Annotated in this window: 63 protein-coding genes, 1 pseudogene and 1 riboswitch (1 of these 65 running past the window's edge); of the genes and pseudogenes, 33 read left to right on the forward strand and 31 right to left on the reverse strand. The window is 72.6% G+C overall.

Annotation, left to right across the window (positions count from 1 at the left end; genetic code table 11):
- The 4 genes from ACZ6NC_RS14955 to ACZ6NC_RS14970 form a co-directional block, all read left to right on the forward strand.
- Positions 1 to 295, forward strand: partial view of an aminotransferase-like domain-containing protein gene (locus ACZ6NC_RS14955; protein ID WP_465732645.1) — the end only. Its footprint begins 1,133 nt before the window's first position; 295 of the gene's 1,428 nt are visible here — the last part of the coding sequence; the start codon falls outside the window, past its left edge; its stop codon occupies positions 293 to 295.
- 394 nt (positions 296 to 689) lie between these two features.
- Positions 690 to 2,000, forward strand: a complete 1,311-nt coding sequence (locus ACZ6NC_RS14960; protein WP_465732647.1) for a discoidin domain-containing protein — start codon at positions 690 to 692, stop codon at positions 1,998 to 2,000.
- Between the two features lie 2 nt (positions 2,001 to 2,002).
- Positions 2,003 to 3,259: an MFS transporter gene (locus tag ACZ6NC_RS14965; protein WP_465732772.1), complete on the forward strand. Its 1,257-nt coding sequence runs from the start codon at positions 2,003 to 2,005 to the stop codon at positions 3,257 to 3,259.
- Entirely contained in the window at positions 3,256 to 4,227 is a 972-nt protein-coding gene (locus ACZ6NC_RS14970; RefSeq protein ID WP_465732649.1) for a TolB family protein, read from the forward strand. The genes ACZ6NC_RS14965 and ACZ6NC_RS14970 overlap by 4 nt, the downstream gene beginning before the upstream one ends.
- 91 nt (positions 4,228 to 4,318) lie before the next feature.
- Here ACZ6NC_RS14970 and ACZ6NC_RS14975 read toward each other — a convergent pair whose 3' ends face one another.
- The 3 genes from ACZ6NC_RS14975 to ACZ6NC_RS14985 all read right to left on the reverse strand — a co-directional run bounded on the left by ACZ6NC_RS14975 (position 4,319) and on the right by ACZ6NC_RS14985 (position 7,811).
- A complete protein-coding gene (locus tag ACZ6NC_RS14975; RefSeq protein WP_465732651.1) occupies positions 4,319 to 5,266 on the reverse strand; it encodes a DUF389 domain-containing protein in 948 nt (315 codons plus the stop codon).
- A 126-nt stretch (positions 5,267 to 5,392) separates the two neighbouring features.
- Positions 5,393 to 6,403, reverse strand: coding sequence for a cytochrome d ubiquinol oxidase subunit II (cydB, locus tag ACZ6NC_RS14980; protein WP_465732653.1), 1,011 nt, complete (start codon positions 6,401 to 6,403; stop codon positions 5,393 to 5,395).
- A gap of 25 nt (positions 6,404 to 6,428) precedes the next feature.
- Positions 6,429 to 7,811 (reverse strand): cytochrome ubiquinol oxidase subunit I, encoded by a 1,383-nt coding sequence (locus tag ACZ6NC_RS14985; protein ID WP_465732655.1) that lies wholly within the window; start codon positions 7,809 to 7,811, stop codon positions 6,429 to 6,431.
- A gap of 336 nt (positions 7,812 to 8,147) precedes the next feature.
- Here ACZ6NC_RS14985 and ACZ6NC_RS14990 point away from each other — a divergent pair, with 336 nt between their 5' ends.
- Positions 8,148 to 8,813 carry a hypothetical protein gene (locus tag ACZ6NC_RS14990; RefSeq protein WP_465732657.1) on the forward strand — a complete coding sequence of 222 codons (666 nt, stop codon included), beginning with the start codon at positions 8,148 to 8,150 and terminating at the stop codon, positions 8,811 to 8,813.
- A gap of 176 nt (positions 8,814 to 8,989) precedes the next feature.
- Here the strand turns inward: ACZ6NC_RS14990 and ACZ6NC_RS14995 are convergent, their stop codons facing one another.
- Both ACZ6NC_RS14995 and ACZ6NC_RS15000 read right to left on the reverse strand, forming a co-directional pair.
- On the reverse strand, positions 8,990 to 10,681 hold the full coding sequence (locus ACZ6NC_RS14995) for a serine/threonine-protein kinase (RefSeq protein ID WP_465732659.1): 1,692 nt from the start codon (positions 10,679 to 10,681) through the stop codon (positions 8,990 to 8,992).
- 64 nt (positions 10,682 to 10,745) lie between these two features.
- The gene (locus tag ACZ6NC_RS15000; RefSeq protein ID WP_465732661.1) at positions 10,746 to 12,344 is read right to left on the reverse strand and encodes an alpha/beta hydrolase; all 1,599 of its coding nucleotides are present in this window, start codon (positions 12,342 to 12,344) and stop codon (positions 10,746 to 10,748) included.
- Between the two features lie 326 nt (positions 12,345 to 12,670).
- Here ACZ6NC_RS15000 and ACZ6NC_RS15005 point away from each other — a divergent pair, with 326 nt between their 5' ends.
- The 7 genes from ACZ6NC_RS15005 (at position 12,671) to ACZ6NC_RS15035 (ending at position 35,020) form a co-directional block, all read left to right on the forward strand.
- Positions 12,671 to 13,357 (forward strand): response regulator transcription factor, encoded by a 687-nt coding sequence (locus tag ACZ6NC_RS15005; RefSeq protein WP_465732663.1) that lies wholly within the window; start codon positions 12,671 to 12,673, stop codon positions 13,355 to 13,357.
- Positions 13,354 to 14,610: a sensor histidine kinase gene (locus ACZ6NC_RS15010; protein WP_465732665.1), complete on the forward strand. Its 1,257-nt coding sequence runs from the start codon at positions 13,354 to 13,356 to the stop codon at positions 14,608 to 14,610. Before ACZ6NC_RS15005 ends, ACZ6NC_RS15010 begins: the two co-directional genes overlap by 4 nt.
- A 333-nt stretch (positions 14,611 to 14,943) precedes the next feature.
- Positions 14,944 to 18,156, forward strand: a complete 3,213-nt coding sequence (locus ACZ6NC_RS15015; protein WP_465732667.1) for a hypothetical protein — start codon at positions 14,944 to 14,946, stop codon at positions 18,154 to 18,156.
- Positions 18,156 to 21,674, forward strand: coding sequence for a hypothetical protein (locus ACZ6NC_RS15020; RefSeq protein ID WP_465732669.1), 3,519 nt, complete (start codon positions 18,156 to 18,158; stop codon positions 21,672 to 21,674). Before ACZ6NC_RS15015 ends, ACZ6NC_RS15020 begins: the two co-directional genes overlap by 1 nt.
- 2 nt (positions 21,675 to 21,676) lie before the next feature.
- Positions 21,677 to 22,792, forward strand: a complete 1,116-nt coding sequence (locus ACZ6NC_RS15025; RefSeq protein ID WP_465732671.1) for a hypothetical protein — start codon at positions 21,677 to 21,679, stop codon at positions 22,790 to 22,792.
- A gap of 9 nt (positions 22,793 to 22,801) precedes the next feature.
- Complete coding sequence (locus ACZ6NC_RS15030; protein WP_465732672.1) at positions 22,802 to 34,138, forward strand: hypothetical protein; 11,337 nt, start codon at positions 22,802 to 22,804, stop codon at positions 34,136 to 34,138.
- 150 nt (positions 34,139 to 34,288) lie between these two features.
- Positions 34,289 to 35,020, forward strand: a complete 732-nt coding sequence (locus tag ACZ6NC_RS15035) for a G1 family glutamic endopeptidase (protein WP_465732674.1) — start codon at positions 34,289 to 34,291, stop codon at positions 35,018 to 35,020.
- A 138-nt stretch (positions 35,021 to 35,158) separates the two neighbouring features.
- Here the strand turns inward: ACZ6NC_RS15035 and ACZ6NC_RS15040 are convergent, their stop codons facing one another.
- The 3 genes from ACZ6NC_RS15040 to ACZ6NC_RS15050 form a co-directional block, all read right to left on the reverse strand.
- Entirely contained in the window at positions 35,159 to 35,872 is a 714-nt protein-coding gene (locus tag ACZ6NC_RS15040; RefSeq protein WP_465732676.1) for an IclR family transcriptional regulator, read from the reverse strand.
- Positions 35,873 to 36,110: 238 nt separating this feature from the next.
- Positions 36,111 to 36,386: a hypothetical protein gene (locus ACZ6NC_RS15045; protein ID WP_465732678.1), complete on the reverse strand. Its 276-nt coding sequence runs from the start codon at positions 36,384 to 36,386 to the stop codon at positions 36,111 to 36,113.
- Positions 36,387 to 36,392: 6 nt separating this feature from the next.
- Positions 36,393 to 36,534, reverse strand: a riboswitch (SAM riboswitch).
- Positions 36,535 to 36,668: 134 nt separating this feature from the next.
- On the reverse strand, positions 36,669 to 38,234 hold the full coding sequence (locus ACZ6NC_RS15050; RefSeq protein ID WP_465732680.1) for a PTS transporter subunit EIIC: 1,566 nt from the start codon (positions 38,232 to 38,234) through the stop codon (positions 36,669 to 36,671).
- A 313-nt stretch (positions 38,235 to 38,547) separates the two neighbouring features.
- On the opposite strand from ACZ6NC_RS15050, the gene ACZ6NC_RS15055 reads away from it, so the two are divergent.
- Positions 38,548 to 39,174, forward strand: coding sequence for a hypothetical protein (locus tag ACZ6NC_RS15055; RefSeq protein WP_465732682.1), 627 nt, complete (start codon positions 38,548 to 38,550; stop codon positions 39,172 to 39,174).
- 273 nt (positions 39,175 to 39,447) lie between these two features.
- The gene (locus ACZ6NC_RS15060) at positions 39,448 to 40,179 is read left to right on the forward strand and encodes a heparin lyase I family protein (protein ID WP_465732684.1); all 732 of its coding nucleotides are present in this window, start codon (positions 39,448 to 39,450) and stop codon (positions 40,177 to 40,179) included.
- 161 nt (positions 40,180 to 40,340) lie between these two features.
- Here ACZ6NC_RS15060 and ACZ6NC_RS15065 read toward each other — a convergent pair whose 3' ends face one another.
- From ACZ6NC_RS15065 to ACZ6NC_RS15075, 3 genes are all read right to left on the reverse strand, one after another.
- The gene (locus ACZ6NC_RS15065; protein WP_465732686.1) at positions 40,341 to 41,690 is read right to left on the reverse strand and encodes an MFS transporter; all 1,350 of its coding nucleotides are present in this window, start codon (positions 41,688 to 41,690) and stop codon (positions 40,341 to 40,343) included.
- A 4-nt stretch (positions 41,691 to 41,694) separates the two neighbouring features.
- Positions 41,695 to 42,495 (reverse strand): GntR family transcriptional regulator, encoded by an 801-nt coding sequence (locus tag ACZ6NC_RS15070; RefSeq protein ID WP_465732688.1) that lies wholly within the window; start codon positions 42,493 to 42,495, stop codon positions 41,695 to 41,697.
- Between the two features lie 152 nt (positions 42,496 to 42,647).
- Positions 42,648 to 43,415, reverse strand: a complete 768-nt coding sequence (locus ACZ6NC_RS15075; RefSeq protein WP_465732690.1) for a hypothetical protein — start codon at positions 43,413 to 43,415, stop codon at positions 42,648 to 42,650.
- Positions 43,416 to 43,666: 251 nt separating this feature from the next.
- Between ACZ6NC_RS15075 and ACZ6NC_RS15080 the strand changes: the two genes are divergently transcribed.
- On the forward strand, positions 43,667 to 46,456 hold the full coding sequence (locus tag ACZ6NC_RS15080; protein ID WP_465732694.1) for an ATP-binding protein: 2,790 nt from the start codon (positions 43,667 to 43,669) through the stop codon (positions 46,454 to 46,456).
- Positions 46,457 to 46,486: 30 nt separating this feature from the next.
- On the opposite strand, the gene ACZ6NC_RS15085 is transcribed toward ACZ6NC_RS15080, so the two are convergent.
- Positions 46,487 to 47,866 carry an MFS transporter gene (locus tag ACZ6NC_RS15085; protein WP_465732696.1) on the reverse strand — a complete coding sequence of 460 codons (1,380 nt, stop codon included), beginning with the start codon at positions 47,864 to 47,866 and terminating at the stop codon, positions 46,487 to 46,489.
- Positions 47,863 to 48,666 (reverse strand): glycerophosphodiester phosphodiesterase, encoded by an 804-nt coding sequence (locus tag ACZ6NC_RS15090; RefSeq protein WP_465732698.1) that lies wholly within the window; start codon positions 48,664 to 48,666, stop codon positions 47,863 to 47,865. Before ACZ6NC_RS15090 ends, ACZ6NC_RS15085 begins: the two co-directional genes overlap by 4 nt.
- 462 nt (positions 48,667 to 49,128) lie before the next feature.
- Between ACZ6NC_RS15090 and ACZ6NC_RS15095 the strand changes: the two genes are divergently transcribed.
- The gene (locus ACZ6NC_RS15095; RefSeq protein ID WP_465732700.1) at positions 49,129 to 49,299 is read left to right on the forward strand and encodes a hypothetical protein; all 171 of its coding nucleotides are present in this window, start codon (positions 49,129 to 49,131) and stop codon (positions 49,297 to 49,299) included.
- Between the two features lie 104 nt (positions 49,300 to 49,403).
- Here the strand turns inward: ACZ6NC_RS15095 and ACZ6NC_RS15100 are convergent, their stop codons facing one another.
- Both ACZ6NC_RS15100 and ACZ6NC_RS15105 read right to left on the reverse strand, forming a co-directional pair.
- The gene (locus ACZ6NC_RS15100; protein WP_465732701.1) at positions 49,404 to 52,889 is read right to left on the reverse strand and encodes a hypothetical protein; all 3,486 of its coding nucleotides are present in this window, start codon (positions 52,887 to 52,889) and stop codon (positions 49,404 to 49,406) included.
- Positions 52,890 to 52,931: 42 nt separating this feature from the next.
- The gene (locus ACZ6NC_RS15105; protein WP_465732703.1) at positions 52,932 to 53,318 is read right to left on the reverse strand and encodes a hypothetical protein; all 387 of its coding nucleotides are present in this window, start codon (positions 53,316 to 53,318) and stop codon (positions 52,932 to 52,934) included.
- Here ACZ6NC_RS15105 and ACZ6NC_RS15110 point away from each other — a divergent pair.
- The 3 genes from ACZ6NC_RS15110 (at position 53,254) to ACZ6NC_RS15120 (ending at position 58,016) form a co-directional block, all read left to right on the forward strand.
- On the forward strand, positions 53,254 to 53,646 hold the full coding sequence (locus tag ACZ6NC_RS15110) for a putative quinol monooxygenase (protein ID WP_465732705.1): 393 nt from the start codon (positions 53,254 to 53,256) through the stop codon (positions 53,644 to 53,646). The two genes, ACZ6NC_RS15105 and ACZ6NC_RS15110, sit on opposite strands and share 65 nt — an antisense overlap.
- A 322-nt stretch (positions 53,647 to 53,968) precedes the next feature.
- Complete coding sequence (locus ACZ6NC_RS15115) at positions 53,969 to 56,584, forward strand: SpoIIE family protein phosphatase (protein ID WP_465732707.1); 2,616 nt, start codon at positions 53,969 to 53,971, stop codon at positions 56,582 to 56,584.
- A 442-nt stretch (positions 56,585 to 57,026) separates the two neighbouring features.
- Positions 57,027 to 58,016 carry a PI-PLC domain-containing protein gene (locus tag ACZ6NC_RS15120; RefSeq protein WP_465732709.1) on the forward strand — a complete coding sequence of 330 codons (990 nt, stop codon included), beginning with the start codon at positions 57,027 to 57,029 and terminating at the stop codon, positions 58,014 to 58,016.
- A 103-nt stretch (positions 58,017 to 58,119) separates the two neighbouring features.
- Here the strand turns inward: ACZ6NC_RS15120 and ACZ6NC_RS15125 are convergent, their stop codons facing one another.
- From ACZ6NC_RS15125 to ACZ6NC_RS15140, 4 genes are all read right to left on the reverse strand, one after another.
- Positions 58,120 to 59,082, reverse strand: coding sequence for an NAD(P)-dependent alcohol dehydrogenase (locus ACZ6NC_RS15125; protein ID WP_465732711.1), 963 nt, complete (start codon positions 59,080 to 59,082; stop codon positions 58,120 to 58,122).
- A 119-nt stretch (positions 59,083 to 59,201) separates the two neighbouring features.
- The gene (locus tag ACZ6NC_RS15130) at positions 59,202 to 60,113 is read right to left on the reverse strand and encodes a squalene/phytoene synthase family protein (RefSeq protein ID WP_465732713.1); all 912 of its coding nucleotides are present in this window, start codon (positions 60,111 to 60,113) and stop codon (positions 59,202 to 59,204) included.
- Positions 60,114 to 60,307: 194 nt separating this feature from the next.
- Entirely contained in the window at positions 60,308 to 60,916 is a 609-nt protein-coding gene (locus ACZ6NC_RS15135; protein WP_465732715.1) for a hypothetical protein, read from the reverse strand.
- Positions 60,917 to 61,154: 238 nt separating this feature from the next.
- Positions 61,155 to 61,658 (reverse strand): Lrp/AsnC family transcriptional regulator, encoded by a 504-nt coding sequence (locus ACZ6NC_RS15140; RefSeq protein WP_465732717.1) that lies wholly within the window; start codon positions 61,656 to 61,658, stop codon positions 61,155 to 61,157.
- Positions 61,659 to 61,839: 181 nt separating this feature from the next.
- Between ACZ6NC_RS15140 and ACZ6NC_RS15145 the strand changes: the two genes are divergently transcribed.
- The gene (locus tag ACZ6NC_RS15145; RefSeq protein ID WP_465732719.1) at positions 61,840 to 63,489 is read left to right on the forward strand and encodes a PLP-dependent aminotransferase family protein; all 1,650 of its coding nucleotides are present in this window, start codon (positions 61,840 to 61,842) and stop codon (positions 63,487 to 63,489) included.
- Positions 63,490 to 63,743: 254 nt separating this feature from the next.
- Here the strand turns inward: ACZ6NC_RS15145 and ACZ6NC_RS15150 are convergent, their stop codons facing one another.
- On the reverse strand, positions 63,744 to 64,667 hold the full coding sequence (locus tag ACZ6NC_RS15150) for a ketopantoate reductase family protein (RefSeq protein ID WP_465732721.1): 924 nt from the start codon (positions 64,665 to 64,667) through the stop codon (positions 63,744 to 63,746).
- A 90-nt stretch (positions 64,668 to 64,757) separates the two neighbouring features.
- A complete protein-coding gene (locus tag ACZ6NC_RS15155; protein ID WP_465732723.1) occupies positions 64,758 to 65,942 on the reverse strand; it encodes an MFS transporter in 1,185 nt (394 codons plus the stop codon).
- Between the two features lie 48 nt (positions 65,943 to 65,990).
- Here ACZ6NC_RS15155 and pdxR point away from each other — a divergent pair, with 48 nt between their 5' ends.
- Both pdxR and ACZ6NC_RS15165 read left to right on the forward strand, forming a co-directional pair.
- Positions 65,991 to 67,400, forward strand: a complete 1,410-nt coding sequence (gene pdxR, locus ACZ6NC_RS15160) for a MocR-like pyridoxine biosynthesis transcription factor PdxR (protein ID WP_465732725.1) — start codon at positions 65,991 to 65,993, stop codon at positions 67,398 to 67,400.
- Between the two features lie 181 nt (positions 67,401 to 67,581).
- Positions 67,582 to 69,711 carry a PP2C family protein-serine/threonine phosphatase gene (locus ACZ6NC_RS15165; RefSeq protein ID WP_465732727.1) on the forward strand — a complete coding sequence of 710 codons (2,130 nt, stop codon included), beginning with the start codon at positions 67,582 to 67,584 and terminating at the stop codon, positions 69,709 to 69,711.
- Between the two features lie 101 nt (positions 69,712 to 69,812).
- Here the strand turns inward: ACZ6NC_RS15165 and ACZ6NC_RS15170 are convergent, their stop codons facing one another.
- On the reverse strand, positions 69,813 to 70,424 hold the full coding sequence (locus ACZ6NC_RS15170; RefSeq protein WP_465732729.1) for a TIGR03086 family metal-binding protein: 612 nt from the start codon (positions 70,422 to 70,424) through the stop codon (positions 69,813 to 69,815).
- 145 nt (positions 70,425 to 70,569) lie between these two features.
- Between ACZ6NC_RS15170 and ACZ6NC_RS15175 the strand changes: the two genes are divergently transcribed.
- Together ACZ6NC_RS15175 and ACZ6NC_RS15180 are read left to right on the forward strand one after the other, a co-directional pair.
- Complete coding sequence (locus ACZ6NC_RS15175; RefSeq protein ID WP_465732731.1) at positions 70,570 to 71,199, forward strand: agmatine deiminase family protein; 630 nt, start codon at positions 70,570 to 70,572, stop codon at positions 71,197 to 71,199.
- A 360-nt stretch (positions 71,200 to 71,559) separates the two neighbouring features.
- Positions 71,560 to 72,504 carry a hypothetical protein gene (locus tag ACZ6NC_RS15180; RefSeq protein ID WP_465732733.1) on the forward strand — a complete coding sequence of 315 codons (945 nt, stop codon included), beginning with the start codon at positions 71,560 to 71,562 and terminating at the stop codon, positions 72,502 to 72,504.
- 94 nt (positions 72,505 to 72,598) lie between these two features.
- Here the strand turns inward: ACZ6NC_RS15180 and ACZ6NC_RS15185 are convergent, their stop codons facing one another.
- The 4 genes and pseudogenes from ACZ6NC_RS15185 to ACZ6NC_RS15200 form a co-directional block, all read right to left on the reverse strand.
- Positions 72,599 to 73,594 (reverse strand): aldo/keto reductase, encoded by a 996-nt coding sequence (locus ACZ6NC_RS15185; RefSeq protein ID WP_465732735.1) that lies wholly within the window; start codon positions 73,592 to 73,594, stop codon positions 72,599 to 72,601.
- A gap of 138 nt (positions 73,595 to 73,732) precedes the next feature.
- Complete coding sequence (locus ACZ6NC_RS15190; RefSeq protein ID WP_465732737.1) at positions 73,733 to 74,614, reverse strand: geranyl diphosphate 2-C-methyltransferase; 882 nt, start codon at positions 74,612 to 74,614, stop codon at positions 73,733 to 73,735.
- 15 nt (positions 74,615 to 74,629) lie between these two features.
- Positions 74,630 to 75,688 (reverse strand): annotated as a pseudogene (locus tag ACZ6NC_RS15195) (family 2 encapsulin nanocompartment cargo protein terpene cyclase); the annotation flags it as partial.
- Positions 75,689 to 76,164: 476 nt separating this feature from the next.
- The gene (locus ACZ6NC_RS15200; RefSeq protein ID WP_465732739.1) at positions 76,165 to 77,070 is read right to left on the reverse strand and encodes an MmyB family transcriptional regulator; all 906 of its coding nucleotides are present in this window, start codon (positions 77,068 to 77,070) and stop codon (positions 76,165 to 76,167) included.
- A gap of 159 nt (positions 77,071 to 77,229) precedes the next feature.
- Here ACZ6NC_RS15200 and ACZ6NC_RS15205 point away from each other — a divergent pair, with 159 nt between their 5' ends.
- From ACZ6NC_RS15205 to ACZ6NC_RS15215, 3 genes are read left to right on the forward strand one after another with little or no spacing between them, the layout of a single operon-like run.
- On the forward strand, positions 77,230 to 78,021 hold the full coding sequence (locus ACZ6NC_RS15205; RefSeq protein WP_465732741.1) for an SDR family oxidoreductase: 792 nt from the start codon (positions 77,230 to 77,232) through the stop codon (positions 78,019 to 78,021).
- A gap of 41 nt (positions 78,022 to 78,062) precedes the next feature.
- Positions 78,063 to 78,974, forward strand: a complete 912-nt coding sequence (locus ACZ6NC_RS15210) for an SDR family oxidoreductase (protein WP_465732743.1) — start codon at positions 78,063 to 78,065, stop codon at positions 78,972 to 78,974.
- A 29-nt stretch (positions 78,975 to 79,003) separates the two neighbouring features.
- Entirely contained in the window at positions 79,004 to 79,234 is a 231-nt protein-coding gene (locus tag ACZ6NC_RS15215; RefSeq protein ID WP_393905016.1) for a tautomerase family protein, read from the forward strand.
- Positions 79,235 to 79,596: 362 nt separating this feature from the next.
- On the opposite strand, the gene ACZ6NC_RS15220 is transcribed toward ACZ6NC_RS15215, so the two are convergent.
- Complete coding sequence (locus tag ACZ6NC_RS15220; RefSeq protein ID WP_465732746.1) at positions 79,597 to 80,046, reverse strand: MarR family winged helix-turn-helix transcriptional regulator; 450 nt, start codon at positions 80,044 to 80,046, stop codon at positions 79,597 to 79,599.
- Positions 80,047 to 80,162: 116 nt separating this feature from the next.
- Between ACZ6NC_RS15220 and ACZ6NC_RS15225 the strand changes: the two genes are divergently transcribed.
- Positions 80,163 to 81,491 (forward strand): aldehyde dehydrogenase family protein, encoded by a 1,329-nt coding sequence (locus ACZ6NC_RS15225; protein WP_465732748.1) that lies wholly within the window; start codon positions 80,163 to 80,165, stop codon positions 81,489 to 81,491.
- Between the two features lie 22 nt (positions 81,492 to 81,513).
- Positions 81,514 to 82,314: a maleylpyruvate isomerase family mycothiol-dependent enzyme gene (locus tag ACZ6NC_RS15230; protein ID WP_465732750.1), complete on the forward strand. Its 801-nt coding sequence runs from the start codon at positions 81,514 to 81,516 to the stop codon at positions 82,312 to 82,314.
- A gap of 132 nt (positions 82,315 to 82,446) precedes the next feature.
- On the opposite strand, the gene ACZ6NC_RS15235 is transcribed toward ACZ6NC_RS15230, so the two are convergent.
- Positions 82,447 to 84,657 (reverse strand): MMPL family transporter, encoded by a 2,211-nt coding sequence (locus ACZ6NC_RS15235; RefSeq protein ID WP_465732752.1) that lies wholly within the window; start codon positions 84,655 to 84,657, stop codon positions 82,447 to 82,449.
- Between the two features lie 279 nt (positions 84,658 to 84,936).
- Between ACZ6NC_RS15235 and ACZ6NC_RS15240 the strand changes: the two genes are divergently transcribed.
- From ACZ6NC_RS15240 to ACZ6NC_RS15250, 3 genes are all read left to right on the forward strand, one after another.
- Positions 84,937 to 86,163: a sensor histidine kinase gene (locus tag ACZ6NC_RS15240; RefSeq protein ID WP_465732754.1), complete on the forward strand. Its 1,227-nt coding sequence runs from the start codon at positions 84,937 to 84,939 to the stop codon at positions 86,161 to 86,163.
- On the forward strand, positions 86,160 to 86,891 hold the full coding sequence (locus ACZ6NC_RS15245) for a response regulator (protein ID WP_465732756.1): 732 nt from the start codon (positions 86,160 to 86,162) through the stop codon (positions 86,889 to 86,891). The genes ACZ6NC_RS15240 and ACZ6NC_RS15245 overlap by 4 nt, the downstream gene beginning before the upstream one ends.
- Before the next feature lie 124 nt (positions 86,892 to 87,015).
- Complete coding sequence (locus ACZ6NC_RS15250; protein WP_465732758.1) at positions 87,016 to 87,825, forward strand: arylamine N-acetyltransferase family protein; 810 nt, start codon at positions 87,016 to 87,018, stop codon at positions 87,823 to 87,825.
- A gap of 40 nt (positions 87,826 to 87,865) precedes the next feature.
- Here the strand turns inward: ACZ6NC_RS15250 and ACZ6NC_RS15255 are convergent, their stop codons facing one another.
- Positions 87,866 to 88,858: a GlxA family transcriptional regulator gene (locus ACZ6NC_RS15255; protein ID WP_465732760.1), complete on the reverse strand. Its 993-nt coding sequence runs from the start codon at positions 88,856 to 88,858 to the stop codon at positions 87,866 to 87,868.
- Between the two features lie 145 nt (positions 88,859 to 89,003).
- Here ACZ6NC_RS15255 and ACZ6NC_RS15260 point away from each other — a divergent pair, with 145 nt between their 5' ends.
- A complete protein-coding gene (locus ACZ6NC_RS15260) occupies positions 89,004 to 89,597 on the forward strand; it encodes an isochorismatase family protein (RefSeq protein WP_465732762.1) in 594 nt (197 codons plus the stop codon).
- A gap of 136 nt (positions 89,598 to 89,733) precedes the next feature.
- Here the strand turns inward: ACZ6NC_RS15260 and ACZ6NC_RS15265 are convergent, their stop codons facing one another.
- Both ACZ6NC_RS15265 and ACZ6NC_RS15270 read right to left on the reverse strand, forming a co-directional pair.
- Positions 89,734 to 90,666: an amino acid ABC transporter permease gene (locus ACZ6NC_RS15265; protein WP_465732764.1), complete on the reverse strand. Its 933-nt coding sequence runs from the start codon at positions 90,664 to 90,666 to the stop codon at positions 89,734 to 89,736.
- Positions 90,663 to 91,328, reverse strand: coding sequence for an amino acid ABC transporter permease (locus ACZ6NC_RS15270; protein ID WP_465732765.1), 666 nt, complete (start codon positions 91,326 to 91,328; stop codon positions 90,663 to 90,665). The genes ACZ6NC_RS15265 and ACZ6NC_RS15270 overlap by 4 nt, the downstream gene beginning before the upstream one ends.
- Positions 91,329 to 91,507: the final 179 nt, after the last annotated feature.

Raw genomic sequence — 91,507 nt, forward strand, 5'->3', positions numbered from 1 at the left:
CCGGACGCTACGGTCCGACCCGTGCTCGTACTACGTCTGGTGGGAGCTGCCGGCGGCGTGGCGCGCCGAGACGTTCGTCGCAGCTGCTGCCCGCGAGGGCATCGCCGTCACCCCCGGCGCCGCGTTCGCCGTCGGCACCCGGACGACCCCCTCCGCTGTCCGGGTCGGCCTTGCCTCACCGCCGCTCCCCGTCCTGGCCGAGGCCCTCGACACCCTCGCCCGGGTTGCCCGCAGCGCGCCGGAAGACCTGCTGGACCAACGACGGTCCGGTGATTGCGGACGCCCTTCTCGATGACCTCGCAGACCACCGCCACGGATAGGACGACAGCCTGCCTGTTCGACGGGCCGAGGGGCCGAGGGGCCTCGCTCCGGGGCGCGGCGAGCCGTTCGCCAGCGCCCACGAGCCTGGAAACGCGCGGAAGTTCGGTGTCCCCCGACTATTGGTAGGGAACTTTACTTTCTATTACGCTGTCGGTCGGCGGCTTGGCGCGGCGCCCCGTGTCGGATGGGGCGTGACGCGCTCAGTGAGAGCTCTGACCCGGCCGCTGCGGTGATGTGATCGCCGCTTGCCCGGTGGGTTCGTGTGGTGTGGACCGGGGTCCAGCTCTCGCCGTTTCTCAAGGTCATGGAGTCCAGGGATGCGTCTGGGTGTCTCGGCAAGGCCTGTTCGTGTCGGAATATTCGCCGCCGTGCTCGCGTTGCTCGGCGGCCTGTTGCTCGGCTGGTCCGGGCGGGCGGGGGCGGCGGCCGATCCGCTGCTCTCGCAGGGGAGGGCCGCGACGGCCTCGTCCACCGAGGGGTCGTCGTACGCGGCGGGGAAGGCGTTCGACGGGAGCGCCTCCACGCGGTGGGCGAGTGCGGAGGGGAAGGACCCGCAGTGGCTGCGGGTGGACCTCGGAGGAAGCGCCGGCATCTCCCGGGTGAAGCTGAGTTGGGAGTCCGCCTATGCGAAGGCGTACCGGGTGGAGGTGTCGGCGGACGGGGTGACCTGGACGACTGTGGCGGAGGAGAAGGCCGGGAACGGCGGGACGGACGACTGGGCGGGGCTGGCCGGCAAGGGCCGCTACGTCCGGATGTACGGGACGGCGCGCGGCACGTCGTACGGGTACTCGCTGTTCGAGATGCAGGTGTACGGGGTGCCGGACGGCGGCCCGTCACCGTCACCGACCGGCCCGTCACCGACCGGGCCCACGCCCGGCGGGGCGTTCACCGTGGTGGCGGCGGGCGACATCGCCGCACAGTGCACCGCTTCGGACAGCGGTTGTGCGCACCCGAAGACGGCCGCGCTGGCCCAGCAGATCGACCCGAGGTTCTACCTGACGATGGGTGACAACCAGTACGACGATGCCCGGCTGGCGGACTTCCGGAACTACTACGACAAGAGCTGGGGGGCGTTCAAGGCGAAGACCCACCCGGTGCCGGGCAACCATGAGACCTACGACCCGGCCGGGTCGCTCGCCGGGTACAAGGCGTACTTCGGCAGCATCGCCTACCCGCAGGGGAAGAGCTGGTACAGCTTCGACGAGGGCAACTGGCACTTCGTCGCACTGGACTCCAACGCCTTCGACCAGAGCGCCCAGATCGACTGGCTGAAGGCCGACCTGGCGGCCAACTCGAAGAAGTGCGTCGCCGCCTACTGGCACCACCCGCTGTACTCCTCGGGCGGGCACGGCAACGACCCGGTCTCCCGGCCGGTGTGGAAGATCCTCTACGGCGCCAGGGCCGACCTGGTGCTGAACGGGCACGACCACCACTACGAGCGGTTCGCCCCGCAGGACCCGGACGGGAAGGCGACCGCGGACGGGATCGTCGAGATCGTCGGCGGGATGGGCGGCGCCGAGCCGTACCCGATCGAGCAGGTACAGCCGAACAGCCAGAAGCGGATCAGCGGTGACTACGGCGTGCTGAAGCTGGACTTCACCGACTCCGGCTACGGCTGGAGCTATGTCGGAACGGACGGCCAGGTCAAGGACACCGGCCCGAAGTACAGCTGCCACTGATGATGTACCTGGCCACCACCGGCCGCCGTCCGGACGCGCCGCCCCGCCCCGCCGGGACGGAGCGGCGCGTCCCGGGCACGGTCATCGCGCTCGGCGCGGTCAGCCTGGTCACCGACGTCTCCTCGGAGATGGTCACGGCCGTGCTGCCGCTCTACCTGGTGCTGGGGCTCGGCCTCTCGCCACTGCAATTCGGTTTCCTCGACGGGCTGTTCAACGGTGCCACCGCGCTGGTCCGGCTGCTCGGCGGCACGCTCGCCGACCGGGGTGGCGGCCGGCACCGGACCATCGCCGGGGCCGGCTACCTGCTCTCGGCGCTCTCCCGGCTCGGGCTGCTGCTGGCCGGTGGCGCGGCCGGCGGGATCGCCGCCGCACTGGCCGCCGACCGGCTCGGCAAGGGCGTGCGGACCGCGCCGCGGGATGCGCTGATCTCGCTCAGCGCCCCGCCGGAGGCACTCGGTCGGGCCTTCGGCGTGCACCGGGCGATGGACACCACGGGGGCGCTGCTCGGACCCCTGGTCGCGTTCGTGGTGCTGTGGGCGACGGCGGACGCGTACGACGCGGTCTTCGTGGTCAGCTTCGCCATCGGGCTGTTCGGCGTGCTGGTGCTGGTGCTGTTCGTCCCGGCCGGTGCGGAGCCGGGGGCCGGTGCTGCGGTGGCGGCCGTCGAGTCGCGGCCGGCCGGAAGGAAGAGGAGCAAGGCGCTCGGCGATCCGGTGTTCCGGCGGGTCGTCACGGCCGCTGCGCTGCTGGGGGCCGCGACGATCGGCGATTCCTTCCTCTACCTGCTGCTCCAGCGCGGCCTCGACCTGTCGCCCCTGCTCTTTCCGTTGCTGCCGCTCGGCGCCGCGGCGTGCTACCTGCTGCTGGCCGTACCGGTGGGCCGGATCGCGGACCGGACCGGGAGGCGCACCCCGTTCCTCTGCGGGCACGGTGCGCTGCTCGCGGCCTACCTCACCCTGATGGCTCCGCCGGGATGGCCGGCCGCCGTACTCGTCCTGGTCCTCCTGGGTGTCTTCTACGCCGCCACGGACGGTGTGCTGATGGCACTCGCCGGGCCGGTACTGCCGCTCGACGGCCGGGCGGGCGGGCTCGCGGTGCTGCAGACCGGCCAGGCGCTGGCGCGGCTGGTCGGCGCGGCCGGCTTCGGTGCGGCCTGGACGTGGTGGGGGCCGCGCCCGGCCCTGGCGGTGGCCGCCCTCGCGCTGGCCGCCGCACTCGTCGCCGCATGGCGGATCCTGCCGGAGAGGGAGGTCTCGTGAAGGCGCGTTCGCTGGTGCTGATCGCCGCCGCCCTGGTGCTGCTGGGCGGTTCGATGGGGTACGTGCTGCACGCCAGGCAGCGTGACGGCGGGCACCAGATCGTCGCAGCAGAGAGCTCCTTCACCCTGACCGAGCCCGGGCTCTACTACCGGGACACCGCCACCGGGCGGGTCGCCCGCAGCCCGGGGCCGCCGGACGGGCCGTCCTGCGTCCGCTTCCACGCCGGGGGAGACCGGGCCCTGTGCCTGCGGGCGCTGCCCGGCACTCCGGCCCGTACCCAGGCGGTGGTGTACGACCGGCGGTTCACCGAGCTCCAGACGGTGACCGTGCCCGGGATACCGAACCGGGCCCGGGTGTCGGCCTCCGGGCAACTGCTCTCCTGGACCACCTTCGCCGTGGGGGACTCCTACGCGGCGGGCACCTTCTCCACCCGGACGTCGACCCTGGACCTGCGCACCGGCTACCTGGTCAAGTCGGTCGAGTCCATCCCGCTGACCGTCGACGGCACCCGCCACCACGCCGCCGACGTCAACTACTGGGGCGTCACCTTCGCCGCCGACGACAACCGTTTCTACGCCACCGTCTCGACCGGCGGCCGGACCCACCTGGTCGAGGGCGACCTTCGGGCGTGGTCGGCCCGCACCCTGCGGGAGAACGTGGAGTGCCCCTCGCTCTCGCCGGACGGTACCCGGATCGCCTTCAAGAAGAAGGTCTCGGCCGATCCGGCGGCACCCTGGCGGCTCCACGTCCTGGAACTGGCGGGGATGCGCGAGCACCCGCTGGCCGAGTCGCGCAGCGTGGACGACCAGGCGGCCTGGCTCGACGGGGAGACACTCGGCTACGCGCTGCCGGCCCAGGACGGGAAGGGCGCCGACGTCTGGAGCGTGCCGGCGGACGGCAGCGGGACGCCGCACCTGCTGGTGCCCGGCGGCTCGTCGCCGGTGGCCGTGCCGGCGGCGCCGAACTGACCCGACGGTCGGCGCCGCGCTGCGATCGGGCTGGAGGGGCGCTTCGATGTCGAGTCGGTGGCAACCTCCGGCGGCGTCACGCCCATGGCATTCACCCGGCTCGGCGCCGCGAGGCGCTGATCCTTCGCCAGATGGCGCGCTGGAGCCTCAGCACGAGGACACCCATCACCACCAGGACGGCAATGTTGAGAAGCAGTTGGAGGAACGAGCCCCACGCCTCGCGGTAGCTGCCGAACGCACAGGAGACCGCCAGGTCGGAGGCCGCGGGGATGGTCGTCACCGAGATGAAGACGCCCAGCAGCGCGCTCGTCCTGGCCTCGGTCAGGGAGACGATTCCGACGATCCCTGCCAGGACGGCGACGACGACCGAGAAGAAGTTGGGCGTGTCGATGAGGTTGGAGACCGGCCGGATTCCCAGGGTGAACGCCTTCGGCTGGAGCCCCAGTCCGCGGATCAGCAGGGCGAAGGCGAACGTGGTCACGATGGCCAACGCGAACCCCAGGGCCAGGGCCCGCACGCCCCGCCGGACGCTGCGCGGGACGCCGCGGTCGAGGCCGAGCGCGATGGCGGTGATCGCTCCGTACTCCGGTCCGACCACCATCGCGGCGACGATCAGGATCTGGGAGTTGGTGAGAATCCCGACCGCGCCGATGAGGCCCGCGATGACGAGATAGACGTAGAAGCTCGGCAGGTACGTCCCCTCGGCGCGGATCCGCGCCTCGACCGCCGCCCACAGGGGCGCGTGGGCGAGCACCCCGAGCTGCCCGGTCTCGGCCGCCGCCGCCCGCTCCGAGAACGCCATGTCGACCGGCTCGATCACGATCGAGCCGTGCCGGTCCAGGTGCAGCTCCCGGAGGCCGCGGAGCACATCGTTGGCGGCGCCCTTCAGGATGTCGCACTGGACGGCGTCGCCGTGGGGGTTGCGTGCCAGTCCGCGCTGGACCATGAGGTTGAAGACGAAACGATCCTTGGCCAGCAGGTCGACGATCCGGTCGGTGAGCTCCGGCGGGCTCACCGCGCGGACATGGATCATGTCCATCCAGGCCTCCACAGTTCGGGATCGCCGCGGGGTCCGGGCGGGCCCGGCGGTCCCATCGCGCGCGCAGGTCGAACATATGCCGGGCGGCACCGGTCCCCGGTCAACCCGATCGCCGTCCTGTGACGGCTACTCCGCGGACGTCCGGAAGTGCTCGGTGCTCAGGCGCAGCCGGAACACGTGGTACGTCCAGCCCTGGTAGGCCAGGACGACCGGCAGCAGGACGGCCACCACCACGGTCATCACCTTCAGCGCGTAGTGGCCCGACGCGGTGTTCTGCACGGTCAGGTCGAACGCGGAGCCGGTGCTCGACACCATGACCCGGGGGTAGAGCTCGACGAAGAGCGAGACCACCGTGGTGGCCATCCCGACCGTGGTGGCGGCGAAGGCCCACCCCTCGTGTCCGGTGCCGATCAGCCAGGCGGCGGCGAACACGGCCAGGACCGCGGCGAGTTCGGCGAGGTTGATCAGGACGCCCCGGCCGGCGGTGGAGTGCGTCCAGGTGACGAAGGCGAGCACCACCAGGCCGACGACGGGGGCGGCCCGGCGGGCCAGCAGGTTGGCCCGGCGGCGGAGGGCGCCGGTGGTCTTGAGCGCGATGAACGTCGACCCGTGCAGGACGCACAGTGCGACGAGGGTGATCCCGGTGAAGACCCCGTAGCCCGTGAACAGGTCGGCGAACGACCCGGTGTACTCCTGGTCGGCCCCGATCGGCACGCCGTGCAGCAGGTCGCCCAGGGCGATCCCGATCACCAGCGGCACGATCAGGCTGCCGGCGGTCAGCAGCACGTCCCAGGTGCGGCGCCAGCGCACGCTGTCGACCTTGCCCCGGAACTCGAACGAGACCCCGCGGACGATCAGCCCGACCAGTAGCAGGACCACGGCCAGGTAGAAGCCGGAGAACATGGTCGCGTACCAGCCCGGGAAGGCCGCGAACATCGCCGCCCCGGCGGTGATCAGCCACACCTCGTTGCCGTCCCACAGCGGCCCGATGGTGTTGATCGCGGCCCGGCGCCCGGCCTCGTCCCGCGCCAGCACCGCGTGCAGCATGCCGACGCCGAGGTCGAAGCCCTCCAGGACGAAGAAGCCCGTCCACAGCGTGGTGACGAGGATGAACCAGAAGACGGCGAGTGCGTCCATCGCGACCTCGGGATGATTCGGGACCTCAGTAGGTCACGGCGGGGACGGGCTGGTCATCGCTCGGAGCCGCGGCGGCCTCCGCGCGGGCGTAACGCAACATCAGCGCGCCGGCGACGACGGCCAGCGCGGCGTAGAGCAGGAGGAAGACCAGGATGCTGATCGCGACGTCGGTCGTGTCGACGGACGGGGACACGCCGTTCCTGGTGAGCTGGATGCCCTGCACGATCCACGGCTGACGGCCGCTCTCGGTGAGCAGCCAGCCCGCGGTGTTCATGAGGAACGGCAGCACGGCCGCCCACTGGGCCACCCGCAGGAACCGGCGGGACGAGGCCAGTCGCCGGCGCCTGAGCAGCCACAGCCCCCAGAGGCCGACCAGGAGGTTCAGCGTGGCCAGGTAGGCCATGACGCGCATGGACCAGTACTGGATGAAGACGTTGGGCACGTAGTCGCCCGGACCGTACTGCTGCTGGTACTGGCTCTGGACGGTGTTGAGTCCGAGTACCTGGCCGTTCCAGCTGTTGGTGGCCAGCAGCGAGAGCAGGTGCGGGATGGCGATGAACTTCGTCGGGTCCTCGTCGTTCTTCCCGCCGCCGATCTGGAAGACCGAGAACGAGCACGGCTGGCAGGTGTCCCACTGCGCCTCGGCCGCGGCGATCTTCATCGGCTGGTACTTGCCCTCGGTGACGCCCAGCTCGCTGCCGACCAGCATGGCGAACAGCAGCGCGGGCGTCAGCACGATCAGTGCCAGCCTGGCCGACGGCCGGAACACCTCGGGGTCGGCCCCCTTGCGCAGCTGCCAGGCCGAGACCGCGAGCATGACCATGGCTCCGGTGACCAGCGAGGCCAGCAGGGCGTGCAGATAGCCCCGCAGGAACACGGGGTTGGTGAACAGCGCCCAGATGTCGTTCAGCTGCGGCCGGCCGGTGGACGGGTCGATCGTGTAGCCGACCGGGTGCTGCATCCAGGAGTTGGCCGCCATGATGAACGCCGCCGACAGCGCGCTGCCGGCCGCCACCGCCCAGACCGTCGCCAGGTGCACCCGCTTCGGCAGCTTGTCCCAGCCGAAGATCCACAGCCCGAGGAACGTCGACTCCAGGAAGAACGCCGCGAGCCCCTCCATCGCCAGCGGTGCGCCGAAGACATCCCCGACGGTGCGCGAATAGCCCGACCAGTCCATGCCGAACTGGAACTCCTGGACCAGGCCGGTCACCACTCCGACGGCGATGTTGATCACCAGGAGCGTCCCGAAGAAGCGGGTCAGCCGCAGGTAGTCCGGCCGGTCGGTACGGTGCCAGGCGGTCTGCAGCAGGGCGATCAGGAACGCGAGGCCGATCGTCACCGGGACGAACAGGAAGTGGTAGATCGACGTCATCGCGAACTGCAGGCGGGCGAGGTCGAGCTGACTCATCGTCCCAGGCAAGCACCCGGGGTCAGGAGACGCGCGGTGACACGACGTTCTCGAGCGGTTCACCCGCCAGATGGCGCAGCAGCTGATCCCGGATCAGGCGCAGCGCCCTCGGCAGGAAGGCCGAGGTGCGGCTGGAGATGGATCCGCAACTGTGCTGGCGCCGACCTGGCGAGTCAGCAAGACACGGCGGTCGGACGCCGATCAGGATGTGACGGCGAGAGGGCGCTCGGTGAACGGAACGAACGACGGACACTGGTGCGCCGCCCGAGGTCCACGCTGCCGGCGTCGTCACAATGAGGCATGGCATCAAGCCCTGAGCCGGCCGATTCGCCGCCGGTGACACTCGATCAGGCCGCTGCCGTGCGCGGCGAGCGCTGGTGGCCCGTGGCGGTGGCGATCGCGACTGCCGCGATGCTCCATGTGGCGCTGCCCGCGGCGTACCGGGTGGATCCCGCATGGGTGGTTCCAGTGGTCATGTTCACGCTGCTGGCGGTACTGATCATCGGCGACCCGGGGCGGATCGACCGGCAGAAGCCGTGGCTCAGGGTGGTCACCGACGTCATGATCGGCTTCATCACCGCGGCGAACCTGTACGCGGGTGTCGGCCTGGTGGTGGACATCCTGACCAACAGCAAGCTGTTCGCCGACAACGCCGTCGGCCTGCTGGCCACCGGGGGAGTGACCTGGGCCACGAACGTGATCGCCTTCGCGCTGTGGTACTGGGACCTGGACCGCGGTGGTGCCGCCGCTCGTGCCCACCGGCTCCAGCCGAGCCCGGCGTTCGTGTTCCCCGAGATGCAGCACACGGCCTATGCGCCGGCCGACTGGGTGCCGAGCTTCGCCGACTACCTGGTGCTGGCCTTCTGGACCGCCACCGCGTTCAGTCCCACCGACGTCTCCGCGATCAAGACATGGGCCAAGCTGCTGATGATGGTGGAGGCCGCGGCCTCCCTCATCGTCGCCGCCCTGGTGATCGCTCGCGCGATCAACATCCTGCAGTGAACGAGAACGAAGGCCGGCCGCGACGACCTGCCACCCAGAACGGCTGGCGCTGGACGGACCTCCCCGGTGTCGGGCCGGACTCATCCGACAGCGCGCTCCCCGTGCCGCACCCCCGCACCGGAGACAGCTGACCGGGGCGGCGTCCGGCCCCGGCTGTCGCGGCGCTGGGCCAACGGTCAGCTGTCGCTGCGGAAATGGTCCATCGAGACCTTCACCGGGCCGTTGGCGGTCACGGAAATGACCCGCACGATCGCGATGTCGTGGGTGCTTCGCGCGCGTAGGCAGAAGGCTCGTCCGGCGGGCAGGTCGCCGAAGTCGAGAGCCGTCGCCGGCTGCCGGTCGATGGCCGCCGAGCACTCGGTCGGGGTGGGCCGGCCGCTGGGGGTGATGGCGGCGTCGCTTCCCGTCGGGATCAGGAACTCATTGGCGTTGTGCCCTACGGACCACTGGGTGGACTCCGCGGGGACCAGCTTGCCGGTCTCGATGTCGAAGTCGTAGGAGTCGTCGGGGGCGGTCAGGTCTGTGCCGGTGTATGCCGCGGTGTACGTGGCCGGGTTGGTGGGTGTCGGGCCGGCGGCCGCCGGTGCCGGTGTGTCCGGGCCGGTGTCACCGGCCGTCGGGCTGTCGTCGGCCGATCCCATTGCCGCGAGGATCCGGTCCAGCTTGTCGGACAGGACCACGCCGCCGACCGTGCCGCCGACAGCCACCACCAGTGCCGTCAGCAGCAGCGCCGTCTTCCGGGTCATGCCCTTGCGACGGGGCCTGCCCACCGCGGGTACCGCGGGAGCGACGACGGTCGGCAGTGGGGGCGGAAGCAGCGCGGTCGGCACCTCGGGCGGGGGCTGCGCAGTGCCGTAGGAGCCGGGCGGGGCCTGGACGGCAACGAGATCGGGGGAGAACACGCCGGGCCGGTCCTGCGGTACGTCCTGCGGCAGGTCGGAGCGGCGGGTGATGTCGGTGCTGACCTGGGTGGGCAGCCAATCGTCGGCGAAGCGCAGCACGCCGCCCACGGCGGGGTGGTTGCGCGCGGCCTCGATGATCTCGGCGGGTGTGGGCCGGTCTTCGGGGTGCTTGGCCAGGCAGCGCAGCAGCAGCGCGTGCAGCTCGCTCGGGACGCGGCCGAGGTCCGGCTGCTCGTTCACCACCCGGTAGAGCACTGCGGTTTCCGGTCCCTCGCCGAACGGCTGGGTGCCGCCGGCGGTGTACGCCGCCAGCGAGCCCAGCGCGAAGACGTCCGTCGCGGGCGTGGCCGGCCGGCCCAGGGCCTGCTCGGGCGCCATGAAGGCGGGCGAACCGATCCGGAAGCCGGTGCCGGTCAGCGCGACGGCGTCGGCCGCGCGGGCGATACCGAAGTCGATCACGCGCGGACCGTCGGCCGCGATCAGCACGTTGGCGGGCTTGAGGTCCCGGTGCACCACCGCGGCGCCGTGGATCGCCTGCAGTGCCTCCGCGATCCCGCCCATCAGCAGCAGGACCGTGCGCACCGGTAGCGCGCCGTGTTCCCGGACCACCTGGTGCAGCGACGGGCCCGGAACGTACGCGGTGGCCAGCCAGGGCACGTCGGCGTCCGCGCCGGAGTCGATCACCTGGGCGGTGTACAGCCCATGGATCCGCCGGGCGTTGGTGACCTCCTGCGCGAAGCGCCACCGGAACTCCGTGTCCTGCGCGAACTCCGGCCGGACCGTCTTGAGGGCCACCGGCCGGCCGCCGGGTGTGTAGGACAGGTAGACCCGCCCCATGCCGCCCGCTCCGAGCCGGGCGTGCAGCCGGTAGCCGCCCACCTCACCCGGGTCGTCGGGCTGCAGCGGCTGGAAGAGCGTTGACGCGGGCGACGCGGGCAAGGAGTCCAGGGACATGTCGATGGGCATGTGGAAGGTCTCCAGGGTGCGAGCTGTGGGCGGGGGCGGGGCGGCGCGAGGGAGTCCCGGCCGTTCAGCAGGTCGTCCCGTTCGGAACCGGCTTCAGGTCGATGAGGTAGGCGTCCACGGCATTGGTGACGCAGGCATTGCTGCGGCCGTAGGCGGTGTGGCCGGGCCCCTTGAAGGTGAGCAGCATGCCGCCGGGCAGTTGGGCCGCGAGGCCCTGCGACCACTGGTAGGGCGTGGCCGGGTCGCCGGTGGTGCCGACGACAAGGACCGGGGGCAGGCCCTCGGCGTTCACACGGTGCGGCTGCTGCTGTCCGGCCGGCCAGTCCTTGCAGGTGAGTTCGGCGAGCACGGCGGAGGTGCCGAAGGCCCCGGCCTCCTGGTCGGCGCGCTCCAGCAGGTCCCAGTAGGGCTGCGGCTCCCGCGGGTGCGGCTGGTCGAGGCAGTTGACGGCGGTGATGGCGACGGCGGAGTTGTCGGGGGCCCGCTCACCGGAGCTGCCCGGGTCGGAGCCGGTGCTGTCGGTCTGGCCGGATATGCCGGGGCCGGCGATCTCGGCGAGTTTCGTCCCGTCGCCGCCCCGCGCGGCGCGCAGCGCCTCGGACAGGTCCTGCCACTGGGACTCGGGTGAGTACATCGACTTGGTGAGGGCGGTGAGCAGCATGTTCTGGTCGAGCCGCTCGGTGGTGCCCTTGATACGCAGCGGGTGCTTGGCCGTCCGCCGGTGCAGGTCGGTGATCACCTTGTGGATGCCGTCCGGGGTGGTGGCAGGGCAGGCGTCGTGGACCACGGTGGCGCACTGCTGAGCGTAGTCGTCCACCGACCTCCGGAAGGCTTTGCCCTGCTGGAGGGCGGCCTCGGACCAGTCGAGTGAAGGGTCGACGGCGCCGTCGAGGACGAGCGCGCGGACCCGGTGCGGGAACAGTTCGCCGTACACGGTGCCGAGGTAGGTGCCGTAGGACCAGCCGAGGTAGCTGAGCTTCTCGTCGCCGAGGGCCGCGCGCAGCACGTCCATGTCGCGGGCCGCGTCCAGTGTCCCGACGTGCGGCAGGATGGCTCCGCTGCGGGCCTTGCAGGAGGCGACCTGCTTCTCGGCGTCCGCGAGCGCGGCGCTGCGTTCGGCAGCGGTCTTCGGATACGCACTCGTCGAGGCGGCGTCGGATTCGGGCTGGTCCTGGTCGGCGGAGTCGGAGGAGCCGCAGTCGATGGCCGGCTTGCTGCCGGCCACGCCCCGCGGGTCGAAGCTGACGATGTCGAAGCGGGCGCGCGCCCGTTCGCTGAAGGAGGAGAGGCCGCCGGACTTCAGCTGCTCGACCCCGGATTCGCCCGGTCCGCCGGGGTTGAAGACCAGGGTGCCGATGCGATGGGCGGGGTCCGCCGTGGCGGCCTTGGCCAGCGGCAGGGTGAAGGTCTGGCCGGTCTCCGGGTGCGCGTAGTCCATCGGGACGGTCAAGGTGGCGCACTGCAGCTCGCCGCACGTGGTCCAGGTCGGCTTCTGCCGGTAGAAGGTCTGCAGAGCGCTCTGCTGGGCGGAATCGGTCGGCGCCGTGTCGGCGCCCTCCGCAGCTTCGTCCCCGTACGCCGGGATGCATCCGGCGAGTGCTGTCACGCCGAGTGCGGCCAGGGCCAGGATCAGGCCGGCACGCTTGCTCGTCGGGTGCTTCATGGGAGTGCTCCAGAGTGGCTTGGCAGGGTTTTTGCGCACGGCGTCCGCGATGGTCAGCGGCACCGGCACCACCTCGGCGGACCGGGGCGGCTGGGCCGAGGGCCCCATCCGCCGGGCCGGTGGCGGTCCCCCGGGCGCGTGGGGGATCGCGCCCGGGGGGTGTCTCACGGCGCCGCGTGCCGGTCCGCCCACGTATCTCCCGGGCGAACGGCCGCGCTGCTCGGCTCCTGCCGGTTCGCTCCGCTGTGACCTCACAGATGATTGCCGGGCGAAGCTGAGGATTTGATGAGGCGGCCCGGGCCACACGTCGGGCTATCCTGTCCGCCGTGCGAGTACTGGTGGCCGAAGACGACGATGACCTGCGGTTTGCCGTGGCCGCGGCACTGCGCAGCGAGGGGCTGGCCGTCGACGAGGTGGCCGATCTGCCGGCCGCCGACGAGGCGCTGTTCGTCACCGAGTACGACTGCGCGGTGTTCGACCGGATGCTGCCCTCCGGGGATGCCGTCGAGTACGTGCGCGAGCTGCGCCGTGCCGGGCGGACCGTCCCGGTACTGTTCCTCACCGCCCGGGACACGGTCGCCGACCGGGTGGAGGGGTTCGCCGTCGGCGGCGACGACTACCTGGTCAAGCCGTTCGCGGTGCCCGAGCTGGCGGCCCGGGTGCACAGCCTGTGCCGACGGGCGGCCACCGTCCGGCCCCCGGTGCAGCGGTTCGCCGACCTGGAGATCGACACTGCCCGCCGCCAGGTGCACCGGGACGGCGTGCTGCTGATGCTGACCCGCAAGGAGTTCGCCGTACTGGAGCTGCTCGCGGCCCGGGCGGACCAGGCCGTACCCCGCGCCGACCTGATCGAGAAGTGCTGGGACGAGATGACCGAGCCGAACTCCAACGTCGTCGAGGTGCTGGTCTCCCAGCTGCGCCGCAAGCTCGGCGACCCGCCGCTGATCCACACGGTCCGCGGGGTGGGCTACCGGTTGGCACCGCCCGGCACCGGCGACAGCAGCCGAGGATGACGGCCGCGGCCCGGATCCGGCGGCTGCGCTGGCGACTCACCGCACTGTTCGCTCTCACCAGCGCGATCGGACTGATCGGGCTGGCGGCGTTCGCCATCCGGACCGACGAAAAATCCTGGAGCGACCGGCTCGACGACGCGCTCACCCTGCAGACCAGCCAGGCGATCCTGCTCCTGAGCTTCGACGACGACGGCCGGTTCGACGCGCAGTACCTGCAGGACGGGATGGAGACCGACTGCCCGCCGGTGACCGTGGTGACCGGTACGGCCGACCAGCCCACCGTTGCCTACACCCCGCGCAAGCCTTGCGTCCGGGTCCGCCCCGAGGACCTGGAAGCGGCGGCCGCGGAAGCAATGCGAGAGGGATCGGCCGTCGTGGCCGACGCGCGCGGCGACAACGGCCACCGGATCCGGCTACTCGCCGAGCCGTACGCGGGAGCCGATGGCCAGTCGACGGCCGGCGCAGTGGTCGCAGCCGACGACACCACCGATGACCGGGCTGCGCACCGCAAGCTGGTGCTGCTCCTGGTGGCCGGCTGCGCGGTTCTGGTCGCCCTGTCCGCCGTGGCCGGGCACCTGCTCTCCGGGCGGGCGATCCGGCCGGCGCTGACGGCGCTGCAGCAACAGGAGGAGTTCCTCGCCGACGCGGCCCACGACCTGCGCACACCCACCGCGTCGCTACGCGGCCTCGCGGAGACCGCGTTGCGCGACGACGAGCACCGCACCGCCGCGCTCGAACGGACCGTGCGCCTGGCGTCCCGGATGGGCGACCTGATCGACGGCCTGCTCACCCGGGCCCGGCTGATGGCCGGTGTCGGCACCCTGGCCAGCCAGCCGCTACGCCTGGACCAGCTCGTCGAGGTGGTCGCCGACGACACCGAAACCGGCGGGCACCGCGTGACCGTCCACACCGAACCGGTCGTCGTGGTCGCCGATCCCGACCTGCTCGGGCGGGCGGTGGCCAACCTGCTCGGCAACGCGCTCCTCCACGGCCATGCCCCGGGCCTGCCCGCAGAAGTCGACGTCACCGTGGCCGCCGACGGAACGGTGACCATCGACGACGCCGGCCCCGGCATCCCCCCGGATCTGGCCGGCTCCCTCTTCCAGCGCTTCCACAGCGGCTCCGGCTCCACCGGCCTCGGGCTGTCCATCGCCTCCTGGGTCGCCCAAGCCCACGGCGGCACCCTCGACGTCGGCACCAGCCCGAGCGGCGGCGCCCGCTTCACCCTCCGCCTCCCGCCCCGGACGAAGTAGACCAGGCGCGTGGGGCGCGTGGGCGCCGGGGGCCGGGAGAGTCCCGGCAGACCTGGGGGTTCCAGGTCTGCCGTGTGTCCGAGAGCAAGGGGCTGTCGGATGCCACTCCTCGCTCTCGCCGCTGCTCCGGTCGGGCGGACTGTACGGCCATTTGCGGGGCACGGCATGCCGTCGAGATGGTTCGGCGCGTCTTGCTGCTAGAACGGCCGTCGGGCCGGACCTCGAATGATGCCGACGAGAGCGCTCTGCGGGTCGGGACTCCTGGTCGCGCTCGACCGCCGGCGGGTACGTGGCGCCGGCGTCGGCTCACTCGTCGGCACCTGGAGGCGGTTCATGGGTGGACCAAGCGGCGCACTGGACCCGGTGATCGGGTGGCTGCGATACGACAGCGGTGTTCTGGCCGTCTCCTGGAGCGGGCCCGGGAAGCCGAACGCCGGGGTGACGTACGTGGTGCAGGTGTCGAACGACGGCCGCACGGTCGCAGAGGCGTGGGCCGGGGCGGCGACCGATGCCTCACTGCCGCTCTACACGGCGCCTGGCGAGGTCTACCGGGCCCGAATCGCGATGTACGTCCTCGCTTCGGGGCCGACGCTCTCTCCCGAAGTCACGATCGTCACCGACACCTGCACGGTCGAGCGGGCCGAGACGGACCCGGTGAGCGGCGCCCTGACGCTGTCCTGGAAAGCCGCGGACACCGACGACTTCCTGGTCCGGCTCGTGGTCAACGGGACCGCGTCGCCGCTGGAAGCCCCGGTCGCCGGCGGATCGTTCGTCCTGGAGCAGCCACCGCCGGCGGGCTCGACCGTGGCGGCCACGCTTGCCCGCGTCCGAACAGGCGAGCACGTGGTGTCCATCGGGCCGAACGGGCCCGGCTTCGCGGTGCCGACCGGGCGGCCCGAGCTGCTCGCCGTCGAGTTCGACGCCGATCTGCTCTCGGTGGCCTGGACCGCCGTTCCCTCCGCGGACGCCTACTGGATCAGCGTGCTGAACGACGACGGCGTGTTCTTTCCGGCTGCCGAGGTCCACGCGCCCGCGACGACGACCGAGCTGGAGCCCGGCATCGCCGACCAGGGCGCGTACCGCGTCGTCGTCCAGGCCGTCGACAAGGCCGGCTCGGGGCCGCCGTCGGCACCGGTGCGGATCCGGCTCACGCCGCCGGGCGTCACGAGCGTGACGTCGGACGGCGCGACGGTCTCGATCGACGTGGAGCCGCCGGACTTCGCGCCCACCGCGTACGACGCCGTCCTGTTCCGTGACGAGGTGCCGGTCCGCCGGGAGACCGTCAGGCCCGCGCCGACGCTGTCGATCGCCGTCCCGCAGCCGCTGCCGTGCGGCGCGGCGTACGCGGTGTCGGTCCGCGGGCGGGTCGGGCGTGCGGCCGGCCCGGCGGTGACGGCCCCGGTCGTGCCGGCCACGCCGATGGTCGCGTCGGTGGTCTGCGACGAGGACGTCGTCGTGGCCGCGATGGCCGGCGAGCTGCCCGAAGGGGTGCCGATCGAGGCGGTGCTGTACGCCGACGGGCTCCCGGGCACGCCTCGGCAGGTGGGCTCGGACGGCATCGCCGTGTTCGCCGTGCCGGACGACGCCGACGTCGTCGCCGTCGCCGTGCGCGGGGTCGACGGCGTGGCGACCGGGCCGTGGTCCGTGCCGGTCCCGGTGCCCACCGAGCCGGCCGAGCTCACCCTCGCCCGCGCCGACGGCGGCCGGGTCGCCCTTGCCTGGTGGGGGCCGCCGGACGGGACGTTCCGCGCCGCCGTCGGCGACACCGCGCTCCTGGTGCGGGGGCAGACCGCCGACCTGCCGCTCACCTCCGACCTGGCCACGGTCGCCCAGGTCGCCGGCGTGGCGAGGGGACCGGTGACCTCCCTCGACCTGGTCACGGCCGGTCCACGGCTCACCGGCGTGGCCGTCGGCACCGACCGGACGGTGGCCCTCACGTGGACGCCACCGGAGTCGCCGTCGCTGACCGGCGTGCAGCCCGTGGTGCGCTGGGACGGCACCGAGGTCGAGCTCGGCGTCGAGCCGGCCACCGACGATCCGATCGTCCTGACCCTTCCGGACGGCATCCCCAACACCGCCGTGATCGCCCTGCGGGGACTGGCCGGCATCGCCGTCGGCCCGCCCGGCAACGCCGCCGCGCTGCTCACCGTCGCACCGACCGGCGTCACCGTGGCCTACGACGGCGCCGACCTGCGCGTGTCCTGGGACGCGCTGCCCTCGCCGCTGGTCGACGGGTACCGGGTCGGCACGGTCGTCGACGGGACCGTCACCGAGCTCGGTGACACCACGGCGACCTCCGGCAGCTGGCCGGTGGAGATCGAGTCCACCGCCACCACGGTCGTCGTCCAGGGGCTCGCCGGTCCGGCGGTCGGGGCACCGTCGGAGCCCGTCCCGGTGTTCACCGAGGCGCTGTTCGTCGGCCGTTCGTACGTCGCGCCGCAGCTGGGCCCGGTGCTGACGGCGACCGACATCACCCTCGGACTGCCGGAGCTGTTCGTGACCGGGCAGCCCGACGCCGTCGAGCTGCCGCTCGGCTTCGTCCTGACGCCGGCGGACTCCGGGCCGTACGCGTACACGTTGCTGATCCCGGCGACCAGCCCGGTGTGGAGCTTCACCGACCGCCCCGACGTGTTCGCGCGGTGGGCCGAGCTGCTCGCCCGGCTGCAGCCGCTCGGCATCACCCCGTACGGGGTCGGGGTGCTCACCGAGGCGGTGTCGCGGTCGATGCCCCAGACGTTCGACGAAACGCTGTACTTCGCCTACGGGCTGCGCTTCGACCGCGGCTACTTCGACCTGCGCCCCGGCATCGTGATGCGCGTCGAGTACGAGGGCTACCAGATCGCGGGGGGTGCCCAGGGCGACTCGCTGTCCGGGTTCGTCACGACCGGCGTCGCCGACTACGAGGTGGCGTCCTACGACAACTCGGGCACCTGGACCAACAGCCTGGACGCGTTCCTCGCCGAGCTCACGCGGCGCAACGGCGTCGACGTGCCGAACCCGTCCAGTCCCGAGAAAGGCCAACTGTACGGCAGCGGAGGAGTGTTCGACCTGTTCGCGAAGGCGCTACGGCTGCCGTACGCGCGCCTGGTCTACCCGAGGACGCTGCTGCCGACGACCACGCCGGGGTCGCTGTGGCCCCAGCAGAACGCCGTCCTGCTGGCTGCCGCGACGCCCGGTGCGCTGGACGCGGCCACCGAGAACGTCCGTCGGCAGGACCCGCCCGGCGGTGGCGTCGCCGCGGCCTACCTGCGCGGTCGCGCGGTGGTCCGCGCGATGGTGCGGATCAGTGTGAACGGCGCACCCCGGCTGGTGCCGCTGGGGACGACGCTCGGCAACGTGCTCGCGAGCCAGGGCCGTCGGCCGTCGGCCGTCCCCGTGCCGCTGAGCGGTGTGACGATGCACCGGCCCCGTACGACGGCGGCGCTCGCCGACGGGCCGGCCGGGGACTGGCCGGTCGTCCCGGGTTGGGAGCCGCGTGACCCGGCCGCGCTCGGGTTGCCGCTCCTGCACGGTGACCGCCTCGCTCTCGCAACGGGCCTCGGCTGATGACGGAGCCCACGTTCACCCGCGCCGGAGACACAGCGCTCTACTGGGCGGATCCGACGGACCGCGTGGCGGCGTTCCTCGCCTCCGACCCGGGAGCGCTCGGCAACCGGCCGACGCTGACCCGGACATGGGAGGACGGCCGTGGTGCGTACGTCTTCGTCGGCGCGCCGGCCGCGGACCCGACGGGGTTCCTGACGGCGCTGCGGACGTGGCTCGGCTACTACGCGCCTCAGGGGCCGCCGCGCTTCCTCTGGGTCGCCGACCCGGCGGCACCGCCGACCACGTGGGCGACGACCGCGCTGACCGGCAGTACGGGCCGGTCCGGGGCCTGGGTGTCGGACGGGGCGACCTTCCAACTGGCCGACTACCAGGTCACGTTGGCCGAAGGCGGCGTGATCGATCCGGCGGAGACGGAGGCGGGCTGGGGCTTCGCCGTCGCCGACGGGGCCGACTGGTCCGCCGCCACGCTGTACTCGCCGGCCGCCCGGTTCCCCGCGCGGCGTACGACCACGCTGCTGTGCATGGAGGCGGGACACACCGGTGCGCTGCGGTTCGTCGTGGACGCGCCGGCCGGCGGCGGGGACGCGTTCGCCGGGCTCGGCGCCGGGCTGCGCTTCTTCACGCCCAGGGAAGCGGGTGTCGTCAAGACCGTCCGGTTCGCCGCCGTGCGCCAACCGGAGGACACCGGACTGGAGTTCCACGCGCAGATCGATCCGCTGCGGCCGCTGGACGGTGAGCGCACCTCGCTGGGCTTCTTCGCGTGCACGACGGGCGAGGGCGATCCACCGGCCCTGCCGTCCGGGTACGCCACGGTGCTCGGCCATGGTGTCGACCTGCGTCCGCTCGCCGCCGGAGTGAGCACGGCGAGCCCGGCCCGGCTGGTGTTCGGCGTCGCACCGTACCTCTCCGACGAGAAGGCGAACGCCGGCTACTACCTCGTCCCGGACGGGCCGTTCGCCGTCGAGGTCGCGACTTCGGGGGCTCGGGTCATCTGCGGCATGTCCGGTCTGGAGTACCTCGGCCTGCCCGCCGGGGGCTGCACGCTGGTGTTCCTGCCCGGGCAGCCGGCCTACGCGCCGCTCGGCCCGCACCGGGCCGGCGCCGACTCGCTCACGTCGCACGGGACGACGTCCTGGGTGTCGGTCGAGCCGGCCGTAGGCGCCGCCGCCGTCACGTACTACAGCCAGCCGGAGGACGCGCCGCTGTACACGGCCGGCTCCTCGGCAGCGGCCGGCGGCGTCGACCTGCTGGACTTCCGGGAGGTCCCGGCGGCGACCGCGACCGGGACCCCCTTCCCGATGGCGCCGTTCCACGGGCTCGCCGAGGACGCCGTCCCCGACGCGGTATCGGTCGAGCAGCTGGCCGTCGCACCGACCCGCCGCGCGGTGCTGCTGCCCGGCGAGGGCGGCGAGCCGGCGGCGGACGCCGAGCCGACCGTGGCTGTGACGCCGCAGGGGCTGGCCGTCGGGCTGGCGTCCGACCTCACCTGGAGCTGGCTCGGCATCGGCCACGACGGCGGCGCGGCGGCCAAGCCCGACCTGCGGTTCACCACGGTCACCGGGCCGTTCCGGCAGGCCATGCAGACCAACAACCTCTTCCTCGTCCTCGGCGACCCCGAGGAGTTCAACCGCTTCGGCTCGGTCGCGTACGAGCTCTCCACGGCGACGCTCGACGTCATCGCCACCATCCCCGTGGAGCACGGCGGCGTGCCGGAGGGCGTCCTCGACGCGGTGCGCGAGGCGATGCACGACACCGTGTACGACACCCGAACCGCGTTCGTCGCCGCGCTGGTCGACGCAGCTGCCGGGATCACCGAGGCGGAGCAGCGGGTCTTCCTCCGGTACGGCGGCCTGCTCACCCCGGTGGCCGGCGGGTGGCCGTTCCGGCTCTCCCCGGACAGCTGGCGCGAGTCGACCTACCTCATCGTCAAGTTCGCCCTGGGCCGCAGGATCGTCGACCTGGTGGAGGACGTGTCGACCTGGGCGTGGCCCTCCGCCGCCTCCCGCACCGGCCGGCCGGCCGACGCCCAGGCGGCGATCCGCGCCGTCATCGACGCGGCGTGCAACGCGCCGTCCGGGTCGCCCTACGCGTCGTTCCTCCAGGTCGTCCAGGACCCGGACTGGACCGGGGTGCTCGCCCTTTCGGCGGATGTCCCGCTCGATCAACTCCCGGACGAGCTCCAGGTGCTGGCGGCCGGGATCGACCCGGCGGGGTTCGCCGCGCACCACTTCGGGCTGTCGCTCACGCCGTTCCGGCTCACGGACGGGCAGTTGGTCTTCGAACGCTCGGCGATGTTCGGGCTGATCGACTACCGGAACCCCGAGGACCAGTACTTCAGCGAGAACATCCACTTCGCCTTCCGTGTCCTGGAGTTGACGGTCGGCGTGCGCAACTCCGCCGTCACGACGTTCACCAGCAGGGTCGAGCTGCTCGTCAACCGCCTGTTCGGCTCCGCCACGCAGTTGATGCCGACCACCCACGGGAACAACATCATCCTCGACGGCGCGCTCCAGCGCCAACGGCTTCCCGACGGCACGACGCACGACACGTACGTGTTCTCGACGGCCGAGCAGAACACCTTTCGGCTGGACGGCCCGGTGCTCCGGAGCGTCGAGTTGCTGTCGGCCCAGCTCGTCACGGCGAAGGCGGCGGACCCGGCGTCCGGCAGGGTGACCGTCGACGCCGTCTTCCGACTGGCGGGCAACCTGAGGTTCCACGAGCCGGAGAGGTTCGACCCGTTCTGCTGGGGCGCGGACGCGGCCGGGGAGGACGGCTACCTCCGCTTCGGCGGCCTGGCGATCGCCATGTCGTTCGACCTCGGCGATCCGGCCGGGACGACCCGGTTCACGCTGAAGGACGGCAACCTGTCGTTCGACGCGGCGAACAGCAGACCGCGCGCCGAGTCGCTGGTCGCCCGCTTCCCGATCCGGCTGAACGGGCTCGTCGCCACGCCCGATCCGGAGCTCGCCACGGGTACGCCGCCACCGCCGCAGACGCCCGACGACATGGGCTACGTCTCGGTCACCGCGCCGCTCGACCAGTCGGCACTCGCCCGGCCCTGGTACGGGCTGGACTACACCGTCGACCTCGGCTCGCTCGGCGCGCTCGCCGGGAGCAAGGCGCTGGCCCTCCAGGTGCTGGTCGCGTGGAGCCCGGGCGCGGGCGACACCGGTCCGGGGATCTACCTGGGCGTGCGGCTGCCCGGCGCGAAGGGACTGCTCGGGGCCAACCTGCCACTGCAGGGCGTGGTGACCGTGGGCTTCCGGTCGGTCGAGTTCCTCGTCGACCAGCAGGAGGACCAACTGCGGACGTACACGCTCCGGTTGCGCGACTTCGCGCTGCGGCTGCTCGGCCTGACGTTCCCGCCCGGGCACAACGACGTGACTCTCTTCGGCAACCCCGACCAGGGCGGCGCGTCGAAGGTCGGCTGGTACCTCGCGTACGCGTCGGCCGCCGACCCGAAGCGCCCGCCGCCACCGCCGGTGCGGGCGGCGCTGCGATCCGGCGGGCGGGTGTGACCATGGAGGAGTCGCCGCTGGAGAGCCAGAACCCGCTGACGGTGGTGAAGCTGCTCTGGTGCGGCCAGGGCATGACCACGCTGGTCGAGATCTACAACGACGGGGTCGAGAAGGAGGAGGCCGACTTCCTCGGGCTGGTCAACTGCGGGGGTGACCGCGGCCACGCGCAAGGGGCGCTGGACTACATCACGCGCAAGGTCGGCGCCAGGCGCGGCAAGCTCCTCAACCTCGTCGTCCTCACGAGCCTGGCCGAGTCCCACACCAGCCTGCTCGGCGACCTCGGCGGTCGCCTGGAGGAGATCGGCGCGGGAGGGTTGTACGCCTTCGTCGCCGGGGCCAGGAGTTCCACCCCGGATTCCGTCCGGAAATTCCTCACGCGTCTCAAGTTCAAGCGGGAGAACCTCGGATTCTCCGCCAACAAGCTGAACAGCTACACCCACGGCACGTCGGGCCGGCCCACATGGATCACCGAGCACAATGGCACCTACTTCATGATCCTGGCATCAACCCTGGAGTCGACCGTACTGGTCGTGGACAACAAGAGGTTCTCCGTCGTACTGCCGGGTGAACTGACGTACGAGATCATCGGCGAGGTCAAAGGGATCAATGACCTGAAGAATCTCCTGTCGCCGGTCTTCGCACTCGTGCTTCCGCAGGGCGACGAGCTCGACACCGCGGTGAGGAATCACCTGTGGAGCCCGCTCGCGACGGACGAGCCCGGCTGGGAGCTCATCACCTGGTTCGCAAAAGCCATGAACCCGCGGAACATCGGGGTGAGCGCCGGTCCGTTGAACTCACGCCGCCATCCGACTGCGCAGGTCATCGAGCTGTTCGCCGGCGACAACCTGCAGAAGGTCACTCCGCACACCTACGTGTGCTACGTCCTGACCGAGCTGGGTGGCAGTCAGAACGATCCTTCCGGATGGGTGACCAAGACGACGGCAGACGGGATCCGAAGCACCGTTCAGGCGCTCGGACAACCGGACGACTACGGCAATGTCGAGTACAGGTTCAAGCTGCGCCCGGATCCGACCGAGGAGGCGGCGGCGGTCACCCCCCGCGGGACGTTCGGGACGCACGGGGTGGACGAGGCCGTCGTCCAGGCCCCCGAGCCGTAGGAGGCCCCCGTGTCAGTCGAAGAGATCCATCGCGCGTTCCAGGCCGCCGTGGCGAAGCGCATCCTCACGCGTGACGCGCTGCCACCCGGGCTCGCCGACCTGCTGGACTCGCTCGGCGTCAGCAGCCTTGAGGTCCGCGACGGCACCGCGGCCCTAGGACCGCAGAGCGCACTGCTCACCGCCACCACGACCTACCTCAACACCCCTTGGACGATACGGCTCACCGGCACGCCCCAGGCCGGCACCGACCGGGCGGCCCTGGCGCTGGAGCTCGGTGGCACGGCGCCGGCCGAGCCGTGGACGTTCCGGACCGCGTTCGGCACGCTGCCGGACAGCCGGCGCCCGGACGGCGGGCTCGTCCTCGGGCCCAGTGTCATCGGCCCGCTCATCCTCGACCAGCCCGCCGTCACGGCCACCAACGCGCCGGCCGACTCACGGCCGCGGCTGTCCGGCACGCTGCTGCTGCTCGGCAGCCCCAAGGTGTCCGGCAGCGACATCCTCGCCACGTACGCGGACTTCCTCGGAGACCGTCTCTACGCCGAGGGGCCCGTCGCGTTCCCGGCCGGCGCGCCGCCGGTCATCGAGCTCCGCGCCATCGCGCCGGGTGTGCGGCTGGAGATCTCCGAGCTGGAGGTCTCGGCGGTCGGCCTGATGCTGACCACCGACTACCCCGACCCGTATCCGCTGCCCGAAGCGGGCGCACGCCGCTCGGCCGTCCTGCTGTTCGCCGAGGCGACGCTACCGACCGACCCGGGGGAGAGGGCCACCGTCAGCGGGCCTCTGCTGATCGGCGACAACGTCTGGCCGCTGGTCGTCGCGCTGGATCCCCCGCTCGGGCTCGCCCACGGGATCCAGGCGCTGATCGCGATGACCGGCGGCACGGAGAACAGCTTCACGCTGCCACGTGGGATCGCGGCGATCGACCGGTTCCACCTCCAGGACGTCGGATTCGGCATCGTGCCGGTCGGCCTCGGTGGACCCGGTCTGTCGTACGCCCAGGTCGGAATCGTCTCGAACGAGCCCTGGGATCCTCCCGTGCCCTACCTGACCCTTGATCAGGTCGGCACCAGTTGGACGTTCGGGTTCGGCTCGGACGGCCGGACGCTCACCACCGGCGTGGTCTTCGGGACCATGCGATTCGGCCAGAAGACCGGTGCCTCGCTCGGTTCGCAGGCACCGTTCACCGAACGGGTGGAGCGCGGGCTGCTGCCGCGCACCGGCGTCGAGGACATCGTCGTGACGGTCCGGCTGTCACTGCCCGACCTCGGGTTCTCGGCCTTCGCCGAGGCGCCGTTCGCCCTGCCGATCTCCGAGGCGTTCCGGGCGTTCTTCGGCGGCGACGGCCCGTCCATCGGCGCCGACCTGACCTGCGAGTCGCTGACCATCGACGCCTCGCTCCTGCAGAAGGAGTTCGCGGCCGGCCTGACCGTGAGCGGCGACTGGCCCATCCGGGCCGGGCTGGTCACCCTCGCACTGACCGGGCTGCAGCTTCAGGTGCAGGTGTCGCAGAGCCGCGTCTCCGGTCTGCTGATCGGAAAGGGCGAGATCGCCGTCCCGGACTCCGCCCCGATCGAGCTGCTCGCGCAGGCGCAGTACCCGGGCACCGGCGGATGGGAGTTCGGCGCGATCATGAGCGGCGCCGTCGACTTGCCGCGCCTCGTCTACGGCCTGATGGGCCAGGAACCGCCGGACTGGGTGAACGGGCTCGCCATCGAACTCGCCGGCCTCAGCGCCCGGTTCAGCACCGCGGACGGCAACCCGTACTCCGCCTCCGGCGCGCTGCAGGTGACGGTCCCCCAGACGCTGATCGGCATGGAGCTCCGGCTGCTCCTGACCGCCGCCATCGAGCGGCGCCTGCGCACCGCGCCCGCCGACGAGCACCTCGCGAACGCGCTGCGCGACACCGCGCAGGCGGACGCGCTCACGGTGACCACCGGCAGCCTGTCCGGGACCTTCGCGATCAACAAGTTCGAGGTCACCGCCTCGGTGTCGGTCACCGACGCGGGCAAGGACTACACCTTCACCATCGCCTACCGGGGCGTCTCCCTGAGCGCGGCGACGTCCTGGACCGGCGAGGGGACCGACCGGCACCAGATCCTCACCGTCCGTCTCACCGGCATGCTCGGCGAGCTGATCACCGACCTCGTCTCGCTGGTGAACCCGAACGCGACGTTCCGGCTCGACCCGCCCTGGTCGTTCCTCGACAGCATCGACCTCACCGGCCTGGAGCTGTCCGTCGACCCGACCAAGCAGACGGTCGCCGTCAAGCACGACCTGAAACTGGACCTCGGGTTCGTCAAGATTCGCTCCGTCGGCCTGAGTTACGACCGTTCGACCGGAAGCCCGGCGGTGAACATCGTGCTCGACGCCCAGCTGCTCGGGGACACCGCGGCCAAGCCGCTGACGTGGGATCCGGTCACCCAAGCGCCTCCCCAACCGGCGGGCCTGGGCGAGAAGTTGTTCTCGCTGCGGTACCTGGGACTCGGCCAGCACGTCTCGCCGAGGAGGATCACCGGGTACACCGGCATCGCCGAGGTCGTCGACGCGATGGTCGCGTCGATGCGCCCGGTCGATCCTGCCGCCGGCAAGCCACCGCTCGACCCGGCGACGATGGTGTTCGACGCGTCCAGCCAGTGGCTGTTCGGGATCGACGCGACGTTCATGGGCACGGTCGCGGTCAAGCTGGTGATGCACGACCCGGACCTCTACGGCCTCCTGCTGGCGCTGGGCGGGTCGCAGGCGGGCTCGCTCGCCGGGCTGAACGTCGAGCTGCTGTACAAGAAGGTCACTGACGACATCGGTGTCTTCCACGCACGGCTGCAGATCCCCGACGCCTACCGGAAGTTGGACTTCGGCGCGGTGTCCGTGACGCTCGGCGTGATCACCGTCGACATCTACACCAACGGCAACTTCCGGATCGACCTCGGGTTCCCGGCAGGCCGCGACTTCACCGACTCGTTCGCGATCGAGGCCGGCATCTTCAACGGCCGGGGCGGGATCTACTTCGGCGTGCTGAACGGCGCCACCTCCAGCCGCGTTCCGCGCCTCACCGACGGGACGTTCAGCCCCGTCCTCGAACTCGGTGTCGGCCTGTCCATCGGCGTCGGACGGACCTTCCAACGCGGCCCGCTCAAGGCCGAGATGTCCGTCAATCTCGTGGTGGTCTTCGAGGGCGTGCTGGCCTGGTTCCACCCGGACGAGGGCGGCAGGAGCACCGAGCTCTACTACGCGTGCCGGGGCACGGTCGGTATCGTCGGCCGGCTGAACGCAACGGTCGACTTCAAGGTCGTCCGGGTCGACGTCAACCTGCAGATCTCCGCGATGGCGACCGTCGAGCTGGCCGCGCACCGGGCGACCGTCGTGGCGCTGAACCTCTCGGTGCGGGCCAGCGCCAGCGTGAAGATCCTGTTCGTCAAGGTCTCGTTCTCGTTCTCGCTGACGCTGGAGACCTCGTTCACGATCGGCTCCGACAGTACGCCGCCGTGGCGGATCGCCCCCGGCGTCGCCCGCCGCGGCGTCACGGCCCCGAGGGCGCGCGCGGCGGTCGCGGAGGCCGAACAGCCGTCGTACCGGCTGCACTTCGACCCGGACGCGCACGTCTTCCCCGACGGCCGGCCGAAGACCGCGCACCTCGCGCTCGTCCCCGCCTACGCCATCGCGAACGTCCCGGTCGACTGGACCGGCCGGGCGGCGCCGCCGAACGACGAGCCCGACTACCGCCTCGTCGTCATGCTGATCGCCGACAACGCCGTCCCGGTGGACGCGGTCACCATCGCCGAGAGCGAGCGGCCCGACGTGTCGCGTAACCCGCGCGCGGACACCCCCGCCGACACGTCGTTCAACCGCCTCGCCGACGGCCTGCTGCGCTGGTCGGTGGACGCGCTCGGCGTCACCTCGTCGACCGTCACGCTCGACGAACTGCTAGAGCTGGTCGAACAGTTGGCTCTGGCCGAGGCCGAGAATGCGGGCTTCACCTGGGCCAACATCCAGGGGTTCCTGGCCGCCAACCTCCACCTCGTGATCAGCGGCACCACGGCAGACGACACACCGGAGGACGTCTCGGGAACCCCCTTCCCGATGATCCCGGTGCTGAAGTGGACCTCGACCGGTCTGCCGGACCCGGCGGACGAGGACCGCGACTTCGCGACCTACCGGCAGATCGACGCCACCTACGAGGCCGAGGCGATCGCGTACTTCGCCGAGCTGGACCCGGCCCCGCCGGGCGAGCGCCCCTCCTCCCTCGCCGTGGCGGCCGAGCCCAGCGAGTCCATGGCGACGTTCGTGCTGCGCGACTACCTGCGCATGGTCGCCCGCGCCACCGCGCAGGCCGCCGTGAGCCTGCTGACCGCGTTCCCCCACGAGGTGACGGAGACGGACTCGCTGCACTCCATCGCGGCGGGCTTCGGGACGGCCACCACGCCGTACGAGGTCGCCCCCCGGGACAGCGTGGACCACCTCGCCGCGTCCCTCGGCGTCTCGGCGGCCGAGCTGCCGGCGCTGAACCCCGGCCTGCCGGACCGGCTGAGCGCCGCGCGGGCCGGCGACACGCTCACGGTCACGCTCGGCGTCACGCCGCAGTCGATCGCCGTCGCGAACCCCGACTGGCCCGTCGTCGCGGACGCCCCGGTCACCCTGGGGACGCTGCCGGTGCAGCTCGGCTCGGGCCAGTCGCTCGGCCGGCTGGCCGACGCCTACCAGGCCGACCCGACCGCGCTGCTGAACCACCTGCGCGACACCACCCCGCTGCTGCGCGCCGGCGCGACCGTGCCGCTGCCCGGCTTCGTGCACGCCGGGCTGTCCGTCGACGACACCGCGGCGGCGTTCCACGTGCGGCTCGGGCTGACGCTGCCGACCGAGGTGCCGCTCGCCGACTGGTACCAGCAGGCGATCGACCGGCTCAACGACAACCCGGGGCAGCCGCTGCCCCCGACCCTCAAGGTGCCCGACGGCTACCAGAGCGCCGAGACCCTCACCTGGACCACCCTGCCGGGCGACACCGTCCTCGACGTCGCCGCGTACGTCGCGCTGATCCAGAACGTCGTGCCCGGCACGCCGTTCGCCGACTGGCTCGACGCGGTCCGCGCGGCGAACGAGCCGGTGGACCCGGACGGCGTTCACCTGCCGGCCGACGCCGCGGCCGTGATCCTGCCGAACGACACGCTCCGCTCGCTCCAGGACCGGCTGCTGCTCCCCGAGGCGCGGTTCGACACCTACGCCGCCGCGGCGGACGCACTCGTCCCGCTGGTGACCGTCGAGGTGCCGGGCGCGGTCGGCACGACGACCGACGGCCTCACCCTGCTGACGCTGGCCCAGAAGTACGGGCTCGGGATCGAGGACCTCGCCGGGCGGATGGCCTTCGACGCGGGCGTGCTGGCCACCGGACCAGGGCTCACCGTGCCCGACGTGCCCGCGATGGGGCTGGACGAGCTCGTCGCCGCGCTGCACGCGGGCCCGGCGATGGCGACCGTGAGCGGCCAGGTCGCGCGGTTCATGCTGGGCGGACTGCGCCTGCCCGCGCCGGTCCCGGTCGAGGGCGTGTACCACGCCACCGGCCCGATGACCGGCGGCTACGAACTGATCGGCCAGCAGGTCACCGGACCGCCGCCGACGGCCGGGTCCGAGGACCCGGTCGTGACCATCACCGTCGACAAGGCCGTGCCCGCCGACTGGCTGACCTTCGCCGAGCCGGTCGTCCACGACGGCGTGATCCGGCTCGGTGCCGCCGAGGACGGCAACGCGGTCATCTCGATCACCGCCGCCGACCTGCGGGACAACTACCCCGCGACCGGGCTGGCGCCGGTCGTCGAGAGCCCGCTCGCGGCCCTGCCGCTGTCGCACGGGACCGGCACGCGCCACGCGGTCACGCAGGTGATCCCGTGGCGGACGACCACGACCGTCCGGCTGCCCGCCGCCCCCACGGGCCCGCCCTCGCTCTGGCCGCTGCCGCGCGACCTGATGGCGCGCGCAGGCACCGACCGCAGCAGCTCGGAGTTCCTGCTGGAGCAGACGACGCCGCAGACCGGCGCGGACGCCCGCTACACGGAGCTCGGCTCCTACGCGTGGGCGACGCTGGTCTCCTTCGACGTCCGCCGCATCCCGGGCCTCGCGGGGACGGTCGAGGTAGTCGGCGCGGACACCGCCGACCGGCAGCGGATCGCACAGATCCTGGAGTACCTGAGGAGCATCTCCGGGAAGCCGGCGACCGGCGCCTTCCCACCGGCGCCGCCCGGCGAGAGCCTCCTGCTCACCCTGCTCTGGCAGCTGCCGCCGTCCCCCGGCCTCACCCCGGGCCTGACCTCGACACCGCTCGACGCCGACCGGACCTTCATCGTCCAGACCAACCTGTCCACCGAGACGCGCAGCGGCCCGGCGGCCCAGGACGCCACAGCGGTGCGGCACTTCGCGGCGATCGCCGACTGCGAGCGGTTCCTCACGCTGCTGTGGGAGTGCAGCGTCGTGGGCGGTGGCGGCTACTGGATGCAGTACCGCGGCGAGGTGCCCGACTCGATCTTCGACCAGGACGGGCTCGCCCGGCTGTCGCTGCTGGCCCAGCTCTCGTCGCAGTGTGGCGAGGCCCCGGACCGGCACCTGTACGCGTTCACCAACCTCGCCGTGGTCGGCGACGGCGTGGACCCGGCCTCGGTCGCGCTCGCCGCCCGCGCGGTGGACCCGCCCGAGCTACGGCCGGTCGCCTCGGTCGACCCCGGCCAGGTCGGCTTCACCGCGCGGTTCGCCAACCCGCTGGCCGACGACACGCCGCAGGGCCGGCTGCGCCGCCTGTACGGGCTGCTCGGCTTCCAGCTCGACCGGACGCAATGGTTCCGCGGCAGCGTCGAGGGCCGGGCGGTGTCACCGAAGCCGGCGGACGGCACGGACGAACTCGGGCTCCTGGTGCCGAGCGAGGCCGCCGAGGAGGTCTGGGACCCTACCCGGACCATCGACATCAACCGGTTCGCCCCGCAGCACGCCGAGGCCGTCCCCACCGCCCCACCCCCCGACGCCGACCCTTACGCCGGCATCGCCGAAGGCGCCCGGACCCAGGTGTCGGTCTGGTTCCAGGACGTGTTCGGCAACCGGTCGGGCACCCCGGAGCAGACCGCCGTGCCCGTCCGCTACACCGACCCGGTCATCGGCGTCGGCGGGTGGCCGTCGACCACCCTGCGGTACGGCGTCGAGCCGGCCGGCGGCCTGGCGGACCTGACCGTCGCCGTCGACTTCCAGACCGTCGCCTACCAGCCGGGCGCGGCCGAGGCCGGCGGGTCGGCCGCCGCCGCGGCGGAGCGCGACCGGAACCGCCTGGTGCCGGTTCACTACCAGCTCGGCCGACCCGACGTCGGGGCCGCGCTGCTCACCTCGCTCCAGCAACCGTCCGGCTCGGACCCGACCCCGCTCGCCGTCGACGTGGACGCGCTGCGCCGGTACGTGCTCGGCGCGCACGCGCTGCTCGGCTCGCTCGCGGCGATCGGCTCCGCACCGGCCACGGAGGCCGCGACCCTCGACGCCGTCTGCACCACGTACGGGGTCGGCTACGACGAGCTGGGCGGCGCGAACGCGGACACGGCCGTCAGCGGCATGCTGGACGCCGACGAACTCGCCGTTCCGGTGGGCGCCGCGTTCCGTAACGGCGACACGGTCGCCGGGCTCTGCCACGCCGTCGACCCCTCACTCGACCCCGAGCGGGTGCTGCTCGACGAGGACAACACCGTCCTGCCGCTGAACCCGGCCGTCGAGCTCGTCACCCCGCCGCGCGACGCGCTCGTGCCGCCCGACTCGCCGCCGGCCGAGGAGCTCGCGGCGGCGCTGCGCTGCTCCCTCAGGGTGCTCGTGACGGCCAATCAGGACCGGTCGGGGCTGCTCACCCCGGGGTTCGTCTTCGACTGCAACGGGGTCACGGTGCAGGTCGCGCCCGACGGGCCGGCCAGTGAAGCGACGCTGGCGGGCGTCGCGTCGGCGTTCCAGGGGCTCGGTGTCCCGTTCGACGCGACGCAGGTGGTGTCGCTCAACGCGGACGAGCCGGGCATGTTCCGCGCGGGCGCGTCGCTCGCGGTCGCCGGCTGCCTGGTCGAGAGCGGCGACACCCTGCGCGACAACCGGGCGGGCCTGACACCCGAACAACTCGCGCCGCTGAACACCATGACAGCCGACCTCTTCACCCCGGGCACCCCGGTGTTCCTCACCACGACGCCGACGCCCGTGCCGGCGGGCGACACGCTCGGGCACTTCGCCGCCGTCAACGGCACCACACCCGGAGCGCTGCTGCGGCACAACGGTGCGGTCGAGGTCCTGGCCGCGTCGCCGCCGGCCGTGCCCGGGATGTGGGCGTGGCCCGCCGACCCGGACGCCCTGCGGGTGCCGTACACCGTCCGCGAGGGTGACTCGCTCCACGGCATCGCCGCCCACTTCCCCGGGGCCGACCTGGTCGGGGTCAACGCCGGGATGCCGGGCACCATCGCGTCCGGCGTCACCATCACGGTCGAGGACGAGACGGTGACGACGACCGCACCCGCCTCGTTCACCGAGGCCTGCGCGCTGTTCGGCCCGCCGGTCGACCTCGCGGCGCTCGCCGCCGCCATCGGCGACCGGACCGGCGTGCTCGCGACCGGGGCGCTGCTGGTCTGCCCGCCCGGCGTGCTCGCCGGGCTGCCCGCAGTGGTCGGCGTGACGCCGCAGAAGGCCGCCCGGCCGTTCGGCGTCACCGCGGTCGCGCTGCTCGCCGCGAACGCCGGCACGCCGGAGCTGCTGCTGCCCGGGCAGGTGCTGCGGGGGCGCCAGCCCGGCGCGGACGGCCGCACTGTGCCTACCGAGACGACCGCGGCTTGCGACACCCTCACCGCCGTAGTCGAGCGGTTCCGCCGGCGCGGCGTGGTGACCGCCATCGACGCCGTCGTCGCGGCCAACGCCGACGCCGCGTTCCTGCGGGCCGGTGCGCGCGTCGTCGTCCCGCCGGCCACCGCCCTGCTCACCGGCCGGTTGGGGGAGTCGACGCCGGACGGTGTGCAGTGGTCGTTCCCCGAGCCCGTCTTCCCCGTCACCGTGGTCCTGGAACTCTCCCGCGATCCCGCGCTGGTCGACCCGGCGCTCGCCGCGACCGCCACCCGCGACCGGACCGCCGTCCCCACCGCCCGGGGTGCCGACCCCTCCCAGGACGGCGCGCTCACCCTGGCGGCGTTCGCCGAACAGGTCCAGCGGGCGGTGCCGGTCCTGCGGCTGGCCACGGCGCCGGGCCGTACGTCCGACACCGACGTCTGGGCGGTCGTCTTCGCCGCCGACGGCATCGAGAGCGTCAGCATCCAGCCCCCGTGCGAGATCGCCGGCACCCGGCAACCGCGTACCTTCGCCCTGCGCCCGCTGAGCACCACGCTCATGGCGCGCCGGCGCGTGACCACGCCCGGTTTCGACGTCCTGACCGGGCTGTTGACGGGTGATCAGATCGCCGACTACCAGGGCATCGACCTGGAGGTGTGGGCCAGGACCTTCCTCGCGGACGTCGAGCTGCTGCTGTCGGCCGCCTACATTCAAGGGGTGTACGCGCTGGGCCGGGACGTGCTCGACGCGGTCATCGGCGTCAAGAAGACGCTCGCCGGAGCCATCGCGGAGGGCCTGGACCACATCCTGGCCGGGCAGGCACCCGCCGACGCCGACCCCGAGCGGGCGGCGGCCGTCGAGAGACTGCGGCAGGAGCTGCTCGTCTCGTTGACCCGCGGCTACGCGACCTCGGCCGTGGTCCAGTACGACACCAGCGCCTCGTCCCCGTGGCCGGGCCCGTACGCGCGGCTGTCCGGCAACCCGGTCGTCGACTACGGCGACGTGCCCGCGCACCTGCGGACCGCGACGCTGTCGAACGGCAAGGTCCCGCTCGCCGACGGCGACTCGCAGATCAGCTTCCTGATCACCGTCCCCGATGTGGCCACGCACGCCGTGCTCGACCTGGCCCTCGACTTCGCGGGCGTCGAGCTCGAGTTCGGGATCGAGCGGGAGGTCGAAGGCTATGAGCGGTCCGACTGGCTGACCTTCGTCACCCCGCTGAGATCGGGCTCGCCGGCCACCCTCGACTTCTCCCTCGGCGCCCCGCGGGTGCCGATCCCGCTGCGCGCCTACCCGCCGATGCCGATCCTGCTGGACCATCACGCCGACGTCCCCACCTCCGCCGCGCGGCTCGCCGACGCGGTCCACTGGAAGTACCGCTTCTCGGTGCAGCACCAGTCGGCCGAGCAGGACACCATCGAGCTGCGGGTCACGTACAACCGGCCGGCCCCCGTGCCCGCCGCGGCCCCGACCGACGACCTGTTCACGGCGCTGGCGCGGTACACGGCGGTCTCCGCCCCCCTGCTCGGACTGCTGGCCGGGCTGCCCGACTGGGAGCGCGCCGACGCCGACCGGCGCACCGCGCTGGCCAACGCCCTGGGTACCTACCGGACGCTCGCTTCCGCCGTAGCGGACGCCTGGGCCGCGCACTGGGGAGGCGACGCGCCCGGCCCCACCGAGCGGGCGCTCGCGGCGACGGCCGGAGGCGGACCGGTGCCGGACGTCTACCAGTACGAGCTCGGCCTCGCCGCCGAGGACGGCTGGTACACGACCCTGCGGCTGACCCGCACGGTGGAGTCCGGCCCGGGCGGGGTGGGCCGGCCGGAGCGGATCGTGTGCGTCACGGCGGCCGGTGAACGCCACGAGCTCACGCCCTTCGAGCCGGAGGTGTGCGGGTGCGCCGACGCCGACCACTGCTGGTGCTACGCCTTCCCGCTCCGCGCGGTCGAGGCGTTCACGCTGCTCACCTTCGAGGTCACCCTCCCGCGCGTCCACATCGCGTCGTACCAGAGCGCGTCGGCCGGCGCCCGGGTCACCCGCAACGCGCGACTGCTCGGCGAGGGCTGGCCGGACACCGCACAGGCCTTCGTGTACCGGACCCCGGAGGTCGGCCAGGCCGAGCCGGTGGTGCCGTTCATCGACCTCACCGGCGCCATCGCCATCGGCCCCTGGGACCCACCCGACCACAATCCGCTCACGGCGATGTTCGACACCGTCTTCGATGGCGACCCGGCGGGCCGGACGATCGCGATCGGCGCACGCTACGAGTACACCCTCGTCCCCGGCAGCCCGCCGGTGTCGGCGCTCCTGCCGGTCGTCCAGTCGACCGTGGGAACGTACGACGAGGACACGGTCCCGGCGCTCACGCGGGCACTCGTCGGGTGGGGCGAGCGCGAGCAACCCGAGACGGACGGCGGTGCCTGGGCCTTCCGGGTCAGTCTCTACTCGTCCGTCGACGCGTCACTGCAACGGCCCGTGCTGCAGCTCAAGCACGTGTCGTCCGCGCAGACCGCACCGCCAGGGCCACCCCGTCGAGTCTGACCACAGCGGCTCACCGGCGAGCGGGTGCCAGGCGGACCGAACCGCCGGGTTGCCGACCTGCCGTTGAGTGGTTTGCATGGAGATGAACCCTGCTGCCGTCGCCGAGTGACCGGCCGTTCACTGCCGCACGACGCCTTTCATGGAGCAAGCATGCGCGCACGACGTCACCTCGCGTTGGTCGCCGCGGTTGCCGCGCTGGCGCTCTTCGGCAGCGTGCCCCTGGCGCCCACAGCGCTCGCCGCGCAGCCGCAGCCCCTTGCCGAGGGCAGGAAGTGGTCCGGTTACGTCGCGACCGGCAAGGCCTACGACTTCACCGAAGTGCGCGCCAGTTGGATCCAGCCGGCCGCGGACTGCAGCGACCCCGACGCGAGTGCGGCCTTCTGGGTCGGCCTGGACGGCTGGAAGACCGGCCGGATTCTTGAGCAGACCGGCGTCGCCGTGAGCTGCGATGGTGGCACGCCGGAGTACTACGCCTGGTACGAGATGTTGCCGGCGTACCCGGTTGTGTACAACGACCCGGTCGTGCCCGGCGACCTGCTTGAGGCCAGTGTCGTCTACGTCGGTGAGACGTACGAGCTCACCCTCCGCGACGTCACGCAGAAGTGGGTCGAAACCACCTCTACGAAGCCGCCGGACGGAACGGACCCCAAGCGGATGACGGCCGAAGTGGTCGCCGAGGCGCCGACCAGGCAGTCCGGCGGGGTGCGGCCGTTGGCCGACTTCGGCAAGGTTTCGTTCACCGACTGCTACGTCAACGGAATGAGCCTCGGGGCCAATTTTCCCGAGGACATCACCATGGTCAGGGACGGTGTCGAAAGGGCCGCGCCTGGAGCGCTGACCGCCGGCGGGACGGCCTTCGACGTGATGTGGAAACACAGCTGAGCATGGCGGCTGCCCGGCACCCGGTCGCGGGCTCCGCCGTGTCGTTCTACGCGGGGAAGGGCGCCGAACCGTCCGCGGAGAAGGGACGGTCGGTCGGATGGCCGGTCGGATGCTGGTCTGTCGGTGGTCTGTCGGTGGTCAGGTCCGGCGCAGGGCCTCAGTGAGGTGGCGGGCGGCTTCGATGACGGCCTGGGCGTGCAGGGGGCCGGGGTGGCGGGTCAGGCGCTCGATCGGGCCGGAGACGGAGACGGCGGCCACGACGCGGTTGGAGGGGCCGCGGACGGGTACGGCGACCGACGCCACGCCCGGTTCGCGTTCGCCGATCGACTGGGCCCAGCCGCGGCGGCGGACGCCGCTCAGTGCGGTGGCGGTGAAGCGGGCGCCCTGGAGGCCGCGGTGGAGGCGCTCGGGCTCCTCCCAGGCCAGCAGGACCTGGGCGGCCGAGCCGGCCTTCATCGGCAGGGTGCTGCCGACCGGGACGGTGTCCCGCAGGCCGGAGAGCCGCTCGGCGGCGGCTACGCAGATCCGCATCTCGCCCTGGCGGCGGTAGAGCTGTGCGCTCTCGCCGGTGACGTCGCGCAGGTGGGTCAGGACCGGGCCCGCGGTGGCGAGCAGCCGGTCCTCGCCCGCGGCGGCGGAGAGTTCGGAGAGACGGGGGCCGAGGATGAACCGGCCCTGCATGTCCCTGGTGACCAGTCGGTGGTGTTCGAGTGCGACGGCGAGTCTGTGGGCCGTGGGCCGCGCCAGACCGGTGGCGGCGACCAGCCCCGCCAACGTGGCGGGGCCTGACTCCAGTGCGCTGAGCACCAGAGCGGCCTTGTCGAGAACGCCGACACCGCTGGTGTTGTCCATGGGTAGTACCAAGTCTCTTTCTTCGAGGCGCGGTTGACCCGCCGGCCGCACGGTGGCGGCAGGCGGAATCGGCGCGCGGCGCCGTCGGCGGTGTGTCGGGTGGGTCACGTCCCGCGCCGTTGCGGGGCCGCCGGTAGGAGCCGGGGAGGGGTGGGGGAGAGCGCGTCGCGTCCGAGGAGCCGAGGAGCCGAGGGGGCGCGTCGCGTCCGGCGGGCCGAAGCCCGGGGCGGGCGTCCGGTCAGCGTGTGCGGGCGCCGGCGACGGGGGTCGGCATGGCGGCCCACGCCGGGGCGCCCGGCGTGCGGCGTCCGGCGTGCGGCGTGGTGCGGCGTCCGGTGTGCGGCGTGGTGCGGGGCACGGTGAGCGGTACGGCGGACGACGTGCGCGGGCACGCGGGGGCGGACGCGTCGGGGGCGCCGGCGACGTCAGGGACGTCAGGGGCGCCGGGGACGTCGCTCGGGGCGGGCCGCTTCAGCGCGCGCGGATCCCAGGCGACGGAGGGCAGAGAGAGCACCGCTTCTCCTCATCTCTCCCGGCGCCACGTTGGCGCCGGGCCGGAGTTGGCACTGATCCCGGCGGTCGGGCCCGTGGTCGGGCGTCGACATGACCGGGGAGTTGCCGGGGCTTCGTAGGGCCGATCCCTCCACCCCTCTGGATGATTCGCCAGAAACCATACAAGACCGTCGCGCCGCTCTGCCAACGGCCTCCCGTGCCGGGTGATCGCGAGGTGTTCGAGACGGGTCTCTGCCTCCCCCGGCCGACGTGAGTGGCGGCATTCGCAGCTGCGCACCCGCGTTCATGACTTCGGGGCCGCAGGTGTGTCGAGGCCGGCGCCGAAGGACCCGGGGGCCTCGGCCGGGGTGGCGGCGTCGGTGGCCGGACCGTGCTTCGGCGCGAGGGCATCGAGCTCGTCGAGCATCTCGCGGGTGAAGCCGAAGTAGTAGGTGGCCAGGAGGCCTGTGGCGTATCCCGTCACCAGACCGGCGGCGTAGACGGCCGCGCTGACCCCGAGGCCGCGTGAGCCGGTCAGCAACGGGAACAGCGCCCAACCGGAGGGGCCGATGGCGGTCGAGCCGATGGTGGCACCGAGCTGGCCCAGCAGCCCCACCACGGCCCCGCCGCAGGCACCGCCGAGACAGGCCGTGACGAACGGCCGCCCGAGTGGGAGCGAGACCCCGTAGATCAGCGGCTCGCCGATGCCGAGGAACCCCGCGGGCAGGGCGGACCTGATGGTCGCCCTGATCGAGGCGTTGCCGCGCAGCCGCAGGTAGACGGCGACGGCGCAGCCGACCTGTCCGGCCCCGGCCATGGCGAGGATCGGCAGCAGCTCGGTGGAGCCCTGCTGCTGGATCAGGGTGGTGTGGATCGGGATCAGCGCCTGGTGCAGGCCGAGCATGACCAGGGGGAGGAACAGACCCCCGAGCACCAGCCCGGCAAGGGCGCCGCCGTGGGACAGCAGCCAGGTGGCGAGATCGCCGATCGCCGTGGAGACCTCTCCGGCGACGAACATCAGGCCGAACAGGGTGGCCAGGCCGGTGACGAGCACGGTGACCGTCGGAGTGAGCAGGACGTCGAGGGCGTCGGGCATCACCCGCCGGGTCCACCGTTCGACCTGGACCGCCAGCAGTGCGGCGGCGAGCGCTCCGATCACCCCGCCCTGGCCCGGCGCGAGGTGGTGGCCGAAGACCTCCACCTTGGAGACCCCCGCGTAGACGGTCACACTGGCCACGGCGCCGCCCAGCACGGGTGTGCCGCCGAACTCCCTCGCCGTGTTGTAGCCGACGAAGACGGCGAGCAGGGACATGAACCCCGAGGAGATCGCGGTGAGCGCCGGCACCAGGCCGGGAGCCCAACCGAGGTTGGTGAGCGCGCCGTTGACACCGGCCACGATGCCGCAGCCGATCAGCGCGGGGATCAGCGGCACGAAGACGTTCGCGATCCGGCGCAGCGCGAGCTTGACCGGGGTCGCGTTCCTGGCCCCGGCCTCCGCCCTGATCGCCGCGCCGCGCCGGGCCAGGTCCTCGGCGCCGACGGCGGCACCGGTGCCGGGGCCCTCCCGGGCGTCATCCGGTCCTGGGGCGGCGCCGTCGTCCTCCCGCTCCCGTCGCCCGTCGAGGAGGGCCTGGAGTGCGGGTGTCACCCGGGCCACGACGCCCGGGCCGAGGACGATCTGATAGGTGCCGTCCTTGACGACGCCCAGTACGGCGGGAAGGGCGCTGAGCTTCTCCTCGTCCACGAGGGAGCGGTCGCGCAGGCCGAGCCGCAGCCGGGTCATGCAGTGGGCGACGGAATGGATGTTGGCGGGGCCCCCGACGAGCGGGAGGATGGCTTCGGCGGTGGCACGATGCTTGTCGTCGGACATGACGGGCCTTCCGTGGGCTCGATGCGGAATGTCAGAGCTGCCGGAGCGCGTCGCGCGGGCGACCGACGGTGCGATGGAGCAACGCGGCGGCCGCCGGAGCGTCGAGCGAGCCGAGGATCACCAGAATGGCGCTCGCGACCTCGCCGCCCGGGGCAACTCGCCGCCGGCGGCACGCAGAGCCTGATCCAGGGTTCTGTCGTCCCTGTCCGGGCGTTTCCGGAAGCCTCAGGGCCCGGGCTGCCGGCGGGTGTCCACACCGTTGTGTTCGTCCGGGGACCGCGCGCGGATCCCTCTGCTGGGAGACCATGCCCTCATGGACACCGAGACGGTCGTACGCACCCGCCGCGCCCTGCACGCGGTGGCCGAACTGGTCCTGGCCGGCCCCCAGTACCGGGCCGGCGGCACGATCCGGCTGCGCGCCTGTGCGGGCGGTTTCGCCACCAGCGTCGAGCCGCAGCTGCGGGTGATCGGCGCGGAGCTGGTCGCGCCCGGGCAGGTGCTGTCCCTCGAACGGACCACCTGCAGCGCGCTCGGCGCGGCCCTCGGGCTCACTGTCGGTGCTCCCGTCGGGCTGTACCAGGACGGGCCGGGCATCGCCGCCGACGAAGCCATCGAGGCGGACCCGTCCGCCGCCCGCCGGCTCGCGCACTGCTTCGCGCTCGGCGACGCCGCGCTGCGCGGGCTCTTCGCGGGGGCGGACCCGGTCATCTGGCCCGAGCATTTCGACATCGGGGTGACCGCCGGCGAAGCGAACTACGGCATCTCACCCGGCGACGCGTTCCAGCCGGAGCCGTACGCGTACGTCGGCCCGCACGCCCCGCTGCAGGGTGCGTTCTGGAACGCGCCCTTCGGTGCCGCCCGGACGATCCGTCAACTCGGCGGCGTGGTCGGCATCATGGCCTTCCTGGAGCAGGGCCGTCGACTGGCCGACGGAGCCTGAGCGGTCCGGCGGACATCGAGCCGTGATCGCCCTCTGCCCGACGAGTGCGCACGCAGGAGCCGCTCCTGGACGAGGGCACCTCCTCGTACGACGCGGGCCCCGCGGCGGAGCCGCTGCCCCGGTGCCCGGCCGACCGGTGGAATTGCCCGAAAGGGCCGCTGCCGGTCGGCCCGCTTGGCCCGACAGGCCGTCAGGTGGTCGAATCGCTCCGTGCGTCCGGGCCGACAGGCCCGGACGGCGTCCGTTCCGGCCACTCATTCACCCGGGAGAGGCATGTCCTTTCTGTCCCACCACCGCAAGACCGCCGTCGGCGTCGTGGCCCTCACCACGCTTGCGATCTCCTGCGGCTCGGCCACCGCCAGCAGCTCCGCCGCCGCGGCGGGCAAGGTCCTGTGGACCCCGAGCACCAGCAAGGGCCCGTCCTCCTTTGCCGGCGTCCAGTGCGCGTCGGGCGGCTTCGGCGTCGTCAAGGACTCCGCCAAGGGCAGTGTCTGGCGGGCGTTCCAGGCCGCGGGCGAGGAGCGCTGCGAGACGCTCGGCCCCGACCTGAAGGAGGGCGACACCTTCTACCTCGGCTGGTCGTCCAAGGTGGACATCAAAGACTCGAACAGCCGCTACGTCTTCCAGCTCAAGTGCTCGCCGAGCACCGACACGGCGAACCACCCGATCGAGATCGACGCGACGACCGGGCGCATCCGCCTCCAGGAGTGGGACACCGACCACGTCGCGCACACGCTGTGGACCGCGCCGACCGCCAACAACAAGTGGCACTCCTACGCGCTGAAGATCCGCCTGGGCCGCACCGACGGCACCATCGACTTCTGGTTCGACGGCGTGAAGCAGACCTTCACCACCGGCTCGGGCACCTTCAAGGGCACCACCTGGGACGGCGACCGCAACTACCTCAAGTGGGGCTCCTACCACCCCTCCTCGGGGGACGCGACGAACACCTTCACCAGCCCGATCATGGCGACCACCCTGGAGGCCGCCACCGCCGGCTCGTAAGGGCCCGGTGGCCCGGCCGAGCCGCCCCGGCCGGGTTCACCTGACCTTACGCACACCGGCTGTATGTCGGCCGGGTCCGGCCGGGCACCTGCGCGAGAAGGGCGCGGCGTTGCGTGACGCGGCCCGGCGGCGGCCCGAGGGTACGCGGTGTCGCAGCTGCATCAGACGTCGGCGGTGCTACCCGAGAACCGTCCGGAGCCCATGACATCGCCTCCCGGAGCCGGGCGGCCGCGCTCACCGGGGAGCAGGCCGGAGCGTACGAGTTCGCGATCTCCTACCGCCGGCGGTTCGCGCATGCCTCGAAGCGGTGAGGCGAAGTTCGGGAGGAAGCTCAGCGTCATACCGGCTGCGCCGATCCACAGGGTGGCCGGTGCGCCGAGTGCAGCGCCTGCGGCTCCGCCCAGGACTGCGCCCAGTGGAAGGCCGCAGCACGACACGAACCGGGTGGTCGCGCTCATCCGGCCCAGGAACCGGTCCGGCGTGAGGGCCTGTTGGATGCTCGACTGGGCAACGACACGGACGACCCCGCCCAGCGAGAGGGCTGCGAGCCCGGCCGCTGCCACGTAGACGGTGCAGCCGGGTCGGGCCAACGGCATCAATGCCGTCAGCGGACAGGTGACGAGGGGCATGAGCCAGATGATCGGACCGTGCCCGACCCGCTTGGACAGTCGGCTCGCCGACAGCGCGCCTGCCAGGGCGCCGAAGCCCATACCCGAGAACACGAGGCCGATGCCGGAGGAGTCGAGGCCCATTTCCCGCCGCAGGAAGACCAGCAACATGGTCTGGTACATGGCCAGGAAGAGATTGAAGACCGCGTCTCCCAGCACGGTCGCGCGGAGAACGGGATGTGTGAGAACGAAGCGCAAGCCCGCTCCGATGTCACGGAGCAACCGAGGTCGCTCACCGGGTTCCGGCTTCGGTTCGCGCCTCCGGATGCCGATCGCCAGCAGGCCGGACGCCGCCATACCGATCGAGCTCGCCAAGAGCGTGGCAGGAGCGCCCACCCAACCGACCAGCGGACCCGCCACTGCCGGACCGCTGATGCTGGTGACCGAGCGCACCGCCGAGAGCTTCGAGTTTCCTTCGACAAGACTGCCGCGCCCCACGAGGTGCGGGAGACAGCTGACGTACGCGACGTCGAAGAAGGCGGTCAGTGCACCGTGAAGCAGGGCGATCGCGAAGAGCCACCCCGTGGTGAGAAGACCGGCCCACCACGCCACCGGTATCGTCGCGAGGGCCAGTGACCTCACAAGGTCGGTGCTGATCATGACCGACCGCTTCCGCATGCGGTCCACCCACGCGCCTGCCGGCAGTCCGGCCAGGAGCGAGCCCGCCGTGGTCATCGCAGCCAGCAGCCCGACCTGGAACTCGTCGGCATCCAGGGCCACGATGGCAACCAGTGGCAGCGCCAGGAAGATGATGCGATCGCCCAGCTGGCCGAGTGCGGTGGCGGCGAACAGGCGCCGGAAGTCGGGGTCGCGCAGGAGCCCGGGACGGAGGGGCAAGGACATTCGGTCACCCACCGTCGGTGGCGAAGCGGCCCATCGGACCCATCAGTGAGGGGTGGTCGACCCCGAACTCGTAGACCACTTCGCGGCGCCCGTCGGGAATGACGATGTCGGCGGTCTCCACGGGGCGTCCGCCGGTGTCGTAGATGGTCCGCTCGATCCGAAGTACCAGGTCCCCGGTGCTGATTCCCAGAAGGTTCGCCTGTTCCCGGGTGGCGTGAGCCGGGCGTGGCCGCTCGACCACAGTCCGGACCACGACGCCGAGGGAGCGCATGCGCTCGACCACCCCCTTGCCCGCGAGCGGTCCCGTCTCGGGGAGAAGGATCGGCGTTCCGCCCGTGATGGCCATCGGCTCCCAGGATTCCGAGAGTTGGACGGGTTGCCCGTCGGCGAGGAACTCGTAGTGCGTGGTGACGCAGGGATCCCCCGGGTCGACGCCGAGCCGCTCGGCGATCGCCTCAGTGGCGGGAACGCGCACCTGGCTGTGCGCGTCCCAGGCGTTGGCCCTGCCTCGCTCCTCCGACCGGAGGCCGGCGGGGGAGCCGGTTCGGTGTTCGCGATGCCTGGAGCGGACCATCTGAAGGCGTTCGAGTGGGACACGGACGTAGGTGCCCGAGCCCGCGCGTCCTTCCAGGAGGCCCTCGACGATCAGACATTCCACCGCTCGCTGCGAGACGTTGCGTCCGACCCCGTACTCCTCGGCGAGCCGCACCCGCGACGGCAGCCTCTCCCCGACCTCCCACTCTCCCGCGAGAATTCGTGCACGCAGTGCGTCGCTCACGGCAAGATACGGCGCCTCTCGGGGCAAGGTGTTCCTCCGGTTGCTCTGCTGCGCGGCAGCTGACGATTCCAGGCGGTACCGGCAAGCTATTCCATCGGGCGCGAGCTACTGGAGTAGCGCTGCGCTCGGTGTTCGTGCGGTGGGAGGCCGGGTGCGGAGTGGGAGCACCCGGGCCCGGTCTACCGCCGCGCGGAGCGCCGCCGGCGCAGCGGGAGCCGGGCACGCCGCCAGGACCGCCGGCCGGGGCGCCGGAACCCGTGGTCGTTCCGGAGGAACTGCATGGCCACCACCGCGCCGAACAGCCAGAACAGCGCCGAGAATGCCAACCTCGGCCACGAGGCGCCGCCCGCGACGATCCCGGTCACCGGCCAGAGCGTCCACAGCCCGAACCACACCCAGGCGAAGGCGCGCGTGCCCAGCGTGCCGAAGAACGCGTGGGCGCTCCCGCCGCCCAGCGCGGACCACAGCACCACGCCCAGGCCGATCCAGGCGACGAGCAGGTCCCACATCAGCGCGTTGGTGGACGACGGCGTCATGGTGTCCCGCTTGCCGTCGACCGTGACGCCCACGACCTCCCCGTACCAGGTCTCCAGTTCCGCACCGGCCCCACGTCCCGCTCCGCCGAACAGTGCCCCGCCGACCTCGATCGTCTCTACCGCCCCCGAGGCCCGACGGACCGACAGCTGGTAGACAGTCTCGGTGGTCGTGGACGACGTGTCGGTGGTGCCGGTTGTCTTGGTGCGCGTGGAGGTGTCCTTGTCGACGACCTGGCCGGTCTCGTGCCCGATACAGTCCTGCTGCCCACCCGCCGGGCTGCCGCTCGGGCACGGTTTCGCGTGCCGGAACTGCACCGAGTTCCGGTAGGGCTCTCCCGCCAGGTCGACTCCCGCCCAGATGGCCGCCAGGCCGAGCAGCGCCGCACAACAGCGGACGATGATCCGAATCATCCCGGTTCCTCCTGCCTCCCCGCTCAGTTTCACGGGAGGCCAGGGGTCGAGCAATGCATTTGCGCGGAGCAACACAGGTGCGCGGATTGGGAATTGGAGGTCGACTGTGTCGACCTCCGCGCGAAGGACAGAAGTTGAAGCACCCTTGGTCTCCGACCGGCCTGATTGTCAAGTCCGCACCGGAACCGTCCGTTCAGCAGTAGCCTCGGCTTCGGTAACGACGGGCGTGGAACAGCGAATCGGAGGCGGCGGTGGCCGAAGGGGAGCCCGAGGCCGGGGGTGACGGCGGGGCCGGCAAGGACGGCTGTCCGCTGCACGAGCGCGAGGCCGAGATCCGGTCGGCCGGGCAGGCGGTCGAGGCGCTCACCCGGCCCGCCGGTGCCGGGACCGGGGAGCTGCTGCTCTACACCGGTGCGGCCGGCCTGGGTAAGACCGCGGTGCTGACCGAGGTGCGACGGGAGGCGAAACGCGCGGGTTGCACGGTGCTGTTCGCCCGGGGCGGGGAGCGGCAGCGCCATGAGCCGTTCCGCGTGGTGCGCCAGCTGGTGCTGCCGGTGCTGGCGGCCCTGTCCGACGAGGAGCGGTCGCAGGCCCTCGGGCCGTGGGAGGACATCGTCGGCCCGGCGGTGGGGCTGCTGCCGCCTGGAGGGCAGCTCGACCCGCAGGGTGTGCGGGACGGGCTGGACTTCGTGCTCACCCGCCTCGTGCAGCGGCGCTCGCCGGTGGCCGTGATCGTCGACGACCTGCACTGGGCCGATCCGGAGTCGCTCGGCTGGCTGGCGGGCTTCGCGGTGCGCGCACGGGAGCTGCCGGCCCTGCTCGTGCTCGCCTGCCGCGACGAGTTCCCCGACGACGCCCTGACGCTGCAGCACGGCCTCGTCGGCAGGGCCGACCGGCGGCACGAACTGCGGCCGCTCCAGCCGGCCTCGGTCGCGCACCTGGTCCGCGCGGCCCTGGGCACGCAGGCGGAGGACGCCTTCTGTCGCCACGTCTGGGCGGTCACCGCCGGGAACCCGTACGAGACCACCGCCCTGCTGCGCGAGGTGCTCGACCAGCGGCTCGACCCGGTCGAGGAGAGCACTGGACAACTGCGCGAACTCGCCGCCGGCGCGCGGGGGATGACGCCACGGCACTGGCTGGACAAGCTCGGCCCGACCACGCTGCGATTCGCCTGGGCCGCGTCCATGCTGGGCACCGACATCCGCCCGGACCTCGCCGCCGTCATCTGCGCCCAGGGCCCGGAGGCCGCCGCCCAGTCGATCCGGGAGCTGCGCCGGCACGGGGTGCTGACCAGTACGCCGGGAGACCGGCTGGAGTTCGTCCACCCGCTGATCGCCACCTCGCTCTACCAGTCGATGCCGCCGGCCACCCGGACCGGGATGCACGGGGTCGCCGCCGTCGAGACCGAGAACGCAGGCCTCGGCTTGCTGACGGCATCCCGGCACCTGCTGGAGACGCTGCCCGACGGGGACGGCGAGATCGTCGGCAAGCTGCGCCGGGCGGCCCGCGAGCACCTGGCCATCGGTGCGCCCGAGGCGGCCCAGCGCTGCCTGCGGCGCGCCATCAGCGAACCGCCCGCCGACGAGGACCGGGCCGCGGTGCTCTACGAACTCGGCTGCTCGGCGCTGCTCACCGATCCGGCGACCACGGTCAACCAGCTGCGCCTGGCGCTCGCGGACCCGTACGGGCTGGGCCCCGAGCTGAGGGTGGACGCGACCTTCCGGCTCGCCCAGGCACTCGCCCACAGCAACCGGCTCGGCGAGGCCGCCGCGGTGTGCGTCGAGGAGGCCGCTCGCACCCGGCCCGGGCCGGGCCGCCTGCGCCTGGAGGTCGCCCACTTCATGTTCGCCGCGTTCCAGTTCGAGGACGAGGACGGCCCGGGCCGCTCCCGGCGGCTCGCGGAGTTCGACCGGATGCTCGGCACGATCGGCCTGGCCTTCACCGACTCCGGGGCGGACGGTCCGGCCTTCAGCGACACCGGCACGGTCGGCGAGCCGACGCCGGACGAGGCCCTGTTCGAACGTGACGGCCTGGCCCATGCGGTGGCCGTGCTGCGCTGCTGGGATCTCACGCTGCGCGGCGCGGACCGCGAGGAGACGATCGCCCTGGCCGAGTCCGCGCTGCCGGACGGCCGACTGCCCCGCAGCCTCGGCTGGACCAACACCACCTGGGGTTTCGAGCTGCCTGGGATCCTCGGCATCAGCTACCTCTACGCCGACCGGGTCGACCGGGCGGAGGAGTTGTTCACGGAGGCGGTCCGCGCGTACGAAGTCGCCGGGTGGAGCGGTGGTCACCTCGGCTTCGCCTACCTGCTGACCGGCATGCTCCGGTTCCGCTGCGGTGCCCTGGCGGAGGCGGAGGACTACCTGCGCCGGGCGCTGCGCATCGCCGAACGGATAGGCCCGGGCGTCCCGCTGCACTGGGACGCGGTCGGGGCGCTGGCCGAGACCCTGGCCGCGCGCGGCCGGCTCGCCGAGGCCCTGGAGCTCGCACACACGCACGCCTTCGGCCCGCCGTACCCGACGGTGATGGTGCTGCCCGACGCTCCCACGCTGTACGGCCGTCTGCTGCTGGCCCGGGGCGACGCGCCCGGCGCGGCCGCCACGCTGACCGCCGCCGGCGCGGCCCTGGACGCGCGTGGCTGGCGCAACACGGTGTGGGCGCCGTGGCTCGGGCACCTGGCGCGCGCGGTCGCCCCCGACCAGCCGGACCGGGCCCGCGACCTCGCCGACGAGGCCGTTCGCCGGGCCCGGGAGTCCGGCACGGACTCGGCCGTCGGCGTCGCGCTGCGGCTCTGCGCGGGGGTGCACGACCGGCCACGCGCCGCCGAGTTGCTCACGGAGGCCGTCCGGCACCTGGAGCGGTCACCCGCCCGCTACGAGCACGCGATCGCCCTGGTCGACCTGGGTGAGGCACTGGGCACCGCGCCGGCCGCCCATACCGCCCTGGCCCGCGGGCTGGAGCTGGCCACCCGCTGCGACGCCGACGGCCTGGCCGCCCGGGCGGGGGAGCTCCTGCGGACGGCGGGTGCGGCGGGCTGAGGTGGGCTCAGGACACTGCGGGCCGGGCCGTCACAGCCGTTCGGGGACGGGGTTGCCGACGGCCTCGATGGCGCGGCGGACGGGGACCTTCGCCAGCACGGCGAAGCCGATCACGAAGAACACCAGCAGGGAGATGATCGCCGAGCGGTAGCTGCCGGTGAGCTGGTAGGCGAGGCCGAAGACCAGCGGGCCCATCCAGCTGGTGCCCCGGTCGCTGACCTTGTAGACGCTGAAGTACTCGGCCTCCCGGCCGGCCGGGATGAGGTGGGAGAACAGCGAGCGGGAGAGTGCCTGGCTGCCGCCGAGCACCAGGCCGATCATGCAGGCGAGGGCGAAGAACCAGGCGGGCTGGTGGGCGGGCATGAAGTACCCGAGGGCGAGGGTGACCACCCAGCCGACCAGGGAGCCGAGGACGGTCTGCTTGGCGCCGTACCGGTGGGCGATCCGGCCGAGGAGCAGTGCGCCGCCGATCGCGACGATCTGGACCAGGAGCACGGCGACGACCAGCGAGGTCTGGTCCATGCCGAGCTCCTCGCTGCCGTAGAGCGAGGCCTGGGAGACGACGGTCTGGATGCCGTCGTTGTAGCAGAGGAAGGCGCCCAGGTAGAGCAGCGTGAGCGGGTACTGGCGCATGCCGCGCAGGGTGCGGGCGAGTTCGCGCAGGCTGCCGGCGGCGGGCCGGTCGGGCACGGCCGCCGCACGGTCGGGGGCCGCACCGGCCCGGGAGGGCAGCCGCAGCATCGGAATGATGGTGAACAGCGCCCACCACAGGCCGGCCGAGGCCAGGCAGATCCGCACGGCGGTGCCGGAGGACAGGCCGAGCGCGTCGTGGCCCTCGAACAGCGCCAGGTTGGCGATCAGCAGCAGGCCGCCGCCCGCATACCCGTACGCCCAGCCCTTGGAGGAGACCGCGTCGCGCTCGTCGGGGGAGGCCAGGCCCGGAAGGTAGGCGTAGGAGAGCGCGACCGACACCGCGTACGCGATGTTGGCGACCACCAGCAGCGCGCCGCCGAGCAGGTAGCGGTCGCCGTCGAGGAGGAACATCCCCATGGTGGCGATCGCGCCGACGTAGGCGAAGCCGCACATCAGCTCCTTGTGCCGCCCGGTGCGGTCCGCGACCGTCCCGGTCAGCAGCATCACCGCGACCGAGAGCAGTACGGAGAAGGAGACCGTGTACGGGAAGAACGAACCCGCGCGGACCGAGAGGCCGAGCGGGTGCACGTCGCCGGCCGCGTCGGCGGCGTTCTTGGCCACCGAGGTCAGGTACGGCCCGAGGAACACCGTCAGGACGGTGGCCGAGAAGGCGGCGTTGGCCCAGTCGTTGATGTACCAGCCGAACTGCATCCGGCGCAGGGCGCGGCCGTCGGTGGCGGTCGTCGGGTGGTCCGGCAGTTGGGCGGTGGTGGTCATGGGGCTCCTGTCACCGTGTTGGAGCCGGTGCTGCCGTCGGTCCAGCAGCCGCGCTCGCCGAGGACGTCCCGCAGGACGTCGATGCGATCGGCCATGATGCCATCCACACCGAGGTCGAGGAGAGCCCTGATCCGTGTGGGATCGTCCACAGTCCAGACGTGCACCTGCAGGCCGAGGCGGTGGGCGGTGCGGACGAAGGCCCGGTCGACGACCCGCACGCCGCGGTGCCTCTCCGGCACCTGCGCGCACACCCCGGCGAACGGTGCCCCGCGCCCCCGCACCAGTGGCCCGGCCAGCGAGCGCAGCCGCAGCCGGGCCACCTCGCGCGGGCCGAGCGAGGTGGCCAGCCGGGGGCCGGCGGCGGCGCGGACGGCTGCGAGGCGACTGTCGGAGAAGCCGCCGACGCAGACCCGGTCCCAGGCGTTCGTCCGGCGGATCGCCTCGACCAGCGGTCCGACGGCCGGCGCCGCCTTGACGTCGACGTTGAACCGGGCCCCGGGGAACGCGCCGAGCAGGTCGTCCAGCAGCGGCACCGGTTCGGTTCCACCGATCCGGGCCTGCCTGACGGTGCCCCAGGGCAGTTCGGCCACCGCCCCGGTGCGGTCGGTGACCCGGTCGAGGCGGGAGTCGTGGAAGGCCACCAGTACGCCGTCGCGGGTGGCGTGCACATCCGTCTCGAGGTAGCGGTACCCGAGGGCCACGGCGGCCTCGAAGGCGGCGAGCGAGTTCTCGGGGTGGCCGAGGTCACCGCCCCGGTGCGCGAAGGCGAGCGGCCCCGGCTGGTCGAGGAAGGGGTGCATGTCGTGCTCCGAGCTGCTGGGAGAGGGACCCGCCGGGCCCGCGAGGCCCGGGCGGCGCTGCCCGCTCCGACGACGCCCGGGTGATGCGCGTTACAGTATTACGCACCCTGTCAAGCGGTAATGCCCGGTGCGGCGGACCGGGCCCGGGCAGTGACCTCCGCGGTTCACCGGCACAGGGCCGTATCCACGGCGCCTCCACGTGCTGCGCGGCGGCGGTCGGGGGATCGTGGCCACCGTGATGCCGGACCGGGCGGGGTCACTCGTGGAGACGCGGCTGGCGTTCCTTGACGGCATGTAGCAGCGGGCACGACCGGTCGTCCCGGAGGCGGGCAGTGCGGACACCGTGTAGGCGGAGCCCTGGGACACGACCGGGACGGGAACGGGGCGCTTGCTTCATGCAGGTGGGACGTTCCGCCCGCGAGGGTGGATGGCGCAAGGCGCACCCATCCAGGAGGACACGTCATGCTGCACTACTCACAGCACAAGCTGCGTGAGGCCGATCTGCTCCGGGAGGCGGAGCGGGAGCGGGCCCTCCGCGCCGCAGTCGAGGGTCGGCCCAACGCGGCCGGGAGTACGCGGCGCTCCCTCGGTCTCGTCCCTGCCTGGCTCCGGCGGCGAATCGCCCACGCCTGAGCACGGCTCGGGGAAACCATCCTGAGCATCACCCCGTGGCACCGGGCCGCGAGCGCATCTCTTGACGGCGCTCGCGGCCCGGTCACGTCTGTCGTCGGCCGGCCCTACCGTGCTGCTGCCCGGGGCTGACCGGAGACTTGTCGGACCTCATCGGCCAGGACGGTCAGGGACTCCGGGGCCACGGTGGTCAGGACCTCCAGCACGGAGTACCAGCCGCCCGAGCGCACCGCCTCGGCGACCATGCGCCTGCCCGTCGGAGTGGGACCGCTCCTTCGGGCAAGAAGCGAGAGGGCGCGAGTCCGGTGGTAACCGTCGGTGATGGTGCGTGCCACCTCGTGGGCCTGATCGACCAGTCCCGCTGCGGCGAAGGCGTGGACAACCTCCACCAGGGCCGAGGCCTGAAGCCTGTTGCGAACGCTGGTCCGAGCAGATGTGAGGGCCCGCCCGGCCTGTTCGCGTGCGGGGCCGATCCGGCCGGCGGCGGCGAGTACCACGGCCATCCGGGCGCGGGCTTCGGATTCGGCCGCGCCTTCGGGGAGGAACCGGATGGCTTCGGTCACCTCGTCGATCAGGTCGAGTGCGTCGTCGGTGCGTCCGGATACGGCGAGCGCCTCGGCGACACGGGCGATGGCGTCCGCGCGGTCGGTGGCCTCCACGAGGCCCCGGGCGAGCGGCAGTGCATGCCGGCTTCCTCCGCTCATCGCGAGGCTGCCGGCGAGCCGGCTCAGGCATGTGTACTGCCGGTGGGGGGCGAGGATGGTGGAGGCGATGTCCATGGCGTGATCGAAATGACCTGCGGCCGCGAGTACCTCGGCGATCTCCGCGGTGTACCAGGCCGCCAACCAGGCGCGGTCCTGCCCCCGCTGGTCGTCCACCAGCCTGTGGGCGAGGTCGAGCGCTCGGCCGGGCCGGCCGATGGCGACGAGCGCTTGGGCGCTGCTGGCCAGGGCACCGGAGTCGGACCGATCGCCCGCCGCCAGGGCGACCGCGCGATCGACCAGCTCCACCGTCCGCCCGGTGTCTCCGATGTGCGCCGAGGCGAGGGCGGCATCCGCGAGGTGCACGGAAGACCGGGACGAGGGGGTGGCGGCGAGCTCATGGGCGGCGGCCGCATGTGCGAGGGCGCGCGCCCGGCCGGTCTCCCCGATGTCGGCCAACGCCTTGACGAGACCGGGGAGGGCTGCGGGCCGTCGCGAGGGTCTGGCGATGGTGCGCGCGGTGGCCCGATGGGCGAGTTCCGTGGCCTCGGTGACCAGGCCTTCGAAAGCGAGCGCCTCGGCGACGCCGGACAGTGCCGCGGCCTGGGTCGCGGGGGTGCTGATGGTGAGGGCGAGGGCGACGGCCTCCTCGGTACGGCCGCTGTCGGCGAGCAAGCCGGCGGCGACAACCAGCAGACTCTCGGACGCCGGATGCGGTGCGCCCTCCTGAGCAGTGAGGATGACCTCCCGGAGCAGGTCGTCGGCTTCCTCCGGACGCCCGTCGTCGTACAGGGCCCTGACGATCTCGGGCAACACGTCCGCCTGTCGGGCGGGGTCGGTGATGGTGCCGAAGGCCTCGATCGCCTGCGTGGTGTGTCCGGTCCGGGCCAGCCCCGCGCTGACTCCGGCCAGTGCTTCGGCCAGCCGCAGCGGATCCGTGATTCCGCCGGCGAGCTCCAGTGCCTGCTCGGCGTCTCCGATCGCGGCGAGGGAACCGGCGAGCTCTGCGAGGTCCATCTCGCTGAGGCGGTACGGGTCGTCCCGGGGATCGGCGGGAGCGACGTGGCGGCGAAAGAGGTCCAGGGCCTCTTGCGAACCGTGGGTCGCGGCCAGGAACGCCAGCTCTTTTCGGCGTACCGACGGCAGACGGATGGCCTTGGCGATGGCGACGGCCCGGCTGATGAGTGCGGCGGCTCGTTCTTCGTCCCCGGTGAGGGCGACCACGTCCGCGAGGTCCGCGAACACCCGGTAACGGTCGTGGTTGATCTGGTTGCGGGCGTCGTCGTAGGCGTCACCGGCGAGGTCGAGCGCCTGGTCGTACCGGCCGGTCCTGGCGAGCGCGCGAGCGATGACGGTGCGGAGCCGGGCCCGCTGCCGCCAGTCCTCGATGCCGCGGACCTGATCGGCCGCCTCGACGCCGAGCCGTGCGGCCGCGAGACCGTGATCCTGGCCGGCCACAGCCTCGGGCAGGGCGCCGATGACCACGCCGAGGGCTCCGGCCCGCCGGTCGGGGTCGGGGAACGACCTGGCGAGGTTTGCGGCTCGTTCTGTCTCTCCCAGCCGGGCCCACAGAGCGATCAGGCTGTCGGGCGTGCTCCGGTTGCGGTTGTGCAGATCGCCCCGGTGGTCGGCCAGGAGCAGCATCGAGTCGAGATCGACCGGCTCGCGGGCGAGCAGAAGGTCCTGTGTCGAGGCGATCTCCGTGAGGGCCTCAAGGTCGCTGCCGGACAGGTCGAACTGCCTGTCCTGCCGGTCGTGATCGGCGACCAGGCGCACCAGCTGTTCCAACTCGCCGGATTCGCCGAGGAGTTGGGGATAGCCCCGCAGTAGGTACTCCGGGGTTCCGGCCGGCCAGGACCGCTCGCGGTACCGGCCGGCCCAGGAGTGCAGACGATCCCGGTACGCGGCCAGTTCGCCGTCCAGGAACTCCGCCGCCGCCTGCTGGAGCTCCTGGTGGCCCAGGAGGTACACCTCGGGCCCGGATCCGCCCCAGTGCGAGCCCTGGGTGACGAAGGTGCGACCCGTGACCGAGGTGAGGTGCCGCTGGACCCGCCACCTGGGGCATCCGGCGAGCTCGGCGAGGTCGTGGCTGCTCAGCCCGCCGCCCGCTGCGGTGAGCAGCCCGAGCAGGTCGCGCTCCACCCCCTCCGCCTCCAGCAGGCGCAGGAGTTCGCGTTCCATGTCGTGACGGGCGGCGGTCGCGTGCGGAGAGACCGCCAGCGCGTGGGAGCAGCCCGGGCTGCGGAGCGGGTGGTGCCCGGGGACGTCGTCGGGAACGGGCGGGTTGGGGCGGCCGGCGACCAGGACCCGCATGCCGGCGGGTGGTTCCGCCGGCAGCAGGGCGGCGATGCTGTGGCTCTCGGGGCCGGAGGTCACACCGCGGTCCTCGTCGAGCCCGTCGACCAACAGGACCAACCGCTCCCCGCGGCCGGCGCACAGCCGGGCGGCCCGGTCCAGAGTGTGCAGGAACTGCTCGTCCCGGGTGTGCTCGGTGACCGGGGGCTCCTGCTCGCCGAGGAGCTCGCACAGTTGACGCTGGACCACCTCGCAGAACGCCGGCCGGTTGCTCTGGCCGGCGAGACGGGCGGTGATGAAGAAGGAAACCACCTGTACGCCTGCCGGAGGATGCAGGGCGAACTGCGCCATCAGCGCGGTCTTGCCCGCCCACGCGGGGGCCAGCCAGCGGAAGTGGTCGGGCCCGTCGTCGGCGGTGCAGAACCGGTCCATCACCGCGAGCTCGTCGCGCCGGCCGGTGAAGTGCGGTGTGCCCAGCCTCCGGACCTGATGGAGGTAGCCCGAGCGCGCCACGGGAGGCGCGGCAACCCTCACGTTGATCTGGAGGTTGCCGTCACCTATCTGGACGCCCTCCGCCGCGCGGGCGTCCACCCGCACGGGCTGGTCCCCCGACTCCCTGCTCAACGCCGCGGACGCCGCTCAGTTGAAGGTGTTGGTCTGCGTGCCGTGGTCACCGATCTGAACGCCCTTGGCCTCCCGCGCGTCGACGGCGTACCTTCCGGCGCTCGCTCCGCTCCCGTGGGCCTCCAACCGCGCCAGCAGCTCCCGGGCGGCATCGACGACCGCCGGATCCCGGTCGGCTCCGGCCGCGGCCAGCTCGGCGGTCAACCGCGCCTCCCACACACCGGGTTCGGTCTCGACGGTGTCGAGCACCTCGACGGCCTGCTCGCCCCGGGAGGCCAGGCGCCGGCGCACCGCGTCCCGCAGGCCCTCGTAGGCTTCGCGTACGGCAAGACTGAGGGTGTCCCTGACCCCGGCCGAGGCCCCCGCTGCCATCGCCGCGACCACCAGCTCGATTTCGCTCACCAGACCCCCACTCGACGGACGACTTGATCGACAGTATGCCCGATCTGATGGTGCGTCCGGCCGCCGCGAAGAAGTCCTGGCCGTGTTCGGGAAGCACACCCCAGCCGTCCATGCCGAGAGCGGGTGTCGGATGTACGCCGTCCATGCCGGCACCGACCGGGTCACCGTGGTGGAGACATGGGCTGACCGGTCCAGCCTGGACGCCCACGGCGAAGGCGACGCTCCGGGCGCGATCGCCGCTGCCGTCGTCGATGCGCTCGCCGAGCCCCTCGACATCGCGGTCGGGCAGCCGTTCCCTGCCGGAGAATCCGCCAAGGGGCTGATCTGATCCTCGCGGACTCCTGTGCGGCACCCTCGTCGACCGTGCCGGGCACGGAGAGTGGCGCGCCGACGACGTTGCGCTGCTGGGATCCGGGGCAGGTGGGCCTGGCGTGTGTGGGGTGTTCGTACGAGGCCCGTCGTACGGTGTGCCCCGCTCGTGCCCGGGGCGGGACCATGGGTGTATGGCCAAAGACACGGGCCCCTCTCCCCGGCCGCGCCGGCGCCGGTCGGGTGGCCGTCGTGGGCGGCGGGACCCACGCCCAGTCCCGCGGGAGCCCTCGGCGCAACGCCTGCGGTCGGTACTCGGCATCCACAGCGTCGCCGGGCAGATGTTCGTCCTGCAGGTGTTGATCGTGCTGCTGCTCGTCGTGGCGGCCGTCGTCGCGCTGCTGATCCAGTCCCGCAGCGACCGGTACGCGGCAGCGCGTGACCGCTCGCTCGCCGCGGCCGAGGCGTTCGCCCACAGTCCCGGTCTGGTGGCGACGATGCAGGGCCCCAATCCCAGCGCGGTGCTCCAGCCGCTGACCGAAGCGGCCCGCAAGGCCGCTGAGGTCGACTTCATCGTGGTGACCGACCGCAACGGCATCCGCTACACCCACCCCCAGCCCGAGCAGATCGGCAAGAAGTTCGTCGGCACCATCGGGCCTTCGCTGCAGGGCCGGGTCACCGTCGAGCAGGTGCACGGCCCGCTCGGCCGGGAGTACCAGGTGGTGGTCCCGGTGGAGGACGCCCAGGGTGCGGTCGTGGGCATCGTGTCGTCCGGGATGAAGGTCGCCAATGTGAGCAGCGCGATCAACCGCCAGCTGCCGGTCGTCCTGGGCGCCGGCACCGTCGCGCTCGGCCTGGCCACGGCCGGTACGGCGCTGGTGGGCAGGCGTCTCCTGCGGCAGACCCACGGCTTGGGGCCGGAGGAGATGACCCGGATGTACGAGCACCACGACGCGGTGCTGCACGCGGTGCGCGAGGGAGTGGCCATCGTCGGCGGCGACGGCCGGGTCCTGCTCGCCAACGACGAGGCGCGCCGGCTGCTCGACCTGCCCCCCGACACGGAGGGGCGCGCCGTCAGCGAACTCGGCCTCGCCCCCCGTACGACCGAACTGCTGCTCTCCGGCCACGTGGTCACCGACGAGGTGCTCCCTGTCGGCGACCGCCTGGTGGCCGTCAACAACCGCCCCACCGACAGCGGGGGAGGCCCGCCCGGCAGCGTCACCACCCTGCGCGACTCGACCGAGCTGCTCGCCCTCGCGGGGAAGGCCGAGGTCGCCCGCGGTCGGCTCAGGCTGCTGTACGACGCGAGCATGGCCATCGGCACGACCCTGGACGTCCGGCGCACCGCGGAGGAGCTCGCCCGGATGGCTGCCCGGGAGTTCTGCGACTACGCCACCGTCGACCTCGCCGAAGAGGTCCTGCGCGGCGAGGAGCCGCGGACCCTGGCGGTCGACGCCCCGGTGGAACTGCGGCGGGTGGCGGTCACGGGCATCCGGGACGATTCGCCGCTGTATCCCCAGGGGGAACTGGTCAGGTGGGCCGGGAGCACCCCGCAGGCGGCGGGCTTCGTCAGCGGGGATTCCGCGCTGGTCCCCGAGCTGGCGACCGACGCCGGGTGGCGCGAGCAGGACGCCGAGCGCACGCAGGCGGTGCTGGAGTTCGGCCTGGCGTCGCTGATCGCCGTTCCGCTGACGGCGCGGGGCGTGCTGATGGGCGTCGCCTGCTTCTGGCGCGGCCGGGACAGGGGTCCGTTCGAGGAGGACGACCTGTCCCTGGCCGAGGAGCTGGCTGCCCGGGCAGCCGTGTCCGTCGACAACGCCCGCCGCTTCACGCGTGAGCACACGATGGCCGTGACCCTGCAGCACAGCCTGTTGCCGGGTGCGTTGCCCGAGCAGAGCGCCCTCGACATCGCCTACCGGTACCTGCCCGCCCAGGCAGGGGTCGGCGGCGACTGGTTCGACGTCATCCCGCTGTCGGGCACCCGTGTGGCGCTCGTCGTCGGCGACGTGGTCGGTCACGGCCTGCACGCGGCCGCGACCATGGGCCGCCTGCGCACGGCGGTCCAGAACTTCTCCACCCTCGACCTGCCGCCGGACGAGCTCCTCGGGCACCTGGACGAACTGGTCAGCCACATCGACCAGGAGACGGCCCCGGCCGAGGGGGCGCTCGCGATCACCGGCGCCACCTGCCTCTACGCCATCTACGACCCCACCACCGCCACCTGTGTCCTGGCCGGGGCGGGCCATCCACCGCCCGCCCTCGTCCACCCGGACGGCAGGGTGGAGTTTCTCGGCCTCCCCGCCGGCCCGCCGCTCGGCGTGGGCGGGATGCCCTTCGAAGCCACGGAGGTACGACTGCCCCGGGGCAGCAGCCTGGTTCTCTACACCGACGGTCTGGTCGAGGACCGCACCCGCGACATCGATATCGGCCTGGACATCCTCACCGCCTCCCTGGCCCACCCCGACCGGTCGCCGCAGGACGTCTGCGACGCCGTGCTCGACGCCCTGCTGCCCGTCCGACAGACCGACGACATCGCCCTCCTCGTCGCCCGTACCCGCGTGCTGGAGCCCGATCGGACCGCCGAGTGGGAGGTGGCCGCGACTCCCTCGGCCGTGGCCCAGGCCCGGGCCGAGGCCACCCGGCAGCTCACCGAGTGGGGCCTGGACGAGGCCGTCTTCGTCACCGAGCTGGTGCTCAGCGAGCTGGTGACCAATGCCATCCGCTACGCGACCGGTCCGATCAAGGTGCGGCTGCTGTACGACCGCACGCTGATCTGTGAGGTCTCGGACACCAGCAGCACCGCACCGCACCTGCGCTACGCCGTGGCCGAGGACGAGGGTGGCCGCGGCCTGTTCCTCGTCGCCCAGCTCGCCGAACGCTGGGGCGTCCGCTACACCCCCGAAGGAAAGATCATCTGGGCTGAGCAGTTCCTGCGACCGGACACCCTGACGGCCTGACGCGTGGGCTCACGCTCCGTGCGGAGGCCCAACGCTGCGGCCCCGTCCACGTCGACTTCGAGACACAGCGCCGCACGCCGAAATGCCTCGTGCTCCTGGCGTCCCTCGACCTGATTGCCACTCACCACAGGCTTTCCACGGGGTTGTTGGGCGCTGCGACGCCTGGCCGAGATCCGACCGGGTGCCTCGCGCAGCCCGTCGACCCGAGGCAGAGTGGGTACGACCGATCGGCCTGGGGGGGCTCGTCAGGGCTTCCCGAGCGCGGTGACGTGCCGGCGCTCTCCGTGGTCGGCACGCCACCTCGGCCGTTCCGTCGGAGCCCCGGGAGGTGGCGCCGTGGCTTCCGGATCGATCTCCCGCCACACCTCGGGGTGGGTGGCGAGGGTTGTCTGCCGCTCACGGTCCACCCTGGCCCGGACACCGACATGAAGGAGTACGTTTCTTGACCACTCACCTCAGGCAAGGTGCGGGCGCGCGGTTGTTACCGGCGCTGATGGCGGCGCTGTGCGGGATCATCGGTGTCACCATGACGGGTGCGACCCCGGCGGCAGCAGCCGATCAGCGTCACCCGATCTACGCCATCGCGCACCGGGTCGACACCCTGGACGGCGTGGACGCCGCGCTCAACCACGGTGCCAACGGCATCGAGATCGACGTCTGTGCCTGGTGGAATCCGAACGAATGGCGCGCGTATCACGACTGTTCGTCGGCCGGTGACGCCCGGCTCGGTCCCGGCTTCGACAGCATGATCGACCGCATCGTCGCCAATGCCAACGCAGGGCGTCGGCTGGCGCTGGTCTGGCTGGACATCAAGGACCCGAACTACTGCGGAGAGCAGCAGAACCGCGGGTGCAGCGTCGCCGGACTGCGGGACAAGGCGCAGAGGCTGACGGCTGCCGGGATCCAGGTGCTCTACGGTTTCTACGAGTACCACGGCGGCAGCACCCCGGATGTCGGCGGCAGGGGCTGGAAGAGCCTGGAAGGCAGGCTCGGCCCCCTGGAGGGCATCACGACGACCGGGACCCGCGATCAGGTCCGAAGCGCCTTCGACCGGTCCGGTTCCGCACTCCCGACCGGTCGCCGGGCGATGGACTACGGCGACAGCGACATCACCAAGGGGTTCGGCAACTGCACGGAAGCCACCTACAACACGTGCGCGGAACTGAAGAAGGGGGCCGCGGACCGTGCCGCGGGACGGCTCGCGGCCACGCTGTCCTGGACGACCACCTACAACGATCCGTGGTACGTCGACAAACTGCTGGGCGATGCAGGCGTGGACGGCATCATCGCGGGCTACGGCGCCTTCACCGGAGTGCGCGAGTACGACAACGGCTGGCAGTGCGCCAACGCCGTCAACCTCGTCCGGGACTGGGTGAACCGCCACAGCGCCACCCACCGCATGGCCACCAGCGCTGACCGCCTGTTCAAGTAGTGGACGGCCCCGGGCGGCGCCGTACCGCACCGCGCCGTACCGCACCGCGCCCCACGGGCCTCCTCCAGCCGTCGGCCGGGACCCCGGCCGACGGCTTCGGCTGTCAGGGCAGCAGGATCAACTTGCCCGTCATACGGCCACTTCGGCTGAGCCGGTGGGCCTCCTCGGCAGCGGTGAGCGGCAGGGTCCGTGCGACGGCCACCCGGAGCCTGCGGTCGGCCACCGCTGCCACCAGCGGCTCCAGCCGCCGGCCGGTGGGCCTGCCCAGGATGCCCCTGGAGCGCGACGGCGCCACGAGCATCTGCACGACGGCGGCGGGGTCGTCCCCCGCCACCATGATGTGGCGCCCGCGCGACGACAGGAGGGACCGGCAGGCGGCGCCGGAGTAGCCGCCGACGCAGTCGATGACGAGGTGGAAGGGGGCATGGGCCCGGGCCTGGACCAGCGGGTCGCCCAGTTCGTAGTCGAGGACCACGTCGGCGCCCAACCCCCCGACGAGGTCCGCGTTCTTCGCCGAACAGACGCCGGCCACGAACGCGTCCTCCGACTTGGCCATCTGAACCGCGAGCTGGCCTACGGCGCCGGAGGCGCCCAGCACCAGCACGCGGCGGGCCGCGGGCCGCTCCCGGCGGATGCGGCCCAGGTCCACCACCGCCATCCGGGCGGTCACGCCGCTCACCGGCAGGGCGGCGGCCACGGTGATGTCGACCGAGTCCGGGACGGGGCACAGCTGGTCCTCACGCACCACCACGGTGTCGGCGTAGGAGCCGCGCTGGCCCCGGGAGAAGTCGGTCCCGCCCACCACCCGGTCGCCCGGTGAGAAGCCCACGACCCCCGGGCCGACGGCGTCGACCACGCCGGCGAAGTCCACCCCCACGACCACCGGTGGCTTCGGCCCCAGCAGACGGGCGGCCAGCCGCAGCGGGCCGTGACTGCGCATCTTCCAGTCGACCGGGTTGACCCCGACGGCCTGGACACCGATCCGGACCTCACCCCCGCGCGGCTCGGGCGTTGGCAGCTCCACGAGCTCCAACCGCTCCCCGGCCTTCCAGGTGCGCTGCGCCATGGCTTTCATGACTCCGTAGCGTACGGTGGCGACCGGCCCGGCCCGGCCCGGGGCGCGGTCCGGCCCCGGGTCGCGTTTCACGCGCGACGCGCGAGCCACATCGGGCGTGGTGGTGACGCTCAGCGACTCACACGGCGCGCCCGGAGGTATTCGAGGCCGAGCAGGCGAAGGGCGGCGGGCTTGGCCGGGCCGGCCGAGCGGCGCAGCAGGGCGGGGATGTCGGCGCGGGCGGCGGCGCTGGTCAGTTCGTCCAGGCCGATCATGCAGCGGACCATGGGCCGGTGGGCGGGCGGGACGAGGCCGACCACGGTGCGGCCCTCGGCGAGGGTGCGGTCGACCCGGTCGAGTTGGTCGGTGATCAGCGCCCGGACGGCCGGGATATCGCGGGCCTGTTCCAGATCGGTGCGGGTGACCCCGTGCTGGTTCAGGGTCTGCGCGGGGATCGTCAGGCGGCCGTCGGCCAGGTCCTCGGCGAGGTCGCTGACGAAGTCGAGCCGCTGGCTGGCGTCGATGAAGGTGCGGCAGGCGGCGCGGTAGGCCGTCTGGTCGCCGTCCGGGCCGAGCAGGGTGGCGACGACCATGAACGCGGGCAGCGAGTAGGCGTCCAGGTACTGCTGGTAGTCGGCCTCGGTGGCGAACTCTGCGAAGTCGAGGTCGGCGACGGCCCCCGCGAGGTGCTCCAGCGCGCGGCCCCGCAGCGCGGGGTGCGCGGCGACGGTGTTCAGCAGCGGGCGCAGTTCGGGGTGGTCCGTCTCACCGGTGGTGAGGCTGTCGGTGACCTCCTGCTCCCAGCGCGTGTACGCGGCTTTCCGGTCGTCGCGCGGGCCGCTGTCGAGCAGGGTGTCGGTGCGGTGCATGTAGGCGGTGGCCGCGATCACGTGCGGCACGAGCCGGGCCGGCAGGAGGAGCTTGGCGGCCAGTACGGCCTCCCGCTTGTACTGCGTGACCTGCCGGCGCTGTCGGCTGTAGTCGTCGCGCAGTCCGGGGTCGTTGATCCCGGCCGCGTCCAGCGCGCTCTCCCAGCTGCCCACTCGCGTTCGCCCTCTCCCTGGTCGATGTCCCCCGAGCCTAGACGGGGGTCGGCATCGTCCGAGCGGGAGGCCGCGCAGGCAGACCGGCCACGGGCGCACCGGGCGCACCCAGCGCACCGGAGGCACCGCGGGTCCGCGGTGCCTCCGGTGTTTCCGTGGCCTGGCCCGGTGATCAGGCGGTCAGGCGGTCGGGGTCAGGTGCGAGCCATCTGCCACGCGCCGACGAAGTCGCATGCGTAGGAGCTGAATACGGTGATCCGGTAGCCGGGCGGAATGGGCGATCCCGAGCAGGCCCAGATCCCGGGGTAGATCTGTTCGTGCAACCAGCTTCCGATGCCGTTGCATCCGGCGATGGTGTGCCTGGTCATCACGTATCCGGGGACGATCGGTGAGCCGGAGCACGTCCACATGTTGTTGTGGACGATCTGGTGGAACCAGCCGCCGAGGCCGTCGCAGCCCCTGCTGTCATAGTTGGTGATGACGTACCCGGGCACGATCGGTGAGCCGGAGCACGTCCAGATCCCGTCCTGGACGGGCTGCTGGTACCAGGAGCCGGCGCCGTTGCAGCCGCCGGTGTTGTGGGCGGTGATGACCCAGCCGGCCGGAACGGGCGCCCCCGAGCAGGACCACTGGCCGGACGGCCAGCGCAGTCCTGCGTCGGTGGCGGCGCCGGCCGTGCCGGCGGAGGCGCCGACGAGGACGACGGACGCCATCAGCGCCACCACCCCCGCCATCGCGGCGATCCGGCTGCGGACGACTCTCACCGTCGTACCGCTCCAGAGGCGGTTGAGCTGGTTCTTCATTTCACACCTGTCCTTTCGGCATGGTCGCGCTACGGCCCCCGATGGCAGAAACCGCGGTGCGCGGCCCGTCCCAGGACGACGGACCGGCAGATACACGGCGGTGCGGTCGAAACACTGTCAGATACACGTCATACAAACCAGAATGAATTCCGGCCAGCATTTCCGAGCCGATGTGAATCGCGCCGCCTGCGGATCCGGCCGGCCTTGCGGCAACGGTGAGGCGTACCCCGGGCGCGGCTCAGGTGGTCGCAGGGAGCGGGTCCCCCAGGTAGCGGCGGCCGGCTATCTGCTCGAAGATCAGGTTGGTCCGGGTCTGCGCCACCGCCGGGTGGGTGGTGAGGTGGTCCACGACGAAGTCGCGCAGGCCCTCGGGGCCGGCGACGCCGACGTGGAGCAGGTAGTCGTCGGATCCCGCCATGTGGAACACGGCCAGGACGCCGGGCAGGTCGGGGGCGCTGCTGCGGAAGCTCTCGTTCTGCTCACGGGTGTGGGCCCGGAGCCGGACGGAGATCATCGCCTGCAGCGGCAGGCCGATCGCGGCGGGGTCGACGTCCGCCCGGAACCCGCGGATGATCCCGCGCTCCTGCAGTGCGCGCACCCGGGCCAGGCAGGTGGAGGGGGCGATGCCCACCGTCTCGGCGAGCGCGTTGTTCGGCATGCGGGCGTTGTCGGCCAGGGTGCGCATGATCGCCCGGTCCACGTCGTCGATGGGCGCCCTCCGGGCCTGCGGATTGTTCGGCATGCCGGGCAGGATTCCAGCTGTTCCCGTCGATTCGCAAGACATCGCGCGGTGATACCGAATCTTGTTCGGGAGATCTTCCGCCCGGCGCCGCGAAGTTCCATCCTGACCGCGAGCGGCGAACGCCCCTCCGCCGTTCCCCGCCCGTGGGACCGGCCCGCACCGACCCCGGAGTGCCCTGCCCATGAGCCCGACCGCCACCTTCGCCGCCGCGACCGCCGTCGACCCGGGGTCGGAGCTGGACGGCCGCGATTTCGAGCTCCCCGCGAGCGGGCTGGACGACGACCGGCGGCTGCGCGCCCTCGACACGGTGGACGAGTACCTGTCGAGGAAGCGCCGGCACCTGGTCGGCTACCAGGCCACCCAGGACATGCAGGGCTGCGCGCTGGACCTGGCCCGGTTCATGCCGAACAACATCAACAACCTCGGCGACCCGTTCCAGAGCGGCGGCTACAAGCCGAACACCAAGGTCGTCGAGCGCGCGGTGCTCGACTACTACGCGGCCCTGTGGAACGCCAAGCGGCCGCACGACCCCGCCGACCCCGAGTCGTACTGGGGCTACATGCTGTCCATGGGCTCGACCGAGGGCAACATGTACGCGCTCTGGAACGCCCGGGACTACCTGAGCGGCAAGGCGCTGATCCAGCCGCCGGCAGCCCCGTTCGACGCCCTGCGGTACGTCCAGGCCGCGCCCGACCGGCACAACCCCAATGCCCACCGCCCGGTGGCGTTCTACTCCGAGGACACCCACTACTCCTTCGCCAAGGCCGTGCGGGTGCTGGGCGTGGAGACCTTCCACGCGGTCGGCCTGGAGAAGTACGCGGACGAGTGCCCGCTGGTCGACCCCGCCACGGGACGCCGCGAGTGGCCCACCGAGGTGCCCTCCCGCCCCGGCCCCTCGGGCCGGTCCTGGGACGGTCCGGGCGAGATCGACATCGACGCCCTCGCGGTGCTGGTCGAGTTCTTCGCCGCGAACGGGCACCCGGTCTTCATCAACCTCAACCTCGGCAGCACCTTCAAGGGGGCCCACGACGACGTCCGGAAGGTCTGCGAGCGCCTGCTGCCGATCTTCGAGCGGCACGGTCTGATCCAGCGTCAGGTGGCGTACGGTACGGACCCGCGGACCGGTGAGCCGCTGGTCGACCTGCGCCGGGGCTTCTGGATCCATGTGGACGGCGCCCTCGGTGCCGGCTACGCACCGTTCCTGAGGATGGCCTCCCAGGACCCGGCCGCGTACGGCTGGACCCCCGAGGTGGAGCTGCCCGAGTACGACTTCGGCCTCACGCTGCCCACCGCGGAGTTCGGCGACCTCGACATGGTCTCCTCGATCGCCATGAGCGGCCACAAGTGGCCCGGTGCGCCGTGGCCTTGCGGCATCTACATGACGAAGGTGAAGTACCAGATCTCGCCGCCGTCCCAGCCGGAGTACATAGGCGCGCCGGACACCACCTTCGCGGGCTCCAGGAACGGGTTCTCCCCGCTGGTCCTCTGGGACCACCTGTCCCGGCACTCCTACCAGGACCAGGTGAACCGGATCCGCAGCGCCCAGGAGCTGGCCGGCTACCTGGAACGGCGCCTGAGGGCCATGGAGCAGGAGACGGGCGTCGAGCTCTGGCCGGCCCGCACCCCGGGCGCGGTCACCGTGCGCTTCCGCAAGCCCAGCCCCGAACTGGTGGCGAAGTGGTCGTTGTCCTCCCAGGACGTGCTGATGGTCCCGGGCGACGAGTCCACCCGCCGCAGCTACGTGCACGTCTTCCTGATGCCCTCGGTCGACCGCGCGAAGCTGGACGCCCTGCTGGCCGAGCTCGCCGAGGACCCCGCCCTGCGCGCCTAGGCCCCCTGACCGTCACCGGCCGCCCCTCGCGCACGGCCGCCGCCCCGCCTGTGTCCGCACCGGCCCGGAACCGCCCTCGGCGGCTCCGGGCCGGTGGTGGCCGACGTGATCCGCTCCGCCGTCGCCTCCCGAGGCGGGGCGTGCGCGGCTGTCCGCACGCGGGCCCGCCGCCGACGCGCCTGCGGCAATCGGCGGCGGCCACGGTCAGTTCCGGCGCACCCGGCCGTGGTCGGTCGCGCCGGCCGCGGCGGAGCTCACCCGGCCGCCAGTTCCGTCACCAACCGGGTCGTCAGCGGCACACGGATGCCGTGCCGTTCGGCCGCGCGCAGCAGTGCGCCGCCGATCGCGTCGAGCTCCAGCGGGCGGCCCGCTTCCGCGTCGCGCTGCATGGACGACCTGCTGTCGGCGGGGAAGGCGTCATAGCGCGCCAGGACGTCGGCGACCACCGTCCGGCCTCCGCAGGCCCGGCCGACCGCCACGGTCTCCTCCACCAGGGCCGTCAGTTCGTGCCGCCGCTCGGACCGGATGGCGCCGATGGGCAGCCTGTGGCGGGTGGTGAGCAGGGCGAAGGGGGCCAGGAAGGCCAGCTTCCCCCAGAGGACCTGGTCCTCGTCCGGCATGAGGCGGGTTGCGACGTCCGCACCCTCGAACAGCGCGGCGAGCGGAGCCGACCGCTCCGGCCTGCCGGCCAGGTCGATCTCGACGAACGGGCTGCCGTGGTCGACGACGCCCGGCGCGGTGCGGGTGGACTCGACGCGGATCACGGCGGGGACCACGCGCTCGTCCCCGTAACGCGCCCGGAGGACGTGCGTGTGCTCGACGCCGTTGAGCAGGGGCACCACCGCGCCGTTCGCCAGCCACCGTGGCGGGAGGCGGTCGAGTGCCGCGTCGAGTGCCGTGTTCTTGACCGTCACCAGGCACAGGTCGACGGGCTCACGCAGCATGCTGTCGGCCTCCACCGCTGCGGTGAAGTCGCCGAACTGCCTGCTGCGGACGCGGATGCCGTCCTGGCGCAGCGGGCCGGCGGTCTCCTCGCGGGCGAGGCAGATCACGCGGTGCCCCGCGCGGGAGAGCAGTGCGGCGAGCAGGCCGCCGACTCCTCCGGGGCCGAGCACGGCGACGGTCGGACGGGTCGGGAACGGGACGGATTCGGCGGTGCGCTGTCCGGTTTCGGACATGGCTGGGTTCCTCTCAGCTTGCGGGTCGACACCCGGAATGGGTTGTCGCCCTGGGCCCGGCATGATCGTCTACTGATGCTCCAGGCCGAGTCAATCCTCGCGAGGGCGTCGGTCGCGCCGGGCCGGGATGACGGCTGTCAGCATCGTGGCGCCGGTCAGGGCGAATGCCCAGGGGTAGCCGGTGCCCGCTGCCAGCCAGCCGAAGGCCACGGCACCGGCGCCCATTCCGGCGTCGTAGGCGAAGTTCCACAGTGCGCTGACGGTGCCGTAGCCGGCGGTGGGGACGCGTGAGTACATCAGCGTCAGCGTGGCGTTCTGGGCGATGCCGAAGCCGATCCCGAACACGCCGGCCGCGGCGGTCGTCGCGACCGGGCCGGCGGTCGGCGCCATCAGCAGTGTGCCGATGGCCGACAGCAGCAGACCTGGCAGCACCAGACGCTCGGTGCCGCGTCGGTCCCCCTGGCGGCCGGCCAGCCAGCGGGCCACGGTGGCCGCAGCGGCCTGGGTGAACAGGGCCGCGGCGGCCGGGCCCGTGGCCGAGTCGGGAACGGCGAGCGGCAGGAAGGTCACGATGATTCCGGAGGAAACGGCGGTGACCGCGAAGACGGCCGCCGGGCGCAGCAGTTCGGCCGTGCGAAACCCCTCGGCGATGCCGACGGGCCGCCCCACCGCACGGATCCGGTCGGGCAGGCCCGGCACCGCGAGGATCGCCGCGAGCGGAACCAGGGCTCCCGCGGTGAATACCGGCCCGTACCCCACGTGCGAGACCAGCCACGTCCCCAGCGGCAGCGCCACCAGCGACGGCACCCCGCTGACGATGCCGACCAGCGCCAGCCCTTCGCCGCGCCGTTCGGCCGGGATGAGCGCCACCGTCAGCGCGCCGCCCGCCACCACGGTGAACGCGAAGCCCAGGCCACGCAGCAGGCAGACTGCGACGATCCACCACAGGTCGTGGGAGAGCGTCAGCGCCAGGGCCGGTGCGCCCAGCAGGACCAGGCCGGCGGCCAGCACGGCCCGGTAGCCGTAGCGGTTGACCAGAGCGGGTGTCGCGAGCTCGCCCGCCACCGTCGACAGCATCAGTGCGCCGGTGGCCAGCCCGGCCGTTCCATCGCCCCCGCCGCCGGCCGTGGCGTAACCGGGGACGACCGACAGCAGCAGGTTGAAGCCGGTCGAGGCGCCCAGCATGGAGACGAAGCGCAGGAGCAGAGGCCGCGTCAGCAGCGGTGGGGGGTGTGCCGCGAGCGGTGGGGGAGTCGAGTCGATCGTTCCGGTCATGACAGGGACGCTAAGCGCCCGGCCGGATCGCCGGTAAGCTCCGGTTCCATGCCGCCGCAGTGGTCCAGTTCCCCGCCCGACGTCCTGCTGGCCGTCGACCGGGCCGGAGGCCGGCCGCTGCGTGCGCAGGTGGAGCACGGACTGCGGGCCGCGATCCGCACCGGTCGCCTTCAGGTCGGCGAACGGCTGCCGTCCTCCCGCGAACTCGCCTGCACGCTCGGCGTTTCGCGCGGTCTGGTGCAGGAGTGCTACGCCCAACTCCAGGCCGAGGGCTACCTGGTGACCCGCCCCGGCTCCGCCACCAGGGTGGCGGCGGGCGCCGCGGCGTCGCCTGGTGTCCCGCAGCAGCGCACCGCACCTTCTCGGCTGGTGGCCGACTTCCGGTGGGGCGTACCGGACGTGGGGGCCTTCCCGGTCCAGGACTGGCTCCGGGCCACGCGAGCGGCAGCACGTGCGATGCCGACGGCGGACTTCGACTACGGCGACCCACGCGGCAGCGCGGTCCTGCGGGAAGTCCTGGCCGGCTACCTGCGCCGGGTGCGTGCCGCTGCGGCCGACCCCGAGCACATCGTCGTCTGCAACGGCTACGCCCAGGGCCTCGGCCTCGCCCTGAGTGCCCTCGCCGACGGCGGCGTGCGGACCGTGGCCTTCGAGGACCCGGGCTCACCCGCCACGATCGGCGCGGCCGCGGCCGCAGCCGGGCTGCGCGCGACTCCCGTACCGGTTGACGAGCACGGCATCGACGTGCGGGCGCTGGCGGCGACGGACGCCCGGGCCGTTGTCGTCACTCCCGCCCACCAGTGGCCGACCGGAGTCGCCCTCGCACCGGAGCGCCGACTGGCCCTGACGGCATGGGCCGAGGATCGCGACGCGATCATCATCGAGGACGACTACGACGCCGAATTCCGGTACGACCGCGAACCGGTCGGCGCGCTCCAGGGCCTGGCCCCCGACCGGGTCGTCTCCCTCGGCACCGTCAGCAAGTCGCTCGCCCCCGCCCTGCGGATCGGCTGGATGCTCTGCCCGCCCGTTCTGGCCGGACCACTCGCCGATCGGAAGTACCGGAGCGACCGCGGAACACCCACGCTCGACCAGCTCGCGCTGGCCGGGTTGATCGAGTCCGGGCGCTTCGACCGCCACCTGCGCCGCATGCGGGCCTCCTACGCGGCTCGCCGCACCGCACTGGTGGCCGCGCTGGCCGAACACGCTCCCGGGATGCCGGTCACGGGCCTCGCGGCCGGATTCCACGCCGTCGCGCACCTGCCCGCCGGTACGGACGAACGCCACGTCGTCGCGGCCGCCCGCGCGCGATCCGTCGGCTTGTACGGCATGAGCGCCTGCCGCGCTTCAGGGGCCGTCGCGCCCGCGCAACTCGTCCTCGGCTTCGGCGACGTCGGGACACGAGCCGTCACGGAGGGCATCGCGGCCGTCGCCGACCTGCTCGCCGGCCCGTCGTAGAGCGATCGGCCCGCTCGCCGGCCCGTCGTAGAGCGATCGGCCCGCTTCCGCCGCGCGCCCGGGACTCCCGCGGTCGCCGGAGACGGCCGACGGGCGACGGGACGTACAGCGCCTGGTCGGGTGAGTATGGAGGGAAGGCCGCGGGTCCACCGGCGGCTCGAACGAGAGTGCTGTTATGGGCATGTCACGGGATGGCTGGTCGGGGCCCGGACGCGAGGCTGCCGAGGTGCTGGCCGGGCGCGGTCTCGAGGTGGCGGCGAAGGTCCTGCGGTCGGTGCCTGACCGGCTGGGCGCGCACTCCGGCGGTTTCTACCTGCTGTCGGAGGACCGGCAGCTGCTCGAACTGGTCATGACCTTCGGAGCGGCCCGCCAGTTCACCAGGCCGTGGCAGCACATCGGCATGAGCGCGCCGATCCCGGTGGTCGAGGCGGTGCGCAGCGGCCAGGTCGTCTGGGTGGGCGGCGCGGAGGAGATGGCGCAGCGGTACCCGAGGGTCGCGGTCGCCATGCCGTACGCGTTCGGCCTCGCGGCCGCGCCGCTCGTCACGCGCAGGACCACGTACGGGGCCTTCTTCGGCATCTGGCCCGCCGATCACCCCGCCGAACTGTCACCCCGCGAACGCGATGTGCTCGGTGCGCTCGCCCTGCGCCTGGCCGAGCTGCTGGCGGAGGCGGCCAGGGCGGGCCGTCCGGTCCGGCCCGGCCCCCGGCCTGCGACGGCGGAGAACCGCTCCGCCGACCCCCTCGCCACGCTGGCGGCGCGACTGCCGGAAGGCATCTGCGGCATCGACCTGGACGGCCGGCTGGCGGCGGTCACGCCGGCCGCCGCCGAACTGCTCGGTGTGTCGGTGGAGCGGCTGCTGGGCGCACGGCCGTGGACGGCGCTGCCCTGGCTGCGCGATCCGGTGTACGAGTACCACTACCGGGCGGCGGTGATCGGCGGGGCGGCCACCTCGTTCGTCGCGCTGCGGCCGCCGGACCGGTGGCTGTCGTTCCAGCTCTTCCCGGACGTCTCCGGAGTCACCGTGCGGATCGCCGCCGCCGATGCCTCCCTGTACGACCCCAACACCGAGGCACCCGCCGAACGGGCGGTGCACACGCGGCCCGGAGCGCTGTACCACCTCCTCCACCTCGCCAGCGCGCTGACCGAGGCCATCACCGTGCAGGACGTGGTGAGCATGGTCGCCGAGCAGATCCTGCCGGCCTTCGGAGGCCAGGCCGTCGCGGTGCTGATGGCCGAAGGCGGCCGACTGCGTCTCGCCGGTCATCTCGGCTATCCACCAGGCCTGGTCGACCAGTTCGACGGCACCCCGCTGACGGAGCCCACACCCGGTGTCCAGGCGTCGACCAACTCCGTGCCGGCGTTCTTCGAGACCCGCGCGGAGCTGGAGCGGCTCTACCCGGAGCGCCACGAGACGCAGGACGGGATGTCCGCCTGGGCCTACCTGCCGCTGGTGACCTCGCGAAGGCTGCTCGGCACCTGTGTGATGGCGTTCGCCCAACCGCACCGCTTCGACGTCGAGGAGCGCGCCGTCCTCACCTCGCTCGGCGGCCTGATCGCCCAGGCGCTGGACCGTGCCCGGCTGTACGACACCAAGCTCGTGCTCGCCCACGGTCTCCAGGAGAGCCTCCTGCCCCGTGCGCTGCCCGCCGTCCGGAACCTGGAGATCAGCGCGCGCTACCTGCCGGCCACCGAGGGCATGGACGTCGGAGGCGACTTCTACGACCTCATCCGCGTCGGTCCCGACACCGTGGCCGTGGTCATCGGCGACGTCCAGGGCCACAACGTCCACGCCGCAGCGCTGATGGGCCAGGTCCGCACCGCCGTCCGCGCCTTCGCGGCGGCCGATGCCGATCCGAGTACCGTGCTCGCGCGCACCAACCGCCTGCTGGCCGACCTGGACACGGCCCTGCTGGCCAGCTGCGCCTACCTCCGCGTCGATCTCGACCGCCGCGAGGCCTGGCTGGCCAACGCGGGTCACCCCGTGCCCCTGCGGTACGGCCCGGACGGCCGGACGGAGGCGCTGGAACCGCCCGGCGGCATGGTGCTCAACGTCGACCCGGACGCCGAGTACCCGCAGCTCCGCATCGATCTGCCGATCGGTACCACCCTGGTCCTGTACACCGACGGCCTCATCGACACGCCCGGCACCGACCTCGACCAGGCGATGGCCGGTCTGGTCGGCACGCTCGCCCGTCACGGCCGCGAACCACTGGACCGGCTGGCCGACGTCCTCATCGGCCAGGCCGGGCAGTCGGAGCACCGCACCGACGACATCGCGCTGCTGTTGGTCCGGTCCGTCCCCGGATGAACCGCGACGACGACCGGGGGAGGGGGCGGCAGCGGGCCTCGCGCGGCGCCGGAATCACGCCGGGGAGGGGCGCGGAGCGGCCGGGGCCGGCGGTGGTCCGGTCAGATCCGCTCGGCCGACCAGTGGGGGTCGCGGCCGGTGAGAGCCAGCAGCTGGTCCTGGGTGTCGGCACCCGGCAGCGCGGTGAGCGGCGGGTCGAACAGGCCGGTGCCGGCCAGGTCGTGGTAGCCCCGGAACTCCGCGAGCGCGTACCGGGCGGCGCCCGGCGGCATCCGGCCGTTCTCGCCCAGCGCCCGGGCCAGGTCCCAGCTGTGCACGACGGTCTCGGCGGTCAGCTCACGGATGTACCCGCCGACGTCCCGCACTCCGTACGACACGTGCACCAGCAGGTCGGGGGCGCCCGGTTGGCCGAGCGCGCGTACGGCGCTGTCCACGGCCATCTCCCACACGCCGAGGGGGTTGCGGCCCAGGACGTCGCCCCGGAAACGGCGGCCGATCTGCTCCGGGGTGTAGCCGGCGACCGCCTGGCAGACCCAAAGGTGTTGAGCGGCAAGGTGGTTCACCAGCGCGCGCACGTCCCAGTCGCTGCAGGGGGTGGGCGCCGACCACTGGTCCTCGGGAGCGGCCCGTACCAGCCGGGCCACCTCCGCCCCGGCGGCTGCGTAGTGCCGGCGGACCTCCGTGTGGGCCCCGGACGGGTGGGGACATTCCATCGCCGGGCCTCCGTTCCCTGCCCTGCTCCCTCCCAGTAAACCGCTACGGGGCGTGACAGGCCAGAGGGGCCGGGCCGGTTCGGCCGGCGAGGCCGGACGGCGACGTCATGGTGACGCCGGGTGCCTGTCCGGTCCGGGTAGCCGGATGTTCGCGCCATCTGCCGGGCCCCGATCGCCGCCGGGCCCCGATCGCCGCCCCCTCGACGAGGTGTGGGGCGACCAACTGCCCGCCGTGCGCGAGGACATCGCGCACGTGGCGCAGGCCGTCGCCCGCTTCGAGCCGGTGGTGCTGATGGCCCGCCCGGACCAGAGCGCCGCGGCCCGGCAACTGGTCGGCGCCGACGTGGAGGTGATCGACCTCGCGGTGGACGACCTGTGGGCCCGCGACACCGGCCCGACCTTCGCCGAGGCGCGCGGGCGCCTGGTGCCGGCGCCGGTCACGGGCTCCTGGGCCGCCGGGTCGATGGGGTGGGAGTCCTCAGCGCGCGTAGCCATCCGGGTCGCCGCCCACGTCGGTGTGCCGTTCACTGCGGCGGGCCTGGTCGGCGAGGGCGGCGCCGTCGAGACCGACGGTGCGGGCACGCTGATGGCCACCCGGAGCAGCATCCTCGTCTCCAACCGCAACCCTGGCATGACGCAGACCCAGGCCGAGAACGCGATGAAGGCCGCGTACGGCGCCACCAGGGGCCGTGTCGTCGAGCAGCTGAACATCGACTACATCGGCCTCGGCGGCGGCGGCATCCACTGCGTCACGCAGCCGCAGCCGGTCGCCTAGCGACCGTCGTCGAAGCCCGTCCTCCCCGCGGCGGTCCCTTGGTGCGGCGACAAGGGGCCGCCGCCGGTTCGTCGGCCGGGCGTGTCCGGTCGAGCGGGCGCAGGCGCGCGGCGCGTCAGTGCTTTGTGGAATTCCGGGACGGCGGGTCGGACGGCGCGATAATTCCGCCGCCGGGAATCCGAATTCCTGACGCACGGTCACCTGTCCGCGTGCGGTGGGGCGGCCCGGGAATGCGTCGTACCACGGGCGCGGCCTCGGCCGGTCGCTGTACGAGACGGTAAGGTCACCGCAGCCGCCGGGAAATAACAATTGCCTCCCGAAGGCTGTCCGGAATTCCGCCGGGGGCCTAGGCTGCGGCGCGTGTCGATATTTCGAAGACTTCGCGCTTCCGGTCCGCGTCTGCTGCCGGAACTCGACGACGTCAAACTCGGTCGCGTCCGGCGGCAGCTGAATTCCCCCGGGATACCGGGCCAGGACGGTATTCAGATCGACCAGGTCGAGCGGCTTCTCCAGGAAGCCGGTACGGACTGGGACCGTCGTGGGCACCGCCTCGCCGTGCTCGCCGAGGCCGCGGCGCCCTCGGGGCTGGCCCGCACCTGGCGGATGCGGCGCGCGCGCAACGCGGACGCGCTGGTCTTCGAAGCGTGGGTCGAGCTGGTCCGCGGCTGGCACACGGGGCGGATGGAGGATGCCGGCGCCGCCGCCGACCACTGCCACCGCGCTGCCGAGGCCGCCCCCGACGACCCCACGCCCTGGGTGGTGCTGCTGGGGATCCTGCGCCAGACCCGCGCCGACTCGCGCGAGCTGTTCGCCGTCTGGCACGAGGTGACCTCGCGGGACCCGTGGAACCGGGAGGCCCATCTGCAGATGCTGCGCTACCTGTCGCCGGAGGAGTGCGGTTCGCGCAGCAGCCAGCAGGAGTTCGTGCACGCCGTCCGGGCCGGGGTGCCGTCGACCGCGCCGGCCGTGGGCGTGGAGCTGACCGCGCTGGTCGACGAGCACGCCCGCACGCTCGCCCGGGGCGGCGTCGAGGGGTTGCTGGTACGCCGCCAGTGGGCGACCCAGCGGGCCGCCGGCGCGCTGGATACCGCCCTGGCCGGCTGGCCCCGCCCCGGTCGGCTCACGCACGCGGCCGCCCGGGCCGACCTCAACCTGCTCGCCTACGCCCTGGTCCAGGCCGGCCGGGTGCGCGAGGGTGCGGCGACCTTCGAGCTGATCGGCGACACGGTCACGTCCTGGCCGTGGTCGCTCGACGGCGAGCCGCTCCGGCAGTTCGGCTACTGGCAGTCCAAGGCGCTGACCTGACGCACCCTCGGTCGTGCGGGCCCCCGGTCCGGTGCCGACCCCGGTCCGGTGCCGACCCCGGTCCGGTGCCGGCCCTGGCGTCGGCCGCCGGAACTCACGCCCAGGACAGGGCTGCCCGGGTACGCCAGTACGCCTCGGCTGGCTCGGCGAGCGGGGCGAGGCCGGCCAACCGGTCGGGGCTGAGGCCGAGCCCGGCGGCGGTGAGGTTGGACGCCAGCTGCCCGGGGGTGGCCGCCCCGGAGAGCACGATGTCCGCCCACGGCTGGGCCGCGACCGCGGCCAGCGCGAGGGCGTCGCAGGACGCGCCGGTGCGGTCGGCGAGAGCGCGCAGCGGGGCCGTGTCGGGGCCGGTGGCGTTGCGGTCGGCGAGGCGGCCGTTGGCCATGCCCTCCTTGACCACCACCAGCCAGCCCGCCGCGTGGGCCTCGGCCAGTGCGTCCCCGGCGGACGGCTCCAGCAGGTTCCAGGTCGACTGGACGGCGGCGAACAGCGGCCGGCCCTCCGCCGTCACCTCCAGTGCCGCCCGGACGGTCGCGGCCTGGGCCGGGCCGCTGGTGGACAGGCCCACCCGGACGCCCTCGGCGGCCAGCTCGGCCAGCCGGGCGTGCAGCGCGGCATCGGTCAGCGCCGGGCTGTCCGGGGTGACGGAGTGCACCAGGTACACGTCCAGTCGCGGGCCCAGCAGCGCCCTGGTCTCCTTGATCTGGCGGTCGAACACCGCCGCCGAGTGCTCCTTGACCTCGTGCACGGGCACCCCGGAGGCCTGCCAGCCGGCGGTGTAGGTGTAGCCCCACTTGCTTCCCACCGTCACCTCGTCCGCGGCCTCCGGCCGGGCGGCCAGCCACTCGCCGACGAACTCCTCGGCGCGGCCGTACGACCGGGCCGTGTCGAAGTAGCGAACCCCCGCCGCGTAGGCGGCGTCGAGCAGGGCGTGCGTTCGCTCGCGCAGCGCCTCGACGGTGCGCTCGGCCGGCAGGTCGAGGTCGCGCCCCAGTGTGATGTAGCCGGGCCGTCCGACGGCGGCCGTGCCCAGGCCGAACCGCGCGAGCGACGGGCCGGCAGCGGGGCCGGTGGCGGGTGCGGTCGGCATGGTGAGGGTCCTTTCGACGGTTCCGGAGGGCGGCGGCGGCGCACGCCCCACGGAACCGAACCCTAGCCCGCCGGACGGCACCGGGTGGGGGCGCCGGTGTGCCCCGTCCCGCTGCCGTCCCGGTCCGGTCGGACCCGGTCAGACCCGGTCGGCCGCGATCAGGACGTACTGGAAGGAGCCGTCCTTGTAGGAGTTGATGAACGCCTCCTCGATGCCCGTGACGAGGGAGGAGGTGGCGCGCAGCTCCCAGTAGGGCAGGGTCGCGGGCGTCAGGTCGATGACGGCCTGCGGCACGAGGCGGTTGTCCGCCATGGCGCGCAGGTACTCGCGGCGGGAGTGGATGTTGCACTCGAAGTGCGCGTTGATCTGCGAGACCCACTTCGACGGCTGCCCGTAGGCGGGGTTCCAGCAGCCCGTGATGGTGACGTACCGGCCGCCGACGGCGAGGATGCGGGAGTGCTCGGCGAAGAGGTCGTGCAGGTCGACGTACATGCTGGACTCGTTGTTCCACGAGCCCGCCACCTGGCCGGTCTCGAAGGGCATGTCGAGCATGTTGCAGACCTGGGCGCGGACGAAGTCGTCGATGCCGAGCTCCCGGGCGCGGCGGTTGCCGAACTCGGCCTGCTTGGCCGACAGGGTGACGCCCTCGACCTTGCAGCCGAAGCGCTGGTGAGCCATCACGCTGGAGCCGCCGCGGCCGCAGCCGGCGTCCACGAGGGTGGCCTCGCGCGGGACGGCGCCCAGGTGGTCCAGGAGCACCTCGGCCTGCGCGGACTCCAGCCGGTGCAGCTCGGTGATCACCTTCTTCTCGCGCTCGCTGTCGTCCGGGGCGCCCAGCGAGGCGTGGTCGACGTCGCCGATGCCGTAGTGGTGGTGGTAGAGGCCGTCGACGTCACCGAGGCGCAGGTTCACGGGCCGGGCCTCATGGTCCCAGTACCGGGCGATGTCGCCCTGGTACGGAGTGGCCGGGCCGGGGACGGAGGCGGTGGTCGTCAAGGCAGGGAGGTCGGTCGTAGTCATGGGTCAGCTCCTTGATTACCAGAAATCGGGCAGGCTGTAGCGGTAGGTGTTGGTCTGGTGCCAGTGGTGGTTGCCGTCGACCCACACGGCCACGCCGCGCAGGAACCGCACCAGGGACGGCGAGGGCCAGGCGGCGGCCAGGGCGGCGGCCTCGGCCTCGAACTCGTGCATGAGGTCGTTGTGCACCTCGACCGCCTTCAGGTAGGCGTCGCGGTCGGAGAGGTCCTCCTGCTCGGCGAGCACCACGGGCAGGTTCAGGTGCCGGCCGGGGCTGGCGAGCTCCTTGGTGTAGGAGTAGAGGTCGTTGACGATCGTCGTGGCATTGGAGGCGAGCGCGATGACCCGTTGCAGGGCGGGCAGGGCATGCAGGTCGGCGGGCAGTTCGTAGCCGCCGACGGTGTCCGTGATCGTCGGGCAGGGGCGGAAGTTGTTGAACTGGCGCATCGCCAGGTACTCCCACACCGCGGGCACGTGGTCCGTCTCGGCCCAGGCGGCCTCGGCGAGGTACCCCAGGTGCAGGCGGGCCATGTCGTGCCGGAACCGGTCGGCCTGGGCCGGCGTGGCCGCACGGGTGAAGTAGTCCATGGCGGAGCGGTAGGCCCGCCGGGGGGCGTCCTCGGACAGCGACTCCGCCCAGGCCGGCTGGTACTCCCGCGTGGTGTGCAGCGCGTCGAGAGCCGTGTGCGCGAGGAGGAGGCGCCCGCCGAGGCCGATGGGCGAGCCCCCGTGGTCCTCGCAGTAGCAGTCGTCGACCACGTTCTCGGCGACCATCAGCCGGGCGGCGACCATCAGATGCTCGATGTCGGGCGCGTCGGGATGGCAGGCGACCATGTAGCGGCCCACCGAGAAGCCGTCGAACTGGTCCTCCCACTCCGGCGGATAGAGCTCGACCTCGTCCACCGCCCAGGCCTTGATCCGGCGGCCGACCTCCGCGGAGCGCTCGGCGTCCGGCTCGGGCACCGGGTGGTGGTACAGGCCCGGGACGGGATCGCCGGGCCTCGGCCCCGCCTCGCGCCGCCCCGGGTTCAGGCTTGCCGTCCCCAGGCCGCTGGGGCCGCCGAGGATCCGCTCCAGGGCCGTACGGCTCATGACCGTACCGCCGGGGTCTCCCCGTTGTCGGTCTCCACGCTGTTCCCGGATCTGGTGTCCGCGGACATGGAAGGGCCTCCCTCTGTGAAGGACTGGACGTCGAAGAACCGCATGTCATGGCGGGTCGTCACCTGGCATGACAGGAAAGGGATCGCCGCACCGGACGTCCCTTGTCGCTTGCTGATCAACGGTAGGCGGGGCGGTGGGCCCCCAGGCGCTCCGGAGTGTTCTCTGCACCCGATAGGGTGAACGTTCGGGATAACCAGGTTTGAAGCGCGCAGCCTTCGTCCGCCGCTCTCAATGGAAGAGCGGCAGGGCCCCGGGGCTAGGGCATGTCTGACAATTCCCGCCGCGCGGGAATCAAGGGGGTCATCGTGAGCCCCGGGCCGGAGAACATATCTCTGTGGGGGTAGGGGCCGCCACGCCTTGCTGGGAAGGCGGTCCTCCCTCTGCGGCGCGGGTCAGCGCCGCGATCCGGATTCCGCCGCGGACAACCTCTCCGGTGCCCTGCCCTGCGTGACGCTCAGCTCCTGGGTCCCTACGACGGACAGCAGTTCCAGCTGCTCGGCTCCCGGGCTTCCGGGCGGGGCGGTGAACCACAGAAGGCGTTGCCGTCCGTCCTCGCTGAGGAGGTTGTAGCAGTCGAGTTCGATGACGCCGAGTATGGGGTGGACGATCCTCTTGTGGTCCATGCGGCGCACCGCGACGTCGTGGGTGTCCCAGAGGGCCGCGAACTCCTGGCTGCGGCGGCGTAGCACGGCGACCATCTTCGTGACCTCCGCGTCCCGGCCGCGCCGGGCGGCCGCTGCCTGGAGGTCGGCCACGAACACCCGGGAGTGGTGCGGATGATCCTCGGACGGGTATCTCTCGCGCGCCTGCGGGTCGGTGAACCAGCGGTACACGAAGCTTGCCGCCGGGCCGCGGTGTGCCGGGGACGTGCCGAGCAGGGTCAGGGCCAGGTCGTTTTCCACCAGGGTTTCGTGCAGGTCGGTGATGACGCGCGCGGGGGTGTTGGACAGCCGGTCCAAGAGTCCGAGGAGCGCGGGCTGCACGTGTGCCGACGGTCCGTGGGCTGACGGGGGGACAGGCCGTTCGGCCAGGTGAAACAGGTGGTCGCGCTCGTCGCCGTTCAGGCGCAGGGCTCGGGCGAGGGCGGCCAGGGTCTGGGTCGAGGGCTGCACGCCGTTCTTTGCGCTGCCGCGTTCCAGCTCGGTGTAGTAGTCGGCTGACAGCCCTGCCAGCTGCGCGACTTCCTCGCGGCGCAGCCCGGGGACGCGCCGGCGCGGGCCTTGGGGGAGACCGACCTCCGCGGGGCGGATGTGGTCGCGGCGTGTCCTGAGGAAGGCACCGAGTTCTGGAAGGTTCACGCCTCCATGGTCGCTCGTACGCCAGAGCGCCGCCAGGGGGTGGCATCCCCTGGGTAAACGCAGCCCTGGCTAGGGATGGGGGGACCGGCCGATCGTGGAGGACGCAGCAGGGCAACGGCAAGGCCGCGGCCCGACCCCCATCCACCACAGGAGTAAGCCATGCCTGTCCCCACTTCCCTCGACGGGACCGCTGCCTCGGCCCAGCCCTCCGCCTCACCCCGTGTCGCGATCGTCACCGGCGGCTCGCGCGGCATCGGCCGCCGGACCGTTGGCCGGCTGGCCGCCGGCGGGTACGCCGTCGTGGTCGGCTATGCCGGCAACCAGGACGAGGCCGAAGCCGCCGTGAAGGAGGCCGTCACCAGCGGTGGCCGGGCGATCGCAGTGCGCGCAGACGTCGCCGACGAACGCGCAGTGGCGGCCTTGTTCGACGCGGCCGAAGGAGAGTTCGGCGGCGGCGGCGGCGTCGACGTCGTCGTGCACGCGGCCGGGCGGATGCACCTGGCTCCGATCGCCGAGCTGGATCTGGCCGTCCTGGACGACCTGCACCGCACCAACATCCGCGGCACGTTCGTCGTCGTCCAGCAGGCCGCCCGTCGTGTGCGCCCCGGCGGCGCGATCGTGACGTTCTCCACGTCCGTGGTGGGGCTGGCCTTCCCGGGCTACGGCGCGTACGCCGCCGGCAAGGGCGCGGTCGAGGCGCTGACGCTGATCCTGGCCCGGGAGCTGCGGGGCCGGGACGTCACCGCCAACACCGTCGCGCCCGGCCCCACGGCCACCGACCTGTTCCTGGACGGCAAGGACGAGGAGACCATCGCCCGCCTGGCCGCCCAGCCCCCGTTGGAGCGCCTCGGTACCCCGGCCGACATCGCCGAGGTCGTCGCGTTCCTGGCCTCCCCGGCCGGCCACTGGATCAACGGACAGGTCATCCGCGCCAACGGCGGAATCATCTGAACCGCCCGCAGCCACCCCATCGATCAACGAAAGGCCCTGTCATGAGGAACGACGAAACAGGGAAGGTCATCCTTGTCACCGGGGCCTCCAGCGGCATCGGGGCACTGTCCGTGCGTGCTCTGGCCCTCGCCGGTCACACCGTGTACGCGGGCATCCGCCAGATCGCGACCCGCAACGCGACCGCGGCGGCCGACCTGACGCGCTACGGCACCGACCACCGGGTCGACGCGCACGCCGTCGAGCTGGACGTCACCTCCCAGGACTCCGTCGACGCCGCGGTCGACCGGATCTTCGCCGAGCGCGGCCGGCTGGACGTGGTCGTGCACAACGCCGGGCACATGGTTCTGGGCGCCGCCGAGGCGTTCACCGCCGAGCAGTTCGCGGACCTGTACGACGTGAATGTTCTGGGCACCCAGCGCGTCAACCGCGCCGCCCTGCCGAAGTTGCGTGAGCAGGGCTCGGGGCTGCTGGTGTGGATCGGCAGCTCCAGCACCCGCGGCGGCTGCCCCCCATTCCTGGCCCCGTACTTCGCCGCCAAGGCCGCGATGGACGCCCTGGCCGTCAGCTACGCAGCCGAGGTGCTCCCGTTCGGCATCGACACCGCGATCGTGGTGCCCGGCGCGTTCACCACCGGCACCAACCACTTCGCCAACGCAGGCGCCCCCGCCGACGTCGACTGTGCGGAAGCCTACGACCAGCGTCACCGGCCCCTTACGGGCGATCTGGGCAAGCGCCTGGCCGCGCTCATCCCTTCGGGCGCCGATGTGACCGAGGTCGCTGAAGCCGTCGCGCGACTGGTCGCGATGAAGCATGGCACTCGGCCTCTGCGCACTCACATAGACCCCAGCCGAGACGGCAGCGAAGTCGTCTCCGCGGTCGCCGACCGCCTCCGCGCCGACTTCTTCCGCCGCATCGGACTGGACAGCCTGCTCACCGCAGGCAGCTCCCTGTAACGCCCTACTGAGAGAAGGAACAACCAGCCATGCCTTTCGCGAACTTCAAGGTCCCCGAGAAGACCCTCACCCCGAAGCAGAAGGAGGAGATCGTCACCCGCACCACCGAGCTCTATGTCGAGATCTACGGCGAGCGCGCCCGCAACACCACCATGGTTCTGGTCGAAGAGGTCGCCGACGGCGGCTGGGGCATCTCCGGCAACGTGCTGACCCTCGCCATGCTCGGCGAGGCGACACCGACCGACACCAGCGGCGCCTGACCGCACCGGCCGTCATTTCGGCCAAGACAGCACCCTGTCCCCGCACTCGATCGGTCGGCGGTGTCCACCGGGGTGCGGGGACGGGGCACGGCAGCGGTCAGCCCCAGGTCGAGCCGCTTGTCGGCGACGTACTCCACCGCGGCCGGCGGGACCTCTTCCAGCACATCGGGGAACCGGCCCTCCAGCTCGAAGAACTTCAGCAACAGGCTGAGGCCGAGCCGGGTCGCCCCACTCTTTGCGGCTGGTGTCTGACTAGGACACCGGGGCCGTCCGAGTACGTCCAGTACGAGGACGCTCCGGCGGCACGCCCAGCCGGGCGCCCAACGCCGCGCGCTGATGCGACGCGAATTGTCAGACAAGCCCTAGCCCCGTGGGGCGGTGGTCTCGGGGAAGGCGCGGCCCAGCAGGGTCTGGAGGGTGCCGCGCTCGTCGGGTGTGAGGTGTTCCAGGGCGGTGAGGCCGGACATCAGCTCGGCCCGGATGCGGCGGACGGTGTGCTCGCCGTGCTCGGTCAGCACGATGTTCTTGATCCGGCGGTCGGCCGGGTCGGCCTCGCGGCGGACGAGGTGCTGGGCCGTGAGCCGGTCGACGATCCCGGTGACGTTCGAGGCGTCGCAGGCCAGCAGCTCGGCGAGGGCGCGCATGGGCCGCGGGCGGATCAGCAGGCTGAGCGTCTTGCCCTGCATCAGGGTGAGCCCGTGCCCGGCGGCCACCGTGGCGAAGTGGCGGTAGTAGGCCGCCGCCACCCGTGCGAGCTGGTCCATCAGCTCTTCGGGGGAGGGTGACGGTGTGGGCCGGGGCGTCTGGGGCATGCCTCCAGCATAGGGAGATTGCTTGACATCCTCAACCATTGAGGTCTACCGTCGAAATTACTTGAAGACATCAACCATCTAGGCCTTCAAGCCCCCGGAAGGACCGCGAGACCCTCATGACGCACACCCCGACCTCCGCCGCGGCAGACATCCCCACCCTGGTCGCCCGCCTGCGCGCCACCTTCGACAGTGGCCGGACCAAGCCCCTCGCCTGGCGCCTGGACAAGCTGGCGGCCCTGCGCGCACTGCTCACCGAGCACGCCGAGGCGTTCCAGCAGGCCCTGGCCGCCGACCTGGGCAAGAGCGCGACGGAGGCCTACCGGACCGAGATCGGGTTCACGCTGAACGAGCTCGACCACACCGTGGCGCACCTGGAGGAGTGGCTCCGGCCGAAGCCGGCCGGCGTCCCCGGCTTCTTCCAGCCGGCCGAGGCCCGCGTGGTCCGCGACCCGCTCGGCGTGGTGCTGGTCATCGCTCCGTGGAACTACCCGCTCCAGCTCGCGCTGGCCCCGCTGGTCGGCGCCCTGGCCGCCGGCAACACCGTGGTCGTCAAGCCCAGCGAGCTCGCCCCCGCCACCTCCGCGGCGATGGCCCGGCTGCTGCCGCGCTACCTCGACCCGGAGACCGTGGCCGTGGTCGAGGGCGCCGTCCCGGAGACCACCGCCCTGCTGGAGCAGCGCTTCGACCACATCTTCTACACCGGCAACGGCACGGTCGGGCGGATCGTCATGGCGGCGGCCGTCCGGCACCTCACGCCGGTCACCCTGGAACTCGGCGGCAAGAGCCCCGTGGTGGTCGAGCCCGGCGCCGACCTCGCCCTCACCGCACGCAGGATCGCCCGGGGCAAGTTCCTCAACGCCGGCCAGACCTGCGTCGCCCCCGACTACGTCCTCGCCATCGGCGAGACCGCCGCAGGGCTGGAGAAGCACCTGGCCGACGCCGTCCGGGAGCTGTACGGCACCGACCCGGCCGCCGACCCCGAGTACGGGCGGATCGTCAACGAGCGCCACTTCGACCGCCTGGCCGCACTGCTGGACGACGGGCGGCTCGTCACCGGCGGCGGGCACGACCGCGCCGAGCGCTACCTCGCCCCGACCGTCCTCGCGGACGTCTCCCCGGACGCGCCCGTCATGCGCGCGGAGATCTTCGGCCCGATCCTGCCGATCGTCGCCGTGCCGGACCTCGACGCGGCGATCGCCTTCATCAACGAGCGTGACAAGCCGCTCGCCCTCTACGCCTTCACCGAGTCCGAGCGGACCAAGCGGCGGCTGACCGAGGAGACCTCCTCCGGCGCGCTCTCCTTCGGCCTGCCGGTCTCCCACCTGGCCATGCCCGAGCTGCCGTTCGGCGGCGTGGGCGAGAGCGGCATGGGCCGCTACCACGGTGAGTACTCCATCGACACGTTCAGCCACGCCAAGGCCGTCGTCGACAAGCCCCTCGTCTGAGCCGACCCAGCCACCCGGGAGAATGACCCTCGTGACCACCACCACCACCATCGACCACGCCGCCGGCGTCGCGGCCGAGACCGCGCGCTTCGTCGCCACCGTCCGGACCGCCGATCCGGCCACCCCGGTACCCACCTGCCCGGGCTGGACGCTGACCGACCTGGTGCGCCACACCGGCAGCGTGCAGCGCTGGTTCACCGTCCTGCTGCGGCAGAAGCTCCAGGAGCCGCCGCGCAGCCGCGACGTCGACCTGCGCCTGCCGCAGACGCCGGACGACTACCCCGAATGGCTGGCCGAAGCCGCGGCACAGGCCGGCGCGGAGTTCGCCGCGGCCGACCTCGACGCACCGATGTGGGCGTGGGGCGCCGACCAGCACGCCCGGTTCTGGGTGCGCCGGATGCTGTTCGAGACCCTGGTGCACCGCGTGGACGCCGACCTCGCGCTGGGACTGCGCCCTGACATCGACCCGGCGCTGGCCGCCGACGGGGTGTCGGAGTTCCTGACCAACCTGCCCTTCGCCGCCGGCTTCGCCCCCGGGACGGCCGCCCTCCGCGGCGCGGACCGGACCATCCGGTTCACCCGCACCGACGGCGACGGGGACTGGCTGGTCCGGCTGCGCCCCGACGGCTTCGGGCTCGACCCGCAGGGCGCGGACGCGACCGCCGACGCGACCGCCGACGTGACCGCCGACGCGACGGTCCGCGGCTCCGCCTCGGACCTGCTGCTCCTCCTCTACGGCCGGCTGGACCGGTCCGCCGACCGCTTCGAGGTGCGGGGCGACGAGGAGCTGCTGGCGCACTGGGCCGCCAACTCCGCCTTCTGAGCGGAGGACGGGACCGTCCACCGGGCGAACCCGGGCGAACCCGGGCGAACCCGGGTGGCCGGCGGTGCGGGACCGTCGGCCATGAGACCGCCGGCCCCGGGGCCATGCGCCCCGCGGCCGGCGGTCCAGGCCTCAGGACGCCGTGACCCGGTCGGGTTCCGGGGCTGGTGCCGCCGCACGGTGCTGGGGGCGGCCGCCCGCGGTGGGCCGCGGGCGGACCGGCCACCAGATGGCCCGGCCGAGGAGTGCGGCAAGCGCGGGGACCACTACCAGTGAGAGCACGAGCGCCGAGAGCATGATGCCGAGCGTCATCGCGAAGGCGACCTGTTCGCTTCCCGGGGTCGTGGCGAGCGTGGCGAAGGACCCGGCCAGCACCAGCCCGGCCGTCGCGATGGCCGGTGCCGTGTGCCGTACCGCGCGGGCCACGGCGGCGTGGGCCGGGCCCGGCCGCTGCATCTCCTCCCGGATCCGGTCGGCGATGAGGATGTTGTAGTCGGTGCCCAGGGCCACGACGAACAGGAACAGCACCAGCGGGAGGGTGAAGCTGACGCCCGGCTCGCCAAGGGCGTGCTGGAACAGCAGCGTGGCGGCGCCGAGGGTGGCGGCGAAGCCGAGCCCGACGGAGAGCATCAGGACCGCCGGTGCGAGCAGGCTGCGCAGGAGCAGCAGGAGGATCAGCGCGATCAGCGCGGCCGCGACCGGGAACACGATCGTGAGGTCGTGGCCGACGGCGGTCGAGACGTCGGCGAGGACCGCCGCCGTCCCGCCCACATGTGCCGTCGTCCCGGCGGGCGTGTGCCGGGCGACCGCGGCCCGGATCGGTCCGGCGACCAGGTCGCGGGCCTGCCGGCTCTGCGGGTCGGCGGTCGGGTAGAGGTCGATCCGGGCGGCACGGCGGTCCTCGTTCAGGACGGTCGGTGCGACCTGGCCCACGCCGTCGACCCGGGTGAGCGCACGGGAGAGGCCGTCGAGCCCCGCGATGGTGAGGGTGGCGGCGTCCGTGGCGGTGACGAAGACGCTCGTCGGGTCCGACACCCCGGCCGGCAGCGTGCGGGAGATTTCGGCCGCGGTGACCGCGGCAGCGGTTCGGTCGCCGGAGTCGCCCCGGCCGTAGTCCATGCGGATCCCGGTCACTCCGGCGGCCAGCGCGGCGAGCAGGGCGACGGAGGCGGTCAGCATCGTCAGCGGTCGCCGCGTGACCAGCACGCCGAAGCGGGCGGCACGGCCCTCGCGCGGCTCGCGGTGCAGGGTTCGCGACGGCCAGAACATCCGGCGCCCGGCGGCGGCCAGCAGTGCGGGCAGCAGGGTGAGACTGCCGAGCAGCATCACCAGGACCGCGACGGCGATCGCGGGGCCCAGCGAGCGGAACTGCCCGAAGGTCGCCAGGCCCAGGGTGGCGAACGCGGCCACGATGGTCAGCGCCGCCGAGGTGATCGCGGCGCCCACCCGGCCGGAGACCTGCTCGGCGGCCTCGCGGGCGGGCTGATCGGGCCGGGCGCGCAGCTGCTCGCGGAAGCGGAACAGCAGGAACAGCAGGTAGTCGATGCCAATGCCGAGCAGGACGACGTTGATCAGCCCCGGGGTGCCGGCGTCGAGCTTGCGGCCGGTGAGCACCGCGGCGCCCGCGACGGCTCCCGTCGCCGCGCCGCCGAGCATGGCGACCGCGAGCAGCGGCAGCAGGGCCGCCAGTACGCTGCGGAAGACCAGCACGTTGAGCACGACGATCAGCCCCATGACGAGGGCGCTCCCGACCGCCGCGGCGGTCTCGTGGGCATCCGTGGTGTCGACGGTCTCGGCGAGGCTCCCGGTGAACCCGGTGCGCATCCCCGCCTCGGAGAACTGCGTCCGGGCGGCGTCCCGGAAGGTCCGGTAGACGCCCTGGACGCCCTTGTCCGTGGGATTCCCGGTCAGCTGGACGGCGAGCAGTTCGAAACTGCGGTCGGGCGCCGTCATCGCCGGGGCGATCAGGGGCGTCTGGGAGCGGTCCGGGACCAGGAACCGCGGGAGGTCGTCCTCCCGGGGCATGATCACCCGGTGCTGGGCCAGCTTCGCCGCCTCGGCCTCGATCAGCTGCTGGTCGGCGGCGCCGAGGGCCCTGCCGTCGGACCGGGCGACCAGCACCGTCACCGTGGTGGCCTCGGGGTTCGCCCCGAACCGCTCCTCGGCGATCTGCAGTGCGGCGGCCGAGTCGTAGCTGCGGGGAAGGAAGTCCCCGGTCTGGTGCTGGGTGACGCGGGCGAGCAGCGTCGGGGTCAGGGCGCTCAGTACGACACCCAGCACCACCCAGAGGGCGATGACCTTCCACGGGTGTCTGGTGGAGTATCCGGTCAGGGCGCGGATCACGGTGTCCTCCGGCGGACGGACTTGGCTGCGGATGTCTGGCGGGGGATCCCGGCCGGTCTCCAGACCATCACCCGGAGGGGCCGCCGGGCGTCGTGGCAACGGATGATCCGAGCCAGGGCCCTGGGGCCCTCCCCGGCCCGTGACCAGGACCCTGGTCCTGGTTACGGGCCCGCGGCCGGGGCAGGTCCGCGAGTTGCCGCCGGTGCTGCCATCGCGGCCGGTGTGCAACCCTGTCCCGGGGGCCAGGAGGCCGGAAGGCCGGACAAGGGGAGAACGGACATGCCCAGGAACCGACAGGCCGGGCCCGGCGACGCCCGGGAGCCGCTGCCCGTCGACGGAGCCGAGCCGCCGTGGTCCCGCAACGATGCGCTCGTGACCGGCGGGGCCTGCGCGATGAACCTGCTCAGCTACGTGTTCTTCGACGACCCCGGCAGCCGGTACGACGTGAGCGTGGCCGGCTTCCTCCTCGTCGCGCTGGCGGCGATGCCGCTGCTCGCCCGGCGCAGCCACCCGGTGGCTGCGCTGGCCGCCGTGCTGGCACTTGATGCGACAGCCGCCCTGGCCGTCCCGCTGCCGAGTCACTTCGGCGCCGTCCTGGTGGTCGCCCTGTACTCGGTCGCCAGGGCCTGCCCCGGCCGGGTGACGGCGGTGGCCACCGTCGCGACGGTGGCGCTGACGCTGGTGAGCCAGAGCAACGGCCGGATCCCGCCCTGGCAGGCCGCCGTCTCCCCGCCCCTCTCCAGCCTGATCGTCGTCGGTACCGCTCTGGTGGTCAACCGCTGGCAGCGGGAGGTGGCGGCCAACCGCAGACTCCTCGCCGACCGCGCGGTGGCCGACGAACGCCGCCGCATCGCAAGGGAGTTGCACGACATCGTGGCCCACCACATCACCACCATGCAGCTGATGGCCGGGGGAGCCCGGGCCAACATCGCCGATCCGGAGGTCGTCCGGGACGCCCTGGTCACCCTGGAGGCCTCCGGGCGGCTCGCGCTGCGCGAGATGCGCCAGCTCCTCGACGTGCTGCGGGCCGGCGACGAGCCGGAGACGGCTCCGGCGCTGCCCCAGCCGGGCGTCGACGACCTCGACCGCCTGGTGGCAGAGTCCCGCCTCGCCGGACTGCCGACCGAGTTCGGCGTCCGCGGGCCGCAGCGGCCGCTGCCGCCGACCGTCGGGCTCACGGTGTTCAGGATCGCCCAGGAGGCTCTCACCAACGCCCGCAAGTACGCGGGGGCAGCCCGCGTGTCAGTGCAGCTGACGTACCGTCAGGAACGGGTGACCGTCGAGGTGCGGGACGACGGCGGGGGCGCACCGCCGTACGAGGGGGCGCCGGCGGCGGGCCCGGGCGGCTACGGCCTGATCGGCATGCGCGAGCGCGTGGCCCTGCACGGCGGCACCCTCACCGCCGGCCCGCAGGCCGGCGGCGGGTTCGCCGTGCTGGCCGACCTGCCGCTGACCACGGACGAGGCGGACGAGGCGGCCCTCCGGTACGAGGGGGCGCGCCGATGACCGGGACCGGTCCGAAGCCGCCGAGGATCAAGGTGCTGATCGTGGACGACCAGCCGCTGGTCCGGCGCGGCCTGTCGCTGATCCTCTCCCCCGACCCGTCCTTCGAGGTGGTGGGAGAGGCCGAGAACGGTGCGCAGGCCGTCAGCCTCGCCCGCCAACTGCACCCCGACGTCGTGGTGATGGACATCCGGATGCCCGTCCTCGACGGGGTCGGCGCGACCGTTGAGCTCGCCGCCACCGTGCCCGGCTGCCGGGTCCTGGCCCTCAGCACCTTCGACCTCGACGAGTACGTCGTGGGCGCCCTGCGTGCCGGAGCCTACGGGTTCCTGCCCAAGGACAGCTCCCCGGAGGACCTGAGCGCGGCGATCCGCACCGTCCACGCGGGCGAGGCCGTCGTCGCGCCGCGCCTGCTCACCCGGCTGATCTCCACCTACGTACGGGCACCCGGCGTCGCCCGGCCGGCCCCCACCGTCCGGGGTGAACTCACCCCTCGCGAGGTCGAGGTGTGGCGGCTGATGGCCACCGGCCTCGACAACACCGGCATCGCTCGCGGGCTGGACATCAGCCTCTCCACGGTCAAGAACCACATCACCGGCATCTTCGACAAGCTCGCCGTCCGTGACCGCGCCCAGGCGGTCATCGCCGCCTACGAATCGGGCCTGGTCACTGCCCGCGTGGCAGCCGGGGACCCGCCCGGCGCCGGGCAGGTGAGCCGTCCCGTGCCGTGACGCCCCGGGCGGGGCGATCCGGGTGGCGCGAATGGGGTCGGGACGGGACCTAGGTCGCGCGGTCCACCGCGGCCGGGTCCATTGGCCGAGGTCAATACCCCCTTACGGTACGTAGGGTGACGGTATGACTGTTGATCTGGAGAAGTACTTCGCACGCATCGGATGGGACGGGGAGCCCGCGGCCACCCTCGCCACCCTCCGTTCCCTGCACCATGCACACGTCCTCGGCATCCCGTTCGAAAACCTCGATGTGGTCGTCGGTTCGGTACCGTCGCTGGACGTCGCCGACCTGCAGGCCAAACTTGTCGAAGGCGCCCGCGGCGGATACTGCTTCGAGCACAACACCCTGCTCGGCGCCGTACTGGACCAGCTGGGCTTCGAGGTCACCCGGCTCACCGGCCGCGTCCGCGTCGGCGCGCGGTCCGGGGAGATCCGGCCGCGGACCCACATGGTGCTGGCCGTCCGGGTGCCCGGTGATCCCGGCCGCTACCTCCTCGATGTCGGGTTCGGGTCCATCGGCGCGCTGTTGGAGCCCCTGCCGATGGTCCCCGGCCAGGTCCGGGAGGGCGCCGGGCGCTTCCACCGCCTCGTGGTGGAGGAGGCGGACGGTCCCGCTCCGGTCTGGGTGCTCCAGGCGAGGACGGGCGACACCTGGGAGGACCAGACCGCGTTCACCCTGGATCCGGTCCCCACCCCCGACATCAAGATGGCCAACTGGCACGTGGCGACCCACCCGCGCTCGCCCTTCCGGCGGCTCTACATCCAGCGCACCCAGGCCGACGCCCACCTGCGGCTCGAAGGGACGACCTTGACCCGTACCGACGCCGAAGGGGCGGTCTCGACCCGGGAGCTCGAAGGCCCGGACGAAATAGGCGAGTTGCTGGAATCCGAGTTCGGGATCACCCCGCCTCCCGGTCTCCGCTCGGCCCTCTGACCGGGGCCCGCCCCGCTCTCCGCTTCCACGCTCGCGGTGGTCAGCCGGTGCCGGACCGGAAGCGGAGGCGGTATTCCGTCGGTGTGGTGTCGAGCCTGCGGCGGAACGCCCGGACGAGGGTGTCCGTCGTGCCGAAGCCGCAGGTGGACGCGATGCGTTCGAGGGTCATGTCGGTGGATTCGAGGTGGTTGCGCGCCATTTCGACCCGGGCCGACTCGATGTAGACGCTCGGTGTCATGCCGAGTTCGGCCTTGAAGATCCGGGTGAGCTGCCGCTCGCTGACGTGGGCGAATTCGGCGAGGCCGGCGACGGTGTGCTGCTCGCCCAGGGTGCGGGTGATGTGGTGGCGGAGGTCCTCGATGCGCCGTGTCGTCGAGACGGGTTCGAGGGGAACGCTGAACTGGCTCTGCCCGCCCGGGCGCTTCAGGTACATCACGAGCTGCCGGGCGACGCGCAGTGCGGTGGCCTCGCCGAAGTCGTCGGCGACGAGGGCGAGCGCCAGATCGAGGCAGGCGCTGATCCCCGCCCCGGTCCACACGTCGCCCTCGCGGATGAAGATCGGGTCGGCGTCGACCTCGACCGCCGGGTACTCGGCGGCGAGTTGCTGCGCGGTCGACCAGTGGGTGGTGGCGCGCTTGCCGTCGAGCAGCCCGGCGGCGGCCAGGAGGTGCGCCCCGACGCAGACGGACGTGACCCGCCGCGAGGTCGCGGCGAGCGTCTTCACCCAGCCGACCACGGTGGGGTCGGCGAGGGCGTGGACGCGGCGCCGGTCGTCGACCTCGACGGATCCGGGCACCAGGAGGGTGTCGACGGCCCGTGCGGACGCCTCCTCGAAGGTGAGGTCGGGGAGGATCCGGACGCCGGCGGAGGTGGTGACGGGGTCCAGGGTCTCGGCGGCGAGGACGACCTGGTAGCCCGTCGCGTCGTCCGTCTCGCGCTGCACCAGCGAGAAGACCTCGGGTGGTCCGGTCACGTCGAGCAGGTCGACGCCCTCGAAGAGGACGATGACGATGAGTCGGTTGACGGTGTTCATGGGGCTCCACTGGTCGGCACGGGCGATGTCCGTATCTGCATGTTAGATGGCATTGCCGACATGGGGCAGCCGCCCGTAGCGTTTCAGGAGCAGGTCACCGCGGGTGAACTGCACGTCCTGGCACAGAATCTAAGGCGGTACTCCCATGGCTTCGACGACCCTGCGCGAGCTCAACGGTTTCGACGAGACGCCCGCGTCGCTTGCCGGTTCGACCCTGATCCTGATCGACTACCAGAACACCTACGTCCACGGCGTGATGGAGCTGGACGGCTGGCAGGCCGCGCTCGACTCCGCCGCCGCACTGCTGGGGCGGGCACGGGCGGCGGGCGCGAAGGTCATCCACGTCATCAACGACGGCGGCGAGGGCACCCCGTACGACATCCGGGCGGAGATCGGCCAGATCCACCCGAGCGTGGCGGCGATCGAGGGCGAGCCCGTCGTCGTCAAGCAGGTCCCGAACGCGTTCGTCGACACCGACCTGGGCGAGCACATCGACGCCGCCGGCAACAAGGACGTCATCATCGCCGGGTTCATGACGAACATGTGCGTGCTGTTCACCACGCAGGGCGCGTTCCTGCGTGGCAACCGGCCCACGGTGGTCGCCGACGCCTGCGCGACGCGGCCGCTGCGGTCGGTGGGCGGCACCGAGCTGACCGCCGACCAGATCCACCACGGCGCGCTCGCGACCGTCGCCGACCTGTACGGGGTCGTCGTGGAGTCGGGGGAGTCCCTGAGCTGAGCGCCGGGGCCGGGGCCGGGGCCGGGGCCGTGCGAACTGACCGCGCAGCACAGCCGGTCGGTTCGCACGCCCGGGCCGCTCCCGTCCGGTCACCCGGGGCCGGTCGTCACCCGGGCTGGTCGCCCAGGGCCGGTCGTCACGCGCCGGGGGGTGCCGGGCCGCCGTCGAGATCGTCCCGGGTCACATGCTCGCCCGGTGTCGACAGCTCCTCGACCGCGTCGACGCCGACCACCGCGCCGGTGGACCTCTTGCCGCGCCGCAGCCGGCCCTCCAGCCAGCCGGCGAAGGACGTGAGCGTGAAGTTGATCACGACGAAGATCACCGCGACGACGGCGAAGCAGGCGATCGTGTTGGCGCCGTAGTTCGCGCTCATCGGGCGGACCGACGCCAGCAGCTCGGAGAAGCCGAGCAGCGCGCCGCCCAGCGCGGTGTCCTTCACGATGACCACCAGCTGGCTGACGATCGCCGGCAGCATCGCGGTGACCGCCTGCGGCAGCAACACGTAGCGCATGACCTGGTTCTTGCGCATGCCGATGGCCTTGGCCGCGTCGGTCTGGCCCCGGGGGAGGGAGAGGATGCCGGCCCGGACGATCTCGGCGAGCACGGAGGCGTTGTAGAGGACGAGACCGGTGACCACGGCGTACAGCGGCCGGCTGTCGGGGCTGACGTCGGTGTACTCGGAGTACGCCGCGTTCGCGAAGAGCATCAGGATCAGCACGGGGATGGCACGGAAGAACTCCACGACCGTGCCGGCCGCGCCCCGCACCCACCGGTACTCGGAGAGCCTGGCGATGCCGAACAGCGCTCCGAGCGGCAGCGCGAGGACCATGGCGAGCGCGGCCGCTTCGATCGTGGCCCGCAGCCCCGGCAGGAGGAACGTCGACCAGGCGCGGGAGTCCGTGAAGAAGGGCCGCCACTTGGCCCATTCGAGCTGGTTCTTGTCGCCGAGGCTCTGGACCACCCACCAGACCACGACCGCGAGGGCGACCAGGAACAGCACCGTGTACAGCACATTGTGCCGCTTGGCGCGCGGCCCCGGGACGTCGTAGAGCGTGGTCGGCGAGGTCACCGCCGCACCGAGACCTTCTTGCTCACCCAGCCGAGGAAGAGCCCGGTCGGGAGGGTGAGGCAGATGAAGCCGAACGCGAAGACGGCGGAGATGAGGATGAGCTGGGCCTCGTTCTCGATCATCACCCGCATCAGGGCCGCGGCCTCGGCGACCCCGATCGCGGAGGCCACCGTGGTGTTCTTGGTCAGCGCGATCAGCACGTTCGCCAGCGGGCCCACCACCGAACGGAAGGCCTGCGGGAGGACGATGAGCGTCAGCACCTGGCCGAACCTCAGGCCGATGGCCCGCGCCGCCTCGGTCTGGCCGATGGGCACCGTGTTGATGCCCGACCGCAGAGCCTCGCAGACGAACGCCGCGGTGTAGGCGATCATGCCGAGTACGGCGAGCCGGAAGTCGATCGTCTTGAAGGTGCCGCCGCCGAGCGTGACGCCGAGCGTCTGGAACAGGCCCAGCGAGGTGAAGACGATGATCACGGTGAGCGGGATGTTCCGGACCACGTTGACGTAGGCGGTGCCGAAGCCGCGCATCAGCGGCACCGGGCTGACGCGCATGGCGGCCAGTACGGTTCCCCAGATCAGGGCGCCGATGGCGGACCAGAACGTGAGCTGCACCGTCACCCAGAAGGCCCCCAGCAGGTCGTAATGGTCAAGAAAGTCGAACACGGTCTCCCGGCCCTTCCGCGTGGGTGAAGCCTGCTGCGTCGGTGAAGCCTGCTGCGGGGGTGGCGCCTCTGCGGGGGTGAGGGCCGTGGGGGGGGGGGGGGGGGGGGGGGGGGGGGGGGGGGGGGGGGGGGGGGGGGGGGGGGGGGGGGGGGGGGGGGGGGGGGGGGGGGGGGGGGGGG

The sequence above is a fragment of the Kitasatospora sp. NPDC041988 genome, from assembly GCF_055588525.1.

Coding starts and splice junctions, on each gene's coding strand:
- ACZ6NC_RS14965 (WP_465732772.1), top strand. CDS start 2,003: ATGTACCTGGCCACCACCGGCCGCCGTCCGGACGCGCCGCCCCGCCCC.
- ACZ6NC_RS14975 (WP_465732651.1), bottom strand. CDS start 5,266: ATGGACATGATCCATGTCCGCGCGGTGAGCCCGCCGGAGCTCACCGAC.
- cydB (WP_465732653.1), bottom strand. CDS start 6,403: ATGGACGCACTCGCCGTCTTCTGGTTCATCCTCGTCACCACGCTGTGG.
- ACZ6NC_RS14985 (WP_465732655.1), bottom strand. CDS start 7,811: ATGAGTCAGCTCGACCTCGCCCGCCTGCAGTTCGCGATGACGTCGATC.
- ACZ6NC_RS14995 (WP_465732659.1), bottom strand. CDS start 10,681: ATGCCCATCGACATGTCCCTGGACTCCTTGCCCGCGTCGCCCGCGTCA.
- ACZ6NC_RS15000 (WP_465732661.1), bottom strand. CDS start 12,344: ATGAAGCACCCGACGAGCAAGCGTGCCGGCCTGATCCTGGCCCTGGCC.
- ACZ6NC_RS15010 (WP_465732665.1), top strand. CDS start 13,354: ATGACGGCCGCGGCCCGGATCCGGCGGCTGCGCTGGCGACTCACCGCA.
- ACZ6NC_RS15015 (WP_465732667.1), top strand. CDS start 14,944: ATGGGTGGACCAAGCGGCGCACTGGACCCGGTGATCGGGTGGCTGCGA.
- ACZ6NC_RS15020 (WP_465732669.1), top strand. CDS start 18,156: ATGACGGAGCCCACGTTCACCCGCGCCGGAGACACAGCGCTCTACTGG.
- ACZ6NC_RS15025 (WP_465732671.1), top strand. CDS start 21,677: ATGGAGGAGTCGCCGCTGGAGAGCCAGAACCCGCTGACGGTGGTGAAG.
- ACZ6NC_RS15035 (WP_465732674.1), top strand. CDS start 34,289: ATGCGCGCACGACGTCACCTCGCGTTGGTCGCCGCGGTTGCCGCGCTG.
- ACZ6NC_RS15040 (WP_465732676.1), bottom strand. CDS start 35,872: ATGGACAACACCAGCGGTGTCGGCGTTCTCGACAAGGCCGCTCTGGTG.
- ACZ6NC_RS15050 (WP_465732680.1), bottom strand. CDS start 38,234: ATGTCCGACGACAAGCATCGTGCCACCGCCGAAGCCATCCTCCCGCTC.
- ACZ6NC_RS15055 (WP_465732682.1), top strand. CDS start 38,548: ATGGACACCGAGACGGTCGTACGCACCCGCCGCGCCCTGCACGCGGTG.
- ACZ6NC_RS15060 (WP_465732684.1), top strand. CDS start 39,448: ATGTCCTTTCTGTCCCACCACCGCAAGACCGCCGTCGGCGTCGTGGCC.
- ACZ6NC_RS15065 (WP_465732686.1), bottom strand. CDS start 41,690: ATGTCCTTGCCCCTCCGTCCCGGGCTCCTGCGCGACCCCGACTTCCGG.
- ACZ6NC_RS15075 (WP_465732690.1), bottom strand. CDS start 43,415: ATGATTCGGATCATCGTCCGCTGTTGTGCGGCGCTGCTCGGCCTGGCG.
- ACZ6NC_RS15085 (WP_465732696.1), bottom strand. CDS start 47,866: ATGACCACCACCGCCCAACTGCCGGACCACCCGACGACCGCCACCGAC.
- ACZ6NC_RS15090 (WP_465732698.1), bottom strand. CDS start 48,666: ATGCACCCCTTCCTCGACCAGCCGGGGCCGCTCGCCTTCGCGCACCGG.
- ACZ6NC_RS15095 (WP_465732700.1), top strand. CDS start 49,129: ATGCTGCACTACTCACAGCACAAGCTGCGTGAGGCCGATCTGCTCCGG.
- ACZ6NC_RS15115 (WP_465732707.1), top strand. CDS start 53,969: ATGTTCGTCCTGCAGGTGTTGATCGTGCTGCTGCTCGTCGTGGCGGCC.
- ACZ6NC_RS15125 (WP_465732711.1), bottom strand. CDS start 59,082: ATGGCGCAGCGCACCTGGAAGGCCGGGGAGCGGTTGGAGCTCGTGGAG.
- ACZ6NC_RS15135 (WP_465732715.1), bottom strand. CDS start 60,916: ATGAAGAACCAGCTCAACCGCCTCTGGAGCGGTACGACGGTGAGAGTC.
- ACZ6NC_RS15140 (WP_465732717.1), bottom strand. CDS start 61,658: ATGCCGAACAATCCGCAGGCCCGGAGGGCGCCCATCGACGACGTGGAC.
- ACZ6NC_RS15145 (WP_465732719.1), top strand. CDS start 61,840: ATGAGCCCGACCGCCACCTTCGCCGCCGCGACCGCCGTCGACCCGGGG.
- ACZ6NC_RS15150 (WP_465732721.1), bottom strand. CDS start 64,667: ATGTCCGAAACCGGACAGCGCACCGCCGAATCCGTCCCGTTCCCGACC.
- ACZ6NC_RS15155 (WP_465732723.1), bottom strand. CDS start 65,942: ATGACCGGAACGATCGACTCGACTCCCCCACCGCTCGCGGCACACCCC.
- pdxR (WP_465732725.1), top strand. CDS start 65,991: ATGCCGCCGCAGTGGTCCAGTTCCCCGCCCGACGTCCTGCTGGCCGTC.
- ACZ6NC_RS15165 (WP_465732727.1), top strand. CDS start 67,582: ATGTCACGGGATGGCTGGTCGGGGCCCGGACGCGAGGCTGCCGAGGTG.
- ACZ6NC_RS15170 (WP_465732729.1), bottom strand. CDS start 70,424: ATGGAATGTCCCCACCCGTCCGGGGCCCACACGGAGGTCCGCCGGCAC.
- ACZ6NC_RS15175 (WP_465732731.1), top strand. CDS start 70,570: ATGTTCGCGCCATCTGCCGGGCCCCGATCGCCGCCGGGCCCCGATCGC.
- ACZ6NC_RS15185 (WP_465732735.1), bottom strand. CDS start 73,594: ATGCCGACCGCACCCGCCACCGGCCCCGCTGCCGGCCCGTCGCTCGCG.
- ACZ6NC_RS15190 (WP_465732737.1), bottom strand. CDS start 74,614: ATGACTACGACCGACCTCCCTGCCTTGACGACCACCGCCTCCGTCCCC.
- ACZ6NC_RS15205 (WP_465732741.1), top strand. CDS start 77,230: ATGCCTGTCCCCACTTCCCTCGACGGGACCGCTGCCTCGGCCCAGCCC.
- ACZ6NC_RS15210 (WP_465732743.1), top strand. CDS start 78,063: ATGAGGAACGACGAAACAGGGAAGGTCATCCTTGTCACCGGGGCCTCC.
- ACZ6NC_RS15215 (WP_393905016.1), top strand. CDS start 79,004: ATGCCTTTCGCGAACTTCAAGGTCCCCGAGAAGACCCTCACCCCGAAG.
- ACZ6NC_RS15220 (WP_465732746.1), bottom strand. CDS start 80,046: ATGCCCCAGACGCCCCGGCCCACACCGTCACCCTCCCCCGAAGAGCTG.
- ACZ6NC_RS15225 (WP_465732748.1), top strand. CDS start 80,163: ATGACGCACACCCCGACCTCCGCCGCGGCAGACATCCCCACCCTGGTC.
- ACZ6NC_RS15230 (WP_465732750.1), top strand. CDS start 81,514: ATGACCCTCGTGACCACCACCACCACCATCGACCACGCCGCCGGCGTC.
- ACZ6NC_RS15240 (WP_465732754.1), top strand. CDS start 84,937: ATGCCCAGGAACCGACAGGCCGGGCCCGGCGACGCCCGGGAGCCGCTG.
- ACZ6NC_RS15245 (WP_465732756.1), top strand. CDS start 86,160: ATGACCGGGACCGGTCCGAAGCCGCCGAGGATCAAGGTGCTGATCGTG.
- ACZ6NC_RS15250 (WP_465732758.1), top strand. CDS start 87,016: ATGACTGTTGATCTGGAGAAGTACTTCGCACGCATCGGATGGGACGGG.
- ACZ6NC_RS15255 (WP_465732760.1), bottom strand. CDS start 88,858: ATGAACACCGTCAACCGACTCATCGTCATCGTCCTCTTCGAGGGCGTC.
- ACZ6NC_RS15260 (WP_465732762.1), top strand. CDS start 89,004: ATGGCTTCGACGACCCTGCGCGAGCTCAACGGTTTCGACGAGACGCCC.